The sequence below is a fragment of the Pseudomonas lactucae genome (assembly GCF_036688725.1).
Taxonomy (GTDB): Bacteria; Pseudomonadota; Gammaproteobacteria; order Pseudomonadales; family Pseudomonadaceae; genus Aquipseudomonas; species Aquipseudomonas lactucae.
The window spans coordinates 1-115,343 of sequence record NZ_JAQQPT010000012.1 but is presented as its reverse complement, the minus strand read 5'-3'; the positions used below and the strand labels follow the sequence as shown (position 1 = coordinate 115,343).

Below are 115,343 nucleotides of genomic sequence, written 5' to 3'. Positions count from 1 at the left end.
TGGTGCTGCAACGTTTGGCTTGCGATGCCGACCTGGTGCTGGACCTGCACTGCGACTTCGAAGCCGTGGCGCACCTGTACACCACGCCCGAAGCCTGGCCGCAGGTGGAGCCGTTGGCGCGCTACCTCGGCTCGGAGGCCAACTTACTGGCCACCGATTCCGGCGGGCAGTCGTTCGACGAGTGTTTCACCCTGGTATGGTGGCAGTTGCAGCAGCGCTTCGGCGAGCGCTTCCCGATTCCCATGGGCAGCGTTTCGGTGACCGTCGAACTGCGCGGCCAGGGTGATGTGAACCACGGCCTGGCCAGCCTCGACTGCCAGGCGATCATTGATTACCTGATTCACTTCGGCGCCATCACAGGCAACGCGGCGCCGCTGCCCGCGCTGCCCTACCCGGCCACCCCACTCGCCGGCGTGGAACCGGTGGCCACGCCGGTTGGCGGCTTGCTGGTGTTCAGCGCCCTGCCCGGTGAATACCTGGAGGCCGGGCAACTGATCGCCGAAATCATCGACCCCCTTACCGACCGCGTAACGCCCGTGCACTGCCGGAACGCAGGCCTGCTTTACGCCCGTTCGCTACGCCGCATGGCCACTGCCGGGATGGTCATCGGCCATGTCGCAGGTTTACAGGCCTACCGTAGCGGCTATCTACTTTCGCCTTGAGGATGCATGCCCCATGTACAAATTGACCGTTGAAGGCCTGCATAAAAGCTATGGCGACAATGAGGTGCTCAAAGGTGTCTCGCTCAAGGCCAAGACCGGTGACGTGATCAGCCTGATCGGCGCCAGCGGTTCGGGCAAGAGTACCTTCTTGCGCTGCATCAACTTTTTGGAAACCCCCAACGACGGCGCCATGACCCTCGACGGCCAGGCGATCCGCATGGTCAGCGACCGCCACGGCATGCGCGTGGCCGACGACGCCGAGTTGCAGCGCCTGCGCACGCGGCTGGCGATGGTGTTCCAGCACTTCAACCTGTGGAGCCACATGAGCGTGCTGGAAAACATCACCATGGCGCCGCGTCGGGTGCTGGGCTGCAGCAAGCAGGACGCCGAAGACCGTGCGCGTCGTTATCTGGACAAGGTGGGGTTGCCGGCGCGCGTGGCCGACCAGTACCCGGCGTTTCTTTCCGGCGGCCAGCAACAGCGGGTGGCGATCGCCCGCGCGCTGGCCATGGAGCCGGAAGTGATGCTGTTCGACGAACCGACCTCGGCGTTGGACCCGGAACTGGTGGGTGAAGTGCTGAAGGTGATCCAGGGCCTGGCCGAAGAAGGTCGCACCATGATCATGGTCACCCACGAGATGAGCTTTGCGCGCAAGGTATCGAGCCAAGTGCTGTTCCTGCACAAAGGCCTGGTGGAAGAGCAAGGTGCGCCGGAGGACGTGCTGGGTAATCCGAAGAGCGAGCGCCTGCAGCAATTTCTGAGTGGCAATTTGAAGTAAACCTTTGCGGCGCCTGGAGGGTCTGTGGGAATAGACCCTCCGGAATGTCAGCCGCCGTATGGCAAAACCCATCGATTTCGCCAAGCAATGGTTTGCCGCCAAGGGCTGGAAGCCGTTCGCCTTTCAAAAAGACGTGTGGGCGGCAGTCAAACACGGCCAGTCAGGGTTGCTGCATGCCAGCACCGGTGCCGGTAAAACCTATGCGCTGTGGTTTGCCGCACTCAATCGCTTCGCCCTCACTCGCCCGCCCGCTGCCGGTAAACGCAAACCGCCCGCCGAACCGCTGACTGTGCTGTGGATCACGCCGATGCGTGCGCTGGCCGCCGACACCGCTCGCGCCCTTGAAGCGCCGCTTGAGACCTTGCAGATTCCCTGGAGCGTCGGTCTGCGCACAGGCGACACCAGCAGCAGCGAGCGCGCCCGCCAGACCCGGCGCCAGCCAAGCGCACTGGTCACCACGCCCGAAAGCCTGACCCTGATGCTCGCTCGCGCCGACAGCGAGGCCGGCCTGGCGCACCTGCGCATGGTAGTGGTGGATGAATGGCACGAATTGATCGGCAACAAGCGTGGCGTACAGCTGCAATTGGCATTGGCACGACTGCGACGCTGGCATCCGCAATTGATGGTGTGGGGGATCTCGGCGACCTTGGGTAACCAGGCCCACGCGCTGGAGGTTTTAGTCCCACAGGGCGGTGGGATCAATGTGCAGGGGCAAACGGCCAAACAGTTGAAAGTCGACACCTTGCTGCCACCGGTCGCCGAACGTTTTCCCTGGGCGGGGCATATCGGTCTGAAAATGCTGCCCCAGGTGGTGGCCGAGGTGAACGCCAGTAGCAGTTGCCTGGTGTTTACCAACACGCGGGCGCAGTCGGAAATCTGGTACCAGGCACTCTTGGAGGCACGGCCGGATTGGGCCGGGGTGATCGCCCTGCACCATGGTTCGCTGTCGCGGGAAACCCGTGACTGGGTGGAGCGGGCCTTGAAAGATGGGCAGCTCAAAGCGGTGGTGTGCACCTCCAGCCTGGATTTGGGGGTGGATTTTCTGCCGGTGGAACGGGTGTTGCAGATCGGCTCGGCCAAGGGCGTGGCACGCCTGATGCAGCGCGCCGGGCGCTCGGGCCATGCGCCGGGGCGGCCGTCACGGGTGACACTGGTGCCCACACATAGTCTGGAGCTGGTAGAAGCGGCGGCGGCCCAGGACGCGATTGCCGAGCGCCACATCGAAGCCCGCGAATCACCCTACAAACCGTTGGATGTACTCGTACAGCACTTGGTGAGTATGGCCCTGGGCGGCGGTTTTACCCCGGATGCGCTGCTGGAAGAAGTGCGCGGCGCCTGGGCCTATCGCCACCTCACCGAGGTCGAATGGGCCTGGGCCCTGGGGTTTGTGCGCCATGGCGGGCTGTCGCTGACTGCTTATCCGGATTACCGTCGTGTGGAACCCGATGAGCACGGCATCTGGCGCGTACCCGACGCACGGCTGGCGCGGCGCCATCGCATGAGCGTCGGTACGATTGTCAGCGATGCGAGTATCCAGCTGAAGTTCTGGAGCAAGGGCGGCGGCGGCAAAAACCTCGGGAGTGTCGAGGAAGGTTTTATCGCTCGGCTCAAGCCCGGTGATGGCTTCTTGTTCGCCGGGCGCTTATTGGAGTTGGTACGCGTGGAAAACATGACCGCCTACGTCCGCCGCAGCACCGCCAAAAGAGCTGCCGTACCGCGCTGGAATGGTGGGCGCATGCCGCTTTCCAATGAACTGGCACAGGCACTGGTGGCGCGCCTTGATGCAGCAGCCCAAGGGCATTTCGAAGGCCCGGAGATGCGCGCGGTGCAACCCCTGTTGCAGACGCAGTTGCGCTGGTCGGGCTTGCCTACACGCGGGCATCTGTTGGCCGAAGCGTTGAAGTCGCGGGAGGGGTGGCACCTGTTCCTCTACCCGTTCGCCGGGCGCCAAGTGCACCTGGGGCTGGCCAGCCTGCTGGCATGGCGGGTCAGCCAGGTGCAACCGGTGACTTTCTCCATTGCGGTCAACGACTACGGCTTGGAACTGTTGAGCGCCACGGCGGTGGATTGGCCGGCTTTGTTGAACGTCGCGCTGCTGAGCCCGGCAGACTTGCTGACGGACGTCGTGGCCAGCCTGAACGCCGGGGAACTGGCCTTGCGCCGCTTTCGTGAAATTGCGCGCATCGCCGGGCTGGTATTTGCCGGCTACCCCGGCGCGCCGAAAAGTACCCGGCAGGTGCAGGCATCCAGCGGTTTGTTCTTTGAGGTGTTCAAGCAATATGACCCGCAGAACCTGTTGCTGGCCCAGGCCGGGGAAGAAGTCCTACGCGATGAACTGGATATTCGCAGGCTGGAAGAGACATTACTTCACCTGTCGGCCCTCGAACTCGACCTGCACCTGATCACACGGCCTACACCGTTGGCCTTCCCGCTGCTGGTGGAGCGGATGCGCGAGAGCATGAGTTCGGAAAAACTGTCGGAGCGCATTGCGCGAATGGTCAAGGACCTGGAAAAAGCCGCGGATAACGGGAAGCCCTGATGCATTGTTCAGTGACGCTGCTGGGAGAGGAACTGTGGTTGCTGGCGGACAAGGCCGTATATTGGCCGGCACGCCGATGTCTGCTGATTGCCGATGCGCACTTTGGCAAGGCATCGGCCTATCGCAGCCTCGGGCAGCCTGTGCCGCAAGGGACCACCACCGAGAATCTGCAGCGGTTGGATCGGCTGTTGGCGGCCTATCGGTGCGAAAGAGTGATCTTCCTCGGCGACTTCCTGCATGGCCCCGGCTCCCACGCCAGCGGCACGCTGGCTGCGTTGCGCGCGTGGCGTGAGCGCAACCCTGAGCTGCCCATGACCTTGATCCGCGGCAATCACGATAAACGCGCAGGCGATCCGCCTGTCGACTTGAGGATCGAGGTAGTCCCGGAGCCACTGCTGATGGGGCCGTTTGCTCTGCAACACGAACCGGATGCCCACGCCAGCCATCATGTGCTGGCAGGGCATGTTCACCCGGTGTATCGCCTGCGCGGCAAGGGCCGCCAGAGTTTGCGGCTACCGTGCTTTCAGGTCGGGGGACGTGTGAGTCTGTTGCCGGCGTATGGCGCATTTACCGGAGGATTTACCGTCGCGCAGGACAATGATCGCCAAATCTATGTGATCGGCGATCACCAGGTGTGGCCCGTTCGCTTAAGCGCGGACTGACCTTTCAGGAATCAGGCGACTGGCGCTGGCGGTGGCTCGTCCGGAAGAGTGGGTTCACCCGGTTCGGTAGGCTGTGGATAATCCGGCTCGGGTTGGCCGGGGATGCCGCCCGCGTAGGTGGGATCGGCCATCAGGGACCAGGCCAGAACACCAATCTGGTTGGGTTCAAGCCGGGCAAGTTCAGCGCTGATTCGCGGGTCGATTTTCATAAGGCACTCCTCAAGCGTGGCTCGGCGCGTTTTACACGCGCCGAGGCAGTACACCCAATAGAGTCACTTTCTGCAGACTAATTCCCTTTACGCGTAGGACCTTTCGATCAAGCGCGTGGCAAGGTCACGCCGCGCTGGCCCTGGTATTTGCCGGCGCGGTCTTTGTAGGACACTTCACAGGCCTCATCAGACTGCAGGAACAGCATCTGCGCCACGCCTTCATTGGCATAGATTTTCGCCGGCAGCGTGGTGGTGTTGGAGAACTCCAGAGTCACATGGCCTTCCCACTCGGGCTCAAGCGGCGTCACGTTGACGATAATGCCGCAGCGGGCGTAGGTGCTTTTACCCAGGCAGATGGTCAGCACGTCGCGAGGAATACGGAAGAACTCCACGGTGCGCGCCAGGGCGAAAGAGTTTGGCGGGATGATGCAGACGTCGCTCTTGACGTCGACGAAGCTCTTTTCGTCGAAGTTCTTAGGGTCGACGATCGCCGAATTGATGTTGGTGAACACCTTGAACTCATCGGCGCAGCGTACATCGTAGCCGTAGCTGGAAACCCCGTAGGAGATCACACGGTCATCGCCTTCACCACGAATCTGGCGCTCAACGAACGGTTCGATCATGCCGTGCTCTTGCGCCATGCGGCGAATCCACTTGTCCGATTTGATGCTCATGGCGGGTGTCCTGAATAGCGAGGTGGAAAATTCTGTTGGGCATCTTACCGGGGCCGGCGTTGGGGTTCAAAGGCCGTCGGGCTTTTCTTGATGAATGCACCGCTTGCTATAAGCCATGGCCCACGTGGCCGGGGACCAAGTAACCATGCCCAGTGAGCGTAAATACCACCGCCAGTCACGAAAATAGAGAAACCTTCGGAAATACCATTGGCACGTTCCTGAAAAACGGTTAAGGTGGCGTCACTGTGTTGCTTGTGTCACTGAGAATCTCTACACGATATGTTGAATTTCGATCCAACCATCTCCAAGAATTTTTCCTGCTCTTTGCACTCAGTCTCGGCCAGGGCTTTTCCTGAGTCGCAGTTAACTTTGTTCAAGGAGTTACACCATGTCTAATCGCCAAACTGGTACCGTTAAGTGGTTCAACGATGAAAAAGGCTTCGGCTTCATCACTCCACAATCCGGTGACGACCTGTTCGTTCACTTCAAAGCTATCCAATCCGACGGCTTCAAAAGCCTGAAAGAAGGCCAACAGGTTTCTTTCATCGCTACCCGCGGTCAGAAAGGCATGCAAGCTGAAGAAGTTCAAGTTATCTAACTTGTACTGACTTAGTCGAAAAGACCCCGCCCTCAAAAGCGGGGTTTTTTTATGCCTGGATTTCTTGAAATACCCGAACAAACGCCAGGCAAAAAAATGTGGGAGGGGGCTTGCTCCCGATAGCGGCGTGTCAGTCAATACTTCCAGTGACTGAACTACTGCTATCGGGAGCGGCCCTCTCCCACACTCAAGCTTTAAAGCTGCGTCGTTATTGGAACAACGACTCACTCGACAAGCCGTTCTTCTCCAGGATCTCACGCAAGCGCTTGAGCCCTTCTACCTGGATCTGTCGCACCCGCTCACGGGTCAGGCCGATCTCCAGGCCTACGTCCTCCAGGGTACTGCTCTCATGGCCACGCAGGCCGAAGCGGCGAATCACCACCTCACGCTGCTTGTCCGTCAGCTCAGACAGCCACTGGTCAATGCTTTGGGAAAGATCATCGTCCTGCAACAGCTCGCAAGGATCCGTAGGGCGATCATCCGTCAGGGTGTCCAGCAGGGTTTTATCCGAATCCGGGCCCAGCGAGACATCGACCGAAGACACACGCTCGTTAAGACCGAGCATACGCTTGACCTCACCCACCGGTTTTTCCAGCAGGTTGGCGATTTCTTCGGGCGAAGGTTCATGATCGAGTTTCTGAGTCAGCTCACGCGCTGCCCGCAGGTAGACGTTGAGCTCCTTGACCACATGGATCGGCAAACGGATCGTGCGGGTCTGATTCATGATCGCCCGTTCGATGGTCTGGCGAATCCACCAGGTGGCATAGGTTGAAAAACGGAAGCCCCGTTCAGGGTCGAACTTCTCCACAGCCCGGATCAAGCCCAGGTTGCCCTCCTCGATCAGGTCCAACAGGGACAGGCCACGATTGACGTAGCGTCGGGCGATTTTCACCACCAGGCGCAGATTGCTTTCAATCATGCGCTTGCGCCCGGCCGGGTCACCCTTTTGCGACAAGCGCGCAAAATGGACTTCTTCTTCGGGGGTGAGCAGAGGGGAAAAACCGATTTCATTGAGGTACAGCTGGGTCGCGTCGAGCGCCCGCGTGTAGTCAATGTATTTGTGTTGCTTTAACGCGGTGGAGTTCTTGGATTTGGTGCGAACTGAAGGTTTAGCAGCCCCTTCATCATTCGACATCGACTCCTTATCGATACCGGTCTCCATAAGGAGAACCTCATCGTCGATGTCAAACTCCGGCGCTTCTTTACTGAGAGCCATTGTTATAGTCCTTTGGTGAGTTCGACCTCAAGCTCAAGCGACGCCTTTATCCTTGGCAACGCTGGAGCCTGTTCCTTCTACGTGAGGAACAGGCTGTGCAACACATCAACGACGGGGTAGGAATTGCAGAGGATCTACAGGCTTCCCTTGGCGGCGAATCTCAAAATGCAGCTTCACCCGGTCTGTCCCCGTTGAACCCATTTCGGCAATTGTCTGTCCGACTTTGACCTGCTGCCCCTCCCGAACCAACAGCCTGCGGTTATGACCGTAAGCACTGACGTAGGTATCGCTGTGTTTGATGATGACCAGCTCGCCGTAGCCCCGCAAACCACTCCCGGCGTATACCACTGTCCCATCAGACGCAGCTAAAACAGGCTGTCCCAAATCCCCGGCGATATCAATGCCTTTATTCAAACTACCGTTTGAAGAGAATTTTCCAATTAACACTCCGTTTGAAGGCCATCCCCAGCCGGTCGGCGCAGGCCCGGCAGGTGGCAACGGCGCGGGTGCCGGCTTGCTGGCAGGACTCGGTACGGCCGTGCCGGCAGGCCGGGTAATGATGGTGGTTTTGCTCGAAGATGAGGGCGAAGATCCGGTGTTTGTCACAACTGCCGTAGGCGCGGCGCCCGTGCGGCCGTCGAAGCGAATCGTCTGCCCCGGATGGATCGTGTAGGGCACCGGAATATTGTTACGCGCTGCGAGCGCCTTGTAGTCCCAACCATAGCGGAAGGCGATCGAAAACAAGGTGTCACCCTTGCGCACCACATATTGCCCGGTGGTCACCGTGGGCCTTTGCGGCGCGGCATTAGTGCGGTCAACGACCCGCGCGCCGCTGCTCGGCGAACTGGAACAGCCTACCAACACCGAACTGAAGACAAGGCCAAGCACCAGTCGCTGAAAGCTTGTTTTACTCATACGCTGCGCAAGACCTGTGAGACTCACCCGCCGCTCCCTTTGTGGTGGCTGAATATGAACGCCTGTATCAGGCTTGAAATGTGACGCAAGTATAACTGGGCATTGAAGTTTTACCGGCACACGACTGAAACGAATCATTCAGCGTGTTGAATCACTGCGGCCATCATGTTGACTTGATAGACCCCGCCGTAAGACACATCCCTATCAACAGAATTCACTGCCGACGAAAATTGATCAGGCCAACGGGCCGTTGAGCAACGGCACAAAGCGTACGGCACCCAGTACATGCCGGGAAAAACCGTCATCTTCACGCACGATAAGCATCAATTGTTGCACTTCGCCGGAGCCCACCGGGATGACCAGGCGCCCGCCCGGCGCCAGTTGGTCGAGCAACGCCTGCGGAACATCAGTGGCCACGGCCGTCACGATGATACCGTTATAAGGCGCCAGTGCCGGCCAGCCTTCCCAGCCATCACCCCAGCGGAATACCACGTTACGCAGATTGAGCTCCACCAGACGCTCCTTGGCACGGTCCTGCAGCACCTTGATGCGCTCCACCGAGAACACCCGCTCCACCAGCTGCGACAGCACAGCGGTCTGGTAGCCGGAACCGGTGCCGATCTCCAACACCTTGTCCAACGGCCCCGCCGCCAGCAGCAGCTCGCTCATGCGCGCAACCATGTAAGGCTGGGAGATGGTCTGGTTATGGCCGATGGGTAACGCCGTGTCTTCATAGGCCCGATGGGCCAGGGCCTCATCCACAAACAGATGGCGCGGCGTGCGGCGGATCACTTCCAGCACCTGGGCGTTGGACAGGCCTTCTTCGTACAGGCGCTGGATCAAACGCTCACGGGTACGCTGGGAGGTCATCCCGATGCCGCGACGCAGCAGGTCGTCTTGTTCACGAGCCATCAGCGCAGCCCCTCCAGCCAGCCATCGAGACCACGGAAGGCATCACTGAAGGTGCGATCGAGTTGCAACGGGGTAATCGACACATAGCCTTGCATCACCGCATGAAAGTCCGTGCCCTCGCCACCGTCTTCGGCGTCGCCCGCCGCGGCAATCCAATAGCCTTCCTTGCCTCGCGGGTCGACCACCTTCAATGGGGCCGTCGCCCGGGCGCGATGGCCAAGGCGTGTCAGCTGGATACCGCGAATGTGATCAAGGGGCAAATTGGGAATATTGACGTTGAGCACCGTGCGCGGCGGCAAGTCCAGGGAGCCATGGGCCTCCACCATCTTGCGCGCGAAATAGGCGGCGGTGGGCAGGTTGTCGAGTTGGCGTGAAGCCAGGGAAAACGCGAACGAGGTGCGGCCCAGGAAGCGTGCTTCAAGGGCTGCGGCCACGGTACCGGAATACAGCACGTCATCGCCCAGGTTTGCCCCGAGATTGATGCCCGACACCACCAGGTCCGGCTCCTGCGCAAGCAGACTGTTGATCGCCAGGTGCACGCAGTCGGTGGGGGTACCATTCACGCTGATAAAGCCATTGGCCAGAACCTGCGGGTGCAGGGGACGGTCGAGCGTCAGCGAACTGCTGGCGCCGCTCTTGTCCTGGTCGGGGGCAACCACCACGCACTCGGCATAATCTGCCAGCGCAGCATGAAGCGCGGCAAGACCGGGTGCGGTGGCACCGTCATCGTTTGATATCAGAATACGCATGGGCTGTCCGTCTGCCCCACCGGCACCAGATCAACAAGCTCGCGCACCAAGACAGTGGCGAAGCATCCGGCCGGCAGGACGAATTCCAATTGCAGAATGTCAGGCCCGGGATAATGCCACGTCAACCCGCCAATGGGCAGCCGCAGAATGCGACGTTCCTGGCTCATGCCGGCATTCACCAGCCAATCGCGCAGGTCGGCTTCGCTGGCGGCAATCGCCTGTTCCAGCTCATGGGTCGCGCCGGTCGCGGGCGAATCGCCCTCACCCCATTGCGGCCCGGTCGGGTGCAGGTCGAGGATCGCCAGGCGCGGGTCGCTGCATTCAGCTTCGCCCGCCGGGAAAAAACTGCGGCTGTCGGTAAACGCCAGCAAGTCGCCGACCTGGGCCCGTTGCCAGGAACCGTCGGCAACGCGCGCCGCCAATACCTTGTTAAACAGAAAACTGCGCGCGGTGGACAGCAACCGCGAACGCACATTGCGCTGTTCGGGCAAGGCCTTGCGCGCGGCCCACTCACGGGCGTCAACCACATTGCCGCCGTTATGACCAAAACGCTGGGCACCAAAATAGTTGGGAATGCCATGCTGGGCGATCAACTGCAAGCGTGCGTCGATAGCCGCATGATCGCCGGTCAATTGAGTCAGGCGCAGGGTAAACCCGTTGGCCGAATGTGCGCCACGCTGCAGCTTGCGTTTGTGCCGCGCGGTTTTCAGGATTTTGAGGGTGTCGTTTTGCGCAGCGCTCATGTCCGGATCCGCCTTGCCCGGCAACTGCACGCTGAACCACTGGCGGGTCAGCGCCTGGCGGTCCTTGAGCCCGGCATAGCTGACGGTGCGCAACGGCACGCCGGCGGCCTTGGCGATACGGCGCGCGGCTTCCTCGGTGTTCAGGCCACGCTTTTCCACCCACAACCACAGGTGCTCGCCGTCGCCGGTCAGCGGAATATCCAGCACTTCGTCGACCTGGAAATCTTCGGCGGTGGCCTTCAGGACGGCGCTGCCCAAGGCGTCGCCATAGGCACGCGGGCCCAACAGTTGCAGATCATTCATGCGCGCAGCAACAAGGCGACGGAGTGCACCGCAATGCCCTCTTCACGACCGGTAAACCCGAGCTTTTCGGTAGTGGTGGCTTTCACGTTCACTTGATCCAATTCAATGTTCAGGTCGGCGGCAATCAGTGCGCGCATCGATTCAATGTGAGGCGCCATTTTCGGCGCCTGGGCCACGATGGTGTTGTCGACGTTAGCGACCTTCCAGCCCTTGGCATGGATCAGGCCGACCACATGGCGCAGCAATACGCGGCTGTCCGCGCCCTTGAACGTCGGGTCGGTGTCCGGAAAGTGCTTGCCGATATCACCCAACGCCGCCGCGCCGAGCAAGGCATCGCTCAAGGCATGCAACACAACATCGCCGTCGGAATGAGCCAACAACCCATGGTGGTGTGCAATACGCACGCCGCCCAGGGTGATGAAATCGCCTTCAGCGAAACGGTGCACATCGTAGCCGTGGCCAATACGCATAAAAAAACGCCCCGATTTTATTCAGGGCGTGATTCTACCTACTTTTGCCGCACATTAACCGAGCAAAGCACGGCCATGGTGTCGCAAATGGTCTTCGATGAAGCTGGCGATGAAGAAGTAGCTGTGGTCATAGCCGGGTTGCAGGCGCAGTTCGAGCGGATGCCCGGCGGCCTTGGCCGCTTGTTGCAAGGCTTCAGGCTTGAGTTGCACGGCGAGGAAGTCGTCGCGGTCGCCCTGGTCCACCAGCAGCGGCAGCTTTTGCGAAGCTTCGCTGATCAACACGCAGGCATCCCATTCACGCCACTTCGAGCGCTCTTCGCCCAGGTAACGGGAGAAGGCTTTCTGGCCCCACGGGCAATCCATCGGGTTGTTGATCGGCGAAAACGCCGACACCGACAGGTAGCGCCCAGGATTGCGCAAGGCACATACCAACGCACCGTGACCGCCCATGGAGTGACCGCTGATGCCGCGTTTATCCGAAGCCGGAAAATGCGCTTCAACCAACGCCGGCAATTCCTGCACCACGTAGTCATGCATCCGATAGTGCTTGGCCCAAGGCTCCTGGGTGGCATTCAGGTAAAAACCGGCGCCCAGGCCGAAGTCCCAGGCGTTGTCAGGGTCACCCGGCACTCCGGGGCCGCGCGGGCTGGTGTCCGGCGCGACGATGATCAGCCCCAGCTCGGCGGCCATGCGCTGGGCGCCAGCCTTCTGCATGAAGTTTTCATCGGTGCAGGTCAACCCGGACAGCCAGTACAGCACCGGCAACTTACCGCCCTGCTCCGCTTGCGGCGGCAGGTAGACGGCAAACGTCATGTCGCAACCGAGCACATCCGAATGATGCTTGTAGCGTTTATGCCAGCCGCCGAAGCTTTTCTGGCACGACAGATTCTCCAGACTCATGGCCGACCTCAGAAGTGGATGACGGTACGAATGCTCTTGCCTTCATGCATCAGGTCAAACGCTTTGTTGATGTCTTCCAGGCCCATGGTGTGGGTAATGAACGTGTCGAGTGGGATCTCGCCGTTCTGGGCCATTTCCACATAGCTTGGCAATTCGGTACGGCCGCGTACGCCACCGAAGGCCGAACCGCGCCAGACACGACCAGTCACCAGTTGGAACGGACGGGTGGCGATTTCCTGGCCAGCACCGGCCACACCGATGATCACCGACTCACCCCAGCCTTTGTGGCAGCACTCAAGGGCGGCGCGCATCAGTTGCACGTTGCCGATGCATTCGAAGGAAAAGTCCACGCCGCCGTCGGTCAAATCGACGATCACGTCCTGGATCGGGCGGTCGTAGTCTTTCGGGTTAATGCAGTCGGTGGCGCCCAATTGCTTGGCGATTTCGAACTTGGCCGGGTTGATGTCAATGGCGATGATGCGACCGGCCTTGGCCTTGACCGCACCGATCACCGCCGACAAACCGATACCGCCGAGGCCGAAGATGGCCACGGTATCGCCGGGCTTGACCTTGGCGGTATTGATCACCGCACCGATACCCGTGGTGACACCGCAACCGAGCAGGCAGACTTTTTCCAGCGGCGCTTCCTTAGGAATCTTAGCCACGGAAATTTCCGGCAATACGGTGTACTCGGAGAACGTCGAGGTGCCCATGTAGTGGAAAATCGGCTGACCCTTGTAGGAGAAACGCGTGGTGCCGTCGGGCATCAGGCCTTTACCTTGGGTGGAGCGAATGGCCTGGCACAGGTTGGTCTTGCCCGAAAGGCAGAATTTGCACTTGCCACATTCCGGGGTGTAAAGCGGGATCACATGATCGCCCACGGCAACCGAGGTGACGCCCTCGCCGATCGCTTCAACCACGGCACCGCCTTCGTGACCGAGGATGGACGGGAAGATACCTTCCGGGTCCGCGCCCGACAGGGTGTAGGCGTCGGTGTGGCATACGCCGGAAGCCACCACGCGCAGCAGGACTTCGCCGGCCTTGGGCATGGCGACATCTACTTCTACGATCTCCAGCGGTTTTTTGGCTTCAAAGGCGACAGCGGCGCGTGACTTGATCATCCGGGTTTCTCCAGGCACTGAAAATTGAGAAGAGCAGTGTAAAACACCGCTCATTGATTAATAATCCAGCACAAAGCAAAACATTATTGCCATACAGGGACAATCCTCATGCTGGAGAACCGCTGGGAAGGCATTGACGAGTTTGTCGCCGTGGCCGAATGCAGCCAATTTACCGCCGCAGCCGAACGCCTCGGCGTATCCTCGTCCCATATCAGTCGCCAGGTCGCACGCTTGGAAGAACGTCTGCAAACCCGTTTGCTGTATCGCAGTACGCGCAAAGTCACCCTGACAGAAGCCGGACAAACCTTCCTCCAGCATTGCCAACGCCTGCAAGACGGCCGCGAAGAAGCGCTGCGCGCGGTCGGCGACCTGGCCAGCGAACCCAAAGGCATGTTGCGCATGACCTGCGCCGTGGCCTATGGAGAACGTTTCATCGTGCCGCTGGTGACGCGGTTCATGGGGCTTTATCCACAGCTGCGGGTGGATATTGAACTGAGCAACCGCCAACTCGACCTGGTACACGAAGGTCTGGACCTGGCGATTCGCCTGGGGCGCCTTTCTGACTCAAGCATGGTTGCCAGCCGCCTGGCGCCCCGCCGGATGTACGTGTGTGCATCACCGTCCTACCTGGAACGGTATGGGCGCCCTCATAGTTTGTCGGAACTGAGCCGGCATAACTGCCTGATCGGCAGTTCGGATATCTGGCAATTAGCTCAGGATGGGCGCGAATTTTCCCAGCGTGTCCAGGGAAACTGGCGCTGCAACAGTGGGCAAGCGGTACTGGATGCAGCGCTGCAAGGGGTGGGGTTGTGCCAGTTGCCGGATTATTACGTGCTGCAGCATTTGCACAGTGGGGCGCTGGTGTCGTTGCTGGAGGCGCATCAGCCGCCGAATACCGCGGTATGGGCGCTGTATCCGCAGCAGCGGCATTTGTCGCCGAAGGTTCGCAAGTTGGTGGGTTTCTTGAAGGAAGGGTTGGCTGAGAGACCGGAGTACTGCGGTTGATTGTGTGCTGTTCAGGCGGGCCGTCATCGGGAGCAAGTCGAATCGTCGCACCGCCCCTCCCACATTTTGAGCTGTGAACACATTCAAAGGTGGGGCTTGCTCCCTATAGCGGTTTCGCTGATTACCGCCGATTCGCCCAGCGCAACCGCAACCACTCAAGGTCCTCCGGTCGGGTCACCTTGATATTGTCCGAGCGCCCTTCGATCAGGCGTGGCGCCTGGCCGGACCATTCCATGGCCGAGGCTTCGTCGGTGATGACAGCGTCAGCCACCAGGCTGTCGGCCAATGCGCGGTGCAAAGCACCGAGGCGGAACATTTGCGGCGTGTAGGCTTGCCAGATCAAGCTGCGGTCGACGGTTTCCACCACCCGGCCGTGCTTGTCGACGCGTTTAAGGGTGTCGCGGGCCGGCACGGCCAGCAAGCCACCGACAGGATCATCGGCCAGTTCGCTTAACAGTTTGTCGAGATCATCACGGCTCAAATTGGGCCGGGCAGCATCATGCACCAGCACCCAGTCGTCATCACTGGCGCCCAGGGCGTTCAAGTGCAGCAGTGCATTGAGTACCGAGCCCGAGCGCTCTGAACCACCCTCCGCGCGCTGGATACGTGGGTCAACGGCACAGGCCAGCGTGGGCCAATAGGGATCATCGCAGGCCAGACTGACCACCAGCCCCTTGAGGTCTGGGTGATCGAGAAAACAGCCAAGGCTGTGTTCGAGAATAGTGCGTCCACCGAGCTGCAAATATTGCTTGGGACGGTCCGCGGCCATACGGGCACCGACGCCCGCGGCAGGAATCACGGCCCAGAAGGCCGGCAAACTGTTGCTCATTGGGCCAACTGGTAGAGGGTTTCGCCCTCCTTCACCATGCCCAATTCATGACGAGCCCGCTCTTCAACGGTCTCCGTGCCTTTCTTCAGCTCAAGCACTTCGGCGTCGAGGACGCGGTTGCGCTCCAGCAGGCGTTCGTTTTCGGCATGCTGGTCGGCAATTTGCTGGGTCAGGTCTTTTACCTGCGCGAAGCTGCCATTACCCACCCATAGGCGGTATTGCAGGCCGGCCAGCAACAAGAGCAAGACGAGGAACAACCAATTGGGACTGCGCATCGAATATCGGGTATCCAGTGAAAAAAGACCGCCATGTAAAACTTTTGTAGCAACTGATAGCACGAAGCCTGGAATAACCAGGCTTGTGCTTGATAGCCATCAGATTAGCGCCGAAATGTTCACTATCGTGAATTTTCCGACGCAATCCGCCGACCTTTTACCATTTTTTTCATCATGTAGCGATCAGCCGCGAAACTCGCCGCGACCGTTGTACTTGGCCTTACCCGCCAGTTGCTCTTCGATACGCAGCAATTGGTTGTACTTGGAAACGCGATCGGAACGGCACAGGGAACCGGTCTTGATCTGGCCCGCCGAAGTGCCCACGGCCAGGTCGGCAATGGTCGAGTCTTCGGTTTCGCCGGAGCGGTGGGAGATCACGGCAGTGTAGCCCGCAGCCTTGGCCATCTGGATCGCTTCCAGGGTTTCGGTCAGGGTACCGATCTGGTTGAACTTGATCAGGATCGAGTTGGCGATCTTTTTATCGATGCCTTCTTTCAGAATCTTGGTGTTGGTGACGAACAGGTCGTCGCCCACCAGTTGGACTTTCTCGCCGATTTTGTCGGTGAGGATTTTCCAGCCGTCCCAGTCGGACTCGTCCAGGCCGTCTTCGATCGAGATGATCGGATAGCGCTGGGTCAGGCCCTTGAGGTAGTCGGCGAAACCTTCGGAGTTGAACACCTGGCCTTCGCCGGACAGGTTGTACTTGCCGTCTTCATAGAACTCGCTGGCCGCGCAATCCAGGGCAAGGGTCACGTCGGTGCCCAGTGTGTAACCTGCGTTGGCCACGGCTTCGGAGATGACTTTCAGCGCATCTTCGTTGGACGCCAGGTTCGGTGCGAAACCACCTTCATCACCCACGGCAGTGCTCAGGCCACGCGCCTTCAATACAGCCTTGAGGTGATGGAAAATCTCGGTACCCATGCGCAGGCCTTCGGAGAAGCTCTTGGCACCCACCGGCTGCACCATGAATTCCTGGATATCGACGTTGTTATCGGCGTGCTCGCCACCATTGATGATGTTCATCATCGGCACCGGCATCGAGTAAACACCCGGTGTACCGTTCAGGTTGGCAATGTGCGCGTACAGCGGCAGGTCCTGGTCCTGGGCGGCGGCCTTGGCGGCAGCCAGGGACACGGCGAGGATGGCGTTGGCGCCCAGGCTGCCTTTGTTTTCGGTGCCATCGAGCGCGATCATCGCGTGGTCCAGGGCTTTCTGGTCCAGCGGATCCTTGCCCAGCAACAGGTCACGAATCGGGCCATTGATGTTGGCTACCGCCTTGAGCACTCCCTTGCCCAGGTAACGGCTCTTGTCGCCATCACGCAGTTCCAGCGCTTCGCGCGAACCTGTGGAAGCACCGGACGGCGCGCAGGCGCTGCCGATGATGCCGTTATCGAGAAGCACGTCGGCTTCGACGGTGGGGTTGCCACGGGAGTCGAGAACTTCACGACCTTTGATGTCGACGATTTTTGCCATTGTTGTAAACACTCCAAAGTTGACGAAAACGACGCAGCTGAAGGGAAACTTTTGACCGACCGCAAGGGTGGAACAACGGGGCAGGCTTGCAGGCGACAAGGCTCAGGCCCGAGGGCCTGAGCAGAAAGCGTGGGAAAGTCTACCGGAGAAACGACGCTTACGCGGTCTCTACCGTCGGAAAACTCTTGACCAGTTCGTCCAACTGCTTGAGCTGGGCCAGGAATGGTTCCAACTTGTCCAGGCGCAGGGCACATGGGCCGTCGCATTTGGCGTTGTCCGGGTCCGGGTGGGCTTCCAGGAACAGGCCGGCCAGGGACTGGCTGAGGCCGGCCTTGGCCAGGTCCAACACCTGGGCACGGCGCCCACCGGCGGAATCGGCACGACCACCGGGCATTTGCAGCGCGTGGGTCACGTCGAAGAACACCGGGTACTCGAACTGCTTCATGATGCCGAAACCGAGCATGTCCACCACGAGGTTGTTGTAGCCGAAGCTCGAACCCCGCTCGCAAAGGATCAACTGGTCGTTACCCGCTTCCACGCACTTGTTCAGGATGTGTTTCATCTCCTGGGGCGCAAGGAACTGGGCTTTCTTGATATTGATCACCGCGCCGGTCTTGGCCATCGCCACGACCAGGTCGGTCTGGCGCGACAGGAAGGCCGGCAACTGGATGATGTCGCACACTTCGGCGACCACGGCAGCCTGCTCGGGCTCGTGGACGTCGGTGATGATCGGCACACCGAAAGCTTGCTTGATGTCCTGGAAGATCCGCATGCCTTCCTCAAGGCCTGGGCCGCGATAGGAGGTCACCGACGAACGGTTGGCCTTGTCGAAGCTGGCCTTGAACACATACGGGATACCCAGTTTCTGGGTAACCTTTACGTACTCTTCACACACCTGCATCGCCATGTCACGGCTTTCCAGCACGTTCATGCCGCCGAACAGCACCATGGGCTTGTCGTTGGCGATTTCGATGTCGCCGACACGAATGATCTTCTGGGCCATCAGGTTTACGCCTTCTTCTGGTGTTGCGTCAGTGCCGCCTTGACGAAACCGCTGAACAGTGGGTGGCCGTCACGTGGCGTCGAGGTGAACTCAGGGTGGAACTGGCAAGCGACGAACCATGGATGATCCGGTGCTTCAACCACTTCAACCAGCGCGCCGTCACCGGAGCGACCGGAAATTTTCAGGCCGGCCTCTTTGATCTGCGGCAGCAGGTTGTTGTTCACTTCGTAGCGATGACGATGACGCTCGACGATCACGTCCTTGCCGTAGCAATCGTGAACCAGCGAGCCCGGCTCCAACAGGCAGTCCTGTGCGCCAAGGCGCATGGTGCCGCCCAGGTCGGAGCTTTCGGTACGGGTTTCAACGGCGCCGGTGGCGTCTTCCCACTCGGTGATCAGGCCCACGACCGGGTGGCCGCTCTTGCCGTCGAACTCGGTGGAGTTGGCGTCTTTCCAGCCCAGCACGTTACGGGCGAACTCGATGACGGCCACTTGCATGCCCAGGCAGATACCCAGATACGGCACTTTGTTTTCACGCGCGAACTGCACGGCAGTGATCTTGCCTTCCACGCCACGCAGGCCGAAACCGCCTGGCACGAGGATCGCATCGACACCTTCGAGCAGCGCGGTGCCCTGGTTCTCGATGTCTTCGGAATCGATATAGCGCAGGTTGACCTTGGTACGGTTGCTGATCCCGGCGTGACTCATCGCTTCGATCAGCGACTTGTAAGCATCCAGCAGCTCCATGTACTTGCCGACCATGGCGATGGTGACTTCGTGCTCAGGGTTGAGCTTGGCGTCAACCACGGCTTCCCACTCGGACAGATCCGCGCCGCCGCATTGCAGGCCGAAACGCTCGACGACAAAATCATCCAGGCCTTGGGAATGCAGGATCCCCGGGATCTTGTAGATGGTATCGGCGTCTTCCAGGGCAATCACCGCGCGCTCTTCAACGTTGGTGAACTGGGCGATCTTGCGACGCGAGGAAATGTCGATCGGGTGATCGGAGCGGCACACCAGCACGTCCGGCTGCAGGCCGATGGAACGCAGTTCCTTGACCGAGTGCTGGGTAGGCTTGGTTTTGGTTTCGCCGGCGGTGGCGATGTACGGCACCAGTGTCAGGTGCATCAGCATCGCGCGCTTGGCGCCGACTTCGAAACGCAATTGGCGGATGGCTTCGAGGAACGGTTGGGATTCGATGTCACCCACGGTGCCACCGATCTCGACCATCGCCACGTCGGCATCGCCTGCGCCCTTGATGATGCGGCGCTTGATTTCGTCGGTGATGTGCGGGATCACCTGGATGGTTGCACCCAGGTAGTCACCACGGCGCTCCTTGCGCAGCACGTGCTCGTAGACACGGCCTGTGGTGAAGTTGTTGTTCTGGGTCATGGTCGTGCGGATGAACCGCTCGTAATGGCCCAGGTCCAGGTCGGTCTCGGCGCCGTCATGTGTGACGAACACTTCACCGTGCTGGAACGGGCTCATGGTGCCCGGGTCGACGTTGATGTACGGGTCCAGCTTGAGCATGGTGACTTTAAGCCCCCGCGCCTCCAGGATGGCCGCCAATGAAGCGGAGGCAATGCCTTTCCCCAATGAAGAAACAACACCGCCCGTGACGAATATGTAGCGCGTCATGAAAAACCCTAGAAGTCTGCGTTAAAGCGGTCCGAGCCGCCGGGGAAAGCGAAGAGAGGCCGAAGCCCCCGATCACCTGCATTAATCACAGTGCACCTTTCAAAAAAACCGCCGCGTTGTGACAGACCAGCAATGGAACACCGGTACGTTGATCGCTACACATTTTTCGGAATCGCCCAGCAAAGACTGCTTGGTAATCGGCAACTGCTGCGATTCAGGCGAATCCACAGAAGTTGTATCAAGAAGGGAGCGTAGTCTACCGGAAAGGCGCTATCAGCTCAAACCTTGATCGCAGGTCTGTGGCATCCAATGTAATTGCCAGCCTTCACTTGAGGCGGCCCAGCGCCCAGTTAGGTTGGGCACGCCGAGCAATTGCTGCCCCTGATACAGCAGCGGCAATCTGCCACGGATGAAGCCCGGCAACCCACTTTCGTTAAGCAGGCGCTTCAAGTCACGCCGGCCTCGGCCGGGCACTTCAAGCATTTCGCCGCCCTGGCGATAACGGACCTGCAGCGGGCCTTCAGGCACCTCGCCGCTCAATTCCAGACGGCCATTGCCGGGCAACTCCAAGGGAGTTTGCGGATCGGGCCAGCTCACAGCCGCGTCGGAAAATTCCGAGAATGCGCAGGGCAACCACCAGAGACGCCCGCCGCAACGGTGCAACTCACCGTCCGCCAGGCACCACACAGGCTGTGCGTCGCCCTTGGCATCGCGCAGAGAACGCCAACTGGCCCAGTGGTCGCTGTCGGGTAAGCGGGTCAGAGGCGTCAGCCAATGACGCAGGGCGTTGCGCTGACGGGCGTCGGAAAGCTCGCGTAACGGCGTGAGAGCCAGTGACGGCAAAGGCAACCAGGGAAACGGCGAAGGTTGATCGGCGGTTTTCAGGTCCATGCACGCCAACTCGTCCAGCAGGCCCTGGGCTTCGTCGAGGTGTTCGACAGCACGGGCCAGGTTTGAAACGGCTTGCGGCCAACGTTCGGTGAGTGTCGGGAAGACGCGGTGACGCAGGTAATTGCGCGAGAAGCGTGGATCGGCGTTGGAAGGATCCTCGATCCACTGCAACTGATGCGCATCGGCATAGTTTTCCAATGCAACCCGCGATACATCCAGCAGCGGCCGCACCAGATGACCACCCGCCAACCGTCGATGCGCGGGCATTGCCGCCAACCCTCGCACCCCCGCGCCACGCAGCAGGCGAAACAGCAAGGTTTCTGCCTGATCGTCGCGATGCTGGCCTGTCAGCAACACCTCCCCTGCCCCCGTTACCTCGGTAAATGCCTGGTAACGCGCGTCACGGGCCGCACGCTCAGGGCTGGCGCCGGGTTGGACCTGGACGCGCATCACGCGCAAGGGCACGCCCAGACCGTCGCATACCGACTGGCAATGACCGGGCCAGGCGTCAGCCGCCGCTTGCAAGCCATGATGAATATGCACGGCACTGAGGGGCGGGAGCGTTTCGGTTTTTGCCAGGGAGGCCAACAAGTGCAGCAGGACGGTGGAATCAAGGCCACCAGAGAATGCGACGTGCCAGGCCGGGGCGTCGCGCCAAGGGGCCAGGGTTTGCAGGAGTTTGGCGGTTAACAGGGGCTTCATGGACAAATACCGCCATCAATCTGGAACGCGATAACTCAGCATACACAAAGCAAATGTGGGAGAGGGCTTGCTCCCGATAGCCTTACCTAGCAGCTATCGGGAGCAAGCCCCCTCCCACATGAGTACCGCTGCGAGGTTAGAGACCGTAGCTCATCAGGCGCTCGTAACGACGGGCCAGCAACGCTTCGTTATCCAGCTTTTTGAGCATCGCCAACTGCGAACCCAACTCGGCACGGATGGTCGCGGCAGCAGCAGCCGGGTCGCGGTGGGCGCCGCCCAGTGGCTCGGCGATCACTTTGTCGACGATTCCCAGGCCTTTGAGGCGATCGGCGGTGATGCCCATGGCTTCGGCAGCGTCCGGCGCCTTTTCGGCGGTTTTCCACAGGATCGAGGCGCAACCTTCCGGCGAGATCACCGCGTAGGTCGAATATTGCAGCATGTTCAGTTGGTCGCAGACGCCAATGGCCAATGCACCGCCGGAACCACCCTCACCAATCACAGTGGCGATGATCGGAGTCTTCAGGCGGGACATGACACGCAGGTTCCAGGCAATCGCTTCGCTCTGGTTACGCTCTTCGGCGTCGATGCCTGGGTAAGCACCCGGTGTGTCGATGAAAGTCAGGATCGGCATCTTGAAGCGTTCGGCCATTTCCATCAGGCGGCACGCCTTGCGGTAGCCTTCAGGACGCGGCATACCGAAGTTGCGACGTACTTTTTCGCGTACTTCACGGCCTTTCTGATGACCGATCACCATCACCGGCTGGTCGTCCAGGCGAGCAATACCGCCAACGATGGCCGCGTCGTCAGAGAAGTGGCGGTCGCCATGCAGCTCATCGAACTCGGTAAAGATATGCTGAATGTAGTCCAGGGTGTACGGGCGGCGCGGATGGCGAGCCAGACGCGCGATCTGCCAGCTGGTCAGCTTGCCGAAGATGTCCTCGGTGAGCGTGCTGCTCTTGTCTTGCAGGCGAGCGATCTCATCGCCGATATTCAGCGAATTGTCATTGCCGACCAGGCGCAGTTCTTCGATCTTGGCTTGCAGGTCAGCGATCGGCTGTTCGAAATCAAGAAAATTCGGGTTCATAAGCGTCCGTCTTGGGTCGACGGCCAGGGTGAGCCTGGCCAGCCGGTTGTCTATTCGCGCCCTACCTTAAGGGAGAGGCGCGTTTAGGTCGAGATTAAATGTTCAGTCAAGATCAGGCGAAATGCTATCGCGAGACCGTCAACGGTATTGGAGGAAGACGTTGTCACGGCCGAACTGGTCACGCAATGCTTGAATCAAGCCATCCGCCGGATCAATTCGCCAGGTCTCGCCGAACTGCAACATCGCCTTGGCGTCGTTGCCGGTGTACTCCATGGTCACCGGGCACGCACCACGGTGCCGCTTGAGCAGGTCACCCAACCAGCGTAGCTGATCGCCCTTGAGCGCTTCGGTTTTCACCTTCAAGCGCAGGCTCTCGGCGAGGTTGGTGCGCGCATCTTCCATGCTCATCACCCGCTTGATGCGCAGGCGCAGGCCGCCGGAGAAGTCATCATTACTGACCTCGCCTTCCACCACCACCATGGCATCGGTCTGCAACAGCGACTGCGCCGAGTGGAAAGCGTCGGCAAACAGCGACGCCTCGATGCGGCCCGAACGGTCGTCAAGGGTGATGAAACCCATCTTGTCGCCCTTTTTGTTCTTCATCACCCGCAAGGCGATGATCATGCCGGCGACGGTCTGGGTGTCGCGCGCAGGTTTGAGGTCGATGATGCGCTGACGGGCGAAACGGCGAATCTCGCCTTCGTACTCGTCAATCGGGTGCCCGGTGAGGTACAGGCCCAAGGTGTCTTTCTCACCCTTGAGACGCTCCTTGAGGGTCAGATCCTTAGCCTTGCGATGGTTGGCGTACACATCCGCGTCTTCCTCGACGAATAGCCCGCCAAACAGGTCGGCGTGACCGCTGTCATGGGTGCGGGCGGTTTGTTCGGCGGCCTTGATCGCCTCTTCCATGGCGGTGAGCAGCACCGCGCGGTTGCGGTCGATATTCGCTTGATACGCCTTTGGCTCGTCATGGAAATACGGGCCAAGACGGTCCAGCGCGCCGCTGCGGATCAAGCCATCGAGGGTTCGCTTGTTGATGCGCTTGAGGTCAACCCGTGCGCAGAAGTCGAACAGGTCCTTGAACGGGCCGTCCTGACGCGCTTCGGTGATCGCTTCCACCGGGCCTTCGCCCACGCCCTTGATCGCGCCCAGGCCATAGATGATGCGACCTTCGTCGTTCACCGTGAACTTGAACTCCGAGGCGTTCACGTCCGGCGCGTCGAGGCGCAGTTTCATGGTGCGCACTTCTTCGATCAAGGTCACGACCTTGTCGGTGTTGTGCATATCCGCCGAGAGTACCGCCGCCATGAACGGCGCCGGGTAGTGGGCCTTCAGCCAGGCGGTCTGGTACGACACCAGGCCGTAGGCGGCGGAGTGGGATTTGTTGAAGCCGTAACCGGCGAATTTCTCTACCAGGTCGAAAATGTTACCGGCCAGGTCGGCGTCGATATTGTTGGTGGCGCACCCTTCAATGAAACCGCCGCGCTGCTTGGCCATTTCTTCGGGTTTCTTCTTACCCATGGCTCGACGCAGCATGTCCGCGCCGCCGAGGGTATAACCCGCCATTACCTGGGCGATCTGCATCACCTGTTCCTGATACAGGATGATGCCGTAGGTCGGCGCCAGTACCGGCTTGAGGCCTTCGTACTGGTAATCGGAGTGCGGGTACGCCAGTTCGGCGCGGCCGTGCTTACGGTTGATAAAGTCATCAACCATGCCTGATTGCAGCGGGCCCGGACGGAACAGGGCCACCAGTGCGATCAAGTCTTCCAGGCAGTCGGGCTTGAGCTTTTTGATCAGCTCCTTCATGCCGCGCGACTCAAGCTGGAACACCGCCGTGGTTTCGGCCTTTTGCAGCAGGCTGTAGGTCGGTTTGTCGTCCAGCGGGATAAACGCGATATCCAGCGGTGCCTCGCCAACCTTGGCGCGGTCGCGGTTGATGGTCTTGAGCGCCCAGTCGATGATCGTCAGGGTCCGCAGGCCCAGGAAGTCGAACTTCACCAGGCCGGCCGCCTCCACATCGTCCTTGTCGAACTGGGTGACCAGGCCGTCGCCTTCTTCATCGCAATAGATCGGCGAGAAGTCAGTGAGCTTGGTCGGCGCGATCACCACGCCACCGGCGTGTTTACCGACGTTACGCACCACGCCTTCGAGCTTGCGCGCCATTTCCCAGATTTCGGCGGCTTCCTCATCGACCTTGATGAAATCGCGCAGGATTTCTTCCTGCTCGTAGGCCTTTTCGAGAGTCATGCCGACTTCGAACGGGATCATCTTCGACAGGCGATCCGCCAGGCCGTAGGACTTGCCCTGCACCCGCGCCACGTCGCGGATTACTGCTTTTGCGGCCATGGAACCGAAAGTGATGATCTGGCTGACCGCGTTGCGACCATATTTCTCGGCCACGTATTCGATCACACGGTCGCGACCGTCCATGCAGAAGTCGACGTCAAAGTCGGGCATGGAGACCCGTTCCGGGTTCAGGAACCGTTCGAACAGCAGGTCATATTCCAGCGGGTCGAGGTCGGTGATCTTCTGCACATAGGCCACCAGCGAGCCGGCACCCGACCCACGGCCCGGGCCAACCGGTACACCGTTGCTTTTGGCCCACTGGATAAAGTCCATGACGATCAGGAAGTAACCGGGGAAGCCCATCTGGATGATGATATCCAGCTCGAAGTTCAGCCGGTCGACGTAGACCTGGCGCTTGGCCTCGTAATCTTCGGTGGTGTCCTTGGGCAACAGGACCGAGAGACGCTCTTCCAGGCCGTCAAACGACACCTTGCGGAAATACTCGTCGATGGTCATGCCATCGGGGATCGGAAAGTTGGGCAGGAAGTGTTTGCCCAGCTTCACTTCAATGTTGCAGCGCTTGGCGATCTCGACGGAGTTTTCCAGGGCCTCGGGCAGGTCACTGAACAACTCGGCCATTTCCTCGGCGCTTTTGAGGTACTGCTCTTCGCTGTAATTCTTGGAGCGACGCGGGTCATCCAGGGCACGGCCTTCACCGATGCACACGCGGGTTTCGTGGGCTTCGAAATCTTCCTTCTTGATAAAGCGCACATCGTTGGTCGCGACCAGCGGCGCACCGAGTTTGTCGGCCAGGGCGACGGCGGCGTGCAGGTGCTCTTCATCATTGGGCCGGTTGGTGCGCTGCACTTCCAGGTAGAAACGGTCGGGAAAGACCTGCATCCACTCCTTCGCAAGCACTTCGGCTTCCTGAGGGTTGCCGCCCAGCAACGCGAGACCGATCTCGCCCTCTTTGGCGGCCGACAGCATGATCAGGCCTTCGCTGGCCTCGGCAACCCATTCGCGTTCGATGATGACCGAACCGTTGCGTTGACCATCGATAAAGCCACGGGAAATCAGCTCGGTGAGGTTGCGATAGCCCACACCGTTCATCGCCAGCAGGCTGATGCGGCTCAAGGCATTATCCGGGTCTTTGTTGGACAGCCACAGGTCGGCACCGCAGATCGGCTTGATACCGGCGCCCATGGCATTCTTGTAGAACTTGACCAGGGAACACATGTTGTTCTGATCGGTCACCGCGACCGCAGGCATGTTCATGCCCACCAGGGTTTTAACCAGCGGTTTGATCCGTACCAGGCCGTCGACCAGGGAGTACTCAGTGTGCAGGCGCAGGTGAACGAATGAAGCCGGCATAGTGATCCTGTCTTTATACGTGGAAACAACAAGGCCCGGATTGTACCGGGCCTTGGCAAAAACATCAGCCTCGCGACTAAACCTCGCTGAGGTTCTCGCGCAGCTCATAAGCCTGGCGCACCGGGGCAAAGGAGCGCCGGTGGATAGGCGTGGGGCCAAGGCGGGCCAGGGCTTCCAGATGAACGGGCGTCGGGTAGCCTTTGTGGCCGCCGATGCCGTAGCCGGGGTAGATCAACTCGAATGCGGCCATTTCACGGTCACGGCTGACCTTGGCCAGAATCGATGCGGCCGCGATGGCTGGAACCTTGCTATCACCCTTGACCACCGCCTCGGATGGCATGGCCAGTTTCGGGCAACGGTTGCCGTCGATCATCGCCATTTTTGGCGTGATATGCAGGCCTTCCACGGCGCGCTGCATGGCGAGCATGGTGGCGTGGAGGATATTCAATTGGTCGATTTCTTCGACTTCGGCCCGGGCGATGTGCCAGCTCAGGGCTTTTTCACAGATCTCGTCGTAGAGCTTTTCGCGGCGCGCTTCGGTGAGTTTTTTCGAGTCGTTGAGGCCGAGGATCGGACGGTTCGGGTCGAGGATCACCGCCGCTGTAACGACCGCGCCGCACAAAGGCCCGCGCCCGACTTCATCAACACCGGCCACCAGTTCGTGAGCTTGGGCAACCAGGCTGAAATCCAGGCCCATTTGCGTCTTCATAAGGCTTCCTGTTTGTTGCCGATCAAGGTCAACACGGCGTCCGCCGCCTGATTCGAGGCATCACGGCGCAAGGTGCGATGAATCTCGTCAAATCCACGGGTCTGCTCTTCACCGCCGTCGATCAACGGGAGCAGGGTCTGTGCAAGGGCGTCTGGCGTTGCATCGTCCTGTAACAACTCCGGCACCAACAGGCGCTGAGCCAGCAAATTGGGCAGGGAGATGTACGGGCTCTTGACCATGCGCTTGAGGATCCAGAACGTCAATGGCGCCAGGCGATAGGCCACGACCATCGGACGCTTGTACAGCAACGCCTCCAGGGTCGCGGTGCCGGAGGCGATCAGCACCGCATCACAGGCCGCCAGGGCCAGGTGCGACTGGCCATCGAGCAGCGTCAACGGCAGGTTGCGCCCTTCCAGCAACGTTTCGATCTGCGCGCGGCGTTGCGGGCTGGCGCAGGGCAGCACAAAACGCACCCCCGGCTTCAGGGCCTGCAGGCGCTCGGCAGCATCAAAAAACACGCTGGCCAAACGGCCGACTTCGCCACCGCGACTGCCCGGCATCAATGCGACGAGCGGACCGTCGGGCAAGCCCAGCTCGGCACGCGCCGCTGCGCGGTCTGCCTGCAAAGGTATGGTGTCGGCCAACGTATGCCCGACAAACCGCACCGGCACGCCCTTCTCTTCGTAGAATCGGGCCTCGAAGGGCAGCAACGTCAGCATCAGGTCACAGCCTTCGCGGATCTTCAGCACACGCTTCTGCCGCCAGGCCCACACAGAGGGGCTAACGTAGTGCACGGTCTTGATCCCGGCCTGACGCAACTTGAGTTCGATATTAAGGGTGAAGTCCGGCGCGTCGATTCCGATAAAGACGTCGGGCTTTTCTTCGATCAGCGTCTGGATCAGCAGCTTGCGCCGAGCCAGCAATTCACGCAGGCGACCCAGCACCTCCACCAGGCCCATGACCGACAGGCGCTCCATGGGGAAGTAGGAGGTGAGACCTTGCGCCTGCATCAATGGCCCACCGACACCGATGAATTCCACTGCCGGATGCTGAACCTTGATGGCGCGCATAAGACCCGCGCCGAGAATATCTCCGGAAGCTTCCCCGGCCACCAGCGCAATACGCAAACTGCCCATGATCAGCGGGTGATGCCGCGAGTCGACGCCTGGATCGAGTCACGGAACACCGCGACTTCCGGGAACAACGCCGCCGACTCGGTCAGCTGGGCCAATGCCTGGTCCACCGTCAGCCCCTGGCGGTACACCACTTTGTAGGCACGGCGCAGCGCATGAATGGCGTCTTCGCTGAACCCGCGACGGCGCATGCCCTCGAAGTTCATGCTGCGAGCCTCAGCAGGGTTGCCGAACACCGTCACAAACGCTGGAACGTCCTTGCCGATGGCGGTACCCATGCCGGAAAAGCTGTGGGCGCCGATATGGCAGTACTGATGCACCAGGGTGAAACCGGACAGGATCGCCCAATCATCAACGTGCACATGACCAGCCAACGCAGTGTTGTTGACCAGGATGCAGTGGTTGCCGATCACGCTGTCATGGCCGATATGGGCATAAGCCATTACCAGGTTGTGATCGCCCAGGGTGGTTTCGGCACGATCCTGCACCGTGCCACGGTGAATGGTCACGCCTTCACGAATGATGTTGTGGTCACCGATTACCAGACGTGTTTCTTCACCCTTGTACTTCATGTCCGGGGTGTCTTCGCCTACCGACGAGAACTGGTAGATACGATTGTGTTTGCCAATACGGGTCGGACCTTTGAGGATCACGTGCGGCCCGATGACAGTCCCCTCGCCGATTTCCACACCTGCGCCGATGATCGACCAAGGGCCGACCTCAACGTCGGCGGCCAGTACGGCCGACGGATCGATGATTGCGCGAGGGTCAATCAAACTCATAGTTTGCGTTCCGCGCAGATGATCTCGGCGGAGCATACAGGCTTGCCATCCACCGAGGCCTGGCACTCGAACTTCCAGATCTGGCGCTTGCAGCTGATGAACTTGGCTTCCAGGATCAACTGGTCACCTGGGGTAACCGGGTTGCGAAAACGCAATTTGTCCGAGCCTACGAAATAGTAAAGCGTGCCATCGGCAGGCTTGAGGTCGAGCATTTTGAAACCAAGGATACCGGCAGCCTGGGCCATTGCTTCGATGATCAATACGCCCGGCATGATTGGATGCGCAGGGAAGTGACCATTAAAGAACGGTTCGTTGATGCTGACATTCTTGTAGGCACGAATGCGCTTTTCCTCGACATTGAGGTCCACTACACGATCCACCAGCAGGAACGGGTAACGGTGAGGCAGGTATTCGCGAATCTCGTTGATGTCCATCATTTCGGGGGGAAGCCTGTAATAAAGATTGGGGGCGGGCGACTAAACGCACGCCCCGCTAGCAAATCAAGGAGGCAAGTCTAGCGGCTGTGCGCACTTGATATGGAAATGGTATCAGCCTTCTGATGAAGCATTACCGCCAGGGGTCACGTCCCCAACACGCTTTTCCAGCTGTTTGAGACGTCTAGCCATGTCGTCGAGCTGCCTCAAACGCGCTGCGCTTTTACGCCATTCAGCCGCAGGCTGCATGGCGGTACCGGAAGAGTAGGCCCCAGGCTCGGTAATCGAGTGAGTGACCATGGTCATGCCGGTGATGAATACGTTGTCGCAAATGTCGATATGCCCCACCAGCCCTACGCCACCGGCGAGCATGCAGTGCTTGCCGATTTTGGTGCTGCCGGAAATCCCCACGCACGCCGCCATGGCGGTGTGATCGCCAATCTGAACGTTGTGGGCGATCTGGATCTGGTTGTCGAGCTTCACACCGTTACCGATCACCGTATCGGCCAAGGCCCCGCGATCGACAGCCGTGTTGACACCAATTTCCACGTCGTCGCCGATCAATACACCGCCGACCTGGGCAATCTTGTGCCAGACACCTTTGGCATTGGCAAAGCCAAAGCCCTCGCCACCGATCACCGCACCGGATTGAATCACCACACGCTCACCGATACGCACATCGTGGTAAAGGGTCACGCGAGGGGCCAACCAGCCATCCGCACCGATTTCGCAGCGCGCACCAATAAAACAATGCGCACCAACCGTTACACCTGCCGCAATGCGCGCGCCACTCTCGATCACCGCAAACGCGCCAATGCTCGCCGCAGGGTCAACGTGAGCATCGTCAGCGATCACCGCCGATGGATGAATACCGCCGGCGGCCTTGGGTTTCGGATCAAACAGGTGCGACACCCGCGCGTACGCCAGATAGGGGTCAGCCACCACCAGCGCATCCCCGGCAAACCCTTCAGCGTCAGCGGCCTTCAGCAATACAGCTGCAGCGTGGCTGTCGGTGAGGTATTTACGGTATTGAGGATTTGCAAGGAAGCTCAACTGAGCTGGGCCAGCCTCCTGCAAGGTGGCTAGCCCAGTAATTTCCTTCTCCGGGGAGCCACGCAAGGCAGCCCCCAGGAACTCGGCCAACTCGCCGAGCTTGATAGTCGCGGTCATGGCTTACTTCAGCTGGTTCATGCGCTCGATCACCTGACGGGTGATGTCGTATTGAGGCTTGACGTCGATCACTGCGCCACGCTCGAACACCAGGTCAAAGGCGCCTTTCTTGATCACTTCTTCCACGGCGCTGTCGAGCTTAGGCTTGAGCTGCTTGAGCATTTCGCGGTCGGCAACAGCCTTGGCTTCGTTCAGCTCCTTGGACTGGAACTGGTAGTCACGGGCCTTTTGCTTGAATTCAAGTTCCAGACGCTCGCGCTCGCCTTGCTGCATTTTGTCACCACCGGCTACCAGACGATCCTGGATGCCCTTGGCGCTGCTTTCCAGAGTCTTGAGCTTGGTCAGTTGCGGACCGAATTTTTTCTCGGCGTCCACGGCGTATTTCTTGGCCGCGTCGGACTCCAGCAGTGCCATCTGATAGTTCAGGACGGCGATTTTCATTTCGGCGAAGGCCGGGGTGGTTACCAGCACGGTGGCCAGCAGAACCAATTGAGTCAACTTACGCACAATGCAACTCCTACAGAATCCGTTGTCGTTATCTTGGGTCAGACGCTTAGAACGTCTGGCCGAGGGAGAATTGGAAAATCTGGGTTTCAGCGTTATCCGGTTTCTTGATCGGCATGGCCAGAGCAAAGCTCAACGGGCCCAGCGCAGTCACCCAGGTCACACCCACGCCCACGGAGCTCGCCAGGTTGCTGAGGCTCACGTCGTTGCACTGGGTCTTGGACTTCACGCCACTTGGGTTGGTGATCTGGTCGCACTTGGAGTCGAACACGTTACCCACATCCCAGAAGACCGAAGTCCGCAGGGAGCGCTGATCTTTCACGAATGGCAGCGGGAACAGGATTTCCGCCCCGCCCTGGATCAACACGTTACCACCGAACGGCAGCGGGTCGTTGTCGGAGTCAGGGTTAGTGCCCTGGTTACCGGTCACAGCAGCACCACGGCTCGGCGTACCACGCGGACCGAGAGTGCTGTCCTTGAAGCCACGTACCGAGTTGAAACCACCCGCGTAGTAGTTCTCATAGAACGGCAGGCCATTGGTCGAACCATAACCGTCGCCATAGCCCAGCTCCGTGTGCAAGCGCATGGTGTAGTTATCGCTCAGCGGCTGGAACAACTGGCCACGGTAGTCCAGCTTGAAGAACGACAGGTCACTGCCCGGCGTGGTGACTTCCGCAGTAAGGCTCTGGGAATGACCACGGGTTGCCAGTACGCCTTTGTTCAGGGTCGACTCGGACCAGCCGGCGGACGCCTTGAAGTTCAGGAACTTGTCACCTTCGCGACGGGTAAAGTCGAAGATCTCATCCACGGTGTACACACCGGTCTTGATCTCATCCTGTTGCGCGGTCAGGCCGAACGTCAGACGCGACGTCTCGCTGATTGGGTAGCCAACGCTGACACCCGCACCGAGGCTGTCGATCGCATAGCTTGCAACGTCGACATCAAGGTCTTTGTAGTCGGTGGTGCGGTAGAAGGCGTTGTAGCCCAGGCTCACACCGTCAGCAGTCCAGTAGGGGTCGGTATAACCGAAGTTATAGCGGCTCTGGTATTCGCTTCGGGTCAGGCCGATGGACACACGGTTACCGGTACCGAGGAAGTTGTTCTGGGTAATGGAGCCACCCAGGATCAGGCCGGCGCTCTGTGCAAAACCAACGCTGGCGGTGATCGAACCGGAGGCTTGTTCCTCTACCGCGTAGTTCACGTCGACCTGGTCATCCACACCCGGTACGGCCGGGGTTTCGACGTTGACTTCCTTGAAGAAGCCCAGGCGCTCCAGACGAGTCTTGGACTGGTCGATCAGGTAGGTCGAGGCCCAGCCACCTTCCATCTGGCGCATTTCACGACGCAGCACTTCGTCCTCGGACTTGGTGTTGCCACGGAAGTTGATACGGTTTACGTAGGCACGCTTGCCTGGGTCAACCACGAAGGTGATGTCCACGGTGTGGTCTTCATCGTGCGGCGTCGGTACGCCGTTGACGTTGGCGAAGGTATAGCCTTCGTTACCCAGGCGACGGGTGATCAGTTCGGACGTGGTGGTCATCAGCTTGCGCGAGAACACCTGGTCTTTCTGCACCAGCAACAGGGACTTGACCTGGTCTTCAGGCACTTTCAGGTCGCCACTGAGTTTTACGTCGCGAACCTTGTACTTCTCGCCTTCGTTGACGTTGACGGTGATGTAGACGTGCTTCTTGTCCGGGGTGATGGACACCTGGGTCGAAGCGATATCCATGTTGATATAGCCACGGTCCAGGTAGTACGAGCGCAGGCGCTCCAGGTCACCGGAGAGTTTTTCACGAGCGTACTTGTCGTCGTTCTTGAAGAACGACAGCCAGTTGGTGGTCTTGAGCTCGAACAGGTCGATCAGGTCTTCATCAGCAAACTTGGTGTTGCCCACCACGTTGATGTGCTGAATGGCCGCTACGGTGCCTTCGTTGATGTTGACCTTGAGGCCGACACGGTTACGCGGCTGCGGGACCACTTCGGTCTCCACGGTCGCGGAGTAGCGACCCTGGGCAACGTACTGGCGCTGCAGTTCGTTACGAACACCTTCAAGGGTGGCGCGCTGGAAGATCTCGCCCTCCGCAAGGCCGGATTGCTTGAGGCCCTTCATCAGGTCTTCAGTCGAGATCGCCTTGTTGCCTTCGATCTCGATACTGGCGACGGAAGGTCGCTCGACGACGGTGATGACAAGGACGTTGCCTTCGCGACCCAGTTGGATGTCTTGAAAGAAACCGGTTTTGAACAGCGCACGAGTGGATTCCACCAGGCGACGGTCGTCAGCCTGTTCCCCGACGTTCAACGGCAAGGCACCAAAGACGCTACCCGCGGAAACCCGCTGGAGGCCGTTGACGCGAATATCGGAGATGGTGAAGGACTCGGCGTGAACTTCGGCGATCATCAATACGGTGAGAACCGCAGTTAGCAGCAGACGTTTCATGAAGTCCTTTCTTATTCCAACTGGCAATAAACAAACTGCCGCAAAATGCGGCAGATTCGCAATTCAGCGAAGCGTTACAGTCGACCCAGATCGTTGACCAGGGCTAATAACATCACCCCAACCACCAAACTGATACCGATCTGTATCCCCCAACCCTGCACCCGATCCGACAACGGGCGACCACGCACCCACTCGACCAGATAAAACAACAGATGCCCCCCATCCAATACTGGAATGGGCAACAAATTCAGAACACCCAGGCTGATACTCAGATAAGCCAGGAAATTCAGGAAATCCGCGACACCCGACTGGGCAGAAGCGCCCGCCACTTTAGCAATGGTTATCGGTCCACTCAAGTTTTTTACCGAGAGCTCGCCGAACAACATTTTCTTGAGGGATTCGAGGGTCAGCACACTCATGGTCCAAGTGCGTTTTGCACCCTCGCCAATTGCCGCCAACGGCCCGAAACTGACCTCACGAACCATCGATGGTGGCCATTCCGGACTTTTGACCCCGGCCCCCAGGTAACCCCCGGCCGCCTTGGCTTCCCCGCGAACAGCCAGGGTCACCGGGACGTCGAGCTGAGCACCGTCACGTTCAATTTTCAACACAATTTTGGTATCAGGGCGCACACGCACCAGATCGACCACTTGCTGCCAGTCACCCAGCGTCTGGCCATCCAAGGTCAGCAGGCGATCGCCGGTTTTCAGACCTGCGGCCTGTGCCGGCCCCTTCGGATCCAGCTCGGCGAGGACCGGCGGCAATGCTGGGCGCCAAGGGCGAATTCCCAGAGACTTGATCGGATCAGGTTCATCGGCCCCCTTGAGCCAATGGTCGAGGGCCAGCGCGCGCGGGGTTTCGGCGCTGGAATCCTGCTCGCGCACCACGACATTGACGGTGCCGCTTTCACCCAGGCGACGCACCAACTGCAAATTGACCGCGCCCCAGCCCGTGGTGGGTTCGCCATCAATGGAAACAATTTCCTGACCCGCCACGAGGCCGGCCTTCGCGGCGATACTGTCCGCCTCGACGGCACCGATGACCGGACGCACCTGCTGGCTGCCCAGCATGGCCAGCACCCAGAAAAACAGCATCGCCAACAGAAAGTTGGCAATCGGGCCGGCGGCAACGATCGCGATACGCTGACGAACGGTCTTGCGATTGAAGGATTGGTCCAACTGATCGGCCGGCACTTCGCCTTCGCGCTCATCGAGCATTTTGACGTAGCCGCCCAACGGGATAGCCGCAATCACGAACTCGGTGCCACGACGGTCGTGCCAGCGAAGCAGCGGCATGCCGAAACCAACGGAAAAGCGCAGTACCTTGACGCCGCAACGACGCGCCACCCAGAAGTGGCCGAATTCGTGGAAGGTAACCAGCACACCCAGAGCAACCAGGGTGCCGACAATCATGTAAAGCGCACTCATCTAATTTCTCCGCATTCCAAACCACTGCCCGAAGGCTCAGACGCTCACAGACTAACGCGCGTTGCGGCCCAGCCAGTCTCTGGCCAACGCCCGAGCCTTGGTGTCCGCCTCGAATACCGCGTCCAGATCATTCACAGCCACCACGGGCTCAATGCTCAGGACGTCCTCGATGATACTCGCGATCTGCGGAAAGCGGATGCGCCGTTCGAGAAACGCCGCCACCGCCACTTCGTTGGCCGCATTGAGCATCGCCGGTGCACTGTTACCCGCCTGTGCAGCCTCTTTAGCCAAGCGCAGGCAAGGAAAACGCTGCTCGTCCGGCGCCTGGAAATCCAGGCGTGCAATGGCAAACAGGTCCAATGGTGCCACACCCGAATCAATCCGCTCCGGCCAGGCCAGCGCGTTGGCGATCGGCGTGCGCATGTCGGGATTGCCCAACTGAGCCAATACCGAACCGTCCACGTAGTCGACCAGGGAATGAATCACACTTTGTGGGTGTATCACCACCTCGACCTGGTCAGGTCGCGCATCGAACAGCCAGCACGCCTCGATCAGCTCCAGGCCCTTGTTCATCATGCTGGCCGAGTCGACCGAGATTTTGCGGCCCATGGACCAGTTAGGGTGCGCACACGCCTGATCAGGCGATACATGCTCCAACTCCGCCAGTGGGGTTTGGCGAAACGGCCCCCCGGACGCGGTCAGCAGAATTCGCCGTACGCCCACTTGGCTCAAGCCGCGCGCGAAGTCACCGGGCATGCACTGGAAGATGGCGTTGTGTTCGCTGTCGAGAGGCAACAGGACCGCGCCGCTTTTGCGCACAGCCTGCATAAACAGCGCACCGCTCATCACCAGGGCTTCTTTATTGGCCAGCAGGATTTTCTTGCCCGCATCGACGGCTGCCAGGGTCGGGCGCAGGCCGGCTGCGCCGACGATTGCAGCGACCACCGTATCCACCTCGGCGTCGGCCGACACTTGGCACAACCCCGCCTCCCCTACCAACACCCGCGTGGCAAGCCCGGCAGCCCGCAGATCGTCCTGCAGCCCCCGCGCCGCAGCCTCTTCAGGCACAACAGCAAAGCGCGGCGCATGACGCACGCACAGCGCCAGAAGCTCGCTCAGGCGGGTGAAGCCGGTCAGGGCAAACACTTGATAGCGATCAGGATGTCGAGCGATCACATCCAGGGTGCTCAGCCCTACCGAGCCGGTCGCACCCAATACCGTCACCTGTTGCAGGCGGCTCACGAAGCGGACATCCACAACAGGACGGCGAAGATTGGAATGGCAGCGGTGAGGCTATCGATACGGTCCAGCACTCCACCGTGACCCGGCAGCAGGTTGCTGCTGTCCTTGATCCCGGCCTGGCGCTTGAACATGCTTTCGGTGAGGTCACCCACGACGGAGATGAAGACGACGATGGCCGTGCCCACCAATGCCAGGAAAATTTCCTTTACCGACCAACCACGCACTACACCCACCACCAGGGTGATCAGCAAGGTCAAGGCGAGACCACCATACACGCCCTCCCAGCTTTTACCGGGACTGACCGCCGGCGCCAGCTTGCGCTTGCCGAATGCCCGACCAGAAAAGTAGGCCCCGATATCGGCGCCCCACACCAGCACCATCACGGCCATGATCAGCCAGTTGCCCATCGGTGAATTCTTGATTTCCACCAACCCTTGCCAGGCGGGTAACAGAATCAACAAACCGATCACCAACTTGCTGGCCACACTGGACCATTGCCCGCTGGTGCGCGGGTACGTCAACACCAGGCAGGTCGCAAGCGCCCACCACAACACCGCAGCGCCCAACACCCAAGGCACGACGATGCTCGACAGGGTATACATCAGGAACAGCAACACAGCCACGACCGCGGCATACGCTATGCGCGGCAACTGCGCAGCAAAACCGGCAAGACGCGCCCATTCCCAGGCACCCAGGGTGACAACCAGGCCGATAAACAGCGCAAAGCCGGAACCCTCGAGCAGGAAAAACCCACACAAGGCAATCGGCAACAGGATCAGTGCGGTGATGATTCGTTGTTTAAGCATTTAAACCCGGGCTCCAGCTTCGATCTGCTCGCTCGTTTTACCGAAACGACGCTGACGGGAAGCGAAATCAGCCAGCGCAGTGCGCATGGCATCGTGTTTGAAGTCCGGCCAGAACAGGTCGGAGAAGTACAGCTCGGTGTAGGCCAGCTGCCACAAGAGAAAATTGCTGATGCGATGTTCGCCGCCGGTACGGATACATAAGTCCGGCAACGGCAGGTCGCCGGTTACCAGACAGGTCTGCAACAGTTCGGGCGTGATGTCGTCAGGGCGCAGATGACCGGCCTGCACTTCGCGGGCCAGGCGCTGCGCAGCCTGGGCGATATCCCACTGGCCGCCGTAGTTGGCCGCGATCTGCAACACAAAACGGTCGGCGCCGGCCGTAATGGCCTCGGCTTCACGCATGGCCGCCTGCAACTCCGGATGGAACCGCGAGCGATCACCGATGATGCGCAGACTGATCTTGTTGTCGTTCAGGCGCTTGGCCTCGCGACGCAGCGCCTTGAAGAACAGATCCATCAAGGCCGTGACTTCGTCGGCCGGTCGTTGCCAGTTCTCACTGGAGAACGCAAACAGGGTCAGCACCTCGACCTTGGCCTCGGCGCACACCTCGATCACCGCCCGTACCGCATCGACACCCGCTTTATGCCCGGCGACACCCGGCATAAAGCGTTTTTTCGCCCAGCGATTATTCCCATCCATGATGATCGCGACATGGCGCGGCACCACTGAGGGCACAGTCTGCTTGGTCTTGTCCATGAAGGTGTCCTGACTCCTTATACGGCCATCAGGTCCTTTTCTTTTTCTTCCGTGGCCTTGGTGATCTGGGCCTCGGCGTCCTTGGTCAGCTTATCGATATCGGCCACGGCACGACGCTCTTCGTCCTCACTGATTTCCTTGTCCTTGACCAGCTTCTTCAGGTCACCCAATGCATCGCGACGGATGTTACGCACGGCAACACGCGCATCTTCCGCTGCACTGCGCGCCTGCTTGGTGAAGCCCTTGCGGGTTTCTTCGGTCAAGGCCGGCATGGAAATCAGCAGCAATTCGCCCAGGTTGGTCGGATTGAGGTTCAAGCCGGCGCTCTGAATGGCTTTGTCGACAGCGGCGAGCATGTTGCGCTCAAAGGCCACGACCTGCAGGGTGCGCGAATCCTTAACGGTCACGTTGGCCACGCCGCTCAGTGGAGTGTCGGTGCCGTAGTAAGGCACCATCACGCTGCCCAGGATGCTTGGGTGCGCCTTGCCGGTACGAATCTGGCCGAATGCGTGGCTCAGAGACTCCAGGGATTTCTGCATACGCGCTTGGGCGTCTTTCTTGATGTCATTGATCATTGTTGGCCTTCCTCGATCAGAGTCCCTTCCGCGCCGCCATGTACGATATTCAGCAGGGCGCCGGGCTTGTTCATGTTAAATACGCGCAGCGGCATCTTGTGGTCGCGGCACAGGCAAATAGCCGTCAGGTCCATGACCCCCAGCTTGCGATCCAGCACTTCATCGTAAGTCAGATGATCGAACTTCTCGGCATGCGGGTCTTTGAATGGGTCTGCGGTGTACACACCATCCACCTTGGTCGCCTTGAGCACCACGTCGGCATCGATTTCGATGGCACGCAGGCACGCGGCGGAGTCAGTGGTGAAGAACGGGTTGCCGGTGCCGGCGGCGAAGATCACCACCTCTTTGGCGTTCAAGTGGCGCATGGCTTTGCGGCGATCATAGTGATCGGTCACGCCGACCATGGAAATAGCCGACATCACGATAGCCGAGATATTGGCACGCTCCAGGGCGTCGCGCATCGCCAAAGCGTTCATCACAGTGGCCAGCATGCCCATGTGGTCGCCGGTGACCCGATCCATGCCGGCCGCACTCAGTGCCGCGCCGCGGAACAGGTTGCCGCCACCGATCACCAGGCCGACTTGTACGCCGATACCGACCAACTGGCCGACTTCCAGCGCCATGCGGTCGAGCACCTTGGGATCGATCCCGAACTCTTCCGAGCCCATCAGAGCCTCGCCGCTGAGCTTGAGTAGAATGCGTTTATAGCGAGCCTGATAACCACTGCCCTGCTGAGCCATTGCGAATCTCTCCTGCGGCGTATTTTAAAAATTCTTGGCGAGCCGTTTACGGCTTGCGTTCACTCTAGCTGGACGCTATCACAGCGCCATCGGAACACGGCTTTGTAAGCCAGTTCCGAAGGGAATCCAAATAAAATCGGCCTTCCCATTTGAAAAGAGGCTGCGCGCGTGAGCGGGCAGCCTCTTTCGGGCGACAGTTGAAAACCGTCTTATTGCTTGGCGGCAGCCAGCTGGGCAGCAACTTCTTCAGCGAAGTTGTCGACCGGCTTCTCGATGCCGTCGCCTACTTTGAAGTAGGTGAAGGAAACGATTTCAGCACCGGCTTTCTTGGCCAGCTCGCCAACCTTGATTTCAGGGTTCTTGACGAACGCCTGCTCAACCAGGCTTGCTTCGGCCAGGAACTTGCTGATACGGCCCTTGACCATGTTCTCAACAATGTTTTCTGGCTTGCCTTTGATTTTTTCTTCGTTCAGCTGCAGGAACACCGCTTTTTCACGCTCGATGGCTTCGGCAGAAACTTCCGAAGGCAGCAGGAACTCAGGGTTGCTGGCCGCTACGTGCATAGCGATGTCCTTGGCCAGTTCAACGTTGCCGCCTTTCAGGACAACTGCAACACCGATCTTGTTGCCGTGCAGGTAACCACCCACCACATCACCTTCAACGCGTACCAGGCGACGGATGTTGACGTTTTCGCCAACCTTGCCGACCAGTACCAGGCGATCAGCTTCTTGAGCGGCGATCAGCGGAGCGGCGTCAGTCAGTTTGTCGGCGAACGCTTTTTCAACGCTGGCAGCAACAAATGCCTTGAAGTCGTCCTGCAGAGCCAGGAAGTCGGTCTGGGAGTTCACTTCCAGCAGAACAGCAGATTTGCCGTCTTCTTTCAGAGCGATAGCGCCTTCAGCAGCCACGTTGCCTGCTTTCTTGGCAGCCTTGATGGCGCCGGAAGCACGCATGTCATCAATGGCTTTTTCGATGTCGCCGTCAGCCTTTTCCAGGGCTTTCTTGCAATCCATCATGCCTTCGCCGGTACGCTCACGCAGTTCTTTAACCAACGCTGCAGTAATTGCTGCCATTTTCAAATTCCTCTTGGATAGGTTTTCAACCATTCCACCCGATCGAACGGGGGATCAATTCTTCCCGAATCTCCGTTGTAGGCTGCTGCACGTTACAGATGATGTAGCTGCGCTGCCGACAAACGGTTTTCGAGGTGGCAAAAAGGGGGCCAAGCCCCCTTTTTGCTTACTGAGTCAACGCCAGGGCGTCAATTACTCAGCGGCGGCTACCGGAGCTTCTTCAGCGAACTGCTCGGTACCACCAGCAACGTGGTTGCGACCACGGATTACAGCGTCAGCCATCGAACCCATGTACAGCTGGATAGCGCGGATTGCGTCATCGTTGCCTGGGATGATGTAGTCAACGCCTTCCGGGCTGCTGTTGGTATCGACTACGCCGATAACAGGGATGCCCAGCTTGTTGGCTTCGGTGATCGCGATGCGCTCGTGATCAACGTCGATAACGAACAGTGCGTCAGGCAGACCGCCCATGTCCTTGATACCACCCAGGGAACGATCGAGCTTTTCCAGGTCACGGGAGCGCATCAGCGCTTCTTTCTTGGTCAGCTTGGCGAAAGTACCGTCTTCGGCTTGCACTTCAAGGTCACGCAGACGCTTGATGGAAGCACGGATGGTTTTGAAGTTGGTCAGCATGCCGCCCAACCAGCGGTGATCGACGTACGGCGAACCGCAACGTGCTGCTTCTTCAGCAACGATCTTGCCAGCGGAACGCTTGGTGCCGACGAACAGAATCTTGTTTTTGCCCTGGGCCAGGCGCTCTACGAAAGTCAGAGCTTCGTTGAACATTGGCAGGGTTTTTTCAAGGTTGATAATGTGGATCTTGTTACGCGCGCCGAAAATGTATTTACCCATTTTCGGGTTCCAGTAACGGGTCTGGTGACCGAAGTGCACACCGGCCTTCAGCATATCGCGCATGTTGACTTGGGACATGATAGTTCCTTAATAAGTCGGGTTTGGCCTCCACGTATCCCAATGACCAACCAGCGGCATCAAGGCCTCCGGCACCCAGGTCATCGTGTCGACACGTGTGTGGATTTAAGCTTTTCGGGGCATCCCCGGAAAGCGGCGCATTTTATACCACACGAAGGGCGAAAACGAAACACGCAATCACATCTGACGTGCGCGACCTCTACGCAACCCTTTGAATAGAGCGGATTTAACCCCACCCTATAGAGAGAAGCGATCGTCAGGGGCTCATGGTTTACCGTCCGCGTCTGGTAGAATCGCGTTTTTTGTGGCTTGTGCGAATTCCGCAGCCTTTTTTCGCACGCCCGTAAACCGTATTGATTTCAGCGCGTCGCGCTAGAGAGAGCCTGTATGACCGTTAGTTTGAAAACCGCCGAAGACATCGCCGGCATGCGCATTGCCGGCAAACTGGCTGCCGACGTGCTGGAAATGATCGCCGAACACGTCAAGCCCGGCGTCACCACCGAAGAACTGAACCAGATCTGCCACGACTACATCGTCAACGTGCAGAAGGCTATCCCTGCCCCGCTCAACTACAAGGGCTTCCCCAAGTCGATCTGCACCTCGGTCAACCACGTGGTCTGCCACGGCATTCCGGGCGACAAGCCGTTGAAGGATGGCGACACCCTGAACATCGACGTCACCGTGATCAAGGACCGCTACTTCGGCGACACCAGCCGCATGTTCCACGTCGGCAACGTGCCGGTCTGGGCCGAGCGCCTGTCCCAGGTGACCCAGGAGTGCATGTACAAGGCCATCGAGATCGTCAAACCCGGCTGCCGCCTGGGCGATATCGGCGAAGTGATCCAGAAGCACGCCGAAAAGAACGGTTTCTCGGTGGTGCGCGATTTCTGCGGCCACGGCATCGGCACCGTATTCCACGAAGAACCACAGATTCTGCACTATGGCCGCGCCGGCACCGGCATGGAACTCAAGGCAGGCATGACCTTTACCATCGAGCCGATGATCAACCAGGGCAAGGCCGACACCAAGGTGCTGGGCGACGGCTGGACCGCCATCACCAAGGACCGCAAGCTCTCGGCTCAATGGGAACACACCCTGTTGGTCACCGAGACCGGCTACGAGATCTTCACCCTGCGCGCCGATGACACGATCCCTCGCGTTTCAGCCTGACGGATTGCCCAGGTTTTCCCGCAGCGTGTTGTGACTGACTGATAGATAGAAAGGAAAGCCGATCGATGCCCCAGGTGGATCCCGAACTCTTCGACCGTGGCCAGTTCCAGGCCGAACTGGCCCTGAAGGCGAGCCCCATCGCCGCTTTCAAGAAGGCCATCCGCCAAGCCCGCGAGGTGCTCGATGAGCGCTTTCGCAGTGGCCGGGACATTCGCCGGCTGATCGAAGACCGTGCCTGGTTCGTCGACAACATCCTGCAAAAGGCCTGGGAACAGTTCAGTTGGAGCGAAGACGCCGATATCGCCCTGGTTGCGGTCGGCGGCTACGGCCGGGGCGAACTGCACCCCTATTCCGACATCGACCTGCTGATCCTGCTGGACAGCGCCGATCATGAGATCTTTCGCGATTCCATCGAGCGCTTTCTGACGCTGCTGTGGGACATCGGCCTGGAAGTCGGCCAGAGCGTGCGCTCGGTCGATGAATGCGCCGAAGAAGCCCGCGCCGACTTGACGGTCGTCACCAACCTGATGGAAAGCCGCACCATCTGCGGCCCCGAACGCCTGCGCCAGCGCATGATCGAGGTCACCAGCACAGCGCACATGTGGCCCAGCAAGGATTTCTTCCTGGCCAAGCGCGCCGAGCAGAAGACCCGGCATCACAAATACAACGACACCGAATACAACCTGGAACCCAACGTCAAAGGCTCGCCGGGCGGGCTGCGCGACATCCAGACGATTTTGTGGGTCGCCCGTCGCCAGTACGGCACCCTGAACCTGCGCGCCCTGGCCGGCGAAGGCTTTTTGGTGGAGAGCGAAAACGCCTTGCTGGCCTCGTCCCAGGAATTCCTGTGGAAGGTGCGCTACGCCCTGCACATGCTCGCCGGGCGCTCCGAAGACCGCCTGCTGTTCGATCATCAGCGCTCCATCGCGACCCTGCTGGGTTTCGAAAGCGAGGACGCCAAGACCAGCATCGAAAGCTTCATGCAGCAGTACTACCGAGTGGTCATGAGCATCGCCCAGCTCAGCGACCTGATCATCCAGCACTTCGAAGAAGTGATCCTGGCCCCCGAAGACGAAGCGCCGCCGCAGCCGATCAATGCGCGCTTCCAGCTGCACGACGGCTATATCGAGGCGCGCAACGACAACGTGTTCCGCCGCACCCCGTTCGCCATGCTGGAAATCTTCGTGTTGATGGCCCAGCAGCCGGAAATCAAAGGCGTGCGCGCCGACACTATTCGCCTGCTGCGGGAAAACCGTCACCTGATCGACGATGATTTTCGCAACGATATTCGCAACACCAGCCTGTTTATCGAGCTGTTCAAGTGCAAGATCGGCATCCACCGCAACCTGCGCCGCATGAACCGCTACGGCATCCTCGGGCGTTATCTGCCGGAATTCGGCTTTATCGTCGGGCAGATGCAGCACGACCTGTTCCACATTTATACGGTGGACGCGCATACGCTGAACCTGATCAAACATCTGCGTAAGCTGCAATACACCCAGGTGTCGGAGAAATTTCCGCTGGCCAGTAAGCTGATGGCCAAGCTGCCCAAGCCGGAGCTGATCTACCTGGCCGGCCTGTACCACGACATCGGCAAGGGCCGGCATGGCGACCACTCGGAAGTCGGTGCGGTCGACGCCGAAGCGTTCTGCCAGCGCCACCAGTTGCCGCAGTGGGACAGCCGCCTGATCGTCTGGCTGGTGCAGAACCACCTGGTCATGTCGACCACCGCCCAGCGCAAGGACTTGTCCGACCCGCAGGTGATCCACGACTTCGCGCAGATCGTCGGCAACGAAACCCGCCTCGACTACCTGTACGTGCTGACCGTCTCCGACATCAACGCCACCAACCCGACGCTGTGGAACTCGTGGCGCGCCAGCCTCTTGCGCCAGCTGTATACCGAGACCAAGCGCGCCCTGCGTCGCGGCCTGGAAAACCCGGTGGACCGCGAAGAGCAGATCCGCCGCACCCAAAGCGCGGCGCTGGATATTCTGGTGCGCGGCGGCAACGACCCGGACGACGTCGAGCAATTGTGGTCGCAGCTGGGTGACGATTACTTCCTGCGTCACACCGCCGGCGATGTGGCCTGGCACACTGATGCAATCCTGCAACAGCCGGCCGATGGCGGCCCGCTGGTGTTGATCAAGGAAACCACCCAGCGCGAGTTCGAGGGCGGCACGCAGATCTTCATCTATGCACCCGACCAGCACGACTTCTTCGCCGTGACGGTGGCAGCCATGGACCAGCTCAACCTGAACATCCATGACGCTCGGGTCATTACGTCCAGCAGCCAGTTCACCCTCGACACTTACATTGTGCTCGACACCGAAGGCGAGTCCATCGGCGACAACCCGGCGCGGGTGAAAAAGATCCGCGAAGGCCTCACCGAAGCGCTGCGCAACCCGGATGACTACCCGACCATCATCCAGCGCCGGGTGCCGCGCCAGCTCAAGCACTTTGCCTTTGCGCCCCAGGTGACCATTTCCAACGATGCACAGCGCCCGGTCACGGTGCTGGAACTCAGCGCCCCGGACCGTCCAGGCTTGCTGGCGCGCATTGGCGGGATCTTCCTGGAGTTCGATCTGTCGTTGCAGAATGCCAAGATTGCAACCTTGGGCGAACGGGTGGAAGACGTGTTCTTCATCACCGATGCCGATAACCAGCCGCTGTCCGACCCGGAGCTGTGCCTGCGCCTGCAGGAAGCGATCGTGCAACAGTTGAGCGTGACCCAGGAACCCGGCGTTGAGCTGACGCGCCTGACTATTTGAATACCCGGTTTGTGAGCTCTTCTACACCCAGCAGACCGCATGCTTTCTAGCGAATTTGAACGAGACTTTCGATGAACAACGCCCTGAACCAGTTGCAGCCCTACCCGTTCGAGAAACTGCGTGCCCTGCTCGGCAGCGTCACACCCAACCCGGACAAGCGCCCGATTGCGCTGTCCATCGGCGAGCCCAAGCACACGTCGCCAACCTTCGTGGCCGAGACACTGAGCAGCAACCTCGACCAGATGGCGGTGTACCCCACCACCCTGGGCATCCCGGCCCTGCGCGAAGCTATCGGTGCCTGGTGCGAACGCCGCTTCAACGTGCCCAAGGGCTGGCTGGACCCGGCGCGCAACATCCTGCCGGTCAATGGCACCCGTGAAGCGCTGTTCGCCTTCACCCAGACCGTGGTCAACCGTGACGACGATGCACTGGTAGTCAGCCCGAACCCCTTCTACCAAATCTATGAAGGCGCCGCGTTCCTGGCCGGGGCCAAGCCGCACTACCTGCCGTGCCTGGACGAAAACGGCTTCAACCCGGATTTCGATGCGGTTTCGCCGGACATCTGGAAACGCTGCCAGATCCTGTTCCTGTGCTCCCCTGGCAACCCGACCGGCGCACTGATCCCGGTCGAGACCCTGAAAAAACTCATCGCCCTGGCCGACGAATACGATTTCGTCATCGCCGCCGACGAGTGCTACAGCGAACTGTACTTCGATGAACAAACCCCGCCACCGGGCCTGCTGAGCGCCTGCGTCGAACTGGGTCGCCAGGACTTCAAGCGTTGCGTGGTGTTCCACAGCCTGTCCAAGCGCTCCAACCTCCCGGGGCTGCGCTCCGGGTTCGTGGCCGGCGACGCGGACATTCTCAAGGCCTTCCTGCTATACCGCACCTACCACGGCTGTGCGATGCCGGTGCAAACCCAGCTGGCGAGCATTGCCGCGTGGCAGGATGAAGCTCACGTACAGGCCAACCGCGACCTGTACCGCGAGAAATTCGACGCCGTGCTGGCAATCCTCAAGCCGGTGCTGGATGTGCAACACCCCGACGGCGGGTTCTACCTGTGGCCAAATGTGAACGGCGACGATACCGCCTTTTGCCGCGACTTGTTCGTGGAAGAGCACGTGACCGTCGTGCCGGGCTCGTACCTGTCGCGCGAGGTGGATGGCGCTAACCCGGGGGCCGGTCGCGTGCGCCTGGCGCTGGTTGCGCCGCTGGCCGAGTGCGTCGAAGCGGCTGAGCGGATTCGGGACTTTATTCAGCGTCGCCGGTAAGCAACCGGGTCATTTCAGTGGCCCCAGGTTCGCCTCACTCATATCCAGCTCCGCCAGCACCTCCCGCAAAACGTCATCACCGATCTGGTGATGACGGCTCAAGCTATATAGCTCCAACCGTTGCGCGCGCAGGGCCTTCAGCCGCAGTTTTCGCTCAAGCAGGTCCATCTGCCGCGCCAGTGCCTGGGCTTCGGCCGAATCGTTGAACACCTCCAACTGATGACGATACTCCGACATCAGCCGCGCCTTGAGTTCGGTCGCCAATGCCGCCTGGGCGGCGTCGGACATTTCCGATTCAGCCGGTTCTTCGACCTCCAGCGCGTGAATCGCTGCCACGGCGGTCTTTTTCCACGCCTCGCGCACTTCGTTATGGCGCTTTTCATCGGGGCTCTTTTCGAGACCGCGCAGTAACAACGGCAAGGCAATGCAGGCGCAGACCAGTGAAAGCAGGATCACGCCGGCCGCAATAAAGATCAGCAGATCGCGCTCAGGAAAGTCTTTGCCAGGCGCCAGCAACAAAGGCACCGACATCACACCCGCCAATGTCACCGCACCGCGCACCCCGCCGACCGTCAAGAGCCAACAGGATCGGGCGGTAGGTACCAGCGTCAGCTCACTTTTCCCACGCAGGCGACGCAACAATCCCGACAGCCTCCAGATACTCTGTACCCAGATAAACCGCAGCACCACCAGTACCAGGAAGATCGCGACCACCTCCAGGCAGCGATAGAAAAGCGTTGGCCAAAGCGTCGGTTCATGGCTCACCACAGCCTTGATAATGTCCGGCAATTGCAGGCCCAGCAGCAGGAAGATCAAGCCATTGAAGGCAAACTCCAACAACGACCACACACTGCGATTGAGCAGGCGCGTACTGGTCTGGCGTGGCAGCAGGTCGAGCCAGCTCTGCATCATCCCAGCAGCGACCGCCGACAAAATCCCCGAGGCACCCAAACGCTCAGCCAACACATAGGCAGCAAACGGCAGCAGTAACATGAACACCACATGGGTCGCCGGGTCGTCCCAACCGCGCGCGATCATCCAGGCGCGCAAGCGGCCGACCAGCCAGCTCAACGCCACACCGACCGCCAGGCCACCCACCGCCACCAGCACGAAGGTCAGGCTCGCATCCGCCAGGGAAAACACCCCGGTCAACGCCGCGACCAAGGCGAACTTGAACGTCACCAGGCCCGACGCGTCATTCATCAACGCTTCGCCCTGGAGCATGTGCATCAGCGGGGTGGGCAAACGGTTCTGGGAAATGGCCGACACCGCCACGGCATCCGTCGGCGACAACACGGCGGCCAACGCGAAAGCCACCGGCAAGGGGATCGTCGGCAACAGCCAATGGATGAAGTAACCGGCCCCCACCACGGTAAACAGCACCAGCCCCACCGCCAACGTCAGGATCGGGCCTCTGAGTCGCCACAACTCGCGCTTGGGCATGCGCCATCCGTCGGAGAACAGCAACGGCGGCAGGAACAGAAACAGAAACAACTCCGGGTCCAGCGCCACATGCAGCCCAAGCGTGGGCCAGGCCAGCAGCGCGCCGGCGGCAATCTGCACCAGCGGCAACGGAAGCGCAATCACACGCCCAACCAGACGCGAAACGCTGACCAGCATCAGCAGGATAAGAACGGTATAGGCGGTTTGCATAACGCGGGGTTCTCGGACAATCGACTTGCAAAGACACACATCAGGCAACAACTGGTCGTTGAAGTGCCATATTACCGAGCCATATTACCCGGCGATGCCATGCGGTGGCTTTTGCACAAAAGTCGCACGGCGCAGGACGAGCGGCACCCAAAGCCGCTGGTCGTGGCATAATCCGTAACCTTTAGTTTTCATCCGTCCAAAAGGGGGCAATTCCTTGACCGCTTCAAGCAAAACCTTGCACCTTTTCGGCATAAAAGCCTGCGACACCATGAAAAAGGCGCGCACCTGGCTCGATGAGCACGCGGTGAACTATGAGTTCCATGACTACAAAACGGCCGGTATCGACCGCGAACACTTGACCCAATGGTGCAACGAGCACGGTTGGCAGGTGGTTTTGAACCGTGCGGGCACCACCTTTCGCAAACTCGAAGACGAACGCAAAGCCGATCTCGATCAGTCGAAAGCCATTGAATTGATGCTCGCACAACCTTCGATGATCAAGCGCCCGGTGCTTGATCTCGGTGACAGAACCCTGATTGGCTTCAAGCCAGATACTTATTCGGCGGCCCTCAAGTAGGCCAGCCCTTCCCCATTTTTGTAGAGGTAACAGCATGTCCCATTCCCTGTTCAGCCTGGGCTTCGGCGTCGGCACTCAGAACCGCCAAGGTGCTTGGCTGGAAGTGTTTTACGCACAACCGTTGCTCAACCCGCCGGCTGAAATCGTCGCGGCTATCGCACCTATCCTGGGTTACACCGAAGGCAACCAGGCCATCACCTTCACCGTGACTCAGGCGCTGCAAATGGCCGATGCGCTCAAAGGCGTCGACGCAGCCCAGGCCGCCCTGCTGAGCCGCCTGGCCGAAAGCCACACGCCGCTGGTCGCCACCCTGCTGGCCGAAGACGCCGCGCTGACCTCCACGCCCGAGGCCTACCTCAAGCTGCACCTGCTGTCGCATCGCCTGGTCAAGCCGCACGGCCTGAGCCTGGCCGGTGTGTTCCCGCAGTTGCCGAACGTGGCCTGGACCAGCCAGGGCGCGATCGACATCAATGAACTGGCCGAACGCCAGCTGGAAGCACGCCTGCGTGGCGACCTGCTGGAAGTGTTTTCGGTGGACAAGTTCCCGAAAATGACCGACTACGTGGTGCCGGCCGGCGTGCGTATCGCTGATGCCGCCCGTCTGCGCCTGGGCGCCTATGTGGGCGAAGGCACCACCGTGATGCACGAAGGTTTCGTCAATTTCAACGCTGGCACCGAAGGCCCGGGCATGATCGAAGGTCGTGTATCGGCGGGCGTATTCGTCGGCAAGGGCTCGGACCTGGGCGGCGGTTGCTCCACCATGGGCACCCTGTCGGGCGGCGGCAACATCGTGATCAAGGTCGGCGAAGGCTGCCTGATCGGCGCCAACGCCGGTATCGGTATTCCGCTGGGCGACCGCAACACCGTGGAGTCGGGCCTGTACGTCACCGCCGGCACCAAGGTCGCACTGCTGGACGAGAAGAACCAACTGGTCAAGGTGGTCAAGGCGCGTGAACTGGCCGGCCAGCCGGACCTGCTGTTCCGCCGCAACTCCGAGACCGGTGCCGTGGAATGCAAAACCCACAAATCGGCCATCGAACTGAACGAAGCGCTGCACGCTCACAACTAAGCAGCCACTCGATGCCACTAACGGGCCGCGCCTTCAGGGGACGGCCCGTTCATACGAGTCTTGACCACCATGCTTGTGCCCTCCCCCTGGCGCGCCGACTTTCCGGCCATCGCCACCCTGCAACGGCAAGACCAGACCTATCTGGACAACGCCGCCACCACGCAAAAACCCCAGGTCCTGCTGGATGCCATCAGTCATTACTACGCCAATGGCGCAGCCAATGTGCACCGGGCCCAGCATTTGCCGGGGGCGCATGCGACCCAAGCCTTCGAGGACAGCCGCAGCAAGGCTGCGCAGTGGTTGAATGCAGGCGACACGGGGCAGATCGTGTTTACCCACGGCGCGACGTCAGCGCTGAACCTCTTGGCTTATGGCCTTGAGCATCTATTCAATGCGGGCGATGAGATTGTCATCAGCGCCCTGGAACACCACGCCAACCTGCTGCCCTGGCAGCAACTGGCCAAACGTCATGCGCTGAAACTGGTGGTATTGCCGCTGGACGATGACGGCGTGATCGACCTGAATGCGGCCGCCGAATTGATCGGCTCGCGCACACGGCTGCTGGCGGTGAGCCAACTCTCCAATGTCCTCGGCACCTGGCAACCCCTGGAGGCCTTACTCGCCCTGGCCAAGGCCCATGGCGCGCTGAGCGTGATCGATGGTGCCCAAGGCATCGTCCATGGCCGCCACGATGTGCAGGCGCTGGGCTGCGACTTTTATGTATTTTCCAGCCACAAGCTCTACGGGCCGGACGGCGTCGGCGTGCTGTATGGCCGCAAGGAAGCCCTGCACCACCTGCGCCACTGGCAGTTCGGCGGCGAGATGGTGCAACAGGCCGACTACCACAGCGCGAGCTTCCGCCCTGCGCCGCTGGGCTTCGAGGCCGGTACCCCACCAATTGCCGGTGTGATCGGTTTGGGCGCCAGCCTGGATTACCTGAGTTCGCTGGATCAGCAGGCGGTAATCGCCCATGAGGCAGCGCTGCATGACTACCTGCTGCGCGGGCTAAGAGCACGCAATGGCCTGCGGGTGCTGGGCTCGCCGCAAGTGGCGCTGGTGAGCTTCACCGTCGAGAACCTGCACAATGCCGACCTCGCCTACCTGCTGGCGGACCAAGGCATTGCCGTGCGCGCCGGCCATCATTGCGCGATGCCACTGCTCAAGCAGATGAACCTCTCCGGGGCGATACGCGTATCGCTGGCCCTGTACAACGACTCAGCCGATGTGGAGCGGTTCTTTGACGCGCTGGATCACACGCTGGATATGCTGCGATGAGCCTGCCGACAGACGCAGTGACTGCGCTGCACACCTTCCAGACGGTTGGCGGTTGGGAGCAACGCGCCCGCCTGCTGATGCAGTGGGGAGAGCGCCTGCCGGTGTTGGCGGACGAGGATAAGATCGAGGCCAACCTGGTGCAGGGCTGCGAGAGCCTGGTGTGGCTGGTCGGCCGCCTGCTGGAAGGCCGTTGGCAGTTTGCTGCCAGCAGCGATGCGCGGATGATTCGAGGGTTGGTGGCGTTGTTGCTGGCGCGAGTCAATGGGTTGTCGGCGGCTGAGTTGCAAGCGGTCGACTTGCCTGACTGGTTCAATCAACTGGGGCTTTCGCGCCAGCTGTCGCCGTCCAGAAGCAACGGCTTGAATGCAGTCCTGCAGCGCATGCGCGAGTTGAGCCGTACACAAATCTAAATGTGGGAGGTGCTGAAATTCAGGCGGGTTTGACCCGCTCTGAAGGCCGGCGCACCCCAGCCACAATCTTGTCCACCGCCTTGGTCGCCGCCACCATGCCAAAGGTCGCGGTGACCATCATCACCGCGCCAAACCCACCGGCACAGTCGAGCTTCACCCCGTCGCCGACAAAACTCTTCTGCAAACAGATGCTGCCGTCCGGCTTGGGATAGCGCAGCTGTTCGGTGGAAAAAACGCACGGCACGCTGTAATGACGGGTCACGGTGCGCGAGAAACCGTAGTCGCGACGCAACGTGGAACGCACTTTCGAGGCCAGCGGGTCGTTGAAGGTGCGGTTCAGGTCGCACACCTGGATCAATGTGGGGTCGATCTGTCCGCCGGCACCGCCGGTGGTGATGATCTGGATCTTGCGGCGCTTGCACCAGGCAATCAGCGCGGCCTTGGCGTTGACCGCGTCGATACAGTCAATCACGCAGTCGATATTCGCAGTGATGTACTCGGCCATGGTGTCGCGGGTCACGAAATCCGCCACTGCATGCACTGTGCAATCCGGGTTGATGCCCCGCAGGCGTTCGGCCATCACCTCGACCTTGGGCTTGCCCACGGTGCTGTCCAGGGCATGCAATTGGCGGTTGCTGTTGCTGACGCAGACATCGTCCAGGTCAAACAGCGAAATCTCGCCCACGCCGCAGCGCGCCATGGCTTCCGCCGCCCAGGAGCCAACGCCGCCGACGCCGACGATCGCCACATGGGCCGCTTTCAAGCGTTCCAGGCCTTCAATGCCATACAAGCGGGCGACGCCTGCAAACCGCGTATCTTCTGTACTCATGACCATTACCCCAAAAACCGGCGCGCATTATGGGCTACGCGGCGACAAGTTTTAAGCTACAAGTTAAGAACTTAGATGTACTTTCGCTGCCCAATGTCCGGTTTTTCTCTGCTTGCTGTACGGTCAGGGAAAGGCCGGTGTAGGATGCGCGCCGTTCGGCGCAGGCCGGCACCTCTTTTCGTTCCACACCTTTTGGAACCCGACATAACCATGGCATCGCGTAAATTTGGACTCAACCTGGTGGTGGTGCTGGCAATTGCCGCACTGTTCACCGGCTTCTGGGCGCTGATCAACCGCCCGGTCACCGCTCCCAACTGGCCTGAGCAGATCTCGGGGTTTTCCTACTCGCCGTTCCAGCAAGGCCAGTACCCGCAAAAAGAGCAGTACCCCACTGACGAGCAGATGCGTCAGGACCTGGCAATCATGAGCAAGCTGACGGACAACATCCGTACCTATTCGGTCGACGGCACCCTGGGGGACATCCCCAAGCTGGCGGAAGAGTTCGGCCTGCGCGTGACCCTCGGGATCTGGATCAGCCCGGACCTGGAGCGCAACGAACGCGAAATCCAACGTGCCATCGAAATTGCCAACAGCTCGCGCAGTGTCGTGCGGGTGGTGGTCGGTAACGAAGCGCTGTTCCGTGAAGAGATCACCCCAGAGGCACTGATCGTGCTGCTGGACCGCGTGCGCGCCGCCGTCAAAGTACCGGTCACGACCTCCGAGCAGTGGCACATCTGGGAAAAGAACCCGCAACTGGCCAAGCACGTCGACCTGATCGCCGCGCACATCCTGCCGTTTTGGGAGTTCATCCCGATGGACAAGGCCGGCCAATATGTACTCGACCGTGCCAGGGACCTGAAGAAACTGTTCCCGAAAAAACCGCTGCTGCTGTCGGAAGTAGGCTGGCCAAGTAACGGGCGCATGCGCGGCGGGAATGAAGCGTCCCCGGCGGACCAGGCGATTTACCTGCGCACACTGGTGAACAAGCTCAATCGCCAGGGCTACAACTACTTCGTGATCGAGGCTTTCGATCAGCCGTGGAAAGTCAGTGATGAAGGCTCGGCCGGTGCCTATTGGGGCGTATTCAACGCCGCGCGCCAGCAGAAATTCAATTTTGAAGGTCCCGTCGTCGCAATCCCCCAATGGCGTGTACTGGCCATCGGTTCGGTGGTGCTCGCGCTGCTGTCGCTGACCCTGCTGATGATCGACGGCTCGGCCCTGCGCCAACGTGGCCGTACCTTCCTGACGTTTATCGCGTTCCTGTGCGGTTCGGTGCTGGTGTGGATCGGCTACGACTACAGTCAGCAATACAGCACCTGGTTCAGTGTCACCGTGGGCATCCTCTTGGCGCTCGGCGCCCTGGGCGTGTTTATCGTGCTGCTCACCGAAGCCCATGAACTGGCCGAAGCGGTGTGGACCCACAAGCGCCGCCGCGAATTCCTGCCGGTTGAAGGGGATTCGGACTACCGCCCGAAAGTATCGATCCACGTGCCGTGCTACAACGAACCGCCGGAGATGGTCAAACAGACCCTCGACGCCCTGGCCGCCCTCGACTATCCGGACTACGAAGTCCTGATCATCGACAACAACACCAAGGACCCGGCGGTTTGGGAACCGGTGCGCGACTACTGCGAAACCCTGGGCCCGCGCTTCAAGTTCTTCCACGTCGCGCCCCTGGCCGGTTTCAAGGGCGGTGCGTTGAACTACCTGATCCCGCACACCGCCAAGGATGCCGAAGTGATCGCAGTGATCGACTCGGACTACTGCGTATCGCCCAACTGGCTCAAGCACATGGTGCCGCACTTCGCCGACCCGAAAATCGCCGTGGTGCAGTCGCCGCAGGATTACCGCGACCAGAACGAAAGCACCTTCAAGAAGCTTTGCTACGCGGAATACAAAGGCTTCTTCCATATCGGCATGGTCACCCGCAACGACCGCGACGCGATCATCCAGCACGGCACCATGACCATGACCCGCCGCTCAGTGCTCGAAGAACTGGGCTGGGCCGACTGGTGTATCTGTGAAGACGCCGAACTTGGCCTGCGGGTATTCGAGAAAGGTCTGTCGGCGGCGTATTACCACGACAGCTACGGCAAGGGCCTGATGCCGGATACCTTTATCGACTTCAAGAAACAGCGTTTCCGCTGGGCCTATGGCGCGATCCAGATCATCAAGCGGCACACTGCCAGCCTGTTGCGCGGCAAAGACACCGAGCTGACCCGCGGCCAGCGCTATCACTTCCTGGCGGGCTGGTTGCCGTGGGTGGCCGATGGCATGAACATTTTCTTCACCGTCGGCGCGCTGTTGTGGTCGGCGGCGATGATCATCGTGCCGACGCGGGTCGACCCGCCGCTGCTGATTTTCGCGATCCCGCCCTTGGCGCTGTTCGTGTTCAAGGTGGGCAAGATCATCTTTCTGTACCGCCGTGCGGTAGGCGTGAACCTCAAGGACGCATTCTGCGCGGCCCTGGCCGGGCTGGCGCTGTCCCACACCATCGCCAAGGCGGTGCTGTATGGCTTCTTCACCACCAGTATTCCGTTCTTTCGTACACCGAAAAACGCGGATAACCACGGCTTCTGGGTGGCCATTTCCGAAGCCCGCGAAGAAATGTTCATCATGCTGCTGTTGTGGGGCGCGGCGCTGGGGATCTACCTGGTGCAGGGCCTGCCGAGCAACGACATGCGCTTCTGGGTGGTGATGCTGCTGGTGCAGTCGCTGCCGTACGTGGCGGCGTTGATCATGGCGTTCCTGTCGTCGCTGCCGAAACCGGCACCGGCACCTGAGCCCGCACCGGCCAGTTAAAACTTGCGCAATGCACTAAACGGCGGCCTCTGGCCGCCGTTTTGCTATAAGATAACGGCCGTTTTGTCTGCCCGCCCTGCTCTTCCAAACATGCTTTCCGGAGTTTTCCCATGACGGCCCATGCCGACCTTTCGCCGACCCTTCAACTTGCCATCGACCTGATCCGTCGCCCGTCGGTCACGCCGATCGACGCCGATTGCCAGAAGCTGATGATGCAGCGCCTGGGCGACGCTGGTTTTGCGCTGGAGCCGATGCGCATCTTCGAGGTGGATAACTTCTGGGCCACCCACGGCAAGCACGAAGGCCCGGTGCTGTGTTTTGCCGGCCACACCGACGTGGTACCGACCGGCCCGGTGCAGGCCTGGCAAAACGATCCGTTCGACGCGCTGATCGACGAAAACGGCATGCTCTGCGGGCGTGGCGCCGCCGACATGAAAGGCAGCCTGGCGGCCATGCTGGTGGCCGCGGAGCGTTTCGTCACCGACTACCCGGACCACAAGGGTTCGGTCGCTTTCCTGATCACCAGCGATGAAGAAGGCCCGGCGCACCACGGCACCAAAGCCGTGATCGAACGCCTGGCCGCACGCAAGGAGCGCCTGGACTGGTGCATCGTCGGCGAACCATCGAGCACCACCCTGGTGGGCGATGTGGTCAAGAACGGCCGCCGTGGTTCCCTCGGTGCCACCCTGACCGTGCGCGGCGTACAAGGCCATGTGGCCTACCCGCACCTGGCGAAGAACCCGATTCATCTGGCTGCGCCGGCCTTGGCCGAATTGGCCGCGGAGCATTGGGACAACGGCAACACATTCTTTCCGCCGACCAGCTTCCAGATTTCCAACCTCAATGCCGGCACCGGCGCCACCAACGTGATTCCCGGCGACCTGACGGCGGTGTTCAACTTCCGCTTCTCCACCGAATCCACCGTCGAAGGCCTGCAACAGCGCGTCGCGGCGATTCTCGACAAGCATGGCTTGGACTGGCACGTTGAGTGGGCACTGTCGGGCCTGCCGTTCCTCACCGAACCGGGCGCGTTGCTCGACGCCGTATCGGCCAGCATCAAGGCGATCACCGGTCGCGAAACCCAGGCGTCCACCAGCGGCGGCACCTCGGACGGGCGTTTCATCGCCACCCTCGGCACCCAGGTGGTCGAGCTGGGCCCGGTCAACGCGACGATCCATCAGGTCAACGAGCGCATCCTCGCCAGCGACCTCGATGTGCTGACCGAAATCTACTACCAGACCCTGATCAAGTTGCTCGCCTGATGCTCGCTTGCCCCCTTTGCAGCGCCCCGCTCAACGCGGTGGACAATGGCGTGGCGTGCCCGGCCGGGCACCGTTTTGACCGTGCGCGCCAGGGTTACCTGAACCTGCTGCCGGTGCAGCACAAAAACAGCCGCGATCCGGGCGACAACCTGGCCATGGTCGAGGCACGCCGCGACTTCCTTAACGCCGGGCACTACGCCCCGGTGGCCAGGCGCCTGGCGGAACTGGCGGCCGAGCGCGCGCCGCAGCGCTGGGTAGACATCGGCTGTGGCGAGGGTTACTACACCGCGCAAATCGCCGACGCCCTGCCCCACGCCGACGGCTATGCACTGGATATCTCCAAGGAGGCCGTCAAGCGCGCCTGCAAGCGCAACCCGGCGCTGACCTGGTTGATCGCCAGCATGGCCCGCGTGCCCTTGGCCGATGCCAGCTGCCAGTTCCTCGCCAGTGTGTTCAGCCCGTTGGACTGGCAGGAGGCCAAGCGCCTGCTCAGCCCCGGCGGCGGCTTGATGAAGGTTGGCCCCACCCGCGGCCATCTGATGCAATTGCGCGAGCGGCTGTACGACGAAGTGCGCGAGTACACCGACGATAAGCACCTGGCCCTGGTGCCACAGGGCATGAGCCTGGCGCACAGCGAAACCCTGGAGTTCACATTGAGCCTGGCCAAGCCCAGCGACCGCGCCAACCTGCTGGCCATGACACCCCATGGCTGGCGTGCCAGTGCCGAGCGCCGCGCCGAGGTGATCGAGGCCGCCGAGCCGCTGCAGGTCACCGTGTCGATGCGCTACGATTATTTCGTGCTTCAATAACCGACTTTCTACATCCGCGAATGGATTTTCGAATCCCGCAACGAGGAACATCCATGCGCCAACCCGATATCGAGATTTACCTGAAGGACGCCGACGTCGACTACAAGGCCATTGCCGCCTGGCTGGGCGCTGCCTTGGGCCCATGCACCGACTGGGTCCAGAAGGGCCAGACCTACAAGTGCAAGGCCGGCAATGTGCCCGTCACCTGGTTGCCAAAGGCCGTCGGCAAATGGAACAGCCTGTACCTGGAAAGCGACCAGACTCCGTGGGACGACGACATCGCCTGCGCCCGCGCCGCCTTTGCCGCACTGAATGTGGAAGTGCGCTGCGCACCGGGGACATGGGTCGAAGAGGAAGGTGAGGAAAGCGCTGATCGCTGGATGCGCATAAGCGTTGATGGGGAAGAAGAGATCACCTGGAAAACAGCTTAAAAGCAGCTACAAGCTACAAGCTACAAGTCAAAGCGCTTGCAGCTTGTAGCTTGACACTTGCCGCTCGGCCTTACAGGCCGACCACATCCTCCGCCTGCAACCCCTTCTCACCGCTCACAACCGCGTATTCCACCTGCTGGCCTTCGGCCAACGAGCGGTGGCCTTCGCCGCGAATGGCGCGGTAGTGTACAAACACATCCTTGCCGTCTTCGCGCTGGATAAAGCCATAGCCCTTTGCATCGTTGAACCACTTCACATTGCCGGTTTCGCGCTCTGCCATCTGTTTTACTCCCACGTCGTTTTTTTATTGTTGAGCCGTTTCGCGTTGAACTGCCGAGTATAAGACAGGCTCAAAAACGATCAACTCAAGTTTACATCGCTGCTTTTTTGCCGATTTTCGGCGAATACGGCACACTACCGGCCCGAGCGCCTGCTCGGTTTTTTCCACTTCAAGCAGCTCGCCTATGACCCGCTCCCCGTTCCGCCGTCTGGTATTTGGCACCTTGCGCCGACTGTTGTACCTCTGGGTCCGCTCGGAGACGATCAACCAGTCGTCCCTAACCCTTAACCTGGACCGCAGCCGGCCGGTGTTCTACGTCCTGCAATCGCCCTCGCTCACCGAGTTGGCCGTGGTCGACGCCGAGTGCACCAAAGCCGGCCTGCCACGCCCGGTGCTGCCGGTATCGGTCGGCCCGCTGATGGAACCCGCGGCGTTCTTCTACCTCACGCCGGAGCCCGACTGGCTCGGCCGCCAGGACAAGCGCGGCGCGCCGCCGACCCTGACCCGCCTGGTCAACACGCTGACCGAACATGCCGAAGAGAATGCACAAATCATTCCGGTCAGCGTGTTCTGGGGCCAGTCGCCCGAGAGCGAGTCCAGCCCGTGGAAGCTGCTGTTTGCCGACAGCTGGGCCGTCACCGGGCGTCTGCGCCGGTTGTTGAGCATTCTGATACTGGGTCGCAAGACCCGTGTGCAATTCTCCGCGCCTATCAACCTGCGTGAATTGATCGAGCACAATAAAGGGCACGAACGCACTGTGCGGATGGCCCAGCGCATCCTGCGTGTGCACTTTCGTAACCTCAAGACCGCCGTGATCGGCCCCGACCTGTCCCACCGCCGCAACCTGGTGAAGGGCCTGGTCAACATGCCGCTGGTACGCCAGGCCATTTTTGATGAAGCCGAGCGCGAAAAAATCAGCCCGGAAAAAGCCAAGGCCCAAGCCCTGCGCTATGGCAACGAAATTGCCTCGGACTACACCTACACCGCGATCCGCTTTTTGGAAGTGGTGCTGAGCTGGTTCTGGAACAAGATCTACGACGGTATCAAGGTCAATAACATCGAGGGTGTGCAAAAGGTCGCCCAGGGTTATGAAGTGATCTATGTGCCCTGCCACCGCAGCCATATCGACTACCTGCTGCTCTCGTACCTGCTGTTCAAGAACGGGCTGACCCCACCGCACATCGCCGCCGGCATCAACCTGAACATGCCGGTGATCGGCAGCCTGCTGCGCCGGGGCGGTGCGTTTTTCATGCGCCGCACCTTCAAGGGCAACCCGCTGTACACCTCGGTGTTCAACGAATACCTGCACACCTTGTTCACCAAGGGTTTCCCGGTGGAGTACTTCGTCGAGGGCGGACGCTCGCGCACCGGGCGCATGCTGCAACCGAAAACCGGGATGCTGGCGATTACCCTGCGCAGTTTCCTGCGCTCCTCACGCATGCCCATCGTGTTTGTCCCCGTATACATCGGCTACGAGCGCGTGCTTGAAGGCCGCACCTACCTGGGCGAACTGCGCGGCGCGAGCAAGAAAAAAGAGTCGATCTTCGATATTTTCAAAGTGGTCGGCGCGCTCAAGCAGCGTTTCGGCCAGGTCGCGGTCAACTTCGGCGAGCCGATCAAGCTGGCCGAGTTCCTTGACCATGAACAACCCGACTGGCGCGCCCAGGAACTGGGGCCTAACTACAAACCGGCGTGGCTCAACGAAACCACCAACCGCCTCGGCGAACAGGTGGCGCGCCACTTGAACGAAGCCGCGGCGGTGAACCCGGTGAACCTGGTGGCCCTGGCGCTGCTGTCCACCACGCGCCTGGCCCTGGACGAGCAAGCCATGGCTCGCCAGCTGGACCTGTACCTGGCGCTGCTGCGCCGTGTGCCCTACTCACCGCACACCACCCTGCCGGAAGGCGACGGCCAGGCCTTGATCAAGCACGTCAAGGACATGGACCTGCTGTCGGAACAAAGCGATGCCCTGGGCAAGATCCTGTACCTGGACGAGCAGAACGCCGTCCTGATGACCTACTACCGCAACAACGTGCTGCACATCTTCGCCCTGCCGGCGTTGCTGGCGAGTTTCTTCCAGAGCAGTTCGCGCATGAGCCGCGAGCAGATCCTGCGCTACACCCACGCGCTGTATCCGTACCTGCAATCGGAGTTGTTTATCCGCTGGTCGCTGGAAGAACTTGACGCGGTCATCGACCAATGGCTCGAAGCGTTCGTCGAACAAGGCCTGCTGCGCTTTGAAAAAGACCTGTACCTGCGTCCGGCACCGAGTTCACGGCACTTTGTGTTGCTGACCCTGCTGTCCAAGAGCATCGCCCAGACCCTGCAGCGTTTTTACATGGCCATCTCGCTGCTGCTCAACAGCGGTCAGAACAGCATCAGCGCCGAAGAACTGGAAGACCTGTGCACGATCATGGCCCAGCGCCTGTCGATCCTGCACGGCCTCAATGCGCCGGAGTTCTTCGATAAGAGCCTTTTCCGACATTTTATTCAGACCTTGCTGGAGCAGGATGTACTGCGTCGCGACGAGGCCGGCAAGTTGAGCTACCACGACCTGCTCGGCGAGTTGGCCGAAGGCGCCGCCAAACGCGTGCTGCCCGCCGAGATTCGCCTGTCGATCCGCCAGGTGGCGCTGCATCGAGTGGACGGAGCAGCCGAACAACCGGCGGCCCCGGAAGAAACCCACTAAATTGATTGAGGCGCCAGTGGAATGCTGGCGCTGTTTACAAGGAGCGACACCATGAAAAAGATCATTCTCCTGGGTCTCACCGCCCTGCTCGGAGCCTGCCAATCCATGAGCCCTGCCCCGAAAGCCAGCCTTGACGGCGAAGTGTTCTACCTGCAACGCATCGCCCTGCCACCGACGGCCACCTTGAGCGTCACCCTGCAGGACGTCTCGCTGGCGGACGCCCCGGCCGTGACCCTGGCCGAACAGAAAGGCCCGGTCAAAGGCCAGGTGCCATTGCCGTTCCACCTCAGCTATGACCCGGCGCAGGTCAAGCCTGGCCACAGTTATTCGGTGAGTGCTCGCATCGAACTGGAGGGCAAGCTACTGTTTATCACCACCGAGCGGCACACCGTGCAACTCAACGGGCAGGACCCTCAGCCTCTGCGTCTGCGCGTTGATGCCGCGACCCACTGAATTCGAACATAAGGAAGCCTCCATGCTCCGTAACTCCCTTCGCCTGACGGCCCTGTGCGCTGGCCTGTTGCTCGGTGCCAACGCCATGGCCCTGGACCTTGGCAGCCTGTCCCAGGGCGACGCCAGCGGCGGCCTCAAGGACGCCCTCACCCAAGGCGCGCAGATCGCGGTGAAACAACTGGGCACCCCCGGCGGTTTCAGCAACAACCCCGAAGTGAAAATCGGCCTGCCGGGCAAACTCGGCAAAGTCGCCGACAAGCTGAAAATGTTCGGCATGGGTGACCAGGTGACGCAACTGGAAACCAGCATGAACAACGCGGCGGAAACAGCCGTGACCCAGGCCCAGCCGATCCTGGTCAATGCCGTGAAAAAGATGAGCGTGACCGACGCCAAGGGCATCCTCAGCGGAGGCCAGGACTCGGCAACCCGGTATCTGGATAAAACCAGCCGCGAAGAAATCCGCGCCAAGTTCCTGCCGATCGTCAAGGCCGCCACCGACAAGGTCGGTGTAGCCCAGCAGTACAACGCCCTGGCGGGCAAGGCCGCGGCGTTTGGCGCAGTGGATGCCAAGAGCGCCAACGTTGAAAACTACGTGACCGAACAGGCGCTGGACGGTTTGTTCAAGATGATCGCCCAGCAGGAAGAAACGATCCGCGAGAATCCGGCGGCGGCGGCTACCAGCCTGGCGAAGAAGGTATTTGGCGCGCTGTAACCCTGCCTCACAGCGCCCAGGCCGCGTCCTGCGAACCTGGGCGCTGTGGCTTACACCGCGCGCTTAACGGTTAAACAGCGGATACAACGGCCTGATGGGCAATTGATGGTCGCTTACCGGATGTGGATGAGCGTGATGCGGCCTGCCATAAGTGGGGCGAGCGGGTTGATGGTGCCCATAACCTGGCTGGCTTGGATAAGGACGATAAGAGTGGGGAGGCCCGTATACCGGCCCTTGCGGTACAGCAGAACCCACCTCTGTACGTGGCAAATGATTGCCCAGCAATGCCCCGAGAAACGCACCTTTGAAAGCAGCAATCGCATTGAAAAACGACATCTGAAACTCCTTAAACTCATTGAGATAGGCCGGCCGCCCTCTGGCTAAGCCAAGACCTGTGCCTGTCCATCAGGCAAATCTGAGTGGAGTGAACAGCGCAAACGTTCCAGCAGTGCCGATGCCTGTTTGCATCAGCATGTGAAACGGCCGCGGTTGCCCTCAATGAATTACCGAGTCAGCCAACCGCCCCATCATGAGCGTGGCAAAACAGCAGATCGCCACGGACGTTGCGCGATTGATCCTCAACGGCGTGAGCCAAGTCTTTTGACCCCCCGCAAAGCGGCTGCCCAGCACGATCCAGGCCGCCCCTACCGGTATCACCACCAGCGCCAGCGTGCCCATGAACGTGGCATAACCTTGCAGCGTGGCAAAGGTGCTGGCCGGCGCGATAAACGACACGATCAACAGCCCCTTGGGGTTCATGACCGTCAGCCAGAAAAAATAGAAGCCTGCGATGTGATCGCGGCGTGGGGCGTCTATGCCGCCGTTATTGCGTTGCCAGAGCGCGTACGAGACAGACAACAGGTAACAGGCCGCAACCAACTGCGTGGCTTTCAGCGCCCAAGGCGAATACGCCGCCAGGTAAAGCAATGCGACGCCCCATACAGACACCTGGAACAAGTACGCGAGACATTCGATAAACACCAGCGCCCACGAGCCCCGGAGCCCGAACAGCACCCCAGCACGAAATAACAGGGTGTTAGTAGGGCCTGGGGCGAGCAATAACAACAAAAGCGCTGAAACAGTGGCCAACATGATTACACGACGTCCTTCCTTACTCGGAACCACGCAGCATACAGCGCCGGCAGGAATAATAGCGTCAACGCCGTCGCCACAATCAGCCCGCCCATGATCGCCACCGCCATCGGCCCGAAGAACACGCTGCGTGACAACGGGATCATCGCCAGTACCGCCGCGAGTGCCGTCAGCACAATCGGGCGGAAGCGGCGCACGGTTGCTTCGATGATTGCTTGCCACGGTGCCAGGCCGGCCTTGATGTCTTGTTCGATCTGGTCCACCAGGATCACGGAGTTGCGCATGATCATGCCCGACAGGGCGATGGTGCCGAGCATCGCGACGAAGCCGAAGGGCTGGCGGAACACCAGCAGGAACAGCGTCACGCCGATCAAGCCCAGGGGCGCTGTGAGAAACACCATGGCGCTGCGTGAGAAGCTGCGCAGTTGCACCATCAACAGGGTCAGCACCACCACGATAAACAGCGGTACACCCGCCTTCACCGAGTTCTGGCCACGGGCGGAGTCTTCGACGGTGCCGCCGACTTCCAACAGATACCCGTCCGGCAGTTCGGCCCTTACGTCTGCAAGGGTCGGCAGGATCTGCTGGACCAGGGTCGCCGGTTGTTCCTTGCCATAAATATCGGCGCGCACGGTCACGGTCGGCAGACGATTACGGTGCCAGATAACGCCCTCTTCGAAACCATATTCGAGGGTGGCAATCTGCGACAGCGCGACGCTTTTGCCGTTATCCGTTGGCACCGCCAGGCTTGGCAGCAGCGACAACTCCGTGCGTTCGTGCACGGTGCCGCGCAGGAGAATTTCGATCAACTCGTTGTCCTCCCGGAACTGGCTGACGCTGGAGCCGGTGAGCGAACTCTGCAGGAATTTCGACAGGTTGGCAGTGCTCACGCCCAGCGCCCTGGCGCGGTCCTGATCGATATTCAGGTAGACAATTTTGCTCGGTTCTTCCCAGTCCAGGTGCACGTTGGCTACGTGGGTGTTTTCGCGAACCTTGGCCGCCACTTTCCGAGCCAGTGCGCGGACTTCTTCAATGTGCTCGCCGGTTACACGGAACTGCACTGGATAGCCCACGGGCGGCCCGTTCTCCAGGCGGGTGACGCGCGCGCGCAGGTCGGGGAATTGTTCGTTGAGGGTTTCGATCAACCAGAGGCGCAGGCTTTCGCGCTCTTCAATGGTCTTGGCCAGCACCACGAATTGCGCGAAGCTGGCCGCCGGCAGCTGCTGGTCCAGCGGCAGGTAGAAACGTGGCGAACCGGTGCCGACGTAGGCCACATAGTTGTCGATGCCCGCGTGCGCCTTGAGCAATCCTTCCAGGCGTTTGACCTGGTCGGCGGTGTTGCTCAGGGAGGCGCCTTCGGCCAGCTTCAGGTCGACCATCAACTCCAGGCGACCGGAAGCGGGGAAGAATTGTTGCGGCACAAAGCGGAACAACGCCACCGAGCCGATAAACAGCAACAGGGTCAACACGATCACGGTGTTGCGCCGACGCACGCACCACTCCACCAAACGCCTTACACGCTGGTAGAAAGGCGTGCCGTAGGGGTCAGGGCCGTCGGTGCCGTGTTTGGCCGCGTGAATTTTCGCCAGGTCCGGCAGGAGCTTTTCCCCAAGGTAGGGTACAAACACCACGGCGGCGACCCATGAGGCGAGCAGTGCGATGGTCACTACCTGGAAGATCGAGCGGGTGTACTCGCCGGTGCTCGACTGCGCAGTGGCAATCGGCAGGAAGCCTGCGGCCGTGATCAGCGTACCGGTGAGCATCGGAAAGGCGGTGCTGGTCCAGGCGAAACTCGCGGCTTTGAGCCGGTCATAGCCCTGCTCCATTTTGATCGCCATCATTTCAACGGCGATGATCGCGTCGTCCACCAGCAACCCCAAGGCCAGGACCAAGGCGCCGAGAGAAATCTTGTGCAGGCCGATGCCGAGGTAATACATGGTGGCGAAGGTCATCGCCAGCACCAGCGGAATAGCCAGGGCCACCACCATGCCGGTGCGCACGCCAAGGGAGAAGAAACTCACCAACAACACGATGGCCAGTGCCTCAGCCAACACTTGAACGAATTCACCGACACTGGTTTTCACCGCTGCCGGCTGGTCAGACACCTTGCGCAGCTCCATGCCGGCCGGAAGATTCTTCTGCAAGCGTGCGAACTCGCCTTCAAGGGCCTTGCCCAGCACCAGAATGTCGCCGCCGTCGCGCATGGCCACGGCGAGGCCGATAGCATCTGCGCCCATGTAACGCATGCGCGGGGCCGGTGGGTCGTTGAAACCACGGTGGATCTCCGCCACATCGCCGATACGGAAGGTGCGGTCGCCGACGCGAATCGGGAAGTTGCGAATCTCTTCCACCGTCTTGAAGTTGCCTGACACGCGCAGTTGCACACGCTCGCTCGGGGTCTCGAAGAAACCGGCGGTGGAGACCGCATTCTGTTCCTGCAACGCCTGCTGCACCGCCGCCAACGGCAAGCCGAGGGTGGCGAGCTTGAGGTTGGACAGTTCGATCCAGATCTTCTCGTCCTGTAGGCCAAGCAGCTCGACCTTGCCCACATCCGGCACGCGTTGCAGTTGAATCTGGATGCGGTCGGCGTAGTCCTTGAGCACGGCGTAGTCGAAGCCGTCGCCGGTCAGGGCGTAGATGTTGCCGAAGGTGGTACCGAACTCATCGTTGAAAAACGGCCCCTGGATATCCGGCGGCAAGGTCTGGCGGATGTCGCTGATCTTCTTGCGCACCTGGTACCACAACTCAGGAATCTGCGCCGAGTGCATCGAGTCGCGTGCGATAAAGGTGACCTGGGATTCACCGGGGCGCGAAAACGACACGATGCGCTCGTACTCGCCGGTTTCCATCAGCTTCTTCTCGATGCGCTCGGTGACCTGCCGCGAGACTTCCTGAGCCGTGGCTCCTGGCCAGTTGGTCTTGACCACCATGGCCTTGAACGTGAACGGCGGGTCTTCGCTTTGCCCCAGCTTGGTGTAGGACAAGGTGCCGACCACGGCCAGCAGGATCATCAGGAACAGTACGATCTGGCGATTACGCAACGCCCATTCGGAAAGATTGAAACCCATCGGGACTACTCCTTGGCCGCCAGATTCACCACACGGTTGGAGCGATCCACCGGGCGCACTTGCTGGCCCTCGTGGAGCACATGCACGCCTGCTGCGACCACCCAGTCACTGGCGGTCAAGCCTTCCAGGACCGGCACGGTTTTTTCGCCGAAGGCGCCGATGCGCACCGGGATGCGCGTGAGAGTGTTGTCCGGCTTCACGCGCCAGACGTAGGACGCACCGTTCTCCGCACTCAGGGCAGACAGCGGCACCGACAATGGAATAACGCCGTCGGCCTGTATGAATACGCGAGCACTCTGGCCCAACTCGGCCGGCACCTTGCCGCCGGTGAAGGCGACACGAGCAGCGAATGTGCGCGATTTGGGATCGGCGGCGGGCGACAGTTCACGGATGCGCCCGGCAAAACGCTGATCCGGCTGGCTCCACAACTCGACCGACACCGACTGCCCGACCTTGAAGCGGCCAAACCCCTGTTCCGGCAAGCTGATCAGCACTTCGCGCTCACCGTCGGTGGCCAGGGTGAACACGGTTTGCCCGGCAGACACCACCTGGCCGACTTCCACCGCACGCTTGGCGACGACACCGTCCTGGGGCGCACGCAACACGGCGTAACCGGCCTGGTTACTGGCCACGTCGAATTCGGCCTTGATCTGCTTGAAGCGTGCTTCGCCCGCGCGGTAGAGATTCTCGGAATTGTCGTACTGCGAACGGCTGACCATCTGACGGTCCATCAGGGTCTTGTAGCGATCACGCTCGGCGCGCACCAGGCTCAGGTTGGCCTGGGCTGCGGCCACCTGGGCGCGGGTGGCTTCCAGTTGCAGGCGCACATCCTGAGGATCGAGTTCCGCCAGGGCCTGGTTGGCCTTGACGCGCTCCCCCTCTTCCACCAGCCGCTTGCTGACTTTGCCGCCAATGCGAAAGGCCAGGTCCGGTTCATAGCGAGCACGCACTTCTCCGGGGTAGCTGTCCGTCGACTGTGCCGATGGCTGCGGTTGCACCACCATGGCCGGACGGACGCTGGTTTGGGCCGCTTCTTCATGGCCGCAGGCGGCCAGCAGGAAGATCAGGCTGACAGGCAACGCAAGAGGCAGGAAAGTGCTGCGCATGCTGAAGGACCTTTCGCAAATGGAGCTAGGAATAATTATACTGGCCAGTATGTTATTAATACCAAACTCACCAGTCCAGTATTAAAGGTGAAAATGTCCGACAATCCTGCCAACACCAATAACCCTGGGCGTCCCAAGGACATGGCAAAACGCCAGGCAATCCTCGAAGCAGCCAAGTTTCTGTTTTTGAGTAACGGTTACGCCAACACCAGCATGGATGCCGTGGCCTTGGAGGCCGGCGTATCAAAACTGACCGTCTATAGCCACTTCACCGACAAAGAGACGCTGTTCACCGCCGCCGTCGTGGCCAAGTGCGAAGAACAGTTGCCAGTGATGTTCTTCGAGCTGCCCGCGGGCGTGCCCGTGCACACGGTGCTGTTGAACATCGCCCGGGGCTTTCATCGGCTGATCAACAGCGAGGAGTCGGTCAACCTGCATCGCCTGATGATGACCACCGGCAATCAGGACGCGAAACTGTCCCGGATCTTTTTCGAGGCCGGCCCCATGCGCATGCTGCAAGGCATGGAGCGCCTGCTCGGCAAGATCGACCAGAGCGGCGCCCTGAGCATCGACAAACCTTTCAGGGCCGCCGAACACTTTTTTTGCCTGCTCAAGGGAACGGCGAATTTCTGTTTGCTTTATGGCTGCGGCGGGCAACTGAGTGAAGAAGCCGCCGAAGCGCATGTGCAGGAGGTGGTGGGGTTGTTTATGCGGGCTTATAGGAGAGAGGCAGCGGCAAGCGATTAGCCGCGAGCTGCAAGTGAAAAGCGCTTTGCTTGCAGCTTGCCACTTATGACTTGAGCGCTTTCTTGGGATAGATGTCATAGCGGCTGGACTTGCCATCCAGCGCGTGGCTCGGCTTGGGCCCTTCGATGCACGGCGCCTTGCGCGGGCGCTTGACCACCACGCGGTGACTGGCCAGGGCCAGGGCGGCCGCCAGCAGGGCCGGTGCGTCCGGGTCGTCCCCCACCAGGGGTCGAAACAGGCGCATTTCCTTCTTCACCAGGGCAGTTTTCTCACGATGGGGGAACATCGGGTCCAGGTAGATCACCTGGGGCGGCTCACCTTCCCAATCGCGCATCACGTCGATGGAGTTGCCCTTGAGCAGCTTCATGCGCGCCACGATCGGCGCCACTTCAAAATCATCCGCAGCGCGTGCCAGGCCGTCTTCGAGCAGGGCGCCGATCAGCGGCTGGCGCTCGATCAGGCTCATTTCGCAACCCAGGCTGGCCAGTACGAACGCGTCCTTGCCCAGGCCCGCCGTGGCATCCAGCACCCGCGGGCGCACACCTTGGGCGACACCCACGGCCTTGGCGATCATCTGCCCGCTGCCGCCGCCGTACAGACGCCGGTGCGCGGCGCCGCCTTCAACGAAGTCCACGCGAACCGGCCCCGGCGCATCCGGCCCAAGCTGCTGCAACTGCAGCCCGTGCTCGCCGACTTGCAGGGAAAAATCCGCATCCGCGAGCTGTAAAGGCAAGCCAAGCAGATGCGCCCAATAGTCGGCGCGGTCCTTGAAACCTTCGGCCAAAGCCTCAACCTGGATGCGGCTGGCCGCTGGATGTTCGTTCATCAATCGCTACGCTCAAAAATATTAAGGATCGGCAAATACCGGCCGATAAAAACAACAGTCAGGTATTTTGCCAGAGCTGAGCGTCGACCGAAAAAAATGTCAGACATTCTCCCCCTAACCATCGGTGTACTGCCGACCCACAACCACTACGGCCTGCGCAATACTCAAGCGCTGGCCGGGGTGAGCCATGTGTGGCAGGACTTCTTCGCCCGGGCGCTGGCCGAGCAACTTGGCGATGCGCCGGACGCGCTCGCGGCTAAAGCAGCGGCTGTGGTGGATCCGGCGGTAGAACCCAGCGAAGGCGCCGACCTGCTGTCGCAGATCCTCACCCAGCGTGAATGCGACGTGAAAGACACCGAAATCGCCCCGCCTGAGCCATTGTTCCTGCCCATCGCCGAATTTGACACCGAGTTGCTGCCACCGGCCGCCATTCCATTCCCGCAAGAAGAGATTGTCGCTCAGCAACGCCAGCAGAACTTTGAAAGCGCCTGGGTTCGCCCCATCGTGCTGACCGCCGGCCAGCCAGTGCCTGAGCCAGGCCCGGCGCCGCAGCCACGCCCGCTGCACTTGCCGATTGCCGAGTTCGAACTGGACCTGTTGCCACCGCCCGCCACGCCTTATCCAACCGAAGAGCTGCTGGCCCAACAGAAAGCCCTGGACTTCGATTATCACTGGGCACGCCCACTGATCACGCAGAACCTGCGACTGGCCGCCTGACCCTCAGCGGCACACCCACCATCGCCCCATATCCAGATGAAAATGGTTGCGGTGCGCGGCGTTGTAATCCGGGCTCAACACCACATTGAAATCATCACAGGCGCTGTCACGCACCTGACGCAGGAAGCGCGCCTTGTCACCCTCCCCCGGCCAATCCTTGAGCACGCTGATACTGCGCCCATCCGCCAGGCGAAACCCGGCGATATCCAAGGCATTGGCCGAGGCATGCTGGCTCAGCCGCCCGTCGGCACGGTTATACATGTTGCGACAGGCAAAGCTGCCCAAGTGATCGACCCGCGTCACCGCCTGGCCAAACACCGCCTCAGCCGCCGGTTGCACGCTGTGACGCTCGAACAGGGCGAACGCCACGGCCAGCGGGCAACTGGCGAGAAAACTGCTGCTCAACCCGACTGCCGCGCTCTGTACGCGCAAGGTATTGCGCAAAGGGCAGGCCGCGTCGGCAGGCGTATCCGCCTGATGGCTCACACGCAGACCGGATGTTTCCAACACTTGATCACACAGCGCGGGGTCATCCTGCAGGCGCCCCAGTTTGTAGCGGGTCAGCACGTTGGGACTGGCGCGCACGTCCAGCGGTGCCCATGGGTTCCATTCATCGGGGACCGGCAGCCAGCCACGCCATACGCCCATCGCCAGAGCGCCACCAAGCAGCAGCAATACGCCCAGAATTTTAAAAAACCGCACCGTTCAACCTTTGAAGAACTGGTTGGCCTGGCTGAACGGCATCGAGCGCTCGGTAAAGGTGAATGTGCCCGACTCAAAAACTTCCTGAGCGGCGCGATAAAACTCGCCATAGGCCGCCAATGCCATCGCCGAGCCAACGCTGATGCGCTTGACCCCCATCGCGCTCAACTGCGCCACGCTGAGTTTGAGCCCGCCAGACATCAGCACGTTCACCGGCTTGGGCGCCACAGCCTTGACCACCGCCAGCACGTCCTCGGCGCTGCGCAGGCCGGGCGCATAGAGCACGTCGGCACCGGCTTCGGCGTAGGCTTGCAGGCGGCGAATGGTGTCGGGCAAATCCAGGCGGCCATGCAGGAAATTTTCCGCACGGGCGGTCAGGGTAAAGGGGAATGGCAGGCTGCGGGCAGCGACAACGGCGGCCTCCACGCGCGCGACGCCGAGGCTGAAGGAGTAGATCGGGTCGTGTGCAACGCCCGTGGCATCTTCGATGGAGCCGCCGACGATGCCCGTGGCTGCAGCACGCAGGATGGTCTGGGCACAGCCTTCGGGGGTGTCACTGAAGCCGTTTTCCAGATCAGCCGCAACCGGTAGCGCGGTAGCCTGGGCAATCAGGCCGGCGTTGAGCAAGGTGTCTTCCAGGGACAGCGCGCCTTCGGCGTCCGGGCGCGCCAGGCTGAACGCATAACCGGCGCTGGTGGTGGCCAACGCTTCGAACCCCAGGCTGGCGAGCATCACCGCGGAGCCGGCATCCCATGGGTTGGGCATCACGAACGCTCGGTCGCGCTCATGCAGGGCCTTGAAGGTTTCGGCGCGAAGGGTTTGGGCATCCATGGCTGACTCCTGGCGGAAAAAAGAGCCCTAGAGTAACCCCAGTTGCTCCGCTTCGGGAGTGCGTTCCAACGTCGGCAGCGCCGGCAGGCCTGGCAGGCGCGCCATCAGTTTTTCGTGGAAACGCAGCGCCAGTTGCGCGGCCAGGCGGTTGTCCGAGGTATGCAAGAACACGTACGGAGTGCGGCCCTCCTCGATCCAACCGGCGATTTTTTCCACCCATGGGACCAGGAAGGGGTCGTTGGCCTCAAGCTCCGGATGGCCGATAAACCGCACTTGGGGAAACAGCGTCAGCGCCGCCGGGCGTGGTGGCACCTTGGGCTTTTTCGATTGGGCATGCAGCACCGCCGCCGAGGTGGAGGTGCAACTGAACAGCGCACGCGGGTCAAGACAGATACGCTCCACGCCACGGTCCCGCAACAGACGGTTAAGCATGCGCTCGGCATCGCCCTTGGCGAAGAACTCGGGGTGGCGCACTTCCACGGCCATCGGGCGCTCCAGCCCGTCGATAAAACCGGCCAGCTCGCCCAGGCGCTGCGGCGAAAAAGCCGCCGACAATTGCAGCCACAGCGGCGAAACGCGCTCGCCCAATGGGCTCATGAGGCCAACAAAGCTTTCCGCCGCCGGCAGCTGCTCACGCAAGTCGCCACCGTGGCTGATATCACCGGGGAACTTGGCCGTGAAGCGAAAATCATCGGGCATGATTTCGGCCCAGCGCTGCACGGTGGCGGCTGAGGGGCGGGCATAAAACGTGGTGTTGCCTTCAACGGCGTTGAAGACCTGGGAATAGAGGGCAAGATAATCGCTGGAACGGGCATCGGCGGGGTACAGGTACTCGCGCCAAGCGTTTTCGCTCCAGGATGGGCAACCGATGAAGTAAGGCAGGCGCATCAAATGTGAATGTCGAGGCCCAGCACTTCCATATCCCATTCGACAAAGCCGGCGGTGGTCAGGTAGCTGGCCAGGGCGGTGGCGACGCTTTTGCTCATGGAGCGCGGGAAGACCATGTCTTGCTGACGGGCTGGCAAACCGCTGATGCGTGCTTGAGAACTGGCCTGCGCGTCGGACTGCACCTCAATGAAGTCCGGCGAATCTTCGACGGAGTCGTCCACCGTGGCGTTTGCCCTGCGTGGCTTACGCTTGATTGGGTACGACTGTGAGGAAAATCCATCAATACGCATGGCGCGAACTCGCTATCAGTAATGGCATTTTGGCAGCACTGTCCGTCGCGCGCAAATGCTCTGGTGATAACTAGAACACATAATTTGAAAAAGGTTTAAAAACAGGGGCAAATTCTGACGATTGGCGACAATTAGGTCACATTGCCATCATTTTTGGCGTCAAATAATCCCTCTTTCCGCCTTGGTCTGCGCGACCTTGTCACGCAAGTACACGGGTGCCGCCTGATCGGCAGGTATCGCCTCGTCACGCTCGAAAGCAAAACGCGCCAGGGTCAGCAGGTCTTCGGCATGAGGCAGCATCGTGGCGTCCTGGCCAACCAGGTGCACGCCGATACGCTCGCCATAGCCCCAGCCGGTGCCAGCCCCGAACCAATCACCGCTGGCATCCTCAGGCAATACCGACGACTCCGGTGGCTGCACCGCCTCCACTCCCACCAGGCGCATCTCGCCCGCCGTTTCGCGATAGCAGCCCCAATAGACCTCATCCATCCGCGCATCGATGGCCGCGGCCACTTGCGAGGCACCCTGTTCACGCAAAGCACGCTGGGCCAGTACGGCCAGGTTGGACACCGGCAACACCGGACGCTCCAGCGCAAAGGCCAGGCCTTGCACCACGCCAATGGCGATGCGCACACCGGTGAACGCACCCGGGCCACGGCCGAAGGCGATGGCGTCGACCGCCGCCAGGGTGGTGCCGGCGTCTTCGAGAAGCTGCTTGATCATGGGCAACAGCTTCTGGGCGTGCAGGCGCGGGATCACCTCGTAGTGGCTGGTTACTTTGCCGTTGTGCAGCAAGGCAACGGAGCAAGCTTCAGTCGCGGTATCCAGGGCCAGCAGGGTGCTCATCGGTGTGGGTGTCCAAGTCAAAAAAAGTGCGCCAGTATAAACAACAACGGCCCGCAAGCGGGCCGTTGTGTATGAAGCGGATCGAAGGATCAGCTCAGTGCCTGCAGCACCTTGGCAGTGATCGCTTCCACCGAACCCACACCAGGGATGTGGCTGTACTTCGGCTTGCCCTGGGCAGCGGACAGCTTCTGGTAGAAATCCACCAGCGGCTTGGTCTGCGAGTGGTAGACCGACAGGCGATGACGCACGGTTTCTTCGGTGTCGTCTTTGCGCTGTACCAGGTCTTCACCGGTGACATCGTCCTTGCCTTCAACCTTCGGCGGGTTGTAGACGACGTGGTACACGCGGCCCGAGCCTTCGTGAACGCGACGACCGGCAATGCGCTGGACGATTTCTTCGTCTTCAACGGCGATTTCGACCACTGCGTCCAGCTCGACACCAGCCTTCACCAGGGCTTCAGCCTGGGGAATGGTGCGTGGGAAACCGTCGAACAGGAAACCGTTCTTGCAGTCTTCCTGGCTGATGCGTTCCTTGACCAGGTTGATGATCAGGTCGTCGGAAACCAGGCCGCCGCTGTCCATCACGCTCTTGGCGATCAGGCCCAGCTCGGTGCCGGCCTTGACGGCCGCACGCAGCATGTCGCCGGTGGAGATTTGTGGAATGCCGAATTTTTCGGTGATGAACTTTGCCTGAGTACCTTTACCGGCCCCGGGAGCTCCCAGCAGAATGACGCGCATCGATGTGCTCCTCAATTTTTTATAGAGATGACGCTCGGATTCGCCACATGGGGGCAAATCTCGTAGAAATACGGCTCGTAAAAATAGGATTCGGGCCGCACAAACGGCCAAAGGCTGATCAAGATACACAGCAGGCCTTAACCACACAAGCCGCCAAAAGTCGCAGGAACCCGTGCTGCGTATGCGCCATAGGTAGGGTGCGCCTGGGTGCAACCCAACCGTTCAAACAACGACCGCCCGTTTCGGGGCGGCCGTCGCGGTTTAGCCGCAAGCCGTTGAGAACACGCAAAAAACCTCAGCCGGTGTTGCGCAAACCGGCGGCAATACCGGCCACGCAGACCAGCAGCGCCTGTTCCAGAGGGCTGTCCTGTGCCGCTTCCTGTTGACGCGAACGTGCCAACAACTCGGCCTGCAACAAGTGCAACGGGTCGAGGTAGGTGTTGCGCAGGCGGATGAACTCCAGGGTGTCGGGACTATGGGCCAGCAGTTGCGACTGGCCGGTCAGGCCGAGCACCACGCCACAGGCCTGCGACAATAGGTCGCGCAAGTGCGCACCCAATGGCAACAGGTCGGACTGCACCAGGCGCTCATCGTATAAACGCGCGATATCGGCATCGGCCTTGGCCAACACCATTTCCAGCATATCGATGCGGGTACGGAAAAATGGCCACTGCTCGCGCATCTGCCCCAGCAATTGGCCTTCACCGCGCGCCAGGGCCTTGCTCAACGCGGCTTCCCAGCCGAGCCACGCCGGCAGCATCAGGCGCGTCTGGGTCCAGCCGAAGATCCACGGAATGGCCCGCAGGCTTTCTATACCGCCGGCACGACGCTTGGCCGGGCGGCTGCCCAATGGCAAACGGCCGAGTTCCCGCTCCGGTGTGGACTGGCGGAAATACTCGACGAATTGCGGATTTTCCCGCACGACGGCGCGGTAGGCACTGACACCATCCGCCGCCAATTCGTCCATCAAATGTCGCCACGCCGGCTCCGGTGGTGGCGGCGGCAATAATGTCGCCTCCAGCACCGCCGCCAGGTACAGATTGAGGTTCTGTTCGGCGATGTCCGGCAGGCCGAACTTGAAGCGGATCATCTCGCCTTGCTCAGTGGTGCGGAACCGCCCCGCCACCGAACCCGGCGGCTGCGACAGGATTGCCTCGTGAGCCGGGCCGCCGCCACGCCCGACGGTGCCGCCGCGACCATGGAACAACAGCAGTTCCACCTGTTGCTCGCGGCAGATATCCACCAGCCGCTCCTGCGCCCGATATTGCGCCCAGGCAGCGGCGGTGGTGCCGGCGTCCTTGGCCGAGTCGGAGTAGCCGATCATCACTTCCTGCGGGCCCTGCAACCGCGCGCGGTAACCTGGCAGCAACAACAGCTGCTCGATCACAGGGCCGGCGTTATCCAGGTCGGCCAGGGTTTCGAACAACGGCACGACGCGCATCGGCCGTTGCACGCCCGACTCTTTAAGCAGCAGTTGCACGGCCAGCACATCGGACGCGGCGCCGGCCATGGAGATGACGTACGAACCCAACGAAGCCGCCGGTGCGGCAGCGATTTCCTTGCAGGTATTCAACACTTCAGCGGTATCCGCCGAGGGCTTGAAATAACCCGGCAGCAGCGGTCGACGGTTGGCCAGCTCCTTCATCAGGAAGCTGATACGCGCATCTTCGTCCCAGTCCTCATAGCGACCCAGGCCCAGGTAATCGGTAATTTCGGTCATGGCCGCGCAATGGCGGCTGGCGTCCTGCCGAACATCCAGGCGCACCAGGAACAAGCCAAAGGTCACGGCCCGGCGCAGGCAGTCGAGCAACGGGCCATCGGCGATCACGCCCATGCCGCACTCATGCAGCGACTGGTAGCACAGCTCCAGCGGCTCCAACAGGTCGCGGTTGTTCTGCAGCACCTCGGCCGGTGCCGGCGTGTTGCTGCCCAACGCGGCATGGGCCCACTGGCGCGTGGCGCGCAGGCGTTCGCGAAGCTGCTTGAGCAGGCTGCGGTAGGGTTCGACGCTGTCACCGACCTTGGCCTGCAACGCCGGACTGGCCTTTTGCATCGACAGCTCGGAGGCCAGGTGGTCGATATCGCGCAAGTACAAATCGGCGGCCATCCAGCGCGCCAGCAGCAGCACTTCGCGGGTGACCGGCGCGGTGACATTCGGGTTGCCGTCGCGATCACCGCCCATCCAGGAAGCAAAACGAATCGGCGCCGCCTCAAGCGGCAGGCGCAGGCCGGTGGCGGCATGCAAGGCCTGGTCAGCCTTGCGCAGATAACTGGGGATGGCGTGCCACAGCGAATGCTCGATGACCGCAAAGCCCCACTTGGCTTCATCCACCGGGGTGGGCCGGGTACGGCGGATTTCTTCGGTGTGCCAGGCTTCGGCGATCAGTCGTTGCAGGCGCTGACGGATCTGTTCGCGTTCAGCCGCGGTGAGGTCGCGGTGGTCCTGCAGCGCCAGTTGCGCGGCAATCGCATCGTATTTCTGGATCAAGGTACGGCGCGCCACTTCGGTGGGGTGGGCGGTGAGCACCAGTTCGATCTCCAGGCGCCCCAACTGGCGGGCCAGGGATTCGTTGCTGTGGCCTTCGCTTTGCAGGCGGGTCAGCAACTCCGGCAATACGCGGGATTCGAACGGCGCCGGTTGCGACTCGTCGCGCCGATGAATCAACTGGTACTGCTCAGCGATATTGGCCAGGTTGAGGAACTGGTTGAAGGCCCTGGCCACGGGCAGCAGCTCGTCTTCCTGCAACTGGTTGAGGCTGGCGCTCAGTTCATCACCGGCGGCTTTCTCGGAAACGGCTCCGCGGCGATCCGCCTTGGCGCCTTTGCGGATCTGCTCGATCTTGTCGAGAAAGTCATCGCCGTACTGCTCTCGAATGGTAGTGCCCAGCAGTTCACCCAGCAGGTGAACATCCTCGCGCAAGCGTGCATCGATATCACTCATCAGCCAATCTCCAGCCAGAAATCCGGGACGCGCAGGTTTGCCAGAGTGCCGCCAGCTTGGTTTTATGACAAGACTTTAAACCTTGCGACTTGCAGCTAGTCTCAACTGTGAGCCGTCACGCTTGCCAGCGTGACGACCGGTCACTCATCACCGTCCGCCAGCGCGGGCTTTATTGAGGTTGCCATGAAAATCCGAGAACTGGCCCAGCATTGGGAAGAGAACGCCAAGGGTCGCCTGACAGAAACCAAATATGCGATCCACCTGGATGTTGAGGCCGCCGCGCGGCTGGCGGCCATCGCCGAAATGTACCCCAAGCGCCATCCCGAAGAGTTGCTCGGCGAGCTGATCGGCGCCGCCCTCGAAGAGCTGGAAGCCAGCTTTCCGTACATCAAGGGTCAGCAGGTCATCGCCACCGATGAAGAGGGTGACCCACTCTACGAAGACGTCGGCCCTACGCCCCGCTTCCTGACCTTATCGCGCCGCTATCTGCATGATTTATCAGCCGGTTCCGACGAACCCAAGCACTGACCGAGATTCACCAAACCCGTTAAACCCCTGGTATTCCGGGCCTCTACCGAGGCTCGGCGTACTCCTGCGCAGGGCAAAAGTTCCATTTTTTTACACTGACCGATCAGTCAGCTATTTTTTTAGGCAAATCGCCATCCTCGCTGAACTATTCAAAAAAGCCGCCGGTCACAGCCAGTAAGCCATCACTTGGAACGGCCGTTTGAAAGGGTACTTCGAGCATTACCGCCAGGCCCGAAGCCGTTCGCCAAACGAGATGGATTTTGAAGTTTTTCAGGAGTTATCCAATGGAGTTGAAGACGATGAAGACCAGCACTGCCAAATCCTCGTTTAACCACCTGCGCGGGCTTAAATTGGCCGCGCTGGCAATCGGCACCAGCTTCGTTCTGGCGGGCTGCGCCGGCAACCCTCCGACCGAGCAGTACGCAGTAACGCAGTCTGCGGTGAACAGCGCAGTCAGCGCCGGCGGCACCGAGTATGCGGCCGTAGAAATGAAGTCGGCCCAGGACAAGCTCAAGCAAGCTGAAATCGCTATGCACGACAAGAACTATGAAGAAGCCCGCCGCCTGGCCGAACAAGCCGAGTGGGACGCTCGCGTTGCAGAGCGTAAGGCCCAGGCCGCCAAGGCTGATCAGGCGGTGAAGGATTCCCAGAAGGCTGTCGACGAGTTGCGCAAGGAAGGCATGCGCCCGGCTGCTATCCAGCAGAAATAAGCCGCTTGCCGTAACCGCACCGCACCCGATATCGAATTGAAAGGACGACACGATTATGCGTAAACAATTGATGATCCCTGCCCTGCTGGCAATGAGCGTTGCTCTGGCCGCGTGCTCCACCCCGCCGAACGCGAACCTGGAAAATGCACGGACCAATTTCTCGGCCCTGCAGGCCAACCCGAACGCCACCAAGGTAGCGGCCCTTGAAACCAAGGACGCACAAGACTGGCTGGACAAGGCTGACAAGGCCTACCGCGACAAGGAAGACCAGAAGAAGGTCGACCAACTGGCCTACCTGACCAACCAGCGTGTTGAAGTGGCCAAAGACACCATCGCGTTGCGCGAGTCCGAAGCCAAGTTGAAGAACGCCGGCGACGAACGTGCCCGCGCCCTGCTGGACGCCCGTGATGCGCAAATCAAGCAATTGCAGGACAGCCTGAACGCCAAGCAAACCGATCGCGGTACGCTGGTGACCTTTGGCGACGTGCTGTTTGCCACCAACAAGTCCGACCTGAAATCCACTGGTCTGGTGAACATCACCAAACTGGCGCAGTTCCTGCGCGACAACCCGGACCGTAAAGTGATTGTCGAAGGCTACACCGACAGCACCGGTTCCGATTCGTACAACCAGAGCCTGTCCGAGCGTCGTGCGGCCTCCGTACAACGTGCACTGGCCCAGCAAGGCGTGGATATCTCGCGCATCGTGACCCAGGGTTACGGCAAGGAATACCCGGTTGCCGATAACGGCAGCGTGTCGGGCCGCGCCATGAACCGCCGTGTTGAAGTGACTATTTCCAACGACAACCAACCGGTCAAGCCACGGTCTTCCGTCGCTAACTGAATCAGCGGTTTGTGTGGTTAAAAAAAGCTCCGTCTTTATAGACGGGGCTTTTTTATTAAAATCCAATACGAGTATCAGAAACGAATATAAGCGCTGATGCTGTTACCGTTGTGGCCCGAGTTGACATACGTGCTGAAACCGCCACTGTTGCCATTATTCCCGTAATTGCCGTAATTCCCCAAGCCTCCCGCACCGCCAGTGCCCCACCCGACCATTGCCTTCACGTCATTACCGTTCTGCCCGCTATTTTCGTAGCGGCTATAACTGCCGACATTTCCATTGTTGCCGTAATTCCCATGGTTGCCCTGATGCACGTTGCCACGCTCAATTGGCGGTGAATATGCCCGTTGAGTCCCCTCTGTCGACCGCTGATGGTCAGCCGCTGAACCAGGCTGGAAAAAAGCGTAGTGATCGTATCGCGGCACTAATAACTGAGTCATCTTGACATCTTCCTTACTCCAGAGAACTTGATGAGTTTAACCGTACACGATAGACGAAGCCGTTATCTGCAACTCGCGTTCCTATCGCATGTAATAAGTGTAGGAACAGGCGTCATACGTTCCCCTGCGGCGCTTATTAAAAAGTAAGATAAAACTTCAACGGTCGGATGGCGCATCCCCACCTCCAGTGATCCGCTTAAACGCGGCCCTGGCGATGGTTGTCAGTCAAGCCAGCGCTCAACAGGCGCTGGTGGTGGCCGTTATCGCCGAGGTTGGCATAGTGATTATGTTGCCCACTGTTACCGTTATTTCCATAATTGCCGAAGTTACCATTATTCATACTGTGGTGGCCGCTATTGACATGCACCCCCACTTGAGACGCCTTCACATCCCCTACGCTCACATAATTAATATTAAATACATAGTTGATGTGATTGACTCTCTGGGGCCTGGTTGAGGCCAAAGGACTCTGGCCAGGCGGCGGTCCCATGTAGCGCAGGGTCATGTGCCTTGAGGGCTGAGCATTGGCACCCCCTTGGCGCCACACCGCAGGGGAGTCACTGTAACTGCGTGAATGACCGCTTCCCGAATATGGCCACCCCATGCAGTTTCCCGTGACAGTGTTCCACACAGTGGATGCAGCCCTCAGCGTGTTCATGAAAGCGCCGCCAATCAACGAATCTAATCTCATCACTCAACTCCAGACGTAAATTCCCACGAACTCAGCTTGATCTCCTGATCAATACTGCTGTGGTCGCCGACAACAATCAGTTCCTCGCCTGTCTCGCCTGGTAATACAAATAGAGCAACCAGCAATGATTATCCAGGGAATATAAAAAAACCCACCGGAGACAGTGGGTTTGTTTTATTCAGTATTGGATCGGTCGCTGACTGTCGTCGTTGCCCACAAAGTCGGGCTTGGCACGCCGCGTCAACGCTTCCAGCTCATTGTCCAACCTGTCGTCGTCGCATTCACGACACTCATCCAGGACCTGCTGCGCACGCGCCATGTCCAGCATCCTGCCTATCGCACTTATATTCACCGTGATTCCCCTTCGTAAGTTATCCATCAGCCACGCTGACACGCCATTGAGTGACGTCTTACGCAATACGGTTCCAAATATTTCAGGTGCGGTCAGGCGTCACTGCTGCAACTGCGGAGTTTCCTGCCCCATGCAGCGCACGGCCTGCTTCTTGTTGTTCACCAGCACACCGCTCAGGCCTTTTTGCTCGGTATCGAACATCACCAGCACGCCATCGACGCATTGCGCCACTTGGGCGGCCGGCGTCAGGGAGATTTTGTAGTCCTCGCCGGGCACGGTCTTGAGCATGGTGAAGTCACTGAGCAACAACGCATCTTCCGGTTTGGCGAAGTGCAGGTAGCCGTAGTACCACAAGCAACCGACGGTGCCGATGATGGTGCCGATGCCGGTGAGGATCAGCGGGATCATGTTGCGTTCTTCGCTCATTGCGGGCTCTCTGATGAATCAAGGTTAGGAATGGGGTAGTTCGCAATTTCGCCCAGGCGGCGCAAGCCGTTGAAGTGTTGCGGGTCATCCAGATAGCGCAGCATCACGGTTTGCCAGGTCTTGTCGGCAAAGGTCTGCACGTGGCCACCCCGGGTCAGCTGCAACACTCTGGGCGGTGGCGCGGCCTGGTACAGGCGAATGCCATTGGCCAGGGGCACGATGGGGTCATCCAGGCTGTGGAACAACAGTTTCGGCACGCCGGTCAGCCGGGGCATGACCTTGATTGCGCTGTCGGTGTCCGGTACCAGCCAGGACAATGGCACCTGAAACGGCCATGTTAACCAGGAAGTGCTCAACGCGAATTGTCCTACGTCACGATAACTGGCGGGCACGCCATCCAGCACCAGGGCCTTGAGCCTTGCCTGGCGTTCGGGATGCGCTGCCAGGTAATGCACCGCCAACGCTCCACCCAGGCTCTGACCGAGGACGACCAACGGTTGGCCCTGGGTTTCGGGGGCCCTGTCGATCCAACCGAAGGCGGCGTCAATGTCCTGGTAAATCGCCGGCAATGACGGCTTGCCCTCGGACAGGCCATAACCGCGATAGTCCAGCAACAACACTTGATAGCCCTGCTCAGGCAACCACCAACTGCCACCCAGGTGCCAGGCCAGGTTGCCGCCATTGCCATGCAGGTGCAGCACCGTGCCCTTGAGCGGCACGCCCGGTTTGGCCGGCAGCCACCAGGCGTGCAACTTCACGCCGTCTGCGGTGGTGAGGGTGACGTCGCGGTAAGCCAGGTGGGCTTTTTCCGGTGTGAACGGCAGGCCGGGCTCGGGGTAGAACAGCAAGGAGCTGCAGCCGTTCAAGGTTAGAAGCAGGCAAAGAATGCCGAGGATTCTCATCCGTTGAAGCCTCGTGATTGAGATGAAATGTGCCGACTTGTGAAGATCCAATGTGGGAGGGACGGTGCGACGATTCGACTTGCCCCCTCCCACATTTTGATCCGGTTTCGTCAGAGGATGTTGGAGTAATCCGCCTCGATCCGGTCCAGGCTCAGGTGGTTGAGGAAGTTGGAGAAACACATCCAGGCCGCCAGCGCGTTCATATCGCGAAATTGCTCGGGCAGGTACTTGGGCGGCACCACCAGGCCTTCGTCGACCAGTTGGCGCAGGGTGCGCATGTCTTCCAGGGTGGTCTTGCCGCAGAACAGCAGCGGCACTTGCTCCAGCTTGCCTTTGCGCACGGCCAGCTGGATGTAGTTGTAGACCATGATAAAGCCCTTGAGGTAGGACAAGTCTTTGGTAAACGGCAGGCCATTGGGCACCGAACCCCGGAACACGCGACTGGCGTTGCCGTAGCTTTCGGCCATTTCAAAACCTTGTTCGCGGAAGAACTCGAACACCTGCAGGAAGTCGGCGCCCTCTTCCACCATATGAATGGCGCGGGTGCGGTTGGTCAGTTTGCGCAGGCGACTCGGGTAGGAGGCGAAGGTGATGATTTCCATCAGGATCGCCAGGCCTTCCTGGGTGACGGTGGACGACGGCGGCCCTTTGGACAGGAACGTGCAGATCGGCTGGTTCTGGCCGTTGAGCGTGGTGCCCACATGCACCAGGCCTTCGTGCACTTCGAGGGCACGCACATCGCGGTCGTTGAACATCGCATCGGCGCGGATCTTGATGTAGTCGGCACCCGCCGCGGCGTCGGCGACGATACCGTCGGACTCGAATACGCGGATGGTTTCTTCAGCCTCGCCAAACACTTTGTTCAGGCGGGTTTGCAGCAGCGCGACGGCGTCCTTGGCGGTGAGGGTCTTGGCTTCATCCTTGAGGTCGCCACGGCCGTCGATATTGTTCAGGTAATCGGAGAGCATCAGGCCAAGGTCGGCCAGGGTCGGATCGCCGGCGTGGAACGCGTCGGAGGCGGCGCCGTACAGCTCCTGGGAAATCAGGCCGAAGTCCTCGGTGCCGCGCGCTTCGAGCATGCGCACCACCATGCGGTACTCCTTGCACATGCGGCGCATGATCTGCCCCACCGGGCTGAACTGGCCGAGGCGCCGCGTGATGTCACGCTCGATGTTCTGAAACTCCAGCTTCACTGCGCTGGAGTCGAACGACAGCGGCCGGTTGAGATAGTAATCGCGGTCCACCGCGGGCATGACCTTGCCCTTGGCCTTGAGGAAGCCCTGACGAATGTTGTCGTCCCACTTCACGGCGTCGAGGACGCGAATCGGTGTCTGCGCCAGCACAATGCGATCAGACAAAGTGCGTATCGTCTGCTGGTAATCGTCCACCTGATGCTTCCTTCTTTAAACGTTATTGGCCCACGCGCCGGTAGCGCACGGCTTCAACGAACACATCGGCATTGGCCGGGTTATCCAGGTAGGCAAACACCTGGTCCATGGGGCTGTCCACCCGCACGCCGGCGCCTTCTACGGTGTCTATGGCGCTGCCATGCAATACCTGTTGACCGATGGCCTGCTGGATCTGTTCCAGATCCAGGTTGTAGACCACCAGTTCGTGCTTTTCGTCGAGTTCGAAGCCCGCCAGGATGAAATGCCCGCCGAACCTTTCCGGTAACGGCGCCGACAGGTACCAGCGATCGCCATGGCGCGACACGTTGAACAGGTACTCATCACGCTGGCCGGGCTTGGCCGTAGGGTAGCTCACGGCCTTGTAACGTCCGTCGCCCGCTCGGGAAATCTGCAGGTTGAGGGGCTCGCCCCAGGCATTCTTGCTGGCCCACTTGCCCAGTAGCTCGTTAGGCGCAGCCTCGTGGGCCGGCAGCGGGTCCTTGAACGTCACCAGGCATCCGCTGAGCAGCAGCAACGACACGACGATTGCGACGACACGCCAGGCTTTCATGTAATAACCCCACAGAAAGCAGATTGAGCACAGGGCTAGACCGAGGCCAACACCAAATGCATGTAGCGCTTGAGAATCTCAAGCATCTCTTCACCGGTCAGAGGCTCTGCGCCGCCCAGCAGGCCCTGATATTCCATCCGACTGATAATCGCCGTCAACACTTTGGCATCCTGTTGCGGCTCGCGGGAGCCCAATACCTGGAAAAACTGCCCGGTGCCCTGCAACAGGATCTGCTGGTGGGAGCGCACCAGCTCGGCCAGGCGCGGGTTCAGCAGCGCTTCCTGGCGGAAGGCCAGTTCGGCCATCAGGTAGTCGCGACGGTTGGTCAGTTGGCGCAGCACGTAGTCGGCGGTCAGCCGTGCGATGTCATCGGCCAGTTGCGAGCGCGACGCCGGGCTGCCATCGCCATAGGCGACCATCTCGCGCAACAAGCCTTCGTTGCGTACCCACAGCTTGCCCATGAAGGCAGCGCTGCGTTCCACGTACTGGGCAAAGGTGTCGGTGAGCAGGTCGTCGATATCCTTGAAGTAATAGGTGGTGGCCGACAACGGCACCCCCGCCTCCGCTGCCACCGCCCGATGGCGCACGGCACGCACACCATCGCGCACCACGATGCGCATGGCCGCATCGAGAATATCCTGTCGGCGTTGTTCGCTGCCCCGACGGCTGGCCTTGCGGCCCTGGTACTGGACGCTTTCAGCCACGGCAGCAGCGATGCCGGCGGCGCCTTCTTGTGCGGTTACGCGGTTCACCAAACACATCCTTGAAGAGTAAAAAACCTGGCGTCGTTTGCTTGACGCTTATAAACGCCACATAAAAAAGCCGCCTTATAAAAGGCGGCTTCGGAGTTCGCTACGGTTACGCTTGTGGCCGCATGTGCGGGAACAAGATCACATCGCGGATCGACGGCGAGTTGGTCAACAGCATCACCAGGCGGTCGATGCCGATACCTTCACCGGCGGTTGGCGGCATGCCGTATTCCAGGGCCCGAACGAAGTCGGCGTCGTAGTGCATGGCTTCGTCGTCGCCGGCGTCCTTGTCGGCCACCTGGGCCATGAAGCGCTCGGCCTGATCTTCGGCGTCGTTAAGCTCGGAATACGCGTTGGCGATTTCACGGCCGCCGATGAACAGCTCGAAACGGTCGGTGACGTTTGGATTCTCGTCGTTACGACGGGCCAGCGGCGACACTTCGAACGGGTACTGGGTAATGAAGTGCGGCTGTTCCAGCTTGTGCTCCACCAGCTCTTCGAAAATCATCACCTGCAGCTTGCCCAGGCCTTCGAAGCCCAGCACCTTGGCGCCGGCTTTCTTGGCGATGGCGCGGGCCTTGTCGATGTCGTTCAGGTCATCGGCCGTCAGCTCAGGGTTGTACTTGAGGATCGAGTCGAACACCGACAGGCGCACGAACGGCTCGCCGAAGTGGAACACCTTGTCGCCGTACGGCACGTCGGTAGTCCCGAGAACAAGCTGCGCCAGTTCGCGGAACAGTTCCTCGGTGAGGTCCATGTTGTCTTCGTAGTCGGCGTAGGCCTGGTAGAACTCCAACATGGTGAATTCAGGGTTGTGACGGGTCGAGACGCCTTCGTTGCGGAAGTTGCGGTTGATCTCGAACACTTTCTCGAAGCCGCCAACCACCAGGCGCTTGAGGTACAGCTCCGGCGCGATACGCAGGAACATTTCCATGTCCAGCGCGTTGTGGTGGGTTTCGAACGGCTTGGCTGCGGCACCACCGGGGATGGTCTGCAGCATCGGGGTTTCCACTTCCAGGAAGTCGCGCTGCATCAGGAAGCTGCGGATGTGAGCGATGACTTGCGAACGCACGCGGAAGGTCTGGCGCACGTCTTCGTTGACGATCAGGTCAACATAGCGCTGGCGGTAGCGCTGCTCGGTGTCGGTCAGGCCGTGGTGCTTGTCCGGCAGCGGGCGCAGCGACTTGGTCAGCAGGCGCACGCTGGTCATCTCGACATACAGGTCGCCCTTGCCCGAACGGGCCAGGGTGCCTTCGGCGGCGATGATGTCGCCCATGTCCCAGGTTTTCACCGAGGCCAGGGTTTCTTCGGACAGGGTTTTACGGTTGACGTAGACCTGGATACGCCCGGTCATGTCCTGGATCACCATGAACGAGCCACGGTTGAGCATGATGCGACCTGCCACCTTGACCGGGATCGCAGCCTCTGCCAGCTCTTCCTTGGTCTTGTCCGCATATTGCTTCTGCAGGGCATCGCAGTAGTTGTCGCGGCGGAAGTCGTTGGGGAAGGCGTTACCCTTGGCGCGCTCGGCAGCAAGCTTTTCCTTGCGCAGGGCGATCAGGGAGTTTTCTTCCTGTTGCAGGGCTTGCGTATCGAGTTGTTGGTCGCTCATGTCTTTTGAAATTCCATCACAGGTTCGTTGCCCCCACTGGTGCGGGGGACTTAGGGTCTTGGCTGACGGTTTACAGCCCTGATTTCAAGCTGGCTTCCAGGTATTCGTCGATATCGCCGTCGAGCACCTTGTCGCAGTCACTGCGTTCGATGTTAGTGCGCAGATCCTTGATCCGCGACGCGTCGAGCACATAAGAACGGATCTGGTGACCCCAGCCGATATCCGACTTGGTGTCTTCCAGTGCCTGGGAAGCCGCATTGCGCTTCTGCATTTCCTGCTCGTACAACTTGGCCCGCAGCATTTTCATGGCGGTGTCCTTGTTCGCGTGCTGGGAACGTTCGTTCTGGCAACTGACCACGGTGTTGGTCGGTACGTGGGTGATACGTACGGCCGAGTCGGTGGTGTTAACGTGCTGACCACCGGCACCGGAGGAACGGTAGGTATCGATGCGCAGGTCGGCGGGGTTGATCTCGATTTCGACTTTGTCGTCGATCTCTGGCGAAACGAACACGGCCGAGAACGAGGTGTGGCGACGGTTGCCGGAGTCGAACGGGCTCTTGCGCACCAGGCGGTGCACGCCGATCTCGGTACGCAGCCAGCCAAAGGCGTATTCACCTTTGATGTGCACGGTCGCGCCCTTGATGCCGGCGACTTCACCGGCCGACAGTTCCATGATGGTCGCGTCGAAACCGCGTTTGTCGGCCCAGCGCAGGTACATGCGCAGCAGGATGTTGGCCCAGTCCTGGGCTTCGGTGCCGCCGGAACCGGCCTGGATGTCCAGGTAGGCGTTGTTCGGGTCCATCTCGTGGCTGAACATGCGGCGGAATTCGAGCTTGGCGAGGTTCTCTTCGAGACGGGCCAGCTCGGCGACGACATCGCCCACTGCGCCTTCGTCGTCTTCTTCGACGGCCATGTCCAGCAGGTCACGGCAATCGGCCAGACCGGTGTTCAGTTCGTCGAGGGTGTCGACGATCTGCGCCAGCGCAGCGCGCTCGCGGCCCAGTTCCTGGGCATATTCAGGTTTGTTCCAGACACTCGGATCTTCAAGCTCGCGATTGACTTCGGTCAGACGCTCATGCTTTTGATCGTAGTCAAAGATACCCCCGAATAGTTTCGGAGCGCTCGGACAGGTCCTTGATGGTGTTAAGGATCGGGTTGATTTCCATGGCGGGCAGCACTCGTTGGCGAACTTTTGAAAGCCGGCGAGTATAACGGCAAACGACCCGAAACGGCAGCCCGCTTGGCGAAAAGGCAGGGTTTGTCCACGACCATCAGCGCAGTGGAGATCAAATGTGGGAGGGGGCTTGTTGTGGTGAGTGGGGCTTGTCCCCCGGCGGGTTCACCTTCAATCCAAGGGGGCTGCTGCGCAGCCCGGCGCAGGACAAGCCTGCTCACCACAGCAAGCCCCCTCCCACAGGTTGAATTGGCGGCGGCCGCGGGTTATTCGATCACCACCTGGTTGCGCCCATTGTGCTTGGCCGTATACAACCCCTTGTCCGCCGCCACGATCAATTTGCGGCAATCGCTGCCCTGCACCGGGGTCATGGTCGACAGGCCGATGCTGATGGTCAGGCTGGCCCCCTCGGTCGGAGCGGTATGCGGGATCTTCAGCGCGGCCACGGCCATGCGCAACTTCTCGGCCACCAGCCGCGCGCCGCCTGGCGAGGTGTTGGGCAGCACCAGCGCAAACTCTTCACCGCCGTAGCGCGCCGGCAAGTCCGACGGACGGCTGCTGGCTTCACGGATGGTGTCGGCGACTTTGCGCAACGCTTCGTCGCCTTCGACATGGCCGAAGCTGTCGTTGTAGGTCTTGAAGAAGTCCACATCGATCATCAGCAGCGACAGCTGGGTCTGATCGCGCAGGGCGCGGCGCCATTCCAGCTCCAGGTATTCGTCGAAGTGGCGGCGGTTCGACAGCCCGGTGAGGCCATCGGAGTTCATCAACCGTTGCAGCACCAGATTGGTGTCCAGCAGTTGTTGCTGGCTGACCCGCAACGCACGGTAGGCGGCATCGCGCTGCAGCAGGGTCATGTAGGAGCGCGAGTGGTAGCGGATGCGCGCCACCAGCTCGATGTTGTCCGGCAGTTTGACCAGGTAATCATTGGCCCCGGCCGAAAACGCCGCGCTCTTGATCAGCGGGTCTTCCTTGGTCGAAAGCACAATGATCGGGATACTCGCCGTGGCCGGGTGGTTGCGGTATTCGCGCACCAGGGTCAGACCGTCCAGGCCGGGCATCACCAGGTCTTGCAGGATCACGGTGGGCTTGATGCGAATCGCCTGGGCAATCGCCTGGTGCGGGTCGGCGCAGAAGTGGAAGTCGATATTGTCTTCATGGGCCAGGCCACGTCGTACGGCTTCGCCGATCATCGCCTGGTCGTCGACCAGCAACACCATGGCGGCATTTTCGTCGGTCTTGATGTCGTCGATCTGTAAATCATTCATGTGCAGTCACCTGAATTACCACCTGCACGCCAGCACCCGCGGAAGGTCATGTTCATTGTGCAAAGACCTCCAGCAATCGGGGCGCAATTCTGTCAAGTGGGCGAATTTCAACAGCGGCATCGATTGCCGCCGCCGCTTTGGGCATTCCGTACACCGCCGAGCTTTGCTGATCCTGGGCGATGGTCAAATAACCTTGTTCACGCAGTAACTTGAGGCCCTGGGCCCCGTCGCGGCCCATACCGGTCAGCAGTACGCCGACGGCATCGCCATTCCAGTGGCTGGCCACGCTTTCAAAAAACACGTCGATCGACGGCCGGTAAATCTCGTTCACCGGCTCTGCCGTATAGGCCAACGTGCCATTTTTCAATAAACGAATGTGATGGTTGGTACCGGCCAGCAGCACCACGCCGCGTTGCGGCGGCTCGCCTTCGCGGGCCAGGCGCACCGGCAGGCCGGAGGCGCTGCTCAGCCACTCGGCCATGCCGGCGGCGAATACCTGGTCGACATGCTGCACCAGCACAATGGCGGCGGGGAAATCCCGGGGCAGGCCCTTGAGCAGGATTTCCAGCGCCGCCGGGCCGCCGGCCGAGGAGCCGATGGCCACCAGGCTCTGGCGCTGGCCGCTGATGCGCGGTGCGGCGGCTTCGGCGCGTACCCGGCTGCCGCGCTGGCCAATCAACCAACCGATATTGAGGATCTTGCGCAGCAACGGCGCCGCGGCATCCCTGGGGTTGCCGACGCCAAGCGCCGGGGTGTCCACTACATCCAGGGCACCATGGCCCATGGCTTCGAACACCCGGCCCATGTTGGCCTGACGGTCGACGGTCACCAGCAGGATCGCGCACGGCGTCTCGGCCATGATCTGCCGCGTGGCCTCCACGCCGTCCATCACCGGCATGATCAGGTCCATCAGGATCAGGTCCGGCGTCAGCTCGGCGCAGCGCTGCACCGCCTCCAGGCCATTGCCGGCCACCCAGACCACCTGGTGCGCGGGCTCGAAACCCAGGGCGCGGCGCAATGCCTCAACCGCCAGGGGCATGTCATTGACGATGGCTATCCTCATGCCCGCGCGCTCCCGATCAGCTCCACCACGGCGTCCAGCAAGGCATCGTCGTGGAAACTGGCTTTGGCCAGATAGTAATCGGCACCGGCATCGAGCCCACGGCGGCGGTCTTCTTCACGGTCTTTATACGACACCACCATCACCGGCAGCGATTGCAGGCGAGTATCACGGCGCAAGAGTGTGACCAATTCGATACCGTCCATGCGAGGCATATCAATGTCTGTGATCAGCAGGTCGAAGTCTTCGGAGCGCAAGGCGTTCCAGCCGTCCATGCCATCCACCGCCACGGCCACTTCGTAACCGCGATTAAGCAGCAATTTACGTTGCAATTCACGTACCGTGAGCGAGTCATCCACCACCAGCACGCGCTTGCGCGGTGCCTCGGCGGCCTGCTGGCTGCGCCGGGCAATGCGTTCCAGACGCCCGGTGTCGAGCAGTTTATCCACCGAACGCAGCATGTCTTCCACATCGACGATCAACACCACCGAACCGTCGTCCAGCAAGGCGCCCGCGGAAATATCCTGGACCTTGCCCAGGCGGTCATCCAGCGGCAGCACCACCAGCGTACGCTCGCCGATGAAGCGCTCCACGGCAATCCCATACACCGCATCGCGCTCGCGGATCACCACCACTTTCAAGGTATCCGCAGGGCTCTGCCCCGCCGGACGCTGCAACAACTGGCTGGCGGCGACCAGGCCGACATGCCGGCCCTCGTGCCAGAAATGCTGGCGGCCTTCCAGTTGCACGATGTCGTCCGGGGCCAGGTCACACATGCGTTCGATGTGCGCCAGCGGAAACGCGTAGGCTTCTTCGCCGACCTCCACCACCAGGCTGCGCACCACCGACAAGGTCAGCGGCACCTCCAGATGGAAACGACTGCCCTGCCCCGCTCTTTGCTCCAGCACGACCGCGCCGCGCAGCTGGCGCACCATATGCTGGACCGCATCCAGGCCGACGCCGCGCCCGGAGACCTCGGTGACTTTGTCGCGCAGGCTGAAACCGGGCAGGAACAGGAACGTCAGCAGTTCCTCTTCGCTCAGGCTCGACGCCGTTTCCACGGTAGAGAGATGCCGGTCGACAACCGCGCCGCGCAAGCGTTCCAGGTCGACGCCGTTACCGTCGTCGCTCAACTCCAGCACCAGCAAACCGGCCTGGTGCGACGCGCGCAGGCGGATCAGCCCTTCAGCGGGTTTGCCCGCCAGCAGGCGTTGTTCAGGCATTTCGATGCCGTGGTCGACGGCATTGCGCAATAAATGGGTAAGCGGCGCTTCGAGCTTTTCCAGCACGTCGCGGTCGACCTGGGTCTTTTCGCCTTCGATCTCCAGGCGCACCTGCTTACCCAGGCTGCGGCCCAGGTCGCGCACCATGCGCACCTGCCCGGCCAGCACATCGGCGAACGGCCGCATGCGACAGGCCAGCGCGGTGTCGTAAAGCACCTGGGCGCGCTGCCCGGCCTGCCAGCCGAACTCATCCAGCTCGACGGTTTTTTCCGCCAGCAGCGCCTGGGCCTCGCTCAGCAGACGGCGCGTTTCGGCCAGGGCTTCCTGGGCTTCGAGGTTCAAATCCAGGGTCCTGAGATGGCCATCGAGGGTATCCAGGGCGCGCACGCCCTGGCTTTGCACACGTTTAAGACGCTGCATACTGGCCAGGTAGGGTTTGAGCCGCTGGGTTTCCACCAGGGATTTGCTCGACAGGTCCAGCAGGCTGTTCAAGCGCTCGGCGGTGACGCGCAATACGCGCTCGCCGCCTTCGGTCAAGCGTTTGTTCGTACGTGGCAGGTCGCCGGCAAGCAGTGGCGCGGGCTCGGATTCCGGTGGCGGTTCTTCGATGAGCGGTGCGGGCGCAGGCGGCGCCGATACGGGCGGCGGTGCGATCCTGGCCGTCAGCTGCGCCGGATCGAGCAGACGCTCCATCAATGCCACATAAGCCTGGATATCCGCCGGCCCCACATCATTGCCCGGCGTGGCGATGCGCATCAGCAGGTCAGTGCCTTGAAGCAAGGCATCGATGTGTTCGGGTTGCAGGTACAGGCGGCGCTCCTGAGCGCTGACCAGACAGTCCTCCATGACATGAGCGACGCTCACGCCCGCATCCACCCCCACGATGCGCGCTGCGCCCTTGAGCGAATGCGCTGCACGCATGCAGGCCTCAAGCTGATCGGCCTGGGTCGGGTTGCGCTCCAGCGCCAACAGCCCTGCGCTGAGTACCTGGGTCTGCGCATCGGCTTCCAGGCTGAACAACTCCAGCAACGAGGCATCGCGCATCTGGTCGGGGGTCATGTGAGGCTCCGGGTCACGGCAGACAACAATTGCGCCTCGTCCAGCCAACGCAGGCTGCGGCCTTTCCAGTGCAACACCCCTTGGGTATAGCGCGCGCTGGCCTGGGTGCCGGACGCAGACGCCGCCGTCAAGGTGCGCTCATCGATGGCGTGGATGCCATCCACTTCGTCCACCGGCACCACCACCGGGCCGTCCTGCGCGGCGATGATCAGCATGCGCGGCATGATGCGCCCACCGCTGGCGCCGTTGCCGGTACTGTCCAGACCCAGCAGCTCCGCCAGCGACAGGCACGCCACCAGTGCACCACGCACATTCGCGACACCGAGCAGGGCACGAGAACGTTGGTGCGGCAGCGAATGGATCGGTTGCAACGGTGCCACTTCCACCAGGCAACGGGTGGCAATGCCCAGCCATTCTTCGCCGAGACGGAATATCAGCAGTGAACGGGTGACGATGTCTTCGTCGACCTTGGCCGCCGCCACCGCTCGACGGTCGTCCTGCTGCAGCGCGTAGCGGTCGAGCAGGCGCGTGGCGGCGGCGGAATACACCGAACAATTACGGCAGTGGATATGCTCCAGCAACAGCGGGCACGACCTGTCACCGTGGATACCGATACGGTTCCAGCAGTCATCGATGGCTTGCGTATCGGCCAGGGTCAGGTCGAGGCCGGCGGTGTCGAGCGCCCCGGTGTCATTCATCGTTTGGACTCACTGTCAGCTCGTTCGCTACGTGCGGCCCGCGCCTGCAAACGACGCGCCCCCGCACTGTCACCCTGGGATTGGAGCAACGCGGCCAAGTGCATCAGGGCCTGCGGATGCTGCGGTTCGAGGTACAAGGCTTTTCGATAATAACCCTGAGCGTCCAGAGCACTGCCGGCCACATCGCTGAGCAGTCCCAGCCAGTAAAACACCTGCGCGGCCGGAGGATGGCTGTTCAGGTACTGCTCGCAGGCGGTACGGGCCTCGGCGCTTTTGCCTTCATTGGCCAGGGTGGCGATACGGCTGAGCAACGCGCTTGCATCGGACGGCGCCGACGTGGTCGGCACGCCTTGGGGGCTGACCGTACTGAAGGGGCGTGGCTTGGCGGGAATCGGCGGCGCGCGGCGCGGCGTGATCGGCAGGGGCGCGAATACCGGCTCAGGTTTCGGCGGTTCGGCATGCCGACTGAAGGCAAATGACTGCGGCACCCCAATCGAACGCATGCCATGGCGGCCCAGCAGGCTGCCCTCGGCAGGGCCGATAAACAGTACCCCGTCCACGTGGGTCAGCCCCTTGAGCACATCGAACACTTGCTGTTGGGTCGGCTGGTCGAAGTAGATCAACAAGTTGCGGCAGAACACGAAGTCGTAGCTCGACTCGTTCGCCAGCAGCGCCGGATCGAGCAGGTTGCCGACCTGCAGGCGCACCTGTTCGCGCACGCGTTCGGCGAGGTGAAAACCGTCGCCGTACTCGACAAAGTGGCGCTCGCGAAACGCCAGGTCGCCACCGCGAAAGGAGTTCTTGCCATACACACCACGTCGGGCGCGCTCCACCGACAGCGGGCTGACGTCCATGCCCTGCACCTTGAACTGGTGCGGCTCCAAACCGGCATCGAGCAACGCCATGGCGATCGAATAGGGTTCCTCGCCGGTGGAGCACGGCAGGCTGAGGATGCGCAGCGCGCGCATCTGCTTGATCTCGGCCAGCCGCGCCACCGCCAACCGGGCCAGGGTGGCAAAGGATTCGGGATACCGGAAAAACCAGGTCTCGGGGACGATCACCGCTTCGATCAGCGCTTGTTGCTCATCATGGGAGCGCTGCAGGTGCTGCCAGTATTCATCCGCCGTCTGCGCCAGCACTGCCTGGCTGCGCTGGCGCACCGCGCGCTCGATGATGGCCTCGCCGACCGACGCAACGTCCAGGCCGATGCGTTCCTTCAAGAAGGCGAAAAAGCGCGGGTCGTCTCTCATAGGCTCAACTCGGCAGAAAACAGCAGGGCACGCACGTCATCGGTGAGCAGGTCATTCACGCCGATCCACTGCATCAGGCCCAGCGCGTCTTCGCGCACTGGCCCCAGGTACGGCGCCTGGCGATTGTCCAGGCCGTAGGGCTGAAACTGCCCCGGCTCGCAACGCAGGGTGTCGGTGGCCTGTTCCAGGATCAGCCCCAGCGAGCGCGGCGCGACCCAGGGTTGTGGCTGGTAGTTGACCAGCACCAGCCGCGTGCTGGTGCGGGCCTGTGCCGGGGTGCCGAAGGTCAAGGCGCTGAGGTCGATCACCGGCACCAACGCACCGCGATGGGCGAAGATGCCCGCGACCCACAGCGGCGCATGAGCAATCGGCTTGAGCGGCAAGCGCGGCAGCACCTCGGCCACTTCGGTGGCCTTGAGGGCATAACGTTCGCTGCCGATATGAAACACCAGGAACAATGCCTTTTTCACTGCCGGGACGGCGCCGCGTTTAGCCGCGAAGTCGCTCATCAGACTTTGAAACGCGACACGCCGCTGCGCAGGCCCACCGCGACCTGGCTCAGCTCATCAATCGCAAAGCTGGCCTGGCGCAGGGACTCCACGGTCTGGCTGCTGGCATCGCCCAGTTGCACGAGGGCATGGTTGATCTGCTCGGCGCCGGTGGCCTGGGCCTGCATGCCTTCGTTGACCATCAATACCCGCGGCGCCAGTGCCTGCACCTGATGGATGATCTGCGACAGTTGCTCGCCGACCTGCTGCACCTCGAACATGCCGCGGCGCACTTCCTCGGAGAACTTGTCCATGCCCATCACGCCGGCGGACACCGCCGACTGGATCTCGCGGACCATCTGTTCGATGTCGTAGGTGGCCACGGCGGTCTGGTCGGCCAGGCGGCGCACCTCGGTGGCGACCACGGAGAACCCGCGTCCATATTCACCGGCCTTCTCGGCCTCGATCGCGGCATTGAGCGACAGCAGGTTGGTCTGGTCGGCGACCTTGACGATGGTGACCACCACCTGGTTGATATTGCCGGCCTTCTCATTGAGGATCGCCAGCTTGGCGTTGACCAGGTCGGCGGCACCCATCACCGAGTGCATGGTTTCTTCCATGCGCGCCAGGCCCTGTTGGCCGGAACCGGCCGCCACCGACGCCTGGTCGGCGGCGGTGGACACTTCGGTCATGGTGCGCACCAGGTCCCTGGACGTGGCAGCGATTTCACGCGATGTGGCACCGATTTCGGTGGTTGTCGCAGCGGTTTCCGTGGCCGTGGCCTGTTGCTGCTTGGACGTGGCGGCAATCTCGGTCACCGAGGTGGTGACCTGCACTGACGAACGCTGGGCCTGGGACACCAGGGCTGTGAGTTCGGTCATCATGTCGTTGAAGCCGGTTTCCACCGCGCCGAATTCGTCCTTGCGCGCAAGGTTCAGGCGTTTGCTCAGGTCACCGGTGCGCATGGTGTCGAGGATCTCGACGATACGCTGCATCGGCGCCATGATCGCGCGCATCAGCAGAAGGCCACACAGACCGGCAGCCAGAATGGCCACGGCCAGGGACACGAACAGGCTGATTTTGGCCGAGGCGACGGCCTCGTCGATGGCGGCCGTGGCGTTATCGGAGACACCTTTGTTTTCGGTGATTATGTCATTGAGCTTCATCCGGCCTTCGGTCCAGATCGGCGTCAACTCTTCTTCCAGCAATTGGCGCGCGGCCGGCAGGTCATTGGCCTCGATGCGCTCGATCACCTGCTTGAGCACTCTGTTGTAATTGAGGTGAGCGGCCTTGAAGTTATCGAACTCCATTCGATCGGCCTGGCTATGGACCGTACGTTCATAGTTGGCTATCTGCTGTTCAATGCGCGACTCGAAGGCGCTGTAGTCGGACCTGTCGCTGCCGGTGAAGGTTTTATCCTCACGCAAGCCAATGATATCAATGGTTTGAAGGTAGCTGTCGACCCAGGCGCTGCGGATCATCGAGCTGAGATAAACCCCCGGTACCGCGTCGTCACGCACCGCTTCCTGGCCGGATTCGATCTTCTGCAACCGCGAATAGGAGACCACAACCATTAACAGCATGATGGCGATAATGACCGCAAAACTTGCCAGGATGCGTTGGCGCAAGGTCCAGTTCTTCACAGTTATTCCTCGGAGGGCCATTCAAATGGGGAGGAGTATAGCCGAGCACAAGGTCGTATTAACGGGTTTTGATGGAGCACCGGCTGAGTGCAGAAAACATCCGTGGGAGGGGGAGCAAGTCGAATCGTCGCACCGCCCCTCCCACATTGGGGATTTGCGTACAACCGCACCTGCTATTGGTTAAGCCGTACCTGCTTTTCCAACTCCAGCTTCAAGCCGGGCTCGAGCTTCAGTTGGCGGGCCAATTCGTCCAGATAGGCCTTTTCCATGAAGTTCTCTTCGTCCACCAACATCACGCTGGCGATATACATCTCGGCGGCCATTTCCGGGGTGCCGGCCGCCCGCGCCACGTCGGCCGGGTCCAGGGGTTTGTTCAGTTCGGCGTGCAGCCAGCTTTGCAGTTCGTTGTCGTTGTCCAGCTTGGTGAACTCGCCTTCGATCAGCTCGCGCTCACGCTCATCCACATGGCCGTCGGCCTTGGCTGCCGCGACCAGCGCCTTGAGGATGCCCTGGCTGTGTTGCTCGACCTGGGCCGGCGGCAGGCGGTCGATGGTCTGCGGCTCGCCCTGAGGTGCATTGGCCTGGTTGGCCTGCCAGTTGCCGTAGGCTTTGTAGGCGATGACGCCCAATGCGGCCAAACCGCCGTAGGTCAGGGCCTTGCCGCCGAATTTGCGCGCCTTTTTGTTGCCCAGCAACAGGCCCATGGCGCCGGCCGCCAGCGCGCCGCCGCCTGCACCGCCGAGCAGGCTGCCCAGTCCGCCGCCGCCGAGCAGGCCGCCCAGGGCACCTTTATCATCCTGTTTGCGCTGGCCGCCGGCCTTGTTTTGCAACATGTCCTGGCCGGACTTGAGCAATTGATCGAGCAATCCACGGGTGTTCATAAACGCCTCCAGACACGTGTGTTCATAGGACCAATAGGCCCCCAGCGTAAAACTAAGTGCCAAAAAGCCTCGATCTAGAGTGCTTCCAGATGTAACGCAACGCTTGCAGCTTGAAGCTTGCAACGGCCCTTCGCTTAAATCGATATACACTCGAACACATCGATAAAAATACCTCACTGGTAATTCCAGCATGATGACCTTGCGTCAAATCCGGCACTTTATCGCTGTGGCCGAGACCGGCTCGATCTCGGCCGCCGCGCAAACGGCGTTCATTTCCCAGTCGACCCTGACCCTGGCGATCCAGCAACTGGAGCAGGAAATCGGCGTCAACCTGTTCAACCGCCACGCCAAGGGCATGACCCTGACCCACCAGGGCCACCAGTTCCTGCGCCAGGCGCACCTGATCCTCGCCACGGTCGACAACGCCAAGCGCAGCCTGCAACAGAGCACCGACCAAGTCGCCGGGCAGTTGATCATCGGCGTGACCAGCCTGGTGGCCGGCTATTACCTGGCCGACCTGCTCACCCGCTTCCAGCGCGCCTACCCCAATGTGGAAATCCGCGTGATGGAGGATGAGCGTCCATATATCGAGCATTTGCTGGTCAGCGGCGAGATCGACGTGGGCGTGCTGATCCTTTCCAACCTGGAAGACCGCCACGCCTTGCAGACCGAAGTCCTCACCCACTCGCCCCACCGCCTGTGGCTGCCGGCGCAACACCCATTGCTGGAGCACGACAGCATCAACCTCGCCGATGTGGCGCGTGAGCCGTTGATCCAGTTGAACGTCGACGAAATGGGCCACAACGCCCAGCGCCTGTGGACCAGCGCCGGGCTGCAACCACGCGTCACGTTGCGTACGGCATCGACGGAAGCCGTACGGAGCCTGGTCGCCGCAGGCCTGGGCGTGTCGATCCAGCCGGACATGACCTACCGGCCCTGGTCGCTGGAGGGCGACATCATCGAGGCACGCACGATTGCCGACCTCAGCCAGACCCTCGATGTAGGCCTGGCCTGGCGCCGGGGCACTGCTCGGCCTGCACTGGTGGACCCGTTCCTCACCGTGGCCCGCGAACAGCCGCACCCACGCAAGCCATCTATTTAATCGAATGCTGCATTCAGTATTTAGTATTTGTTGACCTCGCGCCCGACCTCTAGTCTCTGCTCATCCCCTAAGAGAAGGTCAGGCGCCTTGTAAGAGAATGCCCATGACCGCACAAGAAAAGAGATCGCGAAAAATGTCCGGCGCGCCCACCCCGCTGCTCACTGCGTTGCTGATCGACGGCGAACTGGTCCAGGGTCAGGGGTTTGTCGAGCCGATCCTCAACCCCGCCACGGGCGAGGTACTCACCCAGATCGCCGAAGCCAGCAGCGAGCAGGTCGAAGCCGCGATCCTCGCCGCCCACCGTGCGTTTGCCGGTTGGTCGCGAACCACACCGCAACAACGTTCAATCCTGTTGCTGGGCATCGCCGATGCTATCGAAAAACAGGCCGACTACCTGGCCCGCCTGGAATCGCTGAACTGCGGCAAGCCGTTGCACCTGGCGCGCCAGGATGACTTGAACGCCACCGTCGATGTGTTCCGCTTCTTCGCCGGTGCCGTGCGCTGCCAGACCGGCCAGCTCAGCGGCGAATACCTGCCGGGCTACACCAGCATGGTGCGTCGCGACCCGATTGGCGTGGTAGCGTCCATCGCCCCGTGGAATTACCCGCTGATGATGGCCGCCTGGAAGATCGCCCCGGCGCTGGCGGCCGGCAATACGTTGGTGTTTAAACCATCGGAACACACACCGCTGTCGATTCTCGCCTTGGCGCCCGTGCTGAAGGATTTGTTACCGCGTGGAGTAATCAACATCCTGTGCGGCGGTGGCGACGGGGTCGGCAGCCATCTGGTCAGCCACCCGAAAGTGCGCATGGTCTCGCTGACCGGCGATATCGTCACCGGACAGAAAATCCTCCAGGCCGCCGCCAAGACCCTCAAACGCACGCACCTGGAACTGGGCGGCAAAGCGCCGGTGATCGTGTGCAACGACGCCGACCTGCAGGCGGTGGTCGAGGGCGTGCGTGCCTACGGTTACTACAACGCCGGCCAGGATTGCACCGCCGCGTGCCGTATCTACGCCCAGGCCGGTATCCACGACAGATTGGTCGCCGAGCTGGGCGCGGCGGTCGGCAGCCTGCGTTTTGCCGGCAAGCGTGATGCCGATAACGAACTCGGCCCGCTGATCAGTACGCGCCAGCGCGACCGCGTGGCCAGCTTTGTCGAACGCGCCCTCGGCCAGCCGCATATCGAACGAATCACCGGAGCCGCCGTGCATTCCGGCGCCGGTTTCTATTACCAGCCGACGCTGCTGGCCGGCTGTAAACAGAACGATGAAATCGTGCAGCGCGAGGTGTTCGGCCCGGTGGTGACGGTGACGCGCTTCGACGAGCTGGAACAGGCGGTGGACTGGGCCAACGACTCCGAATACGGCCTGGCCTCGTCGGTGTGGACGCAGAACCTGGACAAGGCCATGCAGGTGGCGGCGCGCCTGCAATACGGCTGCACCTGGATCAACAGTCATTTCATGCTGGTCAGCGAGATGCCCCACGGCGGCTTGAAGCGCTCGGGGTATGGGAAAGATCTTTCGAGCGATTCGCTACAGGACTACAGCGTGGTACGCCACATCATGGCCCGCCACGGCCAGCATCTTTAAAACAACAACTAAGCTCATGCGTCACGGCTTCACCCACTGCCCCGACCATAATTAAAGAAGAGGGAACCCCATGTCCGCGCACAAGACAGCATTGCTCAGCGCCTTGACCACCGCGCTGCTGGCCAGCGTCAGTATTCAGGCCGCCGAACCGCTCAAGGCGGTTGGCGCCGGTGAAGGCCAGTTGGATATCGTCGCCTGGCCCGGTTATATCGAACGCGGCGAAAGCGACAAGGCCTACGATTGGGTCACCGGCTTCGAGAAGGAAACCGGCTGCAAGGTCAATGTGAAAACCGCTGCGACGTCTGACGAAATGGTCAGCCTGATGGCCAAGGGCGGTTACGACCTGGTCACCGCGTCGGGCGATGCTTCGCTGCGCTTGATCGCCGGTAAACGGGTGCAGCCGATCAATACCGCGTTGCTCGCCAATTGGAAAAACATCGACCCGCGCCTCAAGGATGCGCCGTGGTACGTGGTCGGCCAGCAAACCTACGGTACCCCGTACCAGTGGGGCCCGAACGTCTTGATGTACAACACCAACGTGTTCAAGTCGGCGCCCACCAGTTGGGATGTGCTGTTCAAGACGCAGAACCTGCCGGACGGCAAGCCGAACAAAGGTCGCGTGCAGGCCTACGACGGCCCGATCTACATGGCCGATGCGGCGCTGTACCTCAAGAGTACCCAACCGGAGCTGGGTATCCAGAGCCCGTATGAGCTGACCGAAACCCAGTACAAGGCGGTGCTCGACCTGTTGCGCGCCCAGCAACCGCTGATTCACCGCTACTGGCACGACACCACCGTACAAATGAGTGACTTCAAGAACGAAGGCGTGGTGGCCTCCAGCGCTTGGCCTTACCAGGTCAACGGCCTGCAAAACGAGAAGCAGCCGATTGCGTCGACCATCCCGAAAGAAGGCGCCACCGGCTGGGCCGACACCACCATGTTGCACAGCGAGGCCAAACATCCGAACTGCGCCTACAAGTGGATGGACTGGTCGCTGCAACCCAAGGTCCAGGGCGATGTGGCCGCCTGGTTCGGCTCGCTGCCGGCGGTGCCTGCGGCGTGTAAAGCGAGCGAACTGCTCGGCGCCGAAGGCTGCAAGACCAACGGCTTCGACCAGTTCGACAAGATCGCCTTCTGGAAAACCCCGCAGGCCGAAGGCGGCAAGTTCGTGCCGTACAGCCGCTGGACCCAGGATTACATTGCGATCATGGGTGGGCGCTGAGGCTCTTCAGACAACACAGGTCCCCTGTGGGAGGGGCTTGCTCCTTCCCACACCGACCGCACTCACAGATCTGTCGTTTTTTTTCAGAAGTCCAGGCCGGGCCGCTGCGACGGTCCGCGCCTTTTCGGAGCACCGCACCATGACGCTTGCAGTCCAATTCACCCATGTCTCCCGTCAGTTCGGCGAAGTAAAGGCGGTTGACCGGGTTTCCATCGATATTCAGGACGGCGAGTTCTTTTCCATGCTCGGCCCGTCGGGCTCGGGCAAGACCACTTGCCTGCGCCTGATTGCAGGCTTCGAGCAGCCGAGCGCAGGCTCGATCCGTATTCATGGCGAGGAAGCGGCCGGCTTGCCGCCCTATCAGCGCGACGTCAACACCGTCTTCCAGGATTACGCGCTGTTCCCTCACATGAACGTGCGCGACAACGTTGCCTATGGTCTCAAGGTCAAGGGGGTGGCCAAGGCCGAGCGCCTGAAGCGTGCCGAAGAAACCCTGGCCATGGTCGCCCTCGGCGGCTACGGCGAGCGCAAGCCGGTACAGCTCTCCGGCGGCCAACGCCAACGGGTGGCCCTGGCGCGCGCCCTGGTCAATCGCCCCCGCGTATTGCTGCTCGACGAACCATTGGGCGCCCTCGACCTCAAGCTGCGTGAACAAATGCAAAGCGAGCTGAAAAAGCTGCAACGCCAGCTCGGTATCACCTTTATTTTCGTGACCCACGACCAGACCGAAGCGCTGTCGATGTCCGACCGCGTGGCGGTGTTCAACAAGGGCCGCATCGAACAGGTCGACACCCCGCGCAACCTGTACATGAAACCGGCGACTGCGTTCGTGGCCGAGTTCGTCGGCACCTCCAATGTGATCCGCGGCGAACTGGCCCAGCGTCTGAGCGGCAGTGCGCAAGCATTCTCGATCCGCCCGGAACACGTGCGGTTTGCCGACGGCCCGCTGGGGACCGGCGAGGTGGAAGTCAGCGGTTTGCTGCACGATATCCAATACCAGGGCAGCGCCACACGCTACGAACTGACCCTGGAAAACGGCCAGGCCCTGAACATCAGCCAGGCCAACAACCAATGGCTGGACACCAGCAGCGGCTATCAGGTCGGCCAGGCCATCACCGCCCGCTGGGCACGGGAAGCCATGACCCCGCTGGCCGACAGCGCAGGCGAGGTGTGACATGAGCCTGGCCGTTTCTCGACAACCGGCGATGCGCAGGCTTTCCAACCTGCTCTACCGCAAGCCCAACCTCTACCTGGCGATGTTGCTGATACCGCCGTTGATCTGGTTCGGCGCGATCTATCTGGGTTCGTTGCTGACCCTGTTGTGGCAAGGCTTCTACACGTTCGACGACTTCACCATGGCGGTCACACCGGACCTGACCCTGGCCAACTTCGCCGCGCTATTCCAGCCGTCGAACTTCGACATCATCCTGCGCACCTTGAGCATGGCGATCGTGGTGTCGATCGCCAGTGCCATCGTGGCCTTCCCCATCGCCTACTACATGGCGCGCTACACCACGGGCAAGACCAAGGCGTTTTTCTATATCGCCGTGATGATGCCGATGTGGGCCAGCTACATCGTCAAGGCATATGCCTGGACCTTGTTGTTGGCCAAGGGCGGCGTGGCGCAATGGTTCGTGCAACACCTGGGCCTGGAGCCGGTGCTGCAGTTTGTGCTGGGCATTCCCGGCGTGGGCGGCAGCACCTTGAGCACCTCGCACCTGGGGCGCTTCATGGTGTTCGTCTATATCTGGCTGCCGTTCATGATCCTGCCGATCCAGGCATCGCTGGAGCGTCTGCCGCCGTCGCTGCTGCAGGCGTCCGCTGACTTGGGTGCCAAGCCACGCCAGACCTTCATGCAGGTGATTCTGCCGCTGTCGGTGCCGGGGATTGCCGCAGGTTCCATCTTCACTTTCTCGCTGACCCTCGGCGACTTCATCGTGCCGCAACTGGTAGGCCCGCCGGGCTATTTTGTCGGCGGCATGGTCTACGCCCAGCAAGGCGCCATCGGCAATATGCCCATGGCCGCGGCGTTCACCCTGGTGCCCATCGTGCTGATCGCGGTGTACCTGTCCATCGTCAAACGCCTGGGGGCCTTCGATGCACTCTGAGAAATCAACATTAGGCTTGAGGATCGCCGCCTGGGGCGGCCTGGTGTTTCTGCACTTCCCGATCCTGATCATCTTCCTCTACGCCTTCAACACCGAAGAAGCGGCGTTCAGCTTTCCGCCCCAGGGCTTGACCCTGAAGTGGTTCAGTGTGGCGTTCGCCCGGCCTGACGTGCTGGAAGCGATCAAGCTGTCGCTGCAGATCGCCGCCATTGCCACCTTGATTGCCATGGTGCTCGGCACGCTGGCCTCGGCGGCGTTGTACCGCCGCGAGTTTTTCGGCAAGCAAGGCGTGTCGCTGATGCTGATCCTGCCGATTGCGTTGCCGGGGATCATCACCGGCATCGCCTTGCTGGCGACCTTCAAGACGCTGGGCATCGAACCTGGGATGTTCACCATCATCGTCGGCCACGCAACGTTCTGCGTGGTGATCGTCTACAACAACGTCATCGCGCGTTTGCGCCGCACGTCCCACAGCCTGATCGAAGCCTCGATGGACCTGGGTGCCGACGGCTGGCAGACGTTTCGCTACATCATCATGCCCAACCTGGGCTCGGCGCTGCTGGCCGGCGGCATGCTCGCCTTTGCACTGTCGTTCGACGAAATCATCGTCACCACCTTCACCGCCGGCCACGAGCGCACGTTGCCGCTATGGCTGCTCAACCAGCTCAGCCGCCCACGGGATGTACCGGTGACCAACGTGGTGGCGATGCTGGTGATGCTGGTAACGATGGTCCCGATTCTGGGGGCCTATTACCTGACGCGTGGCGGGGAAAGCGTGGCCGGTAGTGGCGGTAAATAACTTGGCCACTGAAAGAATGCGGTTCAAATGTGGAATAACACTCGTTTTTTGGAGGACTGAACCATGCAAACCAAACTGCTGATCAACGGCCAACTGGTACAAGGCGAAGGCCCGGCCCAGGCCATCTTCAACCCGTCATTGGGCCGCGTGCTGGTGGAAATCCATGAAGCCAGCGAAGCCCAGGTCGACGCCGCCGTGCGTGCCGCCGATGCGGCCTTTGAAAGCTGGTCGCAAACCGCGCCGAAGGACCGTTCATTGCTGCTGCTTAAACTGGCGGACGCAATCGAAGCCCACGGTGCCGAGCTGGCCAAGCTGGAGTCGGACAATTGCGGCAAGCCCTACAGCGCCGCCTTGAACGACGAAATCCCGGCGATTGCCGATGTGTTCCGCTTTTTTGCCGGCGCCAGCCGCTGCATGAGCGGCTCGGCGGGCGGTGAATACCTGCCGGGCCATACGTCGATGATCCGTCGTGACCCGGTGGGGGTGATCGCCTCTATCGCACCGTGGAACTACCCGCTGATGATGGTCGCCTGGAAAATCGCCCCGGCGCTGGCGGCTGGTAATACCGTGGTGCTCAAGCCGTCGGAACAAACCCCGTTGACGGCGCTGCGCATGGTCGAACTGGCGTCGCAGATTTTCCCGGCCGGCGTACTTAACCTGGTCTTCGGCCGCGGCCCGAGCGTGGGCAGCCCGCTGGTAACTCACCCTAAAGTGCGCATGGTGTCGCTGACCGGCTCCATCGCCACCGGCGCGAATATCATTTCCAGCACCGCCGACAGCGTGAAGCGCATGCACATGGAGCTGGGTGGAAAGGCCCCGGTGATCATCTTCGATGACGCGGACATCGACGCCGCCGTGGAAGGCATCCGCACCTTCGGTTTCTACAACGCCGGCCAGGACTGCACCGCCGCCTGCCGCATTTATGCCCAGGCGTCTATCTACGATGCCTTTGTCGAGAAGCTCGGTGCCGCAGTGGCGAGCATCAAGTACGGTTTGCAGGATGATCCGGCCACCGAAATGGGCCCGCTGATCACTGCGCAACACCGTGACCGTGTGGTCGGGTTTGTCGAACGGGCCGTGGCGCAGCCACATATCCGCCTGGTCACCGGTGGCAAGGTTGTGGAAGGCAATGGGTTCTTCTTTGAGCCGACGGTATTGGCCGATGCGCAGCAGGACGACGAGATCGTACGCCGCGAAGTGTTCGGGCCGGTGGTGTCGGTGACCCGGTTCACCGATGAAGCCCAAGTGCTGGGCTGGGCCAACGATTCGGACTACGGCCTGGCGTCGTCGGTATGGACCGCCGATGTCGGCCGCGCTCATCGCCTGGCCGCACGTTTGCAGTACGGCTGCACCTGGGTGAATACCCACTTCATGCTTGTCAGCGAAATGCCCCATGGCGGTCAGAAACTGTCGGGGTATGGCAAGGACATGTCCATGTATGGGCTGGAGGACTACACCACCGTTCGCCACGTGATGTTCAAGCACTGAACCCACTGGGGGAGGGAGCAAGTCCCTCCCCCATTTTGATCGTCACAATTTCTGAGTAGGGTGTTCCACTCACCGGCTCGGAAACGTCTTGTTTCATATGCGCTGCCATCACCCCGCCATCAATCAATTTTCCTTCCCCATCGAACCGCTTAAGCTATCCGGCGTCTGTTTAATGTCCGTTGCGTTTGGCCGAAGGCATGTCCGAACCGTAATTTCTGATCCAGCACGTGCCAGGAACGGCGCGGGATTTGCTCACGACAGGTTGTCTCTATGCACCGCAGGAATTTGCTCAAAGCGTCCATGGCCATTGCGGCTTACACCGGTTTATCGGCCAGCGGCCTGCTGGCCGCGCAGGCTTGGGCGGGTAACCGCGCCGCCGACGGCAAGGCCGTGGCATTCGACTTCGACACGCTGAAGGCCCAGGCCAAGCAGCTCGCCGGGACCGCGTACAAAGACACCAAACAGGTGCTGCCGCCGACCCTGGCGACCATGACCCCGCAAAATTTCAACGCCATCGGCTACGACGGCAAGCATTCGCTGTGGAAAGAACTGAACGGCCAATTGGACGTGCAATTCTTCCACGTCGGAATGGGCTTCAAGACGCCGGTGCGCATGCACAGCGTCGATCCCAAGACCCGCGAAGCGCGTGAGGTGCATTTTCGCCCTTCGCTGTTCAACTATGAAAAAACCACCGTCGACACCAAACAGCTGACCGGCGACTTGGGTTTCTCCGGCTTCAAGCTGTTCAAGGCACCGGAACTGGACCGTCACGACGTGTTGTCATTCCTCGGCGCCAGCTACTTCCGCGCGGTGGACTCCACCGGCCAATACGGCCTGTCGGCACGGGGTCTGGCCATCGATACCTACGCGAAAAAACGCGAAGAGTTCCCCGATTTCACGCAATTCTGGTTCGAAACCCCGGACAAGGACGCCACGCGTTTTGTGGTCTATGCCCTGCTCGATTCGCCGAGCGCCACCGGCGCCTATCGCTTCGATATCGACTGCCAGGCCAACCAGGTGGTGATGGCCATCGACGCGCATATCAATGCGCGTACCAGCATCGAACAACTGGGCATCGCAGCGATGACCAGCATGTTCAGCTGCGGCACCCATGAGCGTCGGATGTGCGACACCATCCATCCGCAAATTCATGACTCGGACCGCCTGGCGATGTGGCGCGGTAATGGCGAGTGGATCTGCCGCCCGCTGAACAACCCGGCCAAGTTGCAATTCAACGCCTTCGCCGACACCGACCCGAAAGGCTTCGGCCTGGTGCAGACCGACCACGAGTTCGCCAGCTACCAGGACACCGTCGACTGGTATAGCAAGCGCCCAAGCCTGTGGGTGGAACCGACCACCGCCTGGGGCGAAGGCTCGATCGACCTGCTGGAAATTCCGACAACGGGCGAAACCCTGGACAATATCGTGGCCTTCTGGACCCCGAAAAAACCGGTGGCGGCCGGCGACTCGCTCAACTACGGCTACAAGCTGTACTGGAGCGCCTTGCCGCCGGTGAGCACACCGTTGGCGCAAGTCGACGCGACCCGCTCAGGCATGGGCGGCTTCACCGAAGGCTGGGCGCCGGGCGAGCATTACCCGGACGTGTGGGCGCGCCGTTTCGCCGTGGACTTCAAAGGCGGTGGCCTGGATCGCCTGCCCGCCGGCACCGGGATCGAGCCGGTGGTGACCTGTTCCCACGGTGAAGTGAAAGACTTCAGCGTGCTGGTGCTGGACAACATCAAGGGCTACCGCATCCTGTTCGATTGGTACCCGACCAGCGACAGCGTCGAACCGGTGGAACTGCGCCTGTTCATCCGCACCCAGGACCGCACCCTCAGTGAAACCTGGCTGTATCAGTACTTCCCGCCGGCACCGGCGCTGCGCAAGTACAGCTGATGCGCATCCGTCAGGTCGCTCCCTCGTTTGGGAGCGATCTGACTCGCTATGGGTTCATTTCATCCATCGGTGTATAGACGCAGACTTAAGGGATGGTAGCCTTTTCAACCCATTGAAATTAAATGAGTGGCGAGCTCATGCCTACTAAATCGAACACTTCGCAGCTCACTATCTCGGCGAAAAACAAGCCGAAACTGTCTTCTGCCCAACGCAAATTCAATAGCCTGTTGAAAAAAATCGACAAGCAACGCCAAACGCTGCTGGCCTGGGATACGGCCATGCCCAGGTACCAACAACGCTGGCATGCAGAGTTCAAGCCCTTGCACGTTCAGTATGCCGAGCGTCAGCTTTCGCTATTGAACGCACTGGACCACGCCGGTGATCGGCTCAAACTGGCAAAAGTCGATCGCCAGACCTTGCAGACCGTTATCTGTGAGTTGGCGACCTCGTTGATGGATGACACCAATCGCGAGCAGATGAAAGCGCTCTACAACAAACACAGTGGCGCAGACTTCGATGACGATGAGCGCCGGGAAAACCTGATCTTAAAGGAGGCCATGGAGCAGGCCTATGACATTAAGCTCGGCGATGACTTCGATTTCGGTTCGCCCGAGGAACTGGCATTGCACCTGCAGGAACGCCTGGAGGAGCAGAACAAAACACAGTCCGGGCAGCCGGAACGAGACGCCACGGCCCGCGAAAAGAAAGATCAGGAGCAGGCACACCAAGCCAGCCAGTCATTGCGCGCGGTCTATCGCAAACTTGCCAGCGCACTGCATCCCGACCGCGAGACCGACGAGGCCGAACGTCAACGCAAGACGACATTGATGCAGCGCGCCAATAAAGCCTACGCCGAGCGCAACCTGCTGGAACTGCTGGAACTGCAGCTGGAGGCCGAACACCTTGACCCGGTAGCCCTGCAAACAATGTCGGATGAACGACTGAAGCACTACAACCGAGTGCTCAGCGAGCAATACGACGGGCTGGTCGTTGAAGTCAGCGCAGTCGCCTTTGATTTTGCCCGGCTATTCGATCTCGATCCTTTTACCCCGGTGACAGTGGCGAACAGCGCATCGCAGGTAAACCTGGCGCTCAAGGAGCTTGAGTATCAACTGCGCGACCTGGAACAGGTGCTGGTTGAGATAGACAGTCCGAAAGGGCTGAAACGCTGGCTCAAGGCAGAACGCGCCGCCATGGAAGACAATCTGTTATCCGCCTTTGACGAATTTGATTTCTTCGACGAGCCAGACTTTTCGGACGATCCGGATTTTCCTGATGACTCAAACCCCTTCATGAGGTGAGCTGCGCCGTCAAAACCGCGACACACTCTTCATCGCCCCAATCAGGTAACGCATCGCCACCTGATCGTTTTCGGTCAGGGTGCGGTACTGCGCCAGCAATTCGGCTTCGTCCGAACTCAACCTGCGGCCGCGCAAGGGCAGCCTGCGGCCCAGAAAAGACACCACCACACCCGCTACACCATAGGACTTGGCCATGGACTGCTTCTCCTGATATCGATCAAATACTCCCGGTACCCATTACCCGCCTCCCGTGAAACGCAAGGTCGCCACGAGCAAACCGACTGACTCCCTGGGCCAGAAATCAGTCTTACCTTAAGCGTAGAAACAATCTCGTTACGTGTGGGATTTTTTTAGAGTATTCACTTAAAAAATTACTTCGGTAACAAATACCTACAACCCAATCCTACTCGCGCACATAAAAAAACCCACCGGGCCAGGGTGGGTTTCGACGCAACCGCTGAAGGGTCAATCCCTCAAGTCAGACTCATGAATCGGCTGGTCCCGATGGGTCGCTCGCTGATACTGCGCCGGCCAGATCGCCTTGCGCCCGCCCAGATCATCGTCGGCATGCAACGGCCAGTAAGGATCGCGCAGCAGTTCGCGCGCCAGGAAGATGATATCGGCCTGGCAAGTGCGCAGGATGTGCTCGGCCTGGGCCGGTTCGGTGATCATGCCGACGGTGCCGGTGGCGATGCCCGACTCCTTGCGCACACGCTCGGCGAAGCGCGTCTGGTAGCCAGGGCCGGTGGGGATCTCGGCATTGGCGGCGGTGCCACCGGAGGACACGTCGATCAAGTCCACCCCCAGGTCTTTGAGGCGGCGCGCGAGCTCCACGGTTTCATCGGGGTTCCAGCCATCTTCCACCCAGTCGGTGGCTGACACCCGCACGAACAGCGGCAACTCCTGGGGCCAGACGTCGCGCACGGCCTGGGTCACTTCAAGCACCAGGCGGATGCGGTTCTCGAAGGAGCCGCCGTACCGGTCCTGACGCTGGTTACTGAGGGGCGACAGAAATTGGTGCAACAGGTAACCGTGCGCCGCGTGGATCTCCACCACCTCGAAACCCGCCGTCAATGCACGCTTGGCGGCGGCGACAAAGTCGGCGATCACTTGCCGGATCTGCCCTTCATCCAGCGGTTTGGGTGGGGTGTGTTGCGGGTCGAAGGCAATCGGCGATGGGCCTACCGGCACCCAGCCGCCGTCCTCAGGCTTGACGCTGCCATGCTTGCCGATCCACGGCCGATGGGTACTGGCCTTGCGCCCGGCATGGGCCAGTTGAATACCCGCCACCGCGCCCTGGGCGGCGATAAAACGCGTGATGCGTTGCAACGGTTCGATCTGCTGGTCGTTCCACAGGCCCAGGTCCTGGGCGGTGATACGGCCTTCGGCGGCCACGGCGGTGGCTTCGGTGAAAATCAGCCCGGCGCCACCGACGGCACGGCTGCCGAGGTGCACCAGGTGCCAGTCATTGGCCAGGCCATCGTCACTGGAGTATTGGCACATCGGCGAGACCGCAATGCGGTTGAGCAGGGTCAATTGACGCAGGGTATAGGGTTCGAGCAGCTGACTCATGGCGCACCTCTTCCGGGTTCTGTGGGCGAGCTTCAAGACTCTCTAACGGTGAGTAGAGCCTAGTCGACAACGTTCGATTGCACAGGGTTCAGAAGACAAAACGGGAGCCGATTGCCGGCCCCCGTGTAAAGCCAGTTTACATTTCGACCTGGGTGCCCAGCTCGATCACCCGGTTTACCGGGAGTTTGAAAAAGCGCAGGTTGCCGTTGGCGTTCTTCAACATGAACGCGAACAAGCCTTCGCGCCAGCGCGCCATGCCTTCGAGTTTCGAGGCAATCACCGTTTCGCGGCTGAGGAAGTAGGTGGTGCGCATCGGGCTGAAATCCAGATCGTCCAGATGGCACAGCTTCAGCGCTTCGGGCACGTCCGGTTCGTCGGTGAAACCAAAATGCAGAATCACGCGGAAGAAGCCTTCACCGTAGGCATCCACCTCGAACCGCCGTGAGGCCGGCACGCGCGGGATGTCTTCGTACACCACCGTCAACAGCACCACTTGCTCATGCAGTACCTGGTTATGCAGCAAGTTGTGTAACAGCGCATGGGGCACGGCGTCGGGCCGCGCGGTGAGGAACACCGCCGTACCCTGCACCCGATGGGGCGGCTGCACGCGGATACTGCTGATGAAGATCGGCAGCGGCAGGCCGCCTTCGTCGAGACGCTCCACCAGCAATTGCTTGCCGCGCTTCCAGGTCGTCATCAACACGAACAGCACGATCCCCGCGATAACCGGGAAGGCGCCGCCCTGGATGATTTTCGGTACGTTGGCCGCAAAATACAGTCCATCGACCAACAGGCAGCAGAGCAATACCGGCACAGCCAGCACCGGTGGCCATTTCCACAGCAGCAGCATCACCGCCGAGACGAGGATGGTGGTCATCAGCATGGTGCCGGTCACCGCCACGCCGTAGGCCGAGGCCAGGGCGTTGGAGGACTCGAAACCCAGCACCAGCAGGATCACACCGACCATCAGCGACCAGTTCACCGCGCCGATATAGATCTGGCCCTGTTCGGCGCTGGAGGTGTGCTGAATATGCATGCGCGGGATGTAACCCAACTGGATCGCCTGGCGCGTCAACGAGAACGCCCCGGAAATTACCGCCTGGGATGCAATCACCGTGGCCAGGGTCGACAACCCCACCAGCGGGATCAACGCCCAGCTCGGCGCCAACAGGTAGAACGGGTTGCGCGCGGCTTCCGGATCGCCGAGCAACAAGGCGCCCTGGCCGAAATAGTTGAGCACCAGCGCCGGCAACACCAGGATGAACCAGGCACGGGCGATAGGCTTGCGGCCGAAATGGCCCATATCGGCATACAGCGCTTCGGCACCGGTCAGTGCCAGCACCACGGCGCCCAGGATAGCCACGCCAATGCCTGGGTGAGCCTCGAAGAAGCGTACGGCCCAGATCGGGTTCAATGCCTTGAGCACTTCCGGATGCTGGCTGATGCCATAGATGCCCAGGCCGCCCAGCACCAGGAACCAGGTCACCATCACCGGTCCGAATAATTTGCCGATGCGGTCGGTGCCGTGTTTCTGGATCAGAAACAGCGCCACCAGCACCACCAGCGCAATCGGCACGACCCATTTTTCCAGACCGTCGAACGCCAACTCCAGGCCTTCCACGGCCGACAAAACGGAAATCGCCGGGGTGATCATGCTGTCGCCGTAGAACAGCGCCGCACCGCACAGACCACACACCACGAGGAAACTGCGCAACTTCTTGCGCTCCCCCGCCGCCCGTCGCGCCAGCGCCGTCAGGGCCATGATGCCGCCCTCGCCCTGGTTGTCGGCACGCAGCACGAACAGCATGTACTTGATCGACACCACCCAGATCAGCGACCAGAAGATCAGCGCCAGAATTCCCAGCACGCCGTCATGATTGACCTGAACCCCATAACCACCGGTGAACACCTCTTTAAGGGTGTAGAGCGGACTGGTGCCGATATCGCCGTAAACCACCCCGACCGCTGCCACCAGCATGCCAATCGGCTTGGCGTTTGAATGCTCGGCACCCGCTGCCTGACTACTTGCCTGACCCATCAACCACTCCTGCCCTTTGACCTGAGGTCTTTATAAACAACACATCTAAGCTGACCCTAGCATGCGCTGTTTTACTTCTCGTAACAGACGTTTTATTGACCCAAGGGTTTTACCCGTGCCAACGGCGCGAAGCATAGCGCAGCACTCGTCGCATTTCCCTGCATAAAGCTGGTCAAGTGCGTTGCCCGTCGCTAGAATTGCGCACTTTTTGATCAGAGGCACATTCCAAGTGCCCGTCCGTTGCCTCGTCGTGCACGACCGGCGGCGTCATTCAATACCGAGGTTAGACATGTCCACCACCATCGCAAAAGCCAACCCCAAGGTTGGCTTTGTTTCCCTGGGTTGCCCTAAGGCGCTCGTCGACTCCGAGCGCATCCTCACGCAACTGCGTATGGAAGGCTATGACGTCGTGTCCACTTATCAGGACGCCGATGTGGTGGTGGTCAACACCTGCGGCTTTATCGACTCGGCCAAGGCAGAGTCCCTGGAAGTGATCGGCGAAGCGATCAAGGAAAACGGCAAGGTCATCGTGACCGGCTGCATGGGCGTGGAAGAAGGCAATATCCGCAATGTGCACCCAAGCGTGCTGGCCGTGACCGGTCCGCAGCAATACGAGCAGGTGGTCAATGCCGTGCACGACGTGGTGCCACCGCGTCAGGACCACAACCCGCTGATCGACCTGGTGCCGCCGCAAGGCATCAAGCTGACCCCACGCCACTACGCCTACCTGAAGATTTCCGAAGGCTGCAACCACAGCTGCAGCTTCTGCATCATCCCGTCGATGCGCGGCAAGCTGGTCAGCCGCCCGGTGGGCGATGTGCTGGACGAGGCCCAGCGCCTGGTCAAATCCGGCGTCAAAGAGCTGTTGGTGATTTCCCAGGACACCAGCGCCTACGGTGTCGACGTGAAGTACCGCACCGGTTTCTGGAACGGCGCGCCGGTAAAAACCCGCATGACCGAACTCTGCGAAGCCCTCAGCAGCCTGGGCGTGTGGGTGCGCCTGCACTACGTCTACCCGTACCCGCACGTTGACGAGCTGATCCCGCTGATGGCCGCCGGCAAGATCCTGCCGTACCTGGACATCCCGTTCCAGCACGCCAGCCCGAAAGTGCTCAAGGCCATGAAACGTCCGGCCTTCGAAGACAAGACCCTGGCGCGCATCAAGAACTGGCGCGAGATCTGCCCTGACCTGATTATTCGTTCCACCTTCATTGTCGGCTTTCCTGGCGAAACCGAAGAAGACTTCCAGTACCTGCTGGACTGGCTGACCGAGGCCCAACTGGACCGCGTCGGCTGCTTCCAATACTCGCCAGTGGAAGGCGCCCCCGCCAACCTGCTGGACCTGCCCGTGGTGCCGGACGACGTCAAGCAAGACCGTTGGGAACGCTTCATGGCGCACCAACAGGCCATCAGCTCGGCGCGCCTGCAACTGCGCATCGGCAAGGAAATCGAAGTGCTGATCGACGAGGTCGACGAGCAAGGCGCGGTGGGCCGTTGCTTCTTCGACGCACCGGAAATTGACGGTAACGTGTTTATCGACGACGCCAGCGGTTTGAAGCCGGGCGACAAGGTGTGGTGCACCGTGACCGACGCCGACGAATATGACCTGTGGGCTGAAAAACGCGCCTAAGGCAGTAAAGAAATGAAAAAGCCCTGCTTCCAGACAAGATGCGGGGCTTTTTTAGGTCTATCGTTTCGCCCATCAGCACCGTCTACAGTAAGGGGCAGCGGGCATGCGTCAGCATTCGGTTATCCATACACCTAAAACCAGCGACTACGCCGAGTTGGCGCGGATCTGGGAGGCCTCGGTGCGCGCCACCCATGACTTTCTGCCGGAAAGCTACATCGTGCGCCTGAAAAACCTGGTGCTGACCCGCTACCTGGATTCGGTGATGCTCATCTGCACCAAGGACTCGCGCCAGCGAATCACAGGGTTTGCCGGGGTGGCGGCAGGCAAGGTGGAGATGCTGTTTATCGACCCTCAGCACCGAGGCCAGGGCCTGGGGCGACAATTGCTGCGCTATGCCATCGAGCATATGAATGCCGATGAACTGGATGTGAACGAACAAAATCCGCGGGCGCTGGGGTTCTATTTCAAACAGGGCTTCGAGGTGATCGGACGCACCGAGCATGACGGTCTGGGCCAGCCCTATCCGTTGCTGCATCTGCGTTTGCGCCAGCAGCAACACCTACGCAACGGCTGAGGTCCCCACAAACCGGCTCCCCCGAAAATACAGCAGGCTGAAATGGGGCCGGGATTAACCGGCGCCAGGCAGGTACAATAGTCACCCCCTTTTGTTACGGCCCTTGTCATGACTGACCCCATACGCCTCTCCAAACGCCTTATCGAACTGGTCGGTTGCTCCCGTCGGGAGGCTGAGCTGTTTATCGAAGGCGGCTGGGTTTCGGTGGACGGTGAAGTGATCGACGAGCCGCAGTTCAAGGTCACCACCCAGAAGGTCGAACTCGACCCTGAGGCCAAGGCCACCGTGCCGGAGCCGGTGACTATCCTGCTGCACGCCCCGGCGGGTGTGGATGCCGAGACGGCCATGGCCTCGATCAGCGCCGAAACGCTGTCCGAAGAGCACCGCTTCAGCAAGCGCCCGCTCAAGGGCCACTTCCTGCGCCTGACCGCCAGCGCCGACCTGCAGGCCAAGGCCAGCGGCCTGCTGGTGTTTACCCAGGACTGGAAGATTCTGCGCAAGTTGACCGCCGATGCCGCCAAGATCGAGCAGGAATACGTGGTGGAGGTCGAGGGCAACATGGTTGCCCACGGTCTTAACCGCCTGAACCACGGCCTGACCTACAAAGGCAAAGAGTTGCCGGCGGTCAAAGCCAGCTGGCAGAACGAAAACCGCCTGCGTTTTGCGATGAAAAACCCGCAGCCCGGCGTGATCGCGTTGTTCTGCGAAGCCGTTGGCCTGAAGGTCGTGGCTATTCGTCGCATCCGCATCGGCGGCGTGTCCATCGGCAAGGTGCCGGTCGGTCAATGGCGTTACCTGTCCGGCAAAGAGAAGTTCTAAGCCGTTCCCTTTTCTCGACACCGCCTGCTAGGGCGGTGTCCTCCGTTGAATACCAGGATTGCCCACCATGATTCACAATGACGTACTGCGCAGCGTGCGCTACATGCTCGACATCAGCGACAACAAGATGGTCGAGATCATCAAGCTCGGCGGCATGGACGTGACCAAGGACGACCTGCTGACCTACCTCAAGAAAGACGAGGAAGAAGGCTTCGTGTTCTGCCCGGACGAAGTCATGGCCCACTTTCTCGACGGCCTGGTGATCTTCAAGCGCGGCAAGGACGAAAGCCGTCCACCGCAGCCGATCGAAACGCCGGTGACCAACAACATTATCCTCAAGAAGCTGCGCGTGGCCTTCGAACTCAAGGAAGACGACATGCATGCCATCCTCAAGGCCGCCGAATTCCCGGTGTCCAAGCCGGAACTGAGCGCACTGTTTCGCAAGTTCGGTCACACCAACTACCGCACCTGTGGCGACCAGTTGCTGCGCAACTTCCTCAAGGGCCTGACGCTGCGGGTTCGCACGTAAGCCATGAATTACCAGGTCTCGCCCGTCGGTTTCGTACGCTCCTGCTTCAAGGAGAAGTTCGCCATCCCGCGCCAACCGCAACTGGCGCCTGCCGCCCGTGGCGTGCTGGAATTGGTGGCGCCGTTCGACCAGGGTGAGGCGGTACAGGGTCTGGAACAGGTCAGCCACGTGTGGCTGTTGTTCCTGTTCCACCAGGCCCTGGAAGATAAACCACGCCTGAAAGTGCGCCCGCCACGCCTGGGCGGCAACACGTCCATGGGTGTGTTTGCGACCCGTGCGACTCATCGGCCCAACGGGATTGGCCAGTCAGTGGTCAAGCTGGACAAGGTCGAGCCGGGGCGGCTGTGGATTTCCGGGATCGATTTGCTCGATGGCACACCGGTATTGGATATCAAGCCGTATGTACCGTATGCCGATATTGTCGACACGGCCACCAACAGCATCGCCAGCGGTGCGCCGCAGCTGATTCCCGTGCAGTGGCTGAAGACGGCGCTGCAGCAGGCACAAGGCCACGCTCAGCGCCTTGGAGAGCCATTGGTGGAGTTGATCGATCAGTGTCTGGCGCAGGATCCACGCCCGGCCTACCAAACGCCCGGGCCTGAGCGCGAATACGGAGCGCAGTTCTGGGATGTGGATGTGCGCTGGCATTATCCGGAGGCCGGGATGATTTGCGTATTGGAAGTGGTGCCTGCTGGATAAACCGCAAACCAAATGTGGGAGGGGGGGGGGGGGGGGGGGGGG

106 protein-coding genes (1 of these 106 running past the window's edge) are annotated in these 115,343 nt (G+C 60.7%); 39 read left to right on the top strand and 67 right to left on the bottom strand.

Going from position 1 to position 115,343, the window contains the following annotated elements; genetic code table 11:
* The 4 genes in view from V6M90_RS15560 to pdeM are tightly spaced (at most 58 nt apart) and all read left to right on the top strand, a layout consistent with a single transcriptional unit that may run on beyond the window.
* On the top strand, positions 1 to 662 hold the 3' portion of the coding sequence (locus V6M90_RS15560) for a succinylglutamate desuccinylase/aspartoacylase family protein (protein ID WP_141064260.1). 457 nt of this gene lie to the left of the window's left edge; 662 of the gene's 1,119 nt are visible here — the last part of the coding sequence; its start codon lies beyond the left edge, outside the window; the stop codon is at positions 660 to 662.
* Between the two features lie 13 nt (positions 663 to 675).
* Positions 676 to 1,440, top strand: coding sequence for an ABC transporter ATP-binding protein (locus V6M90_RS15555; protein ID WP_003172326.1), 765 nt, complete (start codon positions 676 to 678; stop codon positions 1,438 to 1,440).
* A 58-nt stretch (positions 1,441 to 1,498) separates the two neighbouring features.
* A complete protein-coding gene (locus V6M90_RS15550; RefSeq protein WP_332846743.1) occupies positions 1,499 to 3,979 on the top strand; it encodes a ligase-associated DNA damage response DEXH box helicase in 2,481 nt (826 codons plus the stop codon).
* Positions 3,979 to 4,641, top strand: a complete 663-nt coding sequence (pdeM, locus tag V6M90_RS15545; RefSeq protein WP_141064262.1) for a ligase-associated DNA damage response endonuclease PdeM — start codon at positions 3,979 to 3,981, stop codon at positions 4,639 to 4,641. The genes V6M90_RS15550 and pdeM overlap by 1 nt, the downstream gene beginning before the upstream one ends.
* Positions 4,642 to 4,652: 11 nt before the next feature.
* On the opposite strand, the gene V6M90_RS15540 is transcribed toward pdeM, so the two are convergent.
* Both V6M90_RS15540 and dcd read right to left on the bottom strand, forming a co-directional pair.
* Positions 4,653 to 4,850, bottom strand: coding sequence for a hypothetical protein (locus V6M90_RS15540; RefSeq protein WP_003172321.1), 198 nt, complete (start codon positions 4,848 to 4,850; stop codon positions 4,653 to 4,655).
* Between the two features lie 107 nt (positions 4,851 to 4,957).
* Complete coding sequence (gene dcd / locus V6M90_RS15535) at positions 4,958 to 5,524, bottom strand: dCTP deaminase (protein WP_003172320.1); 567 nt, start codon at positions 5,522 to 5,524, stop codon at positions 4,958 to 4,960.
* A 388-nt stretch (positions 5,525 to 5,912) separates the two neighbouring features.
* Here dcd and V6M90_RS15530 point away from each other — a divergent pair, with 388 nt between their 5' ends.
* On the top strand, positions 5,913 to 6,122 hold the full coding sequence (locus V6M90_RS15530) for a cold-shock protein (RefSeq protein WP_002554837.1): 210 nt from the start codon (positions 5,913 to 5,915) through the stop codon (positions 6,120 to 6,122).
* A gap of 208 nt (positions 6,123 to 6,330) precedes the next feature.
* Here the strand turns inward: V6M90_RS15530 and rpoS are convergent, their stop codons facing one another.
* The 8 genes from rpoS to V6M90_RS15490 all read right to left on the bottom strand — a co-directional run bounded on the left by rpoS (position 6,331) and on the right by V6M90_RS15490 (position 13,451).
* Entirely contained in the window at positions 6,331 to 7,338 is a 1,008-nt protein-coding gene (rpoS, locus tag V6M90_RS15525) for an RNA polymerase sigma factor RpoS (protein WP_141064263.1), read from the bottom strand.
* A 105-nt stretch (positions 7,339 to 7,443) separates the two neighbouring features.
* A complete protein-coding gene (locus V6M90_RS15520; protein WP_078823527.1) occupies positions 7,444 to 8,280 on the bottom strand; it encodes a peptidoglycan DD-metalloendopeptidase family protein in 837 nt (278 codons plus the stop codon).
* 207 nt (positions 8,281 to 8,487) lie between these two features.
* A complete protein-coding gene (locus V6M90_RS15515; RefSeq protein ID WP_169899534.1) occupies positions 8,488 to 9,123 on the bottom strand; it encodes a protein-L-isoaspartate(D-aspartate) O-methyltransferase in 636 nt (211 codons plus the stop codon).
* Positions 9,124 to 9,164: 41 nt separating this feature from the next.
* A complete protein-coding gene (gene surE, locus V6M90_RS15510; protein WP_141064264.1) occupies positions 9,165 to 9,914 on the bottom strand; it encodes a 5'/3'-nucleotidase SurE in 750 nt (249 codons plus the stop codon).
* Positions 9,902 to 10,960 (bottom strand): tRNA pseudouridine(13) synthase TruD, encoded by a 1,059-nt coding sequence (gene truD / locus V6M90_RS15505; protein ID WP_003172301.1) that lies wholly within the window; start codon positions 10,958 to 10,960, stop codon positions 9,902 to 9,904. Before truD ends, surE begins: the two co-directional genes overlap by 13 nt.
* Positions 10,957 to 11,430, bottom strand: a complete 474-nt coding sequence (gene ispF / locus V6M90_RS15500) for a 2-C-methyl-D-erythritol 2,4-cyclodiphosphate synthase (RefSeq protein ID WP_003172300.1) — start codon at positions 11,428 to 11,430, stop codon at positions 10,957 to 10,959. The genes truD and ispF overlap by 4 nt, the downstream gene beginning before the upstream one ends.
* Positions 11,431 to 11,484: 54 nt before the next feature.
* Positions 11,485 to 12,330, bottom strand: coding sequence for an S-formylglutathione hydrolase (gene fghA / locus V6M90_RS15495; RefSeq protein WP_003172299.1), 846 nt, complete (start codon positions 12,328 to 12,330; stop codon positions 11,485 to 11,487).
* Positions 12,331 to 12,338: 8 nt separating this feature from the next.
* The gene (locus V6M90_RS15490) at positions 12,339 to 13,451 is read right to left on the bottom strand and encodes an S-(hydroxymethyl)glutathione dehydrogenase/class III alcohol dehydrogenase (RefSeq protein WP_042944300.1); all 1,113 of its coding nucleotides are present in this window, start codon (positions 13,449 to 13,451) and stop codon (positions 12,339 to 12,341) included.
* Positions 13,452 to 13,559: 108 nt separating this feature from the next.
* Between V6M90_RS15490 and V6M90_RS15485 the strand changes: the two genes are divergently transcribed.
* Positions 13,560 to 14,456 carry a LysR substrate-binding domain-containing protein gene (locus V6M90_RS15485; RefSeq protein WP_003172297.1) on the top strand — a complete coding sequence of 299 codons (897 nt, stop codon included), beginning with the start codon at positions 13,560 to 13,562 and terminating at the stop codon, positions 14,454 to 14,456.
* A 121-nt stretch (positions 14,457 to 14,577) separates the two neighbouring features.
* On the opposite strand, the gene ispD is transcribed toward V6M90_RS15485, so the two are convergent.
* The 23 genes from ispD to rpsB all read right to left on the bottom strand — a co-directional run bounded on the left by ispD (position 14,578) and on the right by rpsB (position 40,728).
* Positions 14,578 to 15,285, bottom strand: coding sequence for a 2-C-methyl-D-erythritol 4-phosphate cytidylyltransferase (gene ispD, locus V6M90_RS15480; protein WP_003172296.1), 708 nt, complete (start codon positions 15,283 to 15,285; stop codon positions 14,578 to 14,580).
* Entirely contained in the window at positions 15,282 to 15,560 is a 279-nt protein-coding gene (gene ftsB / locus V6M90_RS15475; RefSeq protein WP_003172294.1) for a cell division protein FtsB, read from the bottom strand. Before ftsB ends, ispD begins: the two co-directional genes overlap by 4 nt.
* 183 nt (positions 15,561 to 15,743) lie before the next feature.
* Complete coding sequence (gene eno, locus V6M90_RS15470) at positions 15,744 to 17,033, bottom strand: phosphopyruvate hydratase (RefSeq protein ID WP_003172293.1); 1,290 nt, start codon at positions 17,031 to 17,033, stop codon at positions 15,744 to 15,746.
* Positions 17,034 to 17,190: 157 nt separating this feature from the next.
* Positions 17,191 to 18,036, bottom strand: a complete 846-nt coding sequence (gene kdsA, locus V6M90_RS15465; RefSeq protein ID WP_003172292.1) for a 3-deoxy-8-phosphooctulonate synthase — start codon at positions 18,034 to 18,036, stop codon at positions 17,191 to 17,193.
* Positions 18,037 to 18,041: 5 nt separating this feature from the next.
* Positions 18,042 to 19,673 carry a CTP synthase gene (locus V6M90_RS15460; RefSeq protein WP_078731881.1) on the bottom strand — a complete coding sequence of 544 codons (1,632 nt, stop codon included), beginning with the start codon at positions 19,671 to 19,673 and terminating at the stop codon, positions 18,042 to 18,044.
* A 273-nt stretch (positions 19,674 to 19,946) separates the two neighbouring features.
* Positions 19,947 to 21,266 (bottom strand): tRNA lysidine(34) synthetase TilS, encoded by a 1,320-nt coding sequence (gene tilS, locus V6M90_RS15455; protein ID WP_003172289.1) that lies wholly within the window; start codon positions 21,264 to 21,266, stop codon positions 19,947 to 19,949.
* Positions 21,267 to 21,402: 136 nt separating this feature from the next.
* Positions 21,403 to 22,350, bottom strand: coding sequence for an acetyl-CoA carboxylase carboxyltransferase subunit alpha (locus tag V6M90_RS15450; RefSeq protein WP_003172288.1), 948 nt, complete (start codon positions 22,348 to 22,350; stop codon positions 21,403 to 21,405).
* A gap of 138 nt (positions 22,351 to 22,488) precedes the next feature.
* Complete coding sequence (gene dnaE, locus V6M90_RS15445; RefSeq protein WP_003172286.1) at positions 22,489 to 26,010, bottom strand: DNA polymerase III subunit alpha; 3,522 nt, start codon at positions 26,008 to 26,010, stop codon at positions 22,489 to 22,491.
* 76 nt (positions 26,011 to 26,086) lie between these two features.
* The gene (gene rnhB, locus V6M90_RS15440) at positions 26,087 to 26,719 is read right to left on the bottom strand and encodes a ribonuclease HII (RefSeq protein WP_003172285.1); all 633 of its coding nucleotides are present in this window, start codon (positions 26,717 to 26,719) and stop codon (positions 26,087 to 26,089) included.
* Positions 26,716 to 27,855, bottom strand: a complete 1,140-nt coding sequence (gene lpxB, locus V6M90_RS15435; protein WP_003172284.1) for a lipid-A-disaccharide synthase — start codon at positions 27,853 to 27,855, stop codon at positions 26,716 to 26,718. Before lpxB ends, rnhB begins: the two co-directional genes overlap by 4 nt.
* A gap of 2 nt (positions 27,856 to 27,857) precedes the next feature.
* Positions 27,858 to 28,634 (bottom strand): acyl-ACP--UDP-N-acetylglucosamine O-acyltransferase, encoded by a 777-nt coding sequence (gene lpxA / locus V6M90_RS15430; RefSeq protein WP_003172282.1) that lies wholly within the window; start codon positions 28,632 to 28,634, stop codon positions 27,858 to 27,860.
* On the bottom strand, positions 28,631 to 29,071 hold the full coding sequence (gene fabZ, locus V6M90_RS15425) for a 3-hydroxyacyl-ACP dehydratase FabZ (protein ID WP_003172281.1): 441 nt from the start codon (positions 29,069 to 29,071) through the stop codon (positions 28,631 to 28,633). Before fabZ ends, lpxA begins: the two co-directional genes overlap by 4 nt.
* A gap of 111 nt (positions 29,072 to 29,182) precedes the next feature.
* The gene (lpxD, locus tag V6M90_RS15420; RefSeq protein WP_141064268.1) at positions 29,183 to 30,238 is read right to left on the bottom strand and encodes a UDP-3-O-(3-hydroxymyristoyl)glucosamine N-acyltransferase; all 1,056 of its coding nucleotides are present in this window, start codon (positions 30,236 to 30,238) and stop codon (positions 29,183 to 29,185) included.
* A gap of 3 nt (positions 30,239 to 30,241) precedes the next feature.
* Positions 30,242 to 30,745, bottom strand: coding sequence for an OmpH family outer membrane protein (locus tag V6M90_RS15415; protein ID WP_003172279.1), 504 nt, complete (start codon positions 30,743 to 30,745; stop codon positions 30,242 to 30,244).
* A 46-nt stretch (positions 30,746 to 30,791) separates the two neighbouring features.
* Positions 30,792 to 33,179, bottom strand: a complete 2,388-nt coding sequence (gene bamA, locus V6M90_RS15410; protein ID WP_003172278.1) for an outer membrane protein assembly factor BamA — start codon at positions 33,177 to 33,179, stop codon at positions 30,792 to 30,794.
* A 74-nt stretch (positions 33,180 to 33,253) separates the two neighbouring features.
* Positions 33,254 to 34,606: a sigma E protease regulator RseP gene (rseP, locus tag V6M90_RS15405; protein WP_141064269.1), complete on the bottom strand. Its 1,353-nt coding sequence runs from the start codon at positions 34,604 to 34,606 to the stop codon at positions 33,254 to 33,256.
* Between the two features lie 51 nt (positions 34,607 to 34,657).
* Positions 34,658 to 35,848: a 1-deoxy-D-xylulose-5-phosphate reductoisomerase gene (gene ispC / locus V6M90_RS15400; RefSeq protein WP_003172276.1), complete on the bottom strand. Its 1,191-nt coding sequence runs from the start codon at positions 35,846 to 35,848 to the stop codon at positions 34,658 to 34,660.
* Complete coding sequence (locus tag V6M90_RS15395) at positions 35,845 to 36,654, bottom strand: phosphatidate cytidylyltransferase (RefSeq protein ID WP_003172275.1); 810 nt, start codon at positions 36,652 to 36,654, stop codon at positions 35,845 to 35,847. Before V6M90_RS15395 ends, ispC begins: the two co-directional genes overlap by 4 nt.
* The gene (gene uppS / locus V6M90_RS15390) at positions 36,655 to 37,410 is read right to left on the bottom strand and encodes a polyprenyl diphosphate synthase (RefSeq protein ID WP_003172274.1); all 756 of its coding nucleotides are present in this window, start codon (positions 37,408 to 37,410) and stop codon (positions 36,655 to 36,657) included.
* A 17-nt stretch (positions 37,411 to 37,427) separates the two neighbouring features.
* Entirely contained in the window at positions 37,428 to 37,985 is a 558-nt protein-coding gene (gene frr, locus V6M90_RS15385; RefSeq protein WP_003172273.1) for a ribosome recycling factor, read from the bottom strand.
* Positions 37,982 to 38,725, bottom strand: a complete 744-nt coding sequence (pyrH, locus tag V6M90_RS15380; protein ID WP_003172271.1) for a UMP kinase — start codon at positions 38,723 to 38,725, stop codon at positions 37,982 to 37,984. Before pyrH ends, frr begins: the two co-directional genes overlap by 4 nt.
* A gap of 209 nt (positions 38,726 to 38,934) precedes the next feature.
* Entirely contained in the window at positions 38,935 to 39,798 is an 864-nt protein-coding gene (gene tsf / locus V6M90_RS15375) for a translation elongation factor Ts (RefSeq protein WP_003172264.1), read from the bottom strand.
* Positions 39,799 to 39,990: 192 nt separating this feature from the next.
* Complete coding sequence (rpsB, locus tag V6M90_RS15370; protein ID WP_003172263.1) at positions 39,991 to 40,728, bottom strand: 30S ribosomal protein S2; 738 nt, start codon at positions 40,726 to 40,728, stop codon at positions 39,991 to 39,993.
* Between the two features lie 387 nt (positions 40,729 to 41,115).
* On the opposite strand from rpsB, the gene map reads away from it, so the two are divergent.
* The 3 genes from map (at position 41,116) to dapC (ending at position 45,937) form a co-directional block, all read left to right on the top strand.
* The gene (gene map / locus V6M90_RS15365; protein WP_003172262.1) at positions 41,116 to 41,898 is read left to right on the top strand and encodes a type I methionyl aminopeptidase; all 783 of its coding nucleotides are present in this window, start codon (positions 41,116 to 41,118) and stop codon (positions 41,896 to 41,898) included.
* Between the two features lie 65 nt (positions 41,899 to 41,963).
* Positions 41,964 to 44,666 (top strand): [protein-PII] uridylyltransferase, encoded by a 2,703-nt coding sequence (locus tag V6M90_RS15360; RefSeq protein ID WP_003172261.1) that lies wholly within the window; start codon positions 41,964 to 41,966, stop codon positions 44,664 to 44,666.
* Between the two features lie 71 nt (positions 44,667 to 44,737).
* Positions 44,738 to 45,937: a succinyldiaminopimelate transaminase gene (dapC, locus tag V6M90_RS15355; RefSeq protein ID WP_305428620.1), complete on the top strand. Its 1,200-nt coding sequence runs from the start codon at positions 44,738 to 44,740 to the stop codon at positions 45,935 to 45,937.
* Between the two features lie 9 nt (positions 45,938 to 45,946).
* On the opposite strand, the gene V6M90_RS15350 is transcribed toward dapC, so the two are convergent.
* Positions 45,947 to 47,590 carry a Na+/H+ antiporter gene (locus V6M90_RS15350; RefSeq protein ID WP_332846742.1) on the bottom strand — a complete coding sequence of 548 codons (1,644 nt, stop codon included), beginning with the start codon at positions 47,588 to 47,590 and terminating at the stop codon, positions 45,947 to 45,949.
* A gap of 214 nt (positions 47,591 to 47,804) precedes the next feature.
* Here V6M90_RS15350 and V6M90_RS15345 point away from each other — a divergent pair, with 214 nt between their 5' ends.
* From V6M90_RS15345 to V6M90_RS15330, 4 genes are all read left to right on the top strand, one after another.
* The gene (locus V6M90_RS15345) at positions 47,805 to 48,167 is read left to right on the top strand and encodes an ArsC family reductase (protein ID WP_003172256.1); all 363 of its coding nucleotides are present in this window, start codon (positions 47,805 to 47,807) and stop codon (positions 48,165 to 48,167) included.
* Positions 48,168 to 48,201: 34 nt separating this feature from the next.
* A complete protein-coding gene (gene dapD / locus V6M90_RS15340) occupies positions 48,202 to 49,236 on the top strand; it encodes a 2,3,4,5-tetrahydropyridine-2,6-dicarboxylate N-succinyltransferase (protein WP_003172255.1) in 1,035 nt (344 codons plus the stop codon).
* Positions 49,237 to 49,305: 69 nt separating this feature from the next.
* A complete protein-coding gene (locus V6M90_RS15335; RefSeq protein WP_141064273.1) occupies positions 49,306 to 50,511 on the top strand; it encodes an aminotransferase class V-fold PLP-dependent enzyme in 1,206 nt (401 codons plus the stop codon).
* Positions 50,508 to 50,921: a SufE family protein gene (locus V6M90_RS15330; RefSeq protein WP_003172253.1), complete on the top strand. Its 414-nt coding sequence runs from the start codon at positions 50,508 to 50,510 to the stop codon at positions 50,919 to 50,921. Before V6M90_RS15335 ends, V6M90_RS15330 begins: the two co-directional genes overlap by 4 nt.
* 19 nt (positions 50,922 to 50,940) lie before the next feature.
* Here the strand turns inward: V6M90_RS15330 and tcdA are convergent, their stop codons facing one another.
* Positions 50,941 to 51,750 carry a tRNA cyclic N6-threonylcarbamoyladenosine(37) synthase TcdA gene (gene tcdA / locus V6M90_RS15325; RefSeq protein WP_003172252.1) on the bottom strand — a complete coding sequence of 270 codons (810 nt, stop codon included), beginning with the start codon at positions 51,748 to 51,750 and terminating at the stop codon, positions 50,941 to 50,943.
* A gap of 210 nt (positions 51,751 to 51,960) precedes the next feature.
* Here tcdA and V6M90_RS15320 point away from each other — a divergent pair, with 210 nt between their 5' ends.
* The 4 genes from V6M90_RS15320 to V6M90_RS15305 all read left to right on the top strand — a co-directional run bounded on the left by V6M90_RS15320 (position 51,961) and on the right by V6M90_RS15305 (position 57,054).
* Entirely contained in the window at positions 51,961 to 54,552 is a 2,592-nt protein-coding gene (locus V6M90_RS15320) for a glycosyltransferase (protein ID WP_003172251.1), read from the top strand.
* A 110-nt stretch (positions 54,553 to 54,662) separates the two neighbouring features.
* Entirely contained in the window at positions 54,663 to 55,814 is a 1,152-nt protein-coding gene (dapE, locus tag V6M90_RS15315) for a succinyl-diaminopimelate desuccinylase (RefSeq protein ID WP_003172250.1), read from the top strand.
* On the top strand, positions 55,814 to 56,623 hold the full coding sequence (locus V6M90_RS15310; RefSeq protein WP_305428617.1) for a putative RNA methyltransferase: 810 nt from the start codon (positions 55,814 to 55,816) through the stop codon (positions 56,621 to 56,623). The genes dapE and V6M90_RS15310 overlap by 1 nt, the downstream gene beginning before the upstream one ends.
* A gap of 53 nt (positions 56,624 to 56,676) precedes the next feature.
* Positions 56,677 to 57,054, top strand: coding sequence for a hypothetical protein (locus V6M90_RS15305; RefSeq protein ID WP_003172246.1), 378 nt, complete (start codon positions 56,677 to 56,679; stop codon positions 57,052 to 57,054).
* A 70-nt stretch (positions 57,055 to 57,124) separates the two neighbouring features.
* On the opposite strand, the gene V6M90_RS15300 is transcribed toward V6M90_RS15305, so the two are convergent.
* Positions 57,125 to 57,334 carry a cold-shock protein gene (locus tag V6M90_RS15300; RefSeq protein WP_003172245.1) on the bottom strand — a complete coding sequence of 70 codons (210 nt, stop codon included), beginning with the start codon at positions 57,332 to 57,334 and terminating at the stop codon, positions 57,125 to 57,127.
* A gap of 184 nt (positions 57,335 to 57,518) precedes the next feature.
* On the opposite strand from V6M90_RS15300, the gene plsB reads away from it, so the two are divergent.
* From plsB to V6M90_RS15285, 3 genes are read left to right on the top strand one after another with little or no spacing between them, the layout of a single operon-like run.
* The gene (gene plsB, locus V6M90_RS15295) at positions 57,519 to 60,023 is read left to right on the top strand and encodes a glycerol-3-phosphate 1-O-acyltransferase PlsB (RefSeq protein ID WP_332846741.1); all 2,505 of its coding nucleotides are present in this window, start codon (positions 57,519 to 57,521) and stop codon (positions 60,021 to 60,023) included.
* 51 nt (positions 60,024 to 60,074) lie between these two features.
* Positions 60,075 to 60,476 carry a YbaY family lipoprotein gene (locus V6M90_RS15290; RefSeq protein WP_305428616.1) on the top strand — a complete coding sequence of 134 codons (402 nt, stop codon included), beginning with the start codon at positions 60,075 to 60,077 and terminating at the stop codon, positions 60,474 to 60,476.
* Positions 60,477 to 60,498: 22 nt separating this feature from the next.
* The gene (locus V6M90_RS15285) at positions 60,499 to 61,188 is read left to right on the top strand and encodes a DUF4197 domain-containing protein (protein ID WP_003172242.1); all 690 of its coding nucleotides are present in this window, start codon (positions 60,499 to 60,501) and stop codon (positions 61,186 to 61,188) included.
* 495 nt (positions 61,189 to 61,683) lie between these two features.
* On the opposite strand, the gene V6M90_RS15280 is transcribed toward V6M90_RS15285, so the two are convergent.
* From V6M90_RS15280 to V6M90_RS15270, 3 genes are read right to left on the bottom strand one after another with little or no spacing between them, the layout of a single operon-like run.
* Positions 61,684 to 62,280: a LysE family translocator gene (locus V6M90_RS15280; protein ID WP_003172241.1), complete on the bottom strand. Its 597-nt coding sequence runs from the start codon at positions 62,278 to 62,280 to the stop codon at positions 61,684 to 61,686.
* Positions 62,281 to 62,282: 2 nt separating this feature from the next.
* Positions 62,283 to 65,348 carry an efflux RND transporter permease subunit gene (locus V6M90_RS15275; protein ID WP_332846740.1) on the bottom strand — a complete coding sequence of 1,022 codons (3,066 nt, stop codon included), beginning with the start codon at positions 65,346 to 65,348 and terminating at the stop codon, positions 62,283 to 62,285.
* Between the two features lie 5 nt (positions 65,349 to 65,353).
* Complete coding sequence (locus V6M90_RS15270; RefSeq protein ID WP_332846739.1) at positions 65,354 to 66,454, bottom strand: efflux RND transporter periplasmic adaptor subunit; 1,101 nt, start codon at positions 66,452 to 66,454, stop codon at positions 65,354 to 65,356.
* Between the two features lie 93 nt (positions 66,455 to 66,547).
* On the opposite strand from V6M90_RS15270, the gene V6M90_RS15265 reads away from it, so the two are divergent.
* Positions 66,548 to 67,201, top strand: a complete 654-nt coding sequence (locus V6M90_RS15265; protein WP_042944293.1) for a TetR/AcrR family transcriptional regulator — start codon at positions 66,548 to 66,550, stop codon at positions 67,199 to 67,201.
* A 43-nt stretch (positions 67,202 to 67,244) separates the two neighbouring features.
* Here V6M90_RS15265 and V6M90_RS15260 read toward each other — a convergent pair whose 3' ends face one another.
* Complete coding sequence (locus V6M90_RS15260) at positions 67,245 to 68,027, bottom strand: class I SAM-dependent methyltransferase (protein WP_003172237.1); 783 nt, start codon at positions 68,025 to 68,027, stop codon at positions 67,245 to 67,247.
* Between the two features lie 96 nt (positions 68,028 to 68,123).
* Here V6M90_RS15260 and V6M90_RS15255 point away from each other — a divergent pair, with 96 nt between their 5' ends.
* Entirely contained in the window at positions 68,124 to 68,744 is a 621-nt protein-coding gene (locus tag V6M90_RS15255; RefSeq protein WP_003172234.1) for a hypothetical protein, read from the top strand.
* A gap of 3 nt (positions 68,745 to 68,747) precedes the next feature.
* Here the strand turns inward: V6M90_RS15255 and V6M90_RS15250 are convergent, their stop codons facing one another.
* The 7 genes from V6M90_RS15250 to ppc form a co-directional block, all read right to left on the bottom strand.
* A complete protein-coding gene (locus V6M90_RS15250; RefSeq protein ID WP_003172232.1) occupies positions 68,748 to 69,446 on the bottom strand; it encodes an extensin-like domain-containing protein in 699 nt (232 codons plus the stop codon).
* A 3-nt stretch (positions 69,447 to 69,449) separates the two neighbouring features.
* On the bottom strand, positions 69,450 to 70,277 hold the full coding sequence (locus V6M90_RS15245) for an isocitrate lyase/PEP mutase family protein (protein WP_003172231.1): 828 nt from the start codon (positions 70,275 to 70,277) through the stop codon (positions 69,450 to 69,452).
* A gap of 27 nt (positions 70,278 to 70,304) precedes the next feature.
* Positions 70,305 to 71,165, bottom strand: coding sequence for a DUF72 domain-containing protein (locus V6M90_RS15240; protein ID WP_003172230.1), 861 nt, complete (start codon positions 71,163 to 71,165; stop codon positions 70,305 to 70,307).
* Positions 71,165 to 71,455 carry a hypothetical protein gene (locus tag V6M90_RS15235; RefSeq protein ID WP_003172229.1) on the bottom strand — a complete coding sequence of 97 codons (291 nt, stop codon included), beginning with the start codon at positions 71,453 to 71,455 and terminating at the stop codon, positions 71,165 to 71,167. The genes V6M90_RS15240 and V6M90_RS15235 overlap by 1 nt, the downstream gene beginning before the upstream one ends.
* A gap of 159 nt (positions 71,456 to 71,614) precedes the next feature.
* Complete coding sequence (tsaB, locus tag V6M90_RS15230) at positions 71,615 to 72,301, bottom strand: tRNA (adenosine(37)-N6)-threonylcarbamoyltransferase complex dimerization subunit type 1 TsaB (RefSeq protein ID WP_332846738.1); 687 nt, start codon at positions 72,299 to 72,301, stop codon at positions 71,615 to 71,617.
* An 89-nt stretch (positions 72,302 to 72,390) separates the two neighbouring features.
* Positions 72,391 to 73,038, bottom strand: a complete 648-nt coding sequence (gene adk / locus V6M90_RS15225) for an adenylate kinase (RefSeq protein WP_003172225.1) — start codon at positions 73,036 to 73,038, stop codon at positions 72,391 to 72,393.
* A gap of 295 nt (positions 73,039 to 73,333) precedes the next feature.
* Entirely contained in the window at positions 73,334 to 75,979 is a 2,646-nt protein-coding gene (gene ppc, locus V6M90_RS15220) for a phosphoenolpyruvate carboxylase (protein ID WP_332846737.1), read from the bottom strand.
* Between the two features lie 183 nt (positions 75,980 to 76,162).
* Between ppc and V6M90_RS15215 the strand changes: the two genes are divergently transcribed.
* From V6M90_RS15215 to V6M90_RS15205, 3 genes are all read left to right on the top strand, one after another.
* Positions 76,163 to 76,507, top strand: coding sequence for a pilin assembly protein (locus V6M90_RS15215; RefSeq protein ID WP_141064283.1), 345 nt, complete (start codon positions 76,163 to 76,165; stop codon positions 76,505 to 76,507).
* A gap of 284 nt (positions 76,508 to 76,791) precedes the next feature.
* The gene (locus V6M90_RS15210; RefSeq protein WP_042944289.1) at positions 76,792 to 77,217 is read left to right on the top strand and encodes a DUF4398 domain-containing protein; all 426 of its coding nucleotides are present in this window, start codon (positions 76,792 to 76,794) and stop codon (positions 77,215 to 77,217) included.
* A gap of 55 nt (positions 77,218 to 77,272) precedes the next feature.
* Positions 77,273 to 78,058, top strand: coding sequence for an OmpA family protein (locus tag V6M90_RS15205; RefSeq protein WP_003172220.1), 786 nt, complete (start codon positions 77,273 to 77,275; stop codon positions 78,056 to 78,058).
* A gap of 74 nt (positions 78,059 to 78,132) precedes the next feature.
* On the opposite strand, the gene V6M90_RS15200 is transcribed toward V6M90_RS15205, so the two are convergent.
* The 17 genes from V6M90_RS15200 to V6M90_RS15120 all read right to left on the bottom strand — a co-directional run bounded on the left by V6M90_RS15200 (position 78,133) and on the right by V6M90_RS15120 (position 95,933).
* Entirely contained in the window at positions 78,133 to 78,498 is a 366-nt protein-coding gene (locus V6M90_RS15200) for a hypothetical protein (RefSeq protein WP_141064284.1), read from the bottom strand.
* 869 nt (positions 78,499 to 79,367) lie between these two features.
* The gene (locus tag V6M90_RS15195) at positions 79,368 to 79,508 is read right to left on the bottom strand and encodes a hypothetical protein (RefSeq protein ID WP_003172218.1); all 141 of its coding nucleotides are present in this window, start codon (positions 79,506 to 79,508) and stop codon (positions 79,368 to 79,370) included.
* A gap of 132 nt (positions 79,509 to 79,640) precedes the next feature.
* A complete protein-coding gene (locus V6M90_RS15190; protein ID WP_003172217.1) occupies positions 79,641 to 79,967 on the bottom strand; it encodes a hypothetical protein in 327 nt (108 codons plus the stop codon).
* A complete protein-coding gene (locus V6M90_RS15185) occupies positions 79,964 to 80,869 on the bottom strand; it encodes an alpha/beta hydrolase (protein WP_078823489.1) in 906 nt (301 codons plus the stop codon). Before V6M90_RS15185 ends, V6M90_RS15190 begins: the two co-directional genes overlap by 4 nt.
* Positions 80,870 to 80,979: 110 nt before the next feature.
* A complete protein-coding gene (locus tag V6M90_RS15180) occupies positions 80,980 to 82,257 on the bottom strand; it encodes a flavohemoglobin expression-modulating QEGLA motif protein (RefSeq protein WP_003172215.1) in 1,278 nt (425 codons plus the stop codon).
* Between the two features lie 22 nt (positions 82,258 to 82,279).
* Entirely contained in the window at positions 82,280 to 82,828 is a 549-nt protein-coding gene (locus V6M90_RS15175; RefSeq protein WP_003172214.1) for a hypothetical protein, read from the bottom strand.
* Between the two features lie 35 nt (positions 82,829 to 82,863).
* Positions 82,864 to 83,580: a TetR/AcrR family transcriptional regulator gene (locus V6M90_RS15170; RefSeq protein ID WP_003172213.1), complete on the bottom strand. Its 717-nt coding sequence runs from the start codon at positions 83,578 to 83,580 to the stop codon at positions 82,864 to 82,866.
* Between the two features lie 106 nt (positions 83,581 to 83,686).
* On the bottom strand, positions 83,687 to 85,189 hold the full coding sequence (lysS, locus tag V6M90_RS15165; RefSeq protein ID WP_003172211.1) for a lysine--tRNA ligase: 1,503 nt from the start codon (positions 85,187 to 85,189) through the stop codon (positions 83,687 to 83,689).
* 70 nt (positions 85,190 to 85,259) lie between these two features.
* Positions 85,260 to 86,355, bottom strand: a protein-coding gene (gene prfB / locus V6M90_RS15160) for a peptide chain release factor 2 (RefSeq protein WP_100226016.1) whose coding sequence is annotated in 2 segments (ribosomal slippage) — positions 85,260 to 86,282 and positions 86,284 to 86,355 — 1,095 coding nt in all. Because the reading frame shifts where the segments join, the coding sequence is not laid out codon by codon here.
* A 274-nt stretch (positions 86,356 to 86,629) separates the two neighbouring features.
* Entirely contained in the window at positions 86,630 to 87,631 is a 1,002-nt protein-coding gene (locus V6M90_RS15155) for a PleD family two-component system response regulator (RefSeq protein WP_332846736.1), read from the bottom strand.
* 52 nt (positions 87,632 to 87,683) lie between these two features.
* Positions 87,684 to 88,694: a chemotaxis response regulator protein-glutamate methylesterase gene (gene cheB, locus V6M90_RS15150; protein ID WP_078823486.1), complete on the bottom strand. Its 1,011-nt coding sequence runs from the start codon at positions 88,692 to 88,694 to the stop codon at positions 87,684 to 87,686.
* A complete protein-coding gene (locus V6M90_RS15145) occupies positions 88,691 to 90,973 on the bottom strand; it encodes a hybrid sensor histidine kinase/response regulator (protein ID WP_332846735.1) in 2,283 nt (760 codons plus the stop codon). Before V6M90_RS15145 ends, cheB begins: the two co-directional genes overlap by 4 nt.
* Positions 90,970 to 91,671 (bottom strand): chemotaxis protein CheW, encoded by a 702-nt coding sequence (locus tag V6M90_RS15140; protein WP_003172205.1) that lies wholly within the window; start codon positions 91,669 to 91,671, stop codon positions 90,970 to 90,972. Before V6M90_RS15140 ends, V6M90_RS15145 begins: the two co-directional genes overlap by 4 nt.
* A complete protein-coding gene (locus tag V6M90_RS15135) occupies positions 91,668 to 92,921 on the bottom strand; it encodes a CheR family methyltransferase (protein WP_332846734.1) in 1,254 nt (417 codons plus the stop codon). The genes V6M90_RS15140 and V6M90_RS15135 overlap by 4 nt, the downstream gene beginning before the upstream one ends.
* On the bottom strand, positions 92,918 to 93,430 hold the full coding sequence (locus tag V6M90_RS15130; RefSeq protein WP_003172203.1) for a chemotaxis protein CheW: 513 nt from the start codon (positions 93,428 to 93,430) through the stop codon (positions 92,918 to 92,920). The genes V6M90_RS15135 and V6M90_RS15130 overlap by 4 nt, the downstream gene beginning before the upstream one ends.
* Entirely contained in the window at positions 93,430 to 95,052 is a 1,623-nt protein-coding gene (locus V6M90_RS15125; RefSeq protein ID WP_003172202.1) for a methyl-accepting chemotaxis protein, read from the bottom strand. The genes V6M90_RS15130 and V6M90_RS15125 overlap by 1 nt, the downstream gene beginning before the upstream one ends.
* A 173-nt stretch (positions 95,053 to 95,225) precedes the next feature.
* The gene (locus tag V6M90_RS15120; protein WP_141064288.1) at positions 95,226 to 95,933 is read right to left on the bottom strand and encodes a tellurite resistance TerB family protein; all 708 of its coding nucleotides are present in this window, start codon (positions 95,931 to 95,933) and stop codon (positions 95,226 to 95,228) included.
* Between the two features lie 190 nt (positions 95,934 to 96,123).
* Between V6M90_RS15120 and V6M90_RS15115 the strand changes: the two genes are divergently transcribed.
* From V6M90_RS15115 to V6M90_RS15075, 9 genes are all read left to right on the top strand, one after another.
* Complete coding sequence (locus V6M90_RS15115; RefSeq protein ID WP_003172200.1) at positions 96,124 to 97,035, top strand: LysR family transcriptional regulator; 912 nt, start codon at positions 96,124 to 96,126, stop codon at positions 97,033 to 97,035.
* 133 nt (positions 97,036 to 97,168) lie between these two features.
* A complete protein-coding gene (locus tag V6M90_RS15110; RefSeq protein WP_042944284.1) occupies positions 97,169 to 98,626 on the top strand; it encodes a gamma-aminobutyraldehyde dehydrogenase in 1,458 nt (485 codons plus the stop codon).
* 70 nt (positions 98,627 to 98,696) lie between these two features.
* On the top strand, positions 98,697 to 99,848 hold the full coding sequence (gene ydcS / locus V6M90_RS15105; protein ID WP_332846733.1) for a putative ABC transporter substrate-binding protein YdcS: 1,152 nt from the start codon (positions 98,697 to 98,699) through the stop codon (positions 99,846 to 99,848).
* A 139-nt stretch (positions 99,849 to 99,987) separates the two neighbouring features.
* Positions 99,988 to 101,022: an ABC transporter ATP-binding protein gene (locus V6M90_RS15100; protein ID WP_078823476.1), complete on the top strand. Its 1,035-nt coding sequence runs from the start codon at positions 99,988 to 99,990 to the stop codon at positions 101,020 to 101,022.
* A 1-nt stretch (position 101,023) separates the two neighbouring features.
* Positions 101,024 to 101,956 (top strand): ABC transporter permease, encoded by a 933-nt coding sequence (locus tag V6M90_RS15095; protein WP_078823475.1) that lies wholly within the window; start codon positions 101,024 to 101,026, stop codon positions 101,954 to 101,956.
* Entirely contained in the window at positions 101,946 to 102,755 is an 810-nt protein-coding gene (locus V6M90_RS15090) for an ABC transporter permease (protein WP_003172193.1), read from the top strand. The genes V6M90_RS15095 and V6M90_RS15090 overlap by 11 nt, the downstream gene beginning before the upstream one ends.
* A gap of 63 nt (positions 102,756 to 102,818) precedes the next feature.
* Positions 102,819 to 104,243: a gamma-aminobutyraldehyde dehydrogenase gene (locus tag V6M90_RS15085; protein WP_003172192.1), complete on the top strand. Its 1,425-nt coding sequence runs from the start codon at positions 102,819 to 102,821 to the stop codon at positions 104,241 to 104,243.
* Between the two features lie 270 nt (positions 104,244 to 104,513).
* The gene (locus tag V6M90_RS15080) at positions 104,514 to 106,139 is read left to right on the top strand and encodes a glucan biosynthesis protein D (protein ID WP_141064293.1); all 1,626 of its coding nucleotides are present in this window, start codon (positions 104,514 to 104,516) and stop codon (positions 106,137 to 106,139) included.
* 122 nt (positions 106,140 to 106,261) lie between these two features.
* Positions 106,262 to 107,440 carry a J domain-containing protein gene (locus V6M90_RS15075; protein ID WP_332846732.1) on the top strand — a complete coding sequence of 393 codons (1,179 nt, stop codon included), beginning with the start codon at positions 106,262 to 106,264 and terminating at the stop codon, positions 107,438 to 107,440.
* Positions 107,441 to 107,449: 9 nt separating this feature from the next.
* Here the strand turns inward: V6M90_RS15075 and V6M90_RS15070 are convergent, their stop codons facing one another.
* From V6M90_RS15070 to V6M90_RS15060, 3 genes are all read right to left on the bottom strand, one after another.
* A complete protein-coding gene (locus V6M90_RS15070; RefSeq protein ID WP_003172188.1) occupies positions 107,450 to 107,635 on the bottom strand; it encodes a hypothetical protein in 186 nt (61 codons plus the stop codon).
* A gap of 270 nt (positions 107,636 to 107,905) precedes the next feature.
* Positions 107,906 to 109,012, bottom strand: a complete 1,107-nt coding sequence (locus V6M90_RS15065) for an NADH:flavin oxidoreductase/NADH oxidase (RefSeq protein ID WP_003172187.1) — start codon at positions 109,010 to 109,012, stop codon at positions 107,906 to 107,908.
* 136 nt (positions 109,013 to 109,148) lie between these two features.
* The gene (locus V6M90_RS15060) at positions 109,149 to 111,050 is read right to left on the bottom strand and encodes a potassium transporter Kup (protein ID WP_003172185.1); all 1,902 of its coding nucleotides are present in this window, start codon (positions 111,048 to 111,050) and stop codon (positions 109,149 to 109,151) included.
* A 289-nt stretch (positions 111,051 to 111,339) separates the two neighbouring features.
* On the opposite strand from V6M90_RS15060, the gene rimO reads away from it, so the two are divergent.
* From rimO to tsaA, 5 genes are all read left to right on the top strand, one after another.
* On the top strand, positions 111,340 to 112,680 hold the full coding sequence (gene rimO, locus V6M90_RS15055; protein ID WP_003172183.1) for a 30S ribosomal protein S12 methylthiotransferase RimO: 1,341 nt from the start codon (positions 111,340 to 111,342) through the stop codon (positions 112,678 to 112,680).
* Positions 112,681 to 112,783: 103 nt separating this feature from the next.
* Entirely contained in the window at positions 112,784 to 113,254 is a 471-nt protein-coding gene (locus tag V6M90_RS15050; RefSeq protein ID WP_141064295.1) for a GNAT family N-acetyltransferase, read from the top strand.
* A gap of 108 nt (positions 113,255 to 113,362) precedes the next feature.
* Entirely contained in the window at positions 113,363 to 114,073 is a 711-nt protein-coding gene (locus tag V6M90_RS15045) for an rRNA pseudouridine synthase (RefSeq protein WP_332846731.1), read from the top strand.
* A 67-nt stretch (positions 114,074 to 114,140) separates the two neighbouring features.
* Entirely contained in the window at positions 114,141 to 114,602 is a 462-nt protein-coding gene (locus V6M90_RS15040; RefSeq protein ID WP_003172180.1) for a YehS family protein, read from the top strand.
* Between the two features lie 3 nt (positions 114,603 to 114,605).
* A complete protein-coding gene (gene tsaA / locus V6M90_RS15035) occupies positions 114,606 to 115,301 on the top strand; it encodes a tRNA (N6-threonylcarbamoyladenosine(37)-N6)-methyltransferase TrmO (RefSeq protein ID WP_042945607.1) in 696 nt (231 codons plus the stop codon).
* Positions 115,302 to 115,343: the final 42 nt, after the last annotated feature.

Coding starts and splice junctions, on each gene's coding strand:
- pyrH (WP_003172271.1), bottom strand. CDS start 38,725: ATGGCTCAGCAGGGCAGTGGTTATCAGGCTCGCTATAAACGCATTCTA.
- V6M90_RS15350 (WP_332846742.1), bottom strand. CDS start 47,590: ATGCAAACCGCCTATACCGTTCTTATCCTGCTGATGCTGGTCAGCGTT.
- fghA (WP_003172299.1), bottom strand. CDS start 12,330: ATGAGTCTGGAGAATCTGTCGTGCCAGAAAAGCTTCGGCGGCTGGCAT.
- surE (WP_141064264.1), bottom strand. CDS start 9,914: ATGCGTATTCTGATATCAAACGATGACGGTGCCACCGCACCCGGTCTT.
- V6M90_RS15485 (WP_003172297.1), top strand. CDS start 13,560: ATGCTGGAGAACCGCTGGGAAGGCATTGACGAGTTTGTCGCCGTGGCC.
- V6M90_RS15285 (WP_003172242.1), top strand. CDS start 60,499: ATGCTCCGTAACTCCCTTCGCCTGACGGCCCTGTGCGCTGGCCTGTTG.
- V6M90_RS15090 (WP_003172193.1), top strand. CDS start 101,946: ATGCACTCTGAGAAATCAACATTAGGCTTGAGGATCGCCGCCTGGGGC.
- rpsB (WP_003172263.1), bottom strand. CDS start 40,728: ATGTCCCAAGTCAACATGCGCGATATGCTGAAGGCCGGTGTGCACTTC.
- V6M90_RS15060 (WP_003172185.1), bottom strand. CDS start 111,050: ATGGGTCAGGCAAGTAGTCAGGCAGCGGGTGCCGAGCATTCAAACGCC.
- V6M90_RS15065 (WP_003172187.1), bottom strand. CDS start 109,012: ATGAGTCAGCTGCTCGAACCCTATACCCTGCGTCAATTGACCCTGCTC.
- dcd (WP_003172320.1), bottom strand. CDS start 5,524: ATGAGCATCAAATCGGACAAGTGGATTCGCCGCATGGCGCAAGAGCAC.
- V6M90_RS15095 (WP_078823475.1), top strand. CDS start 101,024: ATGAGCCTGGCCGTTTCTCGACAACCGGCGATGCGCAGGCTTTCCAAC.
- V6M90_RS15310 (WP_305428617.1), top strand. CDS start 55,814: ATGCTCGCTTGCCCCCTTTGCAGCGCCCCGCTCAACGCGGTGGACAAT.
- V6M90_RS15190 (WP_003172217.1), bottom strand. CDS start 79,967: ATGAGCGAAGAACGCAACATGATCCCGCTGATCCTCACCGGCATCGGC.
- ftsB (WP_003172294.1), bottom strand. CDS start 15,560: ATGCGCAGTCCCAATTGGTTGTTCCTCGTCTTGCTCTTGTTGCTGGCC.
- V6M90_RS15155 (WP_332846736.1), bottom strand. CDS start 87,631: ATGAATGATTTACAGATCGACGACATCAAGACCGACGAAAATGCCGCC.
- plsB (WP_332846741.1), top strand. CDS start 57,519: ATGACCCGCTCCCCGTTCCGCCGTCTGGTATTTGGCACCTTGCGCCGA.
- ydcS (WP_332846733.1), top strand. CDS start 98,697: ATGTCCGCGCACAAGACAGCATTGCTCAGCGCCTTGACCACCGCGCTG.
- V6M90_RS15120 (WP_141064288.1), bottom strand. CDS start 95,933: ATGAACACCCGTGGATTGCTCGATCAATTGCTCAAGTCCGGCCAGGAC.
- V6M90_RS15255 (WP_003172234.1), top strand. CDS start 68,124: ATGTCAGACATTCTCCCCCTAACCATCGGTGTACTGCCGACCCACAAC.
- V6M90_RS15530 (WP_002554837.1), top strand. CDS start 5,913: ATGTCTAATCGCCAAACTGGTACCGTTAAGTGGTTCAACGATGAAAAA.
- V6M90_RS15460 (WP_078731881.1), bottom strand. CDS start 19,673: ATGACGCGCTACATATTCGTCACGGGCGGTGTTGTTTCTTCATTGGGG.
- V6M90_RS15305 (WP_003172246.1), top strand. CDS start 56,677: ATGCGCCAACCCGATATCGAGATTTACCTGAAGGACGCCGACGTCGAC.
- V6M90_RS15085 (WP_003172192.1), top strand. CDS start 102,819: ATGCAAACCAAACTGCTGATCAACGGCCAACTGGTACAAGGCGAAGGC.
- rpoS (WP_141064263.1), bottom strand. CDS start 7,338: ATGGCTCTCAGTAAAGAAGCGCCGGAGTTTGACATCGACGATGAGGTT.
- cheB (WP_078823486.1), bottom strand. CDS start 88,694: ATGAGGATAGCCATCGTCAATGACATGCCCCTGGCGGTTGAGGCATTG.
- eno (WP_003172293.1), bottom strand. CDS start 17,033: ATGGCAAAAATCGTCGACATCAAAGGTCGTGAAGTTCTCGACTCCCGT.
- V6M90_RS15195 (WP_003172218.1), bottom strand. CDS start 79,508: ATGGCGCGTGCGCAGCAGGTCCTGGATGAGTGTCGTGAATGCGACGAC.
- tsaB (WP_332846738.1), bottom strand. CDS start 72,301: ATGAGCACCCTGCTGGCCCTGGATACCGCGACTGAAGCTTGCTCCGTT.
- lpxD (WP_141064268.1), bottom strand. CDS start 30,238: ATGACCGCGACTATCAAGCTCGGCGAGTTGGCCGAGTTCCTGGGGGCT.
- dapE (WP_003172250.1), top strand. CDS start 54,663: ATGACGGCCCATGCCGACCTTTCGCCGACCCTTCAACTTGCCATCGAC.
- V6M90_RS15515 (WP_169899534.1), bottom strand. CDS start 9,123: ATGACCTCCCAGCGTACCCGTGAGCGTTTGATCCAGCGCCTGTACGAA.
- V6M90_RS15300 (WP_003172245.1), bottom strand. CDS start 57,334: ATGGCAGAGCGCGAAACCGGCAATGTGAAGTGGTTCAACGATGCAAAG.
- V6M90_RS15200 (WP_141064284.1), bottom strand. CDS start 78,498: ATGACTCAGTTATTAGTGCCGCGATACGATCACTACGCTTTTTTCCAG.
- ispF (WP_003172300.1), bottom strand. CDS start 11,430: ATGCGTATTGGCCACGGCTACGATGTGCACCGTTTCGCTGAAGGCGAT.
- tsaA (WP_042945607.1), top strand. CDS start 114,606: ATGAATTACCAGGTCTCGCCCGTCGGTTTCGTACGCTCCTGCTTCAAG.
- V6M90_RS15100 (WP_078823476.1), top strand. CDS start 99,988: ATGACGCTTGCAGTCCAATTCACCCATGTCTCCCGTCAGTTCGGCGAA.
- V6M90_RS15320 (WP_003172251.1), top strand. CDS start 51,961: ATGGCATCGCGTAAATTTGGACTCAACCTGGTGGTGGTGCTGGCAATT.
- V6M90_RS15135 (WP_332846734.1), bottom strand. CDS start 92,921: ATGAGAGACGACCCGCGCTTTTTCGCCTTCTTGAAGGAACGCATCGGC.
- lpxB (WP_003172284.1), bottom strand. CDS start 27,855: ATGGGCAGTTTGCGTATTGCGCTGGTGGCCGGGGAAGCTTCCGGAGAT.
- V6M90_RS15360 (WP_003172261.1), top strand. CDS start 41,964: ATGCCCCAGGTGGATCCCGAACTCTTCGACCGTGGCCAGTTCCAGGCC.
- V6M90_RS15550 (WP_332846743.1), top strand. CDS start 1,499: ATGGCAAAACCCATCGATTTCGCCAAGCAATGGTTTGCCGCCAAGGGC.
- V6M90_RS15275 (WP_332846740.1), bottom strand. CDS start 65,348: ATGGGTTTCAATCTTTCCGAATGGGCGTTGCGTAATCGCCAGATCGTA.
- lysS (WP_003172211.1), bottom strand. CDS start 85,189: ATGAGCGACCAACAACTCGATACGCAAGCCCTGCAACAGGAAGAAAAC.
- map (WP_003172262.1), top strand. CDS start 41,116: ATGACCGTTAGTTTGAAAACCGCCGAAGACATCGCCGGCATGCGCATT.
- rimO (WP_003172183.1), top strand. CDS start 111,340: ATGTCCACCACCATCGCAAAAGCCAACCCCAAGGTTGGCTTTGTTTCC.
- V6M90_RS15335 (WP_141064273.1), top strand. CDS start 49,306: ATGCTTGTGCCCTCCCCCTGGCGCGCCGACTTTCCGGCCATCGCCACC.
- V6M90_RS15450 (WP_003172288.1), bottom strand. CDS start 22,350: ATGAACCCGAATTTTCTTGATTTCGAACAGCCGATCGCTGACCTGCAA.
- V6M90_RS15290 (WP_305428616.1), top strand. CDS start 60,075: ATGAAAAAGATCATTCTCCTGGGTCTCACCGCCCTGCTCGGAGCCTGC.
- pdeM (WP_141064262.1), top strand. CDS start 3,979: ATGCATTGTTCAGTGACGCTGCTGGGAGAGGAACTGTGGTTGCTGGCG.
- V6M90_RS15070 (WP_003172188.1), bottom strand. CDS start 107,635: ATGGCCAAGTCCTATGGTGTAGCGGGTGTGGTGGTGTCTTTTCTGGGC.
- V6M90_RS15140 (WP_003172205.1), bottom strand. CDS start 91,671: ATGAATGACACCGGGGCGCTCGACACCGCCGGCCTCGACCTGACCCTG.
- V6M90_RS15145 (WP_332846735.1), bottom strand. CDS start 90,973: ATGACCCCCGACCAGATGCGCGATGCCTCGTTGCTGGAGTTGTTCAGC.
- V6M90_RS15040 (WP_003172180.1), top strand. CDS start 114,141: ATGATTCACAATGACGTACTGCGCAGCGTGCGCTACATGCTCGACATC.
- V6M90_RS15175 (WP_003172214.1), bottom strand. CDS start 82,828: ATGAAAGCCTGGCGTGTCGTCGCAATCGTCGTGTCGTTGCTGCTGCTC.
- tsf (WP_003172264.1), bottom strand. CDS start 39,798: ATGGCAGCAATTACTGCAGCGTTGGTTAAAGAACTGCGTGAGCGTACC.
- V6M90_RS15395 (WP_003172275.1), bottom strand. CDS start 36,654: ATGCTTAAACAACGAATCATCACCGCACTGATCCTGTTGCCGATTGCC.
- V6M90_RS15270 (WP_332846739.1), bottom strand. CDS start 66,454: ATGCGCAGCACTTTCCTGCCTCTTGCGTTGCCTGTCAGCCTGATCTTC.
- dnaE (WP_003172286.1), bottom strand. CDS start 26,010: ATGCCGGCTTCATTCGTTCACCTGCGCCTGCACACTGAGTACTCCCTG.
- fabZ (WP_003172281.1), bottom strand. CDS start 29,071: ATGATGGACATCAACGAGATTCGCGAATACCTGCCTCACCGTTACCCG.
- dapC (WP_305428620.1), top strand. CDS start 44,738: ATGAACAACGCCCTGAACCAGTTGCAGCCCTACCCGTTCGAGAAACTG.
- V6M90_RS15265 (WP_042944293.1), top strand. CDS start 66,548: ATGTCCGACAATCCTGCCAACACCAATAACCCTGGGCGTCCCAAGGAC.
- frr (WP_003172273.1), bottom strand. CDS start 37,985: ATGATCAATGACATCAAGAAAGACGCCCAAGCGCGTATGCAGAAATCC.
- rnhB (WP_003172285.1), bottom strand. CDS start 26,719: ATGAAGACGCAAATGGGCCTGGATTTCAGCCTGGTTGCCCAAGCTCAC.
- bamA (WP_003172278.1), bottom strand. CDS start 33,179: ATGAAACGTCTGCTGCTAACTGCGGTTCTCACCGTATTGATGATCGCC.
- V6M90_RS15540 (WP_003172321.1), bottom strand. CDS start 4,850: ATGAAAATCGACCCGCGAATCAGCGCTGAACTTGCCCGGCTTGAACCC.
- kdsA (WP_003172292.1), bottom strand. CDS start 18,036: ATGGCCCAGAAGATCATTCGTGTCGGCGACATCGAAATCGCCAACGAC.
- V6M90_RS15185 (WP_078823489.1), bottom strand. CDS start 80,869: ATGAGAATCCTCGGCATTCTTTGCCTGCTTCTAACCTTGAACGGCTGC.
- V6M90_RS15490 (WP_042944300.1), bottom strand. CDS start 13,451: ATGATCAAGTCACGCGCCGCTGTCGCCTTTGAAGCCAAAAAACCGCTG.
- rseP (WP_141064269.1), bottom strand. CDS start 34,606: ATGAGTGCGCTTTACATGATTGTCGGCACCCTGGTTGCTCTGGGTGTG.
- V6M90_RS15130 (WP_003172203.1), bottom strand. CDS start 93,430: ATGAGCGACTTCGCGGCTAAACGCGGCGCCGTCCCGGCAGTGAAAAAG.
- V6M90_RS15045 (WP_332846731.1), top strand. CDS start 113,363: ATGACTGACCCCATACGCCTCTCCAAACGCCTTATCGAACTGGTCGGT.
- V6M90_RS15215 (WP_141064283.1), top strand. CDS start 76,163: ATGAAAATCCGAGAACTGGCCCAGCATTGGGAAGAGAACGCCAAGGGT.
- V6M90_RS15050 (WP_141064295.1), top strand. CDS start 112,784: ATGCGTCAGCATTCGGTTATCCATACACCTAAAACCAGCGACTACGCC.
- V6M90_RS15280 (WP_003172241.1), bottom strand. CDS start 62,280: ATGTTGGCCACTGTTTCAGCGCTTTTGTTGTTATTGCTCGCCCCAGGC.
- lpxA (WP_003172282.1), bottom strand. CDS start 28,634: ATGAGTTTGATTGACCCTCGCGCAATCATCGATCCGTCGGCCGTACTG.
- dapD (WP_003172255.1), top strand. CDS start 48,202: ATGTCCCATTCCCTGTTCAGCCTGGGCTTCGGCGTCGGCACTCAGAAC.
- ppc (WP_332846737.1), bottom strand. CDS start 75,979: ATGAGTGATATCGATGCACGCTTGCGCGAGGATGTTCACCTGCTGGGT.
- tilS (WP_003172289.1), bottom strand. CDS start 21,266: ATGAAGCCCCTGTTAACCGCCAAACTCCTGCAAACCCTGGCCCCTTGG.
- V6M90_RS15205 (WP_003172220.1), top strand. CDS start 77,273: ATGCGTAAACAATTGATGATCCCTGCCCTGCTGGCAATGAGCGTTGCT.
- truD (WP_003172301.1), bottom strand. CDS start 10,960: ATGAATGATCTGCAACTGTTGGGCCCGCGTGCCTATGGCGACGCCTTG.
- adk (WP_003172225.1), bottom strand. CDS start 73,038: ATGCGCGTCATTCTGCTGGGAGCTCCCGGGGCCGGTAAAGGTACTCAG.
- V6M90_RS15555 (WP_003172326.1), top strand. CDS start 676: ATGTACAAATTGACCGTTGAAGGCCTGCATAAAAGCTATGGCGACAAT.
- uppS (WP_003172274.1), bottom strand. CDS start 37,410: ATGGACAAGACCAAGCAGACTGTGCCCTCAGTGGTGCCGCGCCATGTC.
- V6M90_RS15115 (WP_003172200.1), top strand. CDS start 96,124: ATGATGACCTTGCGTCAAATCCGGCACTTTATCGCTGTGGCCGAGACC.
- V6M90_RS15110 (WP_042944284.1), top strand. CDS start 97,169: ATGTCCGGCGCGCCCACCCCGCTGCTCACTGCGTTGCTGATCGACGGC.
- V6M90_RS15240 (WP_003172230.1), bottom strand. CDS start 71,165: ATGCGCCTGCCTTACTTCATCGGTTGCCCATCCTGGAGCGAAAACGCT.
- V6M90_RS15260 (WP_003172237.1), bottom strand. CDS start 68,027: ATGAACGAACATCCAGCGGCCAGCCGCATCCAGGTTGAGGCTTTGGCC.
- ispD (WP_003172296.1), bottom strand. CDS start 15,285: ATGAGCAACAGTTTGCCGGCCTTCTGGGCCGTGATTCCTGCCGCGGGC.
- V6M90_RS15330 (WP_003172253.1), top strand. CDS start 50,508: ATGAGCCTGCCGACAGACGCAGTGACTGCGCTGCACACCTTCCAGACG.
- tcdA (WP_003172252.1), bottom strand. CDS start 51,750: ATGAGTACAGAAGATACGCGGTTTGCAGGCGTCGCCCGCTTGTATGGC.
- V6M90_RS15075 (WP_332846732.1), top strand. CDS start 106,262: ATGAGTGGCGAGCTCATGCCTACTAAATCGAACACTTCGCAGCTCACT.
- V6M90_RS15245 (WP_003172231.1), bottom strand. CDS start 70,277: ATGGATGCCCAAACCCTTCGCGCCGAAACCTTCAAGGCCCTGCATGAG.
- V6M90_RS15235 (WP_003172229.1), bottom strand. CDS start 71,455: ATGCGTATTGATGGATTTTCCTCACAGTCGTACCCAATCAAGCGTAAG.
- V6M90_RS15080 (WP_141064293.1), top strand. CDS start 104,514: ATGCACCGCAGGAATTTGCTCAAAGCGTCCATGGCCATTGCGGCTTAC.
- V6M90_RS15210 (WP_042944289.1), top strand. CDS start 76,792: ATGGAGTTGAAGACGATGAAGACCAGCACTGCCAAATCCTCGTTTAAC.